This window comes from Afipia sp. P52-10 (genome assembly GCF_000516555.1).
Lineage (GTDB): Bacteria > Pseudomonadota > Alphaproteobacteria > Rhizobiales > Xanthobacteraceae > P52-10.
In genome coordinates this window covers 2348697-2464039 of sequence record NZ_AZSJ01000003.1, presented here as the reverse complement: position 1 = coordinate 2464039, position 115343 = coordinate 2348697, and the positions used below count along the sequence as shown (strand labels likewise).

Annotated in this window: 99 protein-coding genes (2 of these 99 cut by a window edge); 48 read left to right on the top strand and 51 right to left on the bottom strand. The window is 66.3% G+C overall.

Annotated elements, in window-relative coordinates:
* Positions 1–170, bottom strand: partial view of a cell cycle two-component system response regulator CpdR gene (gene cpdR / locus X566_RS12930; protein WP_034466821.1) — the 5' end (the start) only. Its footprint begins 193 nt before the window's first position; 170 of the gene's 363 nt are visible here — the first part of the coding sequence; it begins with the start codon at positions 168–170; the stop codon falls past the left edge of the window.
* Between the two features lie 192 nt (positions 171–362).
* On the opposite strand from cpdR, the gene X566_RS12925 reads away from it, so the two are divergent.
* Both X566_RS12925 and hisN read left to right on the top strand, forming a co-directional pair.
* Complete coding sequence (locus X566_RS12925) at positions 363–1250, top strand: N-formylglutamate amidohydrolase (RefSeq protein WP_034466818.1); 888 nt, start codon at positions 363–365, stop codon at positions 1248–1250.
* A gap of 774 nt (positions 1251–2024) precedes the next feature.
* Entirely contained in the window at positions 2025–2807 is a 783-nt protein-coding gene (gene hisN / locus X566_RS12920) for a histidinol-phosphatase (RefSeq protein WP_034466814.1), read from the top strand.
* 12 nt (positions 2808–2819) lie between these two features.
* On the opposite strand, the gene X566_RS12915 is transcribed toward hisN, so the two are convergent.
* On the bottom strand, positions 2820–3719 hold the full coding sequence (locus tag X566_RS12915; protein WP_034466811.1) for a LysR family transcriptional regulator: 900 nt from the start codon (positions 3717–3719) through the stop codon (positions 2820–2822).
* A gap of 85 nt (positions 3720–3804) precedes the next feature.
* Here X566_RS12915 and X566_RS12910 point away from each other — a divergent pair, with 85 nt between their 5' ends.
* Entirely contained in the window at positions 3805–4560 is a 756-nt protein-coding gene (locus tag X566_RS12910) for a sulfite exporter TauE/SafE family protein (RefSeq protein WP_034466808.1), read from the top strand.
* A gap of 31 nt (positions 4561–4591) precedes the next feature.
* Here the strand turns inward: X566_RS12910 and X566_RS12905 are convergent, their stop codons facing one another.
* Positions 4592–5536: an alpha/beta hydrolase gene (locus X566_RS12905; protein WP_034466805.1), complete on the bottom strand. Its 945-nt coding sequence runs from the start codon at positions 5534–5536 to the stop codon at positions 4592–4594.
* A gap of 182 nt (positions 5537–5718) precedes the next feature.
* On the opposite strand from X566_RS12905, the gene X566_RS12900 reads away from it, so the two are divergent.
* Positions 5719–6180: an Hsp20 family protein gene (locus X566_RS12900; RefSeq protein WP_034466802.1), complete on the top strand. Its 462-nt coding sequence runs from the start codon at positions 5719–5721 to the stop codon at positions 6178–6180.
* A gap of 67 nt (positions 6181–6247) precedes the next feature.
* Here the strand turns inward: X566_RS12900 and X566_RS25455 are convergent, their stop codons facing one another.
* Entirely contained in the window at positions 6248–6979 is a 732-nt protein-coding gene (locus X566_RS25455) for a hypothetical protein (protein ID WP_051444062.1), read from the bottom strand.
* 479 nt (positions 6980–7458) lie between these two features.
* Here X566_RS25455 and gltB point away from each other — a divergent pair, with 479 nt between their 5' ends.
* The 9 genes from gltB (at position 7459) to mutL (ending at position 21998) form a co-directional block, all read left to right on the top strand.
* Positions 7459–12213, top strand: coding sequence for a glutamate synthase large subunit (gltB, locus tag X566_RS12890; protein WP_034466799.1), 4755 nt, complete (start codon positions 7459–7461; stop codon positions 12211–12213).
* A 143-nt stretch (positions 12214–12356) separates the two neighbouring features.
* The gene (locus tag X566_RS12885; protein WP_034466797.1) at positions 12357–13802 is read left to right on the top strand and encodes a glutamate synthase subunit beta; all 1446 of its coding nucleotides are present in this window, start codon (positions 12357–12359) and stop codon (positions 13800–13802) included.
* A gap of 85 nt (positions 13803–13887) precedes the next feature.
* Positions 13888–14385, top strand: coding sequence for a signal peptidase II (lspA, locus tag X566_RS12880; protein ID WP_034468562.1), 498 nt, complete (start codon positions 13888–13890; stop codon positions 14383–14385).
* Between the two features lie 95 nt (positions 14386–14480).
* A complete protein-coding gene (locus X566_RS12875; protein ID WP_051444061.1) occupies positions 14481–15197 on the top strand; it encodes a hypothetical protein in 717 nt (238 codons plus the stop codon).
* A 155-nt stretch (positions 15198–15352) separates the two neighbouring features.
* Positions 15353–16753 carry a pitrilysin family protein gene (locus X566_RS12870; protein WP_051444060.1) on the top strand — a complete coding sequence of 467 codons (1401 nt, stop codon included), beginning with the start codon at positions 15353–15355 and terminating at the stop codon, positions 16751–16753.
* A complete protein-coding gene (locus X566_RS12865) occupies positions 16750–18084 on the top strand; it encodes a pitrilysin family protein (RefSeq protein ID WP_034466794.1) in 1335 nt (444 codons plus the stop codon). The genes X566_RS12870 and X566_RS12865 overlap by 4 nt, the downstream gene beginning before the upstream one ends.
* A 72-nt stretch (positions 18085–18156) precedes the next feature.
* On the top strand, positions 18157–19497 hold the full coding sequence (locus tag X566_RS12860; RefSeq protein ID WP_034468556.1) for a glucose-6-phosphate isomerase: 1341 nt from the start codon (positions 18157–18159) through the stop codon (positions 19495–19497).
* Between the two features lie 116 nt (positions 19498–19613).
* A complete protein-coding gene (gene arfB, locus X566_RS12855) occupies positions 19614–20033 on the top strand; it encodes an alternative ribosome rescue aminoacyl-tRNA hydrolase ArfB (RefSeq protein WP_034468553.1) in 420 nt (139 codons plus the stop codon).
* Positions 20034–20156: 123 nt separating this feature from the next.
* The gene (gene mutL, locus X566_RS12850; RefSeq protein ID WP_034466792.1) at positions 20157–21998 is read left to right on the top strand and encodes a DNA mismatch repair endonuclease MutL; all 1842 of its coding nucleotides are present in this window, start codon (positions 20157–20159) and stop codon (positions 21996–21998) included.
* A gap of 188 nt (positions 21999–22186) precedes the next feature.
* Here the strand turns inward: mutL and rsmD are convergent, their stop codons facing one another.
* Positions 22187–22741 carry a 16S rRNA (guanine(966)-N(2))-methyltransferase RsmD gene (gene rsmD, locus X566_RS12845; protein WP_034466791.1) on the bottom strand — a complete coding sequence of 185 codons (555 nt, stop codon included), beginning with the start codon at positions 22739–22741 and terminating at the stop codon, positions 22187–22189.
* Positions 22742–22797: 56 nt separating this feature from the next.
* The gene (locus X566_RS12840) at positions 22798–24870 is read right to left on the bottom strand and encodes a pseudouridine synthase (protein WP_034466789.1); all 2073 of its coding nucleotides are present in this window, start codon (positions 24868–24870) and stop codon (positions 22798–22800) included.
* A gap of 163 nt (positions 24871–25033) precedes the next feature.
* Here X566_RS12840 and X566_RS12835 point away from each other — a divergent pair, with 163 nt between their 5' ends.
* On the top strand, positions 25034–25477 hold the full coding sequence (locus X566_RS12835; RefSeq protein ID WP_034466787.1) for a nucleoside deaminase: 444 nt from the start codon (positions 25034–25036) through the stop codon (positions 25475–25477).
* 207 nt (positions 25478–25684) lie between these two features.
* On the opposite strand, the gene X566_RS12825 is transcribed toward X566_RS12835, so the two are convergent.
* Positions 25685–26128 carry a GNAT family N-acetyltransferase gene (locus tag X566_RS12825; protein WP_034466783.1) on the bottom strand — a complete coding sequence of 148 codons (444 nt, stop codon included), beginning with the start codon at positions 26126–26128 and terminating at the stop codon, positions 25685–25687.
* 40 nt (positions 26129–26168) lie between these two features.
* Positions 26169–27452 carry a phosphoribosylamine--glycine ligase gene (gene purD / locus X566_RS12820; RefSeq protein ID WP_034466781.1) on the bottom strand — a complete coding sequence of 428 codons (1284 nt, stop codon included), beginning with the start codon at positions 27450–27452 and terminating at the stop codon, positions 26169–26171.
* An 86-nt stretch (positions 27453–27538) separates the two neighbouring features.
* On the opposite strand from purD, the gene xseA reads away from it, so the two are divergent.
* Both xseA and X566_RS12810 read left to right on the top strand, forming a co-directional pair.
* A complete protein-coding gene (gene xseA / locus X566_RS12815; protein ID WP_034466778.1) occupies positions 27539–29137 on the top strand; it encodes an exodeoxyribonuclease VII large subunit in 1599 nt (532 codons plus the stop codon).
* A gap of 250 nt (positions 29138–29387) precedes the next feature.
* The gene (locus X566_RS12810; protein WP_034468549.1) at positions 29388–29606 is read left to right on the top strand and encodes a DUF2093 domain-containing protein; all 219 of its coding nucleotides are present in this window, start codon (positions 29388–29390) and stop codon (positions 29604–29606) included.
* Positions 29607–29622: 16 nt separating this feature from the next.
* Here the strand turns inward: X566_RS12810 and lpxK are convergent, their stop codons facing one another.
* From lpxK to X566_RS12780, 6 genes are all read right to left on the bottom strand, one after another.
* Positions 29623–30633, bottom strand: coding sequence for a tetraacyldisaccharide 4'-kinase (lpxK, locus tag X566_RS12805; RefSeq protein WP_034466775.1), 1011 nt, complete (start codon positions 30631–30633; stop codon positions 29623–29625).
* The gene (locus X566_RS12800) at positions 30626–31930 is read right to left on the bottom strand and encodes a 3-deoxy-D-manno-octulosonic acid transferase (RefSeq protein WP_081740159.1); all 1305 of its coding nucleotides are present in this window, start codon (positions 31928–31930) and stop codon (positions 30626–30628) included. Before X566_RS12800 ends, lpxK begins: the two co-directional genes overlap by 8 nt.
* Entirely contained in the window at positions 31923–32624 is a 702-nt protein-coding gene (locus tag X566_RS12795) for a lysophospholipid acyltransferase family protein (RefSeq protein ID WP_034466770.1), read from the bottom strand. The genes X566_RS12800 and X566_RS12795 overlap by 8 nt, the downstream gene beginning before the upstream one ends.
* A gap of 8 nt (positions 32625–32632) precedes the next feature.
* On the bottom strand, positions 32633–32875 hold the full coding sequence (locus X566_RS12790) for a DUF4170 domain-containing protein (RefSeq protein ID WP_034466767.1): 243 nt from the start codon (positions 32873–32875) through the stop codon (positions 32633–32635).
* 253 nt (positions 32876–33128) lie between these two features.
* Positions 33129–33920 carry a 3'(2'),5'-bisphosphate nucleotidase CysQ gene (locus tag X566_RS12785; protein ID WP_034466764.1) on the bottom strand — a complete coding sequence of 264 codons (792 nt, stop codon included), beginning with the start codon at positions 33918–33920 and terminating at the stop codon, positions 33129–33131.
* Positions 33907–35298 carry a TldD/PmbA family protein gene (locus X566_RS12780; RefSeq protein WP_034466761.1) on the bottom strand — a complete coding sequence of 464 codons (1392 nt, stop codon included), beginning with the start codon at positions 35296–35298 and terminating at the stop codon, positions 33907–33909. The genes X566_RS12785 and X566_RS12780 overlap by 14 nt, the downstream gene beginning before the upstream one ends.
* 246 nt (positions 35299–35544) lie before the next feature.
* Here X566_RS12780 and X566_RS12775 point away from each other — a divergent pair, with 246 nt between their 5' ends.
* Complete coding sequence (locus X566_RS12775; protein ID WP_034466758.1) at positions 35545–36072, top strand: DUF6101 family protein; 528 nt, start codon at positions 35545–35547, stop codon at positions 36070–36072.
* 124 nt (positions 36073–36196) lie between these two features.
* Here X566_RS12775 and ubiA read toward each other — a convergent pair whose 3' ends face one another.
* Together ubiA and X566_RS12765 are read right to left on the bottom strand one after the other, a co-directional pair.
* Positions 36197–37129, bottom strand: coding sequence for a 4-hydroxybenzoate octaprenyltransferase (gene ubiA / locus X566_RS12770; protein WP_034466755.1), 933 nt, complete (start codon positions 37127–37129; stop codon positions 36197–36199).
* Positions 37130–37158: 29 nt separating this feature from the next.
* Positions 37159–37905, bottom strand: a complete 747-nt coding sequence (locus X566_RS12765) for a hypothetical protein (protein WP_081740158.1) — start codon at positions 37903–37905, stop codon at positions 37159–37161.
* A 494-nt stretch (positions 37906–38399) separates the two neighbouring features.
* Between X566_RS12765 and X566_RS12760 the strand changes: the two genes are divergently transcribed.
* The 6 genes from X566_RS12760 to X566_RS12735 all read left to right on the top strand — a co-directional run bounded on the left by X566_RS12760 (position 38400) and on the right by X566_RS12735 (position 44464).
* Positions 38400–39137, top strand: a complete 738-nt coding sequence (locus X566_RS12760) for a 16S rRNA (uracil(1498)-N(3))-methyltransferase (RefSeq protein WP_034466751.1) — start codon at positions 38400–38402, stop codon at positions 39135–39137.
* Positions 39138–39344: 207 nt separating this feature from the next.
* The gene (locus X566_RS12755) at positions 39345–40490 is read left to right on the top strand and encodes an ATP phosphoribosyltransferase regulatory subunit (protein WP_034466748.1); all 1146 of its coding nucleotides are present in this window, start codon (positions 39345–39347) and stop codon (positions 40488–40490) included.
* Positions 40487–41464 carry an ATP phosphoribosyltransferase gene (gene hisG, locus X566_RS12750; protein WP_034466746.1) on the top strand — a complete coding sequence of 326 codons (978 nt, stop codon included), beginning with the start codon at positions 40487–40489 and terminating at the stop codon, positions 41462–41464. Before X566_RS12755 ends, hisG begins: the two co-directional genes overlap by 4 nt.
* A gap of 134 nt (positions 41465–41598) precedes the next feature.
* Complete coding sequence (locus tag X566_RS12745; RefSeq protein WP_081740157.1) at positions 41599–42681, top strand: glycosyltransferase family 2 protein; 1083 nt, start codon at positions 41599–41601, stop codon at positions 42679–42681.
* Positions 42678–43523, top strand: coding sequence for a ChbG/HpnK family deacetylase (locus X566_RS12740; protein WP_034466743.1), 846 nt, complete (start codon positions 42678–42680; stop codon positions 43521–43523). The genes X566_RS12745 and X566_RS12740 overlap by 4 nt, the downstream gene beginning before the upstream one ends.
* A 146-nt stretch (positions 43524–43669) precedes the next feature.
* A complete protein-coding gene (locus tag X566_RS12735; RefSeq protein ID WP_034468543.1) occupies positions 43670–44464 on the top strand; it encodes a DUF2076 domain-containing protein in 795 nt (264 codons plus the stop codon).
* Between the two features lie 153 nt (positions 44465–44617).
* On the opposite strand, the gene X566_RS12730 is transcribed toward X566_RS12735, so the two are convergent.
* Entirely contained in the window at positions 44618–45430 is an 813-nt protein-coding gene (locus X566_RS12730; RefSeq protein WP_034466740.1) for a MaoC/PaaZ C-terminal domain-containing protein, read from the bottom strand.
* 230 nt (positions 45431–45660) lie between these two features.
* Positions 45661–46428, bottom strand: coding sequence for a L,D-transpeptidase (locus tag X566_RS12725; RefSeq protein ID WP_034466738.1), 768 nt, complete (start codon positions 46426–46428; stop codon positions 45661–45663).
* A 322-nt stretch (positions 46429–46750) separates the two neighbouring features.
* Between X566_RS12725 and X566_RS12720 the strand changes: the two genes are divergently transcribed.
* Entirely contained in the window at positions 46751–47527 is a 777-nt protein-coding gene (locus X566_RS12720) for a protein phosphatase CheZ (protein WP_034466735.1), read from the top strand.
* Positions 47528–47615: 88 nt separating this feature from the next.
* Here X566_RS12720 and X566_RS12715 read toward each other — a convergent pair whose 3' ends face one another.
* Together X566_RS12715 and X566_RS12710 are read right to left on the bottom strand one after the other, a co-directional pair.
* Positions 47616–48803 carry an MFS transporter gene (locus tag X566_RS12715; RefSeq protein WP_034466732.1) on the bottom strand — a complete coding sequence of 396 codons (1188 nt, stop codon included), beginning with the start codon at positions 48801–48803 and terminating at the stop codon, positions 47616–47618.
* A 208-nt stretch (positions 48804–49011) separates the two neighbouring features.
* On the bottom strand, positions 49012–49536 hold the full coding sequence (locus tag X566_RS12710; RefSeq protein WP_034466730.1) for a hypothetical protein: 525 nt from the start codon (positions 49534–49536) through the stop codon (positions 49012–49014).
* A gap of 294 nt (positions 49537–49830) precedes the next feature.
* On the opposite strand from X566_RS12710, the gene groES reads away from it, so the two are divergent.
* The 4 genes from groES to X566_RS12690 all read left to right on the top strand — a co-directional run bounded on the left by groES (position 49831) and on the right by X566_RS12690 (position 54912).
* Positions 49831–50127 (top strand): co-chaperone GroES, encoded by a 297-nt coding sequence (gene groES, locus X566_RS12705; RefSeq protein WP_034466728.1) that lies wholly within the window; start codon positions 49831–49833, stop codon positions 50125–50127.
* A gap of 122 nt (positions 50128–50249) precedes the next feature.
* The gene (gene groL, locus X566_RS12700; RefSeq protein ID WP_034466725.1) at positions 50250–51893 is read left to right on the top strand and encodes a chaperonin GroEL; all 1644 of its coding nucleotides are present in this window, start codon (positions 50250–50252) and stop codon (positions 51891–51893) included.
* Between the two features lie 189 nt (positions 51894–52082).
* Positions 52083–53285, top strand: a complete 1203-nt coding sequence (locus X566_RS12695; RefSeq protein WP_034466723.1) for a hypothetical protein — start codon at positions 52083–52085, stop codon at positions 53283–53285.
* Between the two features lie 88 nt (positions 53286–53373).
* Positions 53374–54912: an NAD(P)/FAD-dependent oxidoreductase gene (locus X566_RS12690; RefSeq protein ID WP_034466721.1), complete on the top strand. Its 1539-nt coding sequence runs from the start codon at positions 53374–53376 to the stop codon at positions 54910–54912.
* A gap of 18 nt (positions 54913–54930) precedes the next feature.
* Here the strand turns inward: X566_RS12690 and X566_RS12685 are convergent, their stop codons facing one another.
* Positions 54931–55350 carry an META domain-containing protein gene (locus X566_RS12685; protein ID WP_051444206.1) on the bottom strand — a complete coding sequence of 140 codons (420 nt, stop codon included), beginning with the start codon at positions 55348–55350 and terminating at the stop codon, positions 54931–54933.
* A gap of 294 nt (positions 55351–55644) precedes the next feature.
* Here X566_RS12685 and X566_RS12680 point away from each other — a divergent pair, with 294 nt between their 5' ends.
* Both X566_RS12680 and X566_RS12675 read left to right on the top strand, forming a co-directional pair.
* On the top strand, positions 55645–56520 hold the full coding sequence (locus X566_RS12680) for a dienelactone hydrolase family protein (RefSeq protein ID WP_034468539.1): 876 nt from the start codon (positions 55645–55647) through the stop codon (positions 56518–56520).
* 331 nt (positions 56521–56851) lie between these two features.
* Complete coding sequence (locus tag X566_RS12675; protein ID WP_034466719.1) at positions 56852–58588, top strand: ABC transporter ATP-binding protein/permease; 1737 nt, start codon at positions 56852–56854, stop codon at positions 58586–58588.
* 9 nt (positions 58589–58597) lie between these two features.
* Here the strand turns inward: X566_RS12675 and X566_RS12670 are convergent, their stop codons facing one another.
* Positions 58598–59134 (bottom strand): HPP family protein, encoded by a 537-nt coding sequence (locus X566_RS12670; protein WP_051444059.1) that lies wholly within the window; start codon positions 59132–59134, stop codon positions 58598–58600.
* 149 nt (positions 59135–59283) lie between these two features.
* On the bottom strand, positions 59284–60300 hold the full coding sequence (locus X566_RS12665; protein WP_034466717.1) for a TorF family putative porin: 1017 nt from the start codon (positions 60298–60300) through the stop codon (positions 59284–59286).
* An 883-nt stretch (positions 60301–61183) separates the two neighbouring features.
* Between X566_RS12665 and X566_RS24695 the strand changes: the two genes are divergently transcribed.
* A complete protein-coding gene (locus X566_RS24695; protein WP_152539863.1) occupies positions 61184–61471 on the top strand; it encodes a hypothetical protein in 288 nt (95 codons plus the stop codon).
* A 472-nt stretch (positions 61472–61943) separates the two neighbouring features.
* Here the strand turns inward: X566_RS24695 and glcF are convergent, their stop codons facing one another.
* The 5 genes from glcF to X566_RS12635 form a co-directional block, all read right to left on the bottom strand.
* Positions 61944–63311 (bottom strand): glycolate oxidase subunit GlcF, encoded by a 1368-nt coding sequence (glcF, locus tag X566_RS12655; protein ID WP_034466715.1) that lies wholly within the window; start codon positions 63309–63311, stop codon positions 61944–61946.
* Positions 63308–64537 carry an FAD-binding protein gene (locus X566_RS12650; protein WP_034468532.1) on the bottom strand — a complete coding sequence of 410 codons (1230 nt, stop codon included), beginning with the start codon at positions 64535–64537 and terminating at the stop codon, positions 63308–63310. Before X566_RS12650 ends, glcF begins: the two co-directional genes overlap by 4 nt.
* A 167-nt stretch (positions 64538–64704) precedes the next feature.
* Entirely contained in the window at positions 64705–66198 is a 1494-nt protein-coding gene (locus X566_RS12645) for an FAD-linked oxidase C-terminal domain-containing protein (protein WP_034468529.1), read from the bottom strand.
* Positions 66199–66332: 134 nt separating this feature from the next.
* Entirely contained in the window at positions 66333–67037 is a 705-nt protein-coding gene (locus tag X566_RS12640; RefSeq protein WP_034466714.1) for a TetR/AcrR family transcriptional regulator, read from the bottom strand.
* A 242-nt stretch (positions 67038–67279) separates the two neighbouring features.
* Positions 67280–67618, bottom strand: a complete 339-nt coding sequence (locus X566_RS12635) for a helix-turn-helix domain-containing protein (protein ID WP_034466712.1) — start codon at positions 67616–67618, stop codon at positions 67280–67282.
* 70 nt (positions 67619–67688) lie between these two features.
* Between X566_RS12635 and X566_RS12630 the strand changes: the two genes are divergently transcribed.
* Complete coding sequence (locus tag X566_RS12630) at positions 67689–68243, top strand: carboxymuconolactone decarboxylase family protein (protein WP_034466710.1); 555 nt, start codon at positions 67689–67691, stop codon at positions 68241–68243.
* A 194-nt stretch (positions 68244–68437) separates the two neighbouring features.
* Here X566_RS12630 and X566_RS12625 read toward each other — a convergent pair whose 3' ends face one another.
* A complete protein-coding gene (locus X566_RS12625; protein ID WP_034466709.1) occupies positions 68438–69469 on the bottom strand; it encodes an SIS domain-containing protein in 1032 nt (343 codons plus the stop codon).
* A 251-nt stretch (positions 69470–69720) separates the two neighbouring features.
* On the opposite strand from X566_RS12625, the gene X566_RS12620 reads away from it, so the two are divergent.
* The gene (locus X566_RS12620) at positions 69721–71451 is read left to right on the top strand and encodes an outer membrane beta-barrel protein (RefSeq protein WP_244434735.1); all 1731 of its coding nucleotides are present in this window, start codon (positions 69721–69723) and stop codon (positions 71449–71451) included.
* A 155-nt stretch (positions 71452–71606) separates the two neighbouring features.
* On the opposite strand, the gene X566_RS12615 is transcribed toward X566_RS12620, so the two are convergent.
* Positions 71607–71870, bottom strand: a complete 264-nt coding sequence (locus tag X566_RS12615; RefSeq protein WP_051444204.1) for a hypothetical protein — start codon at positions 71868–71870, stop codon at positions 71607–71609.
* 222 nt (positions 71871–72092) lie between these two features.
* Positions 72093–72968 carry a UTP--glucose-1-phosphate uridylyltransferase GalU gene (gene galU / locus X566_RS12610; RefSeq protein WP_034466707.1) on the bottom strand — a complete coding sequence of 292 codons (876 nt, stop codon included), beginning with the start codon at positions 72966–72968 and terminating at the stop codon, positions 72093–72095.
* A 291-nt stretch (positions 72969–73259) separates the two neighbouring features.
* Between galU and X566_RS12605 the strand changes: the two genes are divergently transcribed.
* Positions 73260–74678: a lytic murein transglycosylase gene (locus X566_RS12605; RefSeq protein WP_051444057.1), complete on the top strand. Its 1419-nt coding sequence runs from the start codon at positions 73260–73262 to the stop codon at positions 74676–74678.
* A gap of 151 nt (positions 74679–74829) precedes the next feature.
* Positions 74830–76488 (top strand): DUF459 domain-containing protein, encoded by a 1659-nt coding sequence (locus X566_RS12600; protein ID WP_034466705.1) that lies wholly within the window; start codon positions 74830–74832, stop codon positions 76486–76488.
* Positions 76489–76662: 174 nt separating this feature from the next.
* On the opposite strand, the gene ileS is transcribed toward X566_RS12600, so the two are convergent.
* Both ileS and X566_RS12590 read right to left on the bottom strand, forming a co-directional pair.
* The gene (gene ileS, locus X566_RS12595) at positions 76663–79755 is read right to left on the bottom strand and encodes an isoleucine--tRNA ligase (protein ID WP_034466702.1); all 3093 of its coding nucleotides are present in this window, start codon (positions 79753–79755) and stop codon (positions 76663–76665) included.
* Between the two features lie 323 nt (positions 79756–80078).
* Complete coding sequence (locus X566_RS12590) at positions 80079–81050, bottom strand: bifunctional riboflavin kinase/FAD synthetase (protein ID WP_034466699.1); 972 nt, start codon at positions 81048–81050, stop codon at positions 80079–80081.
* A gap of 280 nt (positions 81051–81330) precedes the next feature.
* Between X566_RS12590 and X566_RS12585 the strand changes: the two genes are divergently transcribed.
* Complete coding sequence (locus tag X566_RS12585; RefSeq protein ID WP_034466696.1) at positions 81331–81720, top strand: response regulator; 390 nt, start codon at positions 81331–81333, stop codon at positions 81718–81720.
* 216 nt (positions 81721–81936) lie between these two features.
* Here X566_RS12585 and X566_RS12580 read toward each other — a convergent pair whose 3' ends face one another.
* The 4 genes from X566_RS12580 to X566_RS12565 all read right to left on the bottom strand — a co-directional run bounded on the left by X566_RS12580 (position 81937) and on the right by X566_RS12565 (position 87059).
* Entirely contained in the window at positions 81937–82800 is an 864-nt protein-coding gene (locus tag X566_RS12580) for a TIGR01459 family HAD-type hydrolase (protein WP_034466693.1), read from the bottom strand.
* A gap of 12 nt (positions 82801–82812) precedes the next feature.
* The gene (locus tag X566_RS12575; RefSeq protein ID WP_034466689.1) at positions 82813–84306 is read right to left on the bottom strand and encodes an EAL domain-containing protein; all 1494 of its coding nucleotides are present in this window, start codon (positions 84304–84306) and stop codon (positions 82813–82815) included.
* 149 nt (positions 84307–84455) lie between these two features.
* A complete protein-coding gene (locus X566_RS12570; RefSeq protein ID WP_034466685.1) occupies positions 84456–85802 on the bottom strand; it encodes an aspartate aminotransferase family protein in 1347 nt (448 codons plus the stop codon).
* A 186-nt stretch (positions 85803–85988) separates the two neighbouring features.
* Positions 85989–87059 carry an aspartate-semialdehyde dehydrogenase gene (locus tag X566_RS12565; RefSeq protein ID WP_034466682.1) on the bottom strand — a complete coding sequence of 357 codons (1071 nt, stop codon included), beginning with the start codon at positions 87057–87059 and terminating at the stop codon, positions 85989–85991.
* A gap of 443 nt (positions 87060–87502) precedes the next feature.
* Here X566_RS12565 and X566_RS12555 point away from each other — a divergent pair, with 443 nt between their 5' ends.
* The 7 genes from X566_RS12555 (at position 87503) to X566_RS12525 (ending at position 93695) form a co-directional block, all read left to right on the top strand.
* Positions 87503–87940 carry a TadE/TadG family type IV pilus assembly protein gene (locus tag X566_RS12555; RefSeq protein WP_034468519.1) on the top strand — a complete coding sequence of 146 codons (438 nt, stop codon included), beginning with the start codon at positions 87503–87505 and terminating at the stop codon, positions 87938–87940.
* 12 nt (positions 87941–87952) lie between these two features.
* Positions 87953–89602, top strand: coding sequence for a pilus assembly protein TadG-related protein (locus X566_RS12550; RefSeq protein WP_034466677.1), 1650 nt, complete (start codon positions 87953–87955; stop codon positions 89600–89602).
* Between the two features lie 64 nt (positions 89603–89666).
* Entirely contained in the window at positions 89667–91178 is a 1512-nt protein-coding gene (gene hisS / locus X566_RS12545; protein ID WP_034466674.1) for a histidine--tRNA ligase, read from the top strand.
* Positions 91179–91213: 35 nt separating this feature from the next.
* Positions 91214–91408: a 2-hydroxymuconate tautomerase gene (locus X566_RS12540; RefSeq protein ID WP_034466671.1), complete on the top strand. Its 195-nt coding sequence runs from the start codon at positions 91214–91216 to the stop codon at positions 91406–91408.
* Between the two features lie 381 nt (positions 91409–91789).
* Positions 91790–92401, top strand: coding sequence for a hypothetical protein (locus X566_RS12535; protein ID WP_034466667.1), 612 nt, complete (start codon positions 91790–91792; stop codon positions 92399–92401).
* Positions 92402–92599: 198 nt separating this feature from the next.
* The gene (locus tag X566_RS12530) at positions 92600–93385 is read left to right on the top strand and encodes an AzlC family ABC transporter permease (RefSeq protein WP_081740156.1); all 786 of its coding nucleotides are present in this window, start codon (positions 92600–92602) and stop codon (positions 93383–93385) included.
* Positions 93378–93695 (top strand): AzlD family protein, encoded by a 318-nt coding sequence (locus X566_RS12525; RefSeq protein ID WP_034466662.1) that lies wholly within the window; start codon positions 93378–93380, stop codon positions 93693–93695. Before X566_RS12530 ends, X566_RS12525 begins: the two co-directional genes overlap by 8 nt.
* 269 nt (positions 93696–93964) lie before the next feature.
* Here X566_RS12525 and X566_RS12520 read toward each other — a convergent pair whose 3' ends face one another.
* The 7 genes from X566_RS12520 to X566_RS12490 form a co-directional block, all read right to left on the bottom strand.
* On the bottom strand, positions 93965–94414 hold the full coding sequence (locus tag X566_RS12520; protein ID WP_034468516.1) for an NfeD family protein: 450 nt from the start codon (positions 94412–94414) through the stop codon (positions 93965–93967).
* Positions 94415–94449: 35 nt separating this feature from the next.
* A complete protein-coding gene (locus X566_RS12515) occupies positions 94450–95442 on the bottom strand; it encodes an SPFH domain-containing protein (RefSeq protein ID WP_034466659.1) in 993 nt (330 codons plus the stop codon).
* A gap of 349 nt (positions 95443–95791) precedes the next feature.
* Positions 95792–96820, bottom strand: a complete 1029-nt coding sequence (hemH, locus tag X566_RS12510; RefSeq protein ID WP_051444056.1) for a ferrochelatase — start codon at positions 96818–96820, stop codon at positions 95792–95794.
* A 260-nt stretch (positions 96821–97080) separates the two neighbouring features.
* Positions 97081–97371, bottom strand: a complete 291-nt coding sequence (locus tag X566_RS12505) for a hypothetical protein (protein WP_244434734.1) — start codon at positions 97369–97371, stop codon at positions 97081–97083.
* A gap of 70 nt (positions 97372–97441) precedes the next feature.
* A complete protein-coding gene (locus X566_RS12500; RefSeq protein ID WP_034466655.1) occupies positions 97442–98644 on the bottom strand; it encodes a nickel/cobalt transporter in 1203 nt (400 codons plus the stop codon).
* Positions 98635–99261 carry a DUF1007 family protein gene (locus tag X566_RS12495; RefSeq protein ID WP_034466653.1) on the bottom strand — a complete coding sequence of 209 codons (627 nt, stop codon included), beginning with the start codon at positions 99259–99261 and terminating at the stop codon, positions 98635–98637. Before X566_RS12495 ends, X566_RS12500 begins: the two co-directional genes overlap by 10 nt.
* Before the next feature lie 11 nt (positions 99262–99272).
* Positions 99273–101327, bottom strand: a complete 2055-nt coding sequence (locus X566_RS12490) for a M3 family metallopeptidase (protein WP_034466651.1) — start codon at positions 101325–101327, stop codon at positions 99273–99275.
* A 160-nt stretch (positions 101328–101487) separates the two neighbouring features.
* On the opposite strand from X566_RS12490, the gene X566_RS12485 reads away from it, so the two are divergent.
* The 4 genes from X566_RS12485 (at position 101488) to X566_RS12470 (ending at position 105547) form a co-directional block, all read left to right on the top strand.
* The gene (locus X566_RS12485; RefSeq protein ID WP_034466649.1) at positions 101488–101748 is read left to right on the top strand and encodes a hypothetical protein; all 261 of its coding nucleotides are present in this window, start codon (positions 101488–101490) and stop codon (positions 101746–101748) included.
* Between the two features lie 598 nt (positions 101749–102346).
* Entirely contained in the window at positions 102347–103489 is a 1143-nt protein-coding gene (locus tag X566_RS12480; RefSeq protein ID WP_034466647.1) for a type III PLP-dependent enzyme, read from the top strand.
* A 156-nt stretch (positions 103490–103645) separates the two neighbouring features.
* Positions 103646–104263 (top strand): GNAT family N-acetyltransferase, encoded by a 618-nt coding sequence (locus tag X566_RS12475; protein WP_034466645.1) that lies wholly within the window; start codon positions 103646–103648, stop codon positions 104261–104263.
* Between the two features lie 336 nt (positions 104264–104599).
* Positions 104600–105547 (top strand): aldo/keto reductase, encoded by a 948-nt coding sequence (locus tag X566_RS12470; RefSeq protein ID WP_034466642.1) that lies wholly within the window; start codon positions 104600–104602, stop codon positions 105545–105547.
* Between the two features lie 140 nt (positions 105548–105687).
* On the opposite strand, the gene X566_RS12465 is transcribed toward X566_RS12470, so the two are convergent.
* The 7 genes from X566_RS12465 to X566_RS12430 form a co-directional block, all read right to left on the bottom strand.
* Positions 105688–106998, bottom strand: coding sequence for an HlyD family type I secretion periplasmic adaptor subunit (locus tag X566_RS12465; RefSeq protein ID WP_034466639.1), 1311 nt, complete (start codon positions 106996–106998; stop codon positions 105688–105690).
* Between the two features lie 14 nt (positions 106999–107012).
* Positions 107013–108800: a type I secretion system permease/ATPase gene (locus X566_RS12460; protein ID WP_034466636.1), complete on the bottom strand. Its 1788-nt coding sequence runs from the start codon at positions 108798–108800 to the stop codon at positions 107013–107015.
* 341 nt (positions 108801–109141) lie between these two features.
* Positions 109142–110386 (bottom strand): DUF1501 domain-containing protein, encoded by a 1245-nt coding sequence (locus X566_RS12455; protein ID WP_244434733.1) that lies wholly within the window; start codon positions 110384–110386, stop codon positions 109142–109144.
* Positions 110387–110389: 3 nt separating this feature from the next.
* Positions 110390–111997, bottom strand: a complete 1608-nt coding sequence (locus tag X566_RS12450; protein ID WP_034466634.1) for a DUF1800 family protein — start codon at positions 111995–111997, stop codon at positions 110390–110392.
* A 340-nt stretch (positions 111998–112337) separates the two neighbouring features.
* Entirely contained in the window at positions 112338–112601 is a 264-nt protein-coding gene (locus X566_RS12440) for a SemiSWEET family sugar transporter (protein WP_034466630.1), read from the bottom strand.
* A gap of 111 nt (positions 112602–112712) precedes the next feature.
* Entirely contained in the window at positions 112713–113408 is a 696-nt protein-coding gene (locus X566_RS12435) for a glutathione S-transferase family protein (protein WP_034468511.1), read from the bottom strand.
* Positions 113409–113594: 186 nt separating this feature from the next.
* Positions 113595–114467 carry a DMT family transporter gene (locus X566_RS12430; protein WP_034466628.1) on the bottom strand — a complete coding sequence of 291 codons (873 nt, stop codon included), beginning with the start codon at positions 114465–114467 and terminating at the stop codon, positions 113595–113597.
* Between the two features lie 126 nt (positions 114468–114593).
* Between X566_RS12430 and X566_RS12425 the strand changes: the two genes are divergently transcribed.
* Positions 114594–115343 carry the 5' portion of a PLP-dependent aminotransferase family protein gene (locus tag X566_RS12425; RefSeq protein WP_051444055.1) on the top strand. It continues 669 nt past the right edge of the window, so the window shows 750 of its 1419 coding nt (coding positions 1–750); it begins with the start codon at positions 114594–114596; its stop codon lies beyond the right edge, outside the window.

The window sequence follows — 115343 nt, the reverse complement described above, 5'->3', positions numbered from 1 at the left end:
GGCATCACGATATCGGTCAGGAGCATCTCGAACGGCTCCTCCCGGAGGCGCTTATAGGCCGACATGCCGTTATCGTAGGAGGAAACCTCGAAGCCGGCATTCTCAAGCGCCTTCGCCAGGAACCGTCGCATATCGTTATCGTCTTCGGCGAGCAGGATTTTCTTGTGCATGATGCGCGTGGAGTGCCGTGTTTGGATGTGTTGTAGGACGCATTAGGCAGAATTCAGGTAAATTTCGAGTGAAAGTAACGAGCCCCTTGGCAGGGGTGCTGGGTTTGGCCAACAATAGCTGCATAATGAACCGATAGGGCCGCAAATCGAGCCGGACCGGACCGGCGCAGGCGGCGGAGCAAACGCGCTGCGATGAATGATTTTCGGGGCGAGTCATCCCCTCCTTTCGAGATTACCGAGCCGGTGCACTGGCGGGCGCCGATCATCTTCAACTCGCCGCATTCGGGCACGGTCTATCCGCACGAGTTCCTGATGGCATCGCGGATCGACATGGCGACGCTGCGCAAGTCCGAAGACGCCTTCATGGACGAGCTGATCGCCGATCTCAGCAACCGCGGATTCGGCGTGGTGCGGGTGAATTTCCCCCGCTCCTATGTGGACGTGAACCGCGAGCCCTACGAGCTCGACCCGCGCATGTTCACCGGCCGGCTGCCGAGCTTCGCCAATACCCGCTCGATGCGGGTGGCGGGCGGCCTCGGCACGATTCCGCGGGTGGTCGGCGATGGTCAGGACATCTACGCCGACCGCCTGTCGATCGAGGATGCGCTCCAGCGCATCGAAAGCCTGTACAAGCCCTATCATCGCGCCCTGCGGCGGCTGATCGCCAAGGTGCATCAGGATTTCGGCACCGCCATGCTGATCGACTGCCATTCGATGCCCTCTGTCGGCATCGCCCGCGAGGAGCCGCGGCGGCCCGACGTCGTCATCGGCGACCGTTACGGAACGAGCTGCTCGGCGGTGCTGGCTGACGTGGTGCAGGAGACGATGCAGGCCTGCGGCTACAGCGTCAGCCGCAACAAGCCCTATGCCGGCGGCTTCATCACCGAGCATTACGGCAATCCGGGCAGCGGACTGCACGCGATCCAGATCGAGCTGAACCGGGCGATCTACATGGACGAACGCAAGCGCGAGCGGACCGAACGATTCGAACAGGTCGCCGTCGATCTTGCCGCATTGGCCGAAGCCTGTGCCGCGATTCCGCTGGCGGATCTCGGCCCGTTCCAGGCAGCCGCGGAATAGAAGGCTGCCGGCGGCGGAAGGGTCAGCCGTCTTTAAAATCAGCACTCTTTAAAAATGTGAGAGCTGCAAATCAGGAAGCGCGGAAGAAGGCACAACCGCTTTTAGTGTCTGCTCATCAGCATCCGGCTCAAACGGAGCGCGTCGGATCCGCATCAGGCAAAACCGGTTCGGCAAGAAAAAAGGGCCGCTCGTAAAGACAAGCGGCCCAAGTCTAGGGAGGAAACGCCCAAGGAGGGCAGCGGTGGTGCAGAGCACTACCGCACCGCAACAACATGCCATCGCATCGCACAAAAATCAAGTCCTAAGAAACCTTTACTCATGCAAATTTCGCATACCCGCTTTTCGGAAAAGAACCCACTTTCTCTGTGAAATTGGCCAAAAAACAATAACTTAGCTTGAAATATCGACATTCTGCGGTTTTTCGGCGCCGAACACAGAGTCGTGAGCGTGCGCCAGACGCATCACCAGAAAGGACCAAGGACTGTTCTGATCTTTCGAAGTCTCGGCTCATTTTTTGAAGTTGAAACTCATTCCTTGCCCTTGGTTGGCGCTGGCGTACCTTTCTTATACCGGCTAGCCAGACGGCTCGCCGCGAGCCGCGTGCAGACCAGGATCGATCGCTCAGACCATGCGCTACCCTTGTCGCCGAAGCGCCCTCGTTCATGTCATTCCTCGCTACTCCATGTCATTGAGGCAAGACCGCCATCCGGCATGGCCCAGCACGGGCGACGCTGGGACGGCGCATCAGCCCCTTCCAACCACAGGTGTCCATCCGTGACGGTCATCGATTTCGCGGCCTTCATCGAACAGCTCGCCACCGCGTCCGGCGAGACCATCCTCCCGTTCTTCCGCACCTCGCTCGGCGTCGAGAACAAGAAGCCAGGCCACGACTTCGATCCCGTGACCGAAGCCGACCGCGCCGCTGAAGCGGCGATGCGCAAGCTGATCACCAGTCATTTTCCCCAGCACGGCATCGTCGGCGAGGAATTCGGCGCGGAGCGCGCCGATGCCGAATATGTCTGGGTGCTGGACCCGATCGACGGCACCAAGTCCTTCATCGGCGGCTTTCCGGTCTGGGGCACGCTGATCGCGTTGCTGCACAACGGCCGCCCTGCCTTCGGCATGATGCATCAGCCCTATATTCGCGAACGCTTTACCGGCGACAATGGCGCGGCGCGCTATCGCGGCCCGTCCGGCGAACGCCGCCTCAGCGTCCGCCGCTGCGCCAGCTTGAGCGAGGCGACGCTCTACACCACCACGCCGCTGTTGATGAACGAGGCGGAGCGCGCGCTGTTCGGACGCATCGAGAAGCAGGTGCGGCTGTCGCGCTATGGCGGCGACTGCTACGCCTACTGCATGCTGGCGGCCGGCCACGTCGACCTGGTGATCGAGGCGGGTCTGAAGTCCTACGACATTGCCGCTTTGGTGCCGATCGTCACTGGCGCCGGCGGCATCGTCACCACTTGGGACGGGAAGCCTGCGCATAACGGCGGCAACATCATCGCCGCCAGCGATCCGCGCGTCCACGAAGCGGCAATGGCGCTGCTAAACGCCTGACGCACACGCCAATCACGACCGCGCCGCCGGCGCCGCTTGGCGCAGATGCTCGAACAGCCGCTGCGCCGGCTTCGGCAAGGTCTTGATGCTGCGGGCGCAGACCACAAGCTGCCGCCGCGTCCAGGCATCGCGCATCGGTAGGGCATGAATGGCCGTGTTCTTGTAGCGACGAGCGGCGGCTTCCGGAATCACGGCCACGCCGACGCCGGCCGCAACCAGGTCGCAGACCGCATCGAACGTGCGCATCCGCGCCCGGAACCGTAGCCGCGCGCCGAGCTGGACCGCGTGCTTCGTCACATGGTCGTGCAGCGCGCTCGCTCCTGACAGGCCGACGAAATCCCGCGACACCGCATCGGCAAACGCGATCCGGCGATGCCGCGCGAGCGGATCGCCACGCCGGACGATCAGCACCAGATTGTCCTGACAGAACGGATGGCGCTCGATCGTATCCGGCAGCATATCCTCCACGGCCACGCCGATGTCGGCGGCGCCCGAAGCGATCAGCTGCGCGATCTCGACGCTCTCATGCTCCTCGACATCGATGCTGAGCGCCGGGTGCGCGACGAGGAAGCTCGCCAGCGCCTTCGGCAGGTGCTCCGACAGCCCCGACGTGTTGGCCAGGATCCGCACATTGGCGCGGACGCCGCGCGCGAAGCCGAGCAGATCGCCGCGCAGCACCTCGACATGGCGCAGCACCAGCCGCGCATGGTCCAGCAGGCTTTCGCCCGCGGCCGTCAGCGTCACGCCGCGCCGTTCCCGCCGCAGCAATTCGACTCCGGCGGCTTCCTCCAGCCCCTTGATGCGCTCGCTGGCCGAGGCCAGCGCCAGATGCGCGCGGGCGGCGCCGTGGGTGATGCTGCGCGCCTCGGCCACGGCGACGAACAGTTTGAGATCGACCAGGTCGAAGTGCATGCCGCTCCCTGCCTTCGGCTGATCCGAAACCAGTCTCCGGAGGCTCCAGATTGCGCGCGGCAACCCGGCCCGTCAATGTCCGCGCATGCAGGATTCCGCCATCGCCATTGCCGCCATCTTCGTGCTCGCCGGGTTCATCAAGGGTGTGATCGGGCTCGGTCTGCCGACCATCGCCATGGGCCTGCTGGCGGTCGTGATGCCGCCGGCCCAGGCGGCGGCGATGATGATCGTCCCCTCGTTCGTCACCAATGTCTGGCAGATGCTGAGCGGCAACCATCTGCGCGCGGTGCTGGCGCGGCTGTGGCCGATGCTGCTCGGCGTCTGCATCGGCACCTGGTCGGGCGTTGGTCTGATGCGCGGGACCTACGCCGACTATGGCGCCATCGCGCTAGGACTGCTGCTGGTACTCTATGCCGCGCTCGGACTGTCACGGGTGCGCTTTCACCTGCCGCGCTCGCGCGAGGCGGTGGTCGGTGCTGTCGCAGGCTTCATCACCGGGCTGATCACGGCGGCGACCGGCGTGTTCGTGATTCCAGCGATGCCGTTCATGCAGGCGATCGGGCTGGAGAAGGACGAACTGGTGCAGGCGCTGGGCGCGGCCTTCACGGTCTCGACCGTGGCGCTGGCCGGCAACCTCGTCGCCAACGATGCCTTCACCGTCTCGCTGGCGGGCCCGGCGCTCGGTGCGCTGGCCGCTGCCCTGCTCGGCATGTGGATCGGTCAGGCGCTGCGTCTGCGCATGCATCCGGAGGTGTTCCGGCGCTGGTTCTTCATCGGCCTGTTGCTGCTCGGCTGCTATCTCGCCGGCAGCGCCGGGGCGAAGCTATTCCTGCCGCACTGAGGAATAAGCAAACGCGAACCGGACAGCACGGTCAGAACAGCGGCGTGCCCGGCACGAACGCATCGAACGCCGCCCAGAACTGCTCGCGATAGCGGTCCTGCTCCTGCAGCAGTTCGTGCTTGGCGCCGGGGATGACGAGGTGCGAACCCGCGCGCATGTGGTAGGCAAACTCCTCGATCGCCGCGGTCGAAACGATGGTGTCGGCGCCAGCGCCGAGCATCAGCACCGGTTGGCGGATCTGCGAGGGATAGAGCGTCTGCTTGAAGGTGTGCATGGCGCGGAACGCCGTATCCGCCCAGGCGATCGACGGCGCGGCGATGCCCAGCGTCGGCGCCTCCTCCAGGATCGCCGCATTGCGCGCGTAGCGCACCGGATCGCTGGTCACCGGATTGGAGACGAACGGGCCGGTGCCGACCAGTTCGCTGGAGCCGCCGGGCACATACTGACCGCCGCGCCCCAGCAGGCGCAGCGTTCGCAACAGCGCCCGCGCCGGAAAGCCGGTGAGTCTCCCCGGCAGGTCGATCATCGGCGCCGACAGCACGATGCGGTCGAACCAGCGCATCTGCGCATGCGCGACCCGCAGCAGGATCGCGCCGCCCATCGAATGCGCCAACGCATAGAAGGGTGGCGGGCAGTCCGGCATCACCACCTCGCGCATCAGCGTTTCGACGTCGGTCTCGTAGTCGGCAAAATGCCGGACGTAACCCTTGCGACCGTCGCGCAGGCCGCGCGCGGAATGTCCCTGCCCGCGCCAATCGATCATCGCCACCGCAAAGCCCCGCGCACGCAGGTCGCGCACGGTCTCGAAGTACTTCTCGATGAACTCGCCCCGGCCCTGGAACAGGCAGACCGTGCCTTTCCGATTCGCCGGCGGCGCCCAGCGCGCGAACCGCAAGTCGATGCCGTCGGGGGTCTTGATGGTGCCGCTGACGACGTCGTCGGGCACGGGATTGGCGGGGATCGAAACCAATGTCATCGCAGTCGGAAACCCGGACGGAACGCGCCTGAAAATCGGCCCCGAATGGCGTCCGGAACCTCTTGAACGGGAAAGCTTGCCTCCCATATCACCGTTGTGCAGGCCACTCTAGGCTGCACATCTGACGAAAGCCCGGCCAGACCGGCGGGCTGACACGACAAGTCGCTCAATGGAGGACTCTTATGCGTACGTTTGATCTTGCCCCGTTTTATCGTTCCACCGTTGGTTTCGATCGGCTGTTCTCGCTGCTCGACCAGGTGTCCGACAACGCCCCCGGTTATCCGCCCTACAACATCGAACGCACCGGTGAGAACGCTTACCGGATCAGCGTTGCTGTCTCCGGCTTCTCCGAGCCTGAGCTGTCGATCGTCGCCAAGGAAAACACCTTGACGATCAAGGGCGAGAAGACCGCCAATGAAAACGCCGAAGGCCAGTCCGAAGTGCTTTACCGCGGCATCGCCGCGCGGGCTTTCGAGCGCGTGTTCCAGCTCGCCGACCATGTCCAGGTGAAGAACGCTTCGCTTGAGAACGGCCTGCTGCACGTCGATCTCGTCCGCGAGATCCCCGAGGCCAAGAAGCCCCGCAGCATTCCGATCAATGGCGGCAAGGCGATCGAGGGCCAGACGGCGAAAGCCGCGGCCTAATCGGTCAGCCTCGCTTCATTCGATCCCTCACGACGCCCCGGCAACCGCCGGGGCGTTTTTTGTGCGCTCATTCCATCGTCTGCACGGGCGGCATCGGCTGGGTCGGTTGAAGCACGGGCTTCACCGGCACAGGCTCCGGTGTCTTGTCCACCTGCGCGGGTGGCGGCATGGCCGGTGCGCTCCCGACGGCGGCCGCAGGAGCCGACGCGGCGGGCGGAGTGGCTGCCGGAACAGGCGGCGCTTGCGCGGTCTCGGGCCTTGGCGGGGCCGTGGCGGGACGCGGCTTCGGTGTCACCAGCGGGGCGGAGGCCGGCGAACGGCTCGCGAGTCGCGGAACGGCCCCTGGCGGGCGCGGCGCCCCCGGCGTCGCAACGTTTGGCGGTGGAAAAGTCGGCCCCTGATAGACCATCACCATCGGCGCGCCGCGCGTTGCACGGATCACCCGCGAGGCCGGGGTGAAGCGAACGATCCGGCCGCTGTAGGCATCGATCACCAGCCGCCCATCGTCGCCATTGGGATGGATCGCCGAGATCATATAGAACCGGCCGCGGCGCGCCGGCGCCCCCAGCGGGCTGAAGCCGGTCGAACGCAGAATCGTCATCACCTCATAGGAAGGCAGACCGAGATCATAAGCACCGGGGCCATCATGCGGCGGTGGCGGCGGGATCGGCCGGCGGTGGCCATACGCATAGGCATATGCATCAGGCCCATCCATCGGCGGCAGCATCTGCGCCATCGCGGCACCGCTGCCGGCCCATGTCATCATCATGACCGCCAGCGCGGTCATCCCCTGCTTCATCGATCCGCCTCCTGCACGCTTCGTTTCGCGCTTGACCGGGCGATCTGCTGACGTCTCGGGCCCCGCGCGCGCCGACCGTCGCCAGCAATTCCGGCCAAGCTGGGGCCGAGCCGGGACCAAGACTGGGCATGTCGCTGACGTCTTTCGTTCAATCGCCTGTCGCAGGAAGAGCATTGATTGCAGGGACAGCGTTGATTAGAGGACTTCCAGGCGCTTGTGTGATACACAAAAATTTGGCAGTGTGCGCGTTAGGACAGCAAAGCTGTCCCATTTTGCCGGTTATCCCGGCATAGCGTTTGCAGCACGTATCACTGCGAAAGCTTGACGGCAGGCCAATCGTTTACCGGGGACGGTAACCGTCGAAGCCTGCGCCATCTAAATTTGGCTCGCTCTGGCGCGGGCGGTGGCCCGGAGGGTGCCGCGAACGCTCAAGGTGTGGCTGACGACGGGACTATTATTTTGGGGGTGCGAGGTTTCACATGAACTGGAACGGGTTCACGCGTGGGCAAATCGTTGAAGATCCGCAGTCGGCGGCCCCGGCGTCGAAACCTGTTGATACAGCTCTGACCGCACGCACGGCTCTCAGCGAGCACAATGTCCGCCCCGAGGCCGCCGGCCTCTACGACCCCGCGCTGGAGAAGGACTCCTGCGGCGTCGGCTTCATCGCCAACATCAAGGGCAAGCCATCGCACCAGATCGTCTCCGACGCGCTGGCGATCCTATGCAACCTCGAGCACCGCGGCGCGGTCGGCGCCGACCCGCGCGCCGGCGACGGCGCCGGCATTCTGGTGCAGATTCCGCACGCTTTCTTCAGCCGCAAGGCCAAGGAACTGGGCTTCACCCTGCCCGCGCCGGGCGAATACGCGGTCGGCGCGCTGTTCATGCCGCGCGACCCTGCCTGGCGCAAGGTGATCCGCAGCATCGTCACCGAGCAGGTGAAGAAGGAAAAGCTGAGGCTGCTCGGCTGGCGCGAGGTGCCGACCGACAACTCCACGCTGGGCGAGACCGTCAAGCCGACGGAGCCGCACAACATGCAGGTGTTCATCGGCCGCGGCGATCACATCACCTCCGAGGACGCGTTCGAGCGGCGCCTCTACATCCTGCGCAAGTCGATCTCCAACGCAATCTACCAGCGCCGCGATCGCAACCTTGCCGGCTACTATCCGGTGTCGATGTCGTGCCGCACCGTCGTCTACAAGGGCATGTTCCTGGCCGACCAGCTCGGCACCTATTATCCGGACCTGAGCGAGCCGGATTTCGAGAGCGCGCTGGCACTGGTGCATCAACGCTTCTCCACCAACACCTTCCCGACCTGGTCGCTGGCGCATCCCTACCGCATGGTGGCGCACAACGGCGAGATCAACACGCTGCGCGGCAACGTCAACTGGATGGCCGCGCGCCAGGCCTCGGTGCAGTCCGAGCTGTTCGGCGAGGACATCAATCGCCTGTGGCCGATCTCCTACGAAGGCCAGTCGGACACCGCCTGCTTCGACAACGCGCTCGAATTCCTGGTGCAGGGCGGCTACTCGCTGCCGCACGCGGTGATGATGATGATTCCGGAGGCCTGGGCCGGCAATCCGTTGATGGATGAGCAGCGCCGCTCCTTCTACGAATATCATGCCGCGTTGATGGAGCCATGGGACGGCCCCGCCGCGATCGCCTTCACCGACGGCCGCAAGATCGGCGCGACGCTGGACCGCAACGGCCTGCGGCCAGCGCGCTACCTCGTCACCCGCGACGACCGCATCCTAATGGCCTCGGAAATGGGCGTGCTCAGCATCCCCGAGGACCAGATCGTCACCAAGTGGCGACTGCAGCCGGGTAAGATGCTGCTGGTGGACCTCGAGCAGGGCCGCCTGATCCCCGACGACGAGATCAAGGCCGACCTCGCCAAGAGCCATCCATATCGCGAGTGGCTCGATCGCACGCAGATGCTGCTGGAAGAGCTGCCGGAGACCGCCAACAAGTCGCCGCTGTCGAACCTGTCGCTGCTCGATCGCCAGCAGGCGTTCGGCTACACCCAGGAAGACATTAACATCCTGCTGTCGCCGATGGCCTCCACCGGCGAAGAGGCGACCGGCTCGATGGGCACCGACACGCCGATTTCGGCCCTGTCGGACAAGCCGAAGCTGCTGTTCACCTACTTCAAGCAGAACTTCGCCCAGGTCACCAATCCGCCGATCGACCCGATCCGCGAGGAGCTCGTCATGAGCCTCGTCTCGATCATCGGTCCGCGGCCGAACCTGTTCGATCTCGAAGGCCTCGCCTCGACCAAGCGCCTGGAAGTGCGTCAGCCGATTCTGACCGACGCCGATCTGGAGAAGATCCGCTCGATCGGCGACATCGCCGAATCGCACTTCAACTCGCGCACCCTCGACACCACCTTCCACGCGGGCCTCGGCGCTGCGGGCATGGAGCAGGTGCTCGACGAGCTGTGCGGCCGCGCCGAGGCCGCCGTCCGCGAAGGCGTCAACATCATCATCCTGTCCGACCGTATGGCCGGCACCGACCGGATCCCGATCCCCTCGCTGCTCGCCACCGCCGCCGTGCATCATCACCTGATCCGCACCGGCCTGCGCACCTCGGTCGGCATCGTCGTCGAATCCGGCGAGCCGCGCGAAGTGCATCACTTCGCCTGCCTCGCGGGCTATGGCGCGGAGGCGATCAACCCCTACCTCGCGTTCGAGACCATCGTCGCGATGAAGGACCGCCTGCCGGGCAAGCTCGACGACAAGGAAATCGTCAAGCGCTACATCAAGTCGATCGGCAAGGGCTTGCTGAAGGTGATGTCCAAGATGGGCATCTCGACCTACCAGTCCTATTGCGGCGCGCAGATCTTCGATGCGGTCGGCCTGAAGGCCGATTTCGTCGCCAAGTACTTCGCCGGCACCCACACCCGCATCGAGGGCGTCGGTCTTAGCGAAATCGCCGAGGAAACCACGCGCCGCCACACCGACGCATTCAGCGACGCCCAGATCTACAAGAGCGCGCTCGATGTCGGCGGCGAGTACGCCTACCGCACCCGCGGCGAGGATCACGCCTGGACGTCGGAATCGGTCGCGACGCTGCAGCACGCGGTGCGCGGCAACTCGCAGGAGCGCTATCGCGCCTATGCCAAGATCCTGAACGAGCAGGCCGAGCGGCTTTTGACCATCCGCGGCATGTTCCGCATCAAGGCGGCGACCGAGGACAAGCGCAAGCCGGTGCCGCTCGACGAGGTCGAGCCGGCCAAAGAGATCGTCAAGCGCTTCGCCACCGGCGCGATGTCGTTCGGCTCGATCTCGCGCGAGGCACACACCACGCTCGCGATCGCCATGAACCGGATCGGCGGCAAGTCGAACACCGGCGAAGGCGGCGAGGAGGCTGACCGCTTCAAGCCGTTGCCGAACGGCGACAGCATGCGTTCGGCGATCAAGCAGGTCGCCTCAGGGCGTTTCGGCGTGACGACGGAGTACCTCGTCAACTCCGACATGATGCAGATCAAGATGGCCCAGGGCGCCAAGCCCGGCGAAGGCGGCCAGTTGCCCGGCCACAAGGTCGACGCGACCATCGCCAGCGTCCGCCACTCGACCCCGGGGGTCGGCCTGATCTCGCCGCCGCCGCACCACGACATCTACTCGATCGAAGACCTGGCCCAGCTGATCTACGACCTGAAGAACGTCAATCCGGACGGCCAGGTGTCGGTGAAGCTCGTCTCCGAAGTCGGCGTCGGCACGGTTGCCGCGGGCGTCGCCAAGGCGCGCGCCGACCATGTGACGATCTCGGGCTTCGAGGGCGGCACCGGCGCGAGCCCGCTGACCTCGATCAAGCATGCGGGCAGCCCGTGGGAAATCGGCATCGCCGAGACGCATCAGACGCTGGTGCGCGAGCGGCTGCGCAGCCGCATCACCGTGCAGGTCGACGGCGGCTTCCGCACCGGCCGCGACGTGGTGATCGGCGCGCTCTTGGGCGCTGACGAGTTCGGCTTCGCCACCGCCCCGTTGATCGCCGCCGGCTGCATCATGATGCGCAAGTGTCATCTCAACACCTGCCCGGTCGGCGTCGCCACCCAGGACCCGCTGCTGCGCAAGCGCTTCGTCGGCCAGCCTGAGCATGTGATCAACTTCTTTTTCTTCGTCGCCGAGGAAGTGCGCGAGATCATGGCCTCGATGGGCTACCGCACCTTCAACGAGATGGTCGGCCAGAGCCAGATGCTGGACCAGAACGCGCTGGTCGCGCACTGGAAGGCGAAGGGGCTCGACTTCTCCAAGCTGTTCTTCAAGCAGAAAGCGGCGAAGGGCGAGACGATCTATCGCTCCGAGGGCCAGAACCATCACCTGGAAAAGGTGCTGGACCGCTCGCTGATCGAGCAGGCACGGCCTGCGCTCGACCGCGGCGCGCCGGTGAAGTTCGAGGCTGCGATCAACAACACCGACCGCTCCGCCGGCGCGATGCTGTCGGGCGCGGTGGCGAAGATCTACGGCAACAAGGGCCTGCCGGAAGACACAATCCATGTGAAGCTGAAGGGCACCGCCGGTCAGGCGTTCGGCGCCTGGCTCGCGCGCGGCGTCACCTTCGACCTCGAAGGCGAAGGCAACGACTACGTCGGCAAGGGCCTGTCGGGCGGCAAGATCATCGTTCGGCCGCCGGCCAATTCCGGCATCGTGCCGGAAGAATCGATCATCGTCGGCAACACGGTGATGTACGGCGCGATCCAGGGCGAGTGCTACTTCCGCGGCGTCGCGGGCGAGCGCTTCGCCGTGCGCAACTCGGGCGCGGTCGCGGTGGTCGAAGGCGCCGGCGATCACTGCTGCGAATACATGACCGGCGGCGTCGTGGTCGTGCTCGGCAGAACCGGACGCAACTTCGCGGCCGGCATGTCCGGCGGCGTCGCCTATGTCTACGACGTGGACGCGACCTTCGAGCAGCGCTGCAACATGGCGATGGTCGAGCTGGAGCCGCTCCTCTCCGAGGAGATGATCAACCAGAGCGCGTTCCATCAGTCCGGCGACCTGGAAGCGCATGGCCGGGTCGATGTGCTCGCCAACCTCACCGGCTATGACGTCGAGCGGCTGCACATCCTGATCTCGCGCCACGCCAAGTACACGGGCTCCGCCCGTGCCGCCGAGATCCTCGCCAACTGGAAAACGGCGTTGCCGAAATTCCGGAAGGTGATGCCGGTCGAGTTCCGCCGCGCGCTGCTCGAATTGAAGAAGCGCGAGTCCGAGCAACCCAAGATCGCCATCGGCGCTTAGCGTAAATGCCTCATGGCGAGGCGGCGCGCGGCGCCGTCTCGCGCCATGGGGCCCCAGAGCCCCTCATCCTCGAAACGCGGCGAAGGTGCCGCTCCTCAGGGTGAGGACAGAACAGGTTCAGTCTTGAGGCGTTAGTTACTACCATGGGCAAGGTTACGGGGTTTCTCGAGTTCGAGCGGCACGATCGCAAGTATGAGCCGGTCACCGATCGCATCAAGAACTACAAGGAGTTCGTCGTTCCGCTGATCGAGCAGGATCTGCGCGATCAGGCAGCGCGCTGCATGAACTGCGGCATCCCGTATTGCCACGGCACCGGCTCGGTCCAGCCGGGCACGCCGGGCTGTCCGGTCAACAACCAGATCCCGGACTGGAACGATCTCGTCTACAATGGCAAGTGGGAAGAGGCCGCGCGCAACCTGCACTCGACCAACAACTTCCCCGAATTCACCGGCCGCATCTGCCCCGCTCCCTGCGAGGCCTCCTGCACGCTGAACCTCGACGACAGCCCGGTCACCATCAAGAGCATCGAGTGCGAGATCGCCGACCGCTCGCTGCGTTCGGGCTGGATCAAGCCCGAACCCGCGGCGCAGAAGACCGGCAAGAAGGTTGCGGTGATCGGCTCCGGTCCGGCCGGCCTCGCCTGCGCCCAGCAGCTCGCCCGCGCCGGCCATGACGTCCACGTCTACGAGAAGCACGCCAAGGCCGGCGGGCTGCTGCGCTACGGCATTCCCGACTTCAAGATGGAGAAGGGCATCATCGACGTCCGCATCGCGCAGATGGAAGCCGAAGGCGTCACCTTCCACTACAACGCCCATGTCGGCTCGGGCGTCGACCCGCAGGACTTGCTGAAGAGCTACGACGCGATTGCGCTGACCGGCGGCTCGGAAGCGCCGCGCGACCTGCCGGTGCAGGGCCGCGATCTCGACGGCATTCACTACGCGATGGACTTCCTGCCGCAGCAGAACCGCCGCGTCAGCGGCGAGCCGCTGAACGGCGTCCGCGAAATCCTCGCCACCGGCAAGCATGTGGTGGTGATCGGCGGCGGCGACACCGGCTCGGACTGCATCGGCACCTCGGTCCGCCACGGCGCCAAGGATGTGGTGCAGCTCGAGATCATGCCGCAGCCGCCGGAGAAGGAGAACAAGCTGCTGACCTGGCCGAACTGGCCGCTGAAGATGCGCACCTCCTCCAGCCACCAGGAAGGCGCCAAGCGCGAGTTCGCGGTGCTGACCCAACGCTTCTCCGGCGAGAATGGCAAGGTCAAGACGCTGCACTGCGTGCATGTGGACGGCAAGATGCAACCGATCGTCGGCAGCGAATTCGAGATCAAGGCCGACCTCGTGCTGCTGGCGATGGGCTTCGTGCATCCGGTGCATGAGGGGCTGCTGAAGACCCTCGGCATCGAGCTCGACCAGCGCGGCAATGTGCGCGCCAGCACCGACGACTACCAGACCTCGCTGCCGAAGGTGTTCTCCGCCGGCGATATGCGCCGTGGCCAGTCGCTGGTGGTCTGGGCGATCCGCGAAGGGCGACAATGTGCCCATGCGGTCGATCGTTTTCTGATGGGCGCATCGACGCTGCCGCGCTAAAAGGCGGCCGACACGATGGGGCGCCGGTGACCAGCACCGGCGTCATTCCGGGATGGCCTGCCGGGCGGGGCGGATCTTTGCAACGATGAACTCCTTTGTCCGGACCGGCCTGCTGATCGCCATCGTCACGCTGATCGCCGATCAGGCGTTGAAGCTCTACCTTCTGTTCGTGGTCGATATCGCCACCCGCGGCGCGATTTCCCTCACACCGTTTTTCGACCTGGTGCTCACCTGGAACCGCGGCATCAGCTACGGCTGGTTTCAGGCGGAGACAGCCGCCGCCCAGGCCATTCTGCTGGCGATAAAAATTGTCGCAGTCGCAGCGCTCGCGGTCTGGCTCTGGCGCGCCCACAACCGCTTGGTCGCGATCGGCCTCGGTCTGATCATCGGCGGCGCGTTCGGCAACGGCATCGACAACGTTGCCTATGGCGCAGTGATGGATTTCGCCTTCTTCCACCTGCAGTGGGGCGATTTCCGTTTCAATTGGTACGTCTTTAACCTTGCGGACGCGGCCATTGTTGCCGGGGTTTTCTGCCTGCTGTATGATTCAATCCTTGGATCGGCAGCCGTAAAAGCGCCGTGATCCCGGCAAATATGCCATGGCGACGCGAAGCCGCCGCCGGCTCCTTCGAGGAGCAGGCGCCCGTCCCGATGCGACATGCGATCAGGTGAGCTTGGATGATGCGCGATACGGAACTCAACACCCGCACCCCGCGACCCCGGACCCTGCTGGCGATGGCCGCCCTGGCGGTGATCGGCATGGTCTGTACGACAAACGCCTTCGCCCAAGAGGACGACGAACCCTCCCGTGACGACAGCCTGATCGGCGGCCTGATGCGCGGCATCGGCGCGACCGACGGCTCGAACGGCATTCAGTACCGCGAGCGCTCGCCGTTGGTGGTCCCGCGGCAACTGACGCTGCCGCCGCCGGAAAGCCGCCGCCCGGAGACCGCCAACTGGCCGAAGGATCCAGACGTGCTGGAGCGCCGCGAGCGCCGCGAGGCGCTGAAGAAGCGCGACCGCGAAAAGGAAAACAACCCGGCCGAGCAGATCCGGCCGATCGCCGCCGAGCCGGAGCTCGGTCAAGCCCGGGCGCGCACCGCGACCGTTTCGCCGCAGCCCGGCGTCAGCGAGGAGCGGCGCCTGATCAACGAAGGGTCCGGTATCCTCTCTCCGTCGCAGCTTGGCGTCACCACCAACCTGTTCGGCCTGTTCAAGGGCAAGAAGGAAGAAAGCAAACCGTTCACCGGCGAACCGACCCGCGAAAGCCTGACGCAGCCGCCGCCGGGCTATCAAACGCCGTCGTCCGGCTATGCTTACAGCGGCGACAAGAAGCCCGAATGGGCTGGCAACCCGGATCGGCAGCCGGAAATCCTTCCGCCTGGCAAGTTCTGAGGGTGGGCGCCTGTCGGCTCTTGCCAGGCCTGCGCCACACCATATCCGGTAACGTGTTCGCGGATGCGTGATTTGCCGCGCAGCGGGCGCCCCCTTAACCCGTGTATCGATCACCCGATCGCATCACGATCCGCGCCACGACAAGAAGCAGGCCTATGACGCTGTCACTCCGCTTACCTCTGCTCGCGGCGCTTGGCGCCCTCGCCATCGCGGCCGCGCTGCCGGCCGCGCCCGCCGCTGCCGAAACCCCGGTCGTTCAGCGCCCGGCGAGCTTCAGCCTCGCCAACGGCCTGCAGGTCGTGGTGATCCCGGATCACCGCACGCCGGTCGTCACCCATATGATCTGGTACAAGGTCGGCTCGGCGGATGAGACGCCCGGCAAATCCGGGCTCGCCCACTTCCTCGAACACCTGATGTTCAAGGGGACCGAGCGGCATCCCGCAGGGCAGTTCTCTCAGACCGTGATCCGCATCGGCGGCCAGGAAAACGCGTTCACCTCTACCGATTACACCGGCTACTTCCAGCGGGTGCCGCGCGACAAGCTCGCCACCGTGATGGAGTTCGAGGCCGACCGCATGACCGGCCTCACCCTCAAGGATGAGAACGTATTGCCCGAGCGCGATGTCGTACTCGAGGAGTACAACATGCGCGTCGCCAACTCGCCGGATGCGAAGCTGACCGAACAGATCATGGCGGCGCTCTATCTCAATCACCCCTACGGTCGTCCGGTGATCGGCTGGAAGCACGAGATCGAGAAACTGACGCGCGAGGATGCGCTGGCGTTCTACAAGCGCTTCTACGCTCCCAACAATGCGACCTTGATCGTGGCCGGCGACGTGCAGCCCGACGAGGTGCGCGCGCTCGCCGAAAAAACCTATGGCCTGCAGCCGAGCCAACCGGCGATTCCGGCGCAACGGGTGCGGCCACAGGAGCCGCCGCCGATCGCGCCGCGCACGGTGACGCTCGCCGATCCGCGCGTCGAGCAGCCGAGCCTCCGCCGCTATTACCTCGTTCCTTCCGTCACCAGCACCGCCTCCGCCGACAGTTCTGACAGCACCGCGCTGGAGGTTCTGGCGCAGATTCTCGGCGGCGGCAGCAACTCCTATCTCTATCGCGCGCTGGTGGTGGACAAGCAGCTCGCGGTCTCCACCGGTGCCTGGTACCAGGGCACGTCCCTTGATCCCACTCAGTTCGCGGTGTCGGCAACGCCGAAGCCCGGCGTCGGTTTCCCCGAGATCGAGAACGCCGTCGATGCCGTGATCGCCGATGTCGCGCAGAACGGCGTCCGCGCCGAAGACCTCGAGCGCGTCAAGACGCAGCTCATCTCCGAGGCGATCTACGCTCGCGACAACCAGAGCACGATGGCACGCTGGTATGGCGGCGCGCTGACGATCGGCCTCAGCATCGACCAGATCATCGCCTGGCCCGAGAAGGTGCGCGCCGTCACCGCCGACCAGGTGCGCGCCGCGGCGCAGAGCTGGCTCACCAAGGAGCGCTCGGTCACCGGCTATCTGATCAAGGATTCCGCGGCCAAGCGCGAGGACAAACGCTCATGACGCGCTTCTTCGCGAACCTCCGCCACGCGGCCCTGCCGGCGCTCGCCGCCGCATTCCTGCTGGGCCAGTTCGCGCCCGCCGCCGCCACCAGCATCCAGCGCGTGATCTCGCCGGGCGGGATCGAGGCATGGCTGGTGCAGGATGCGACCGTACCGGTCATCGCCGTTGAACTCGCCTTCGCCGGCGGCTCGACTCAGGACCCTGCCGGCAAACCTGGCGTCGCCGACCTGGTCGCGGGCCTGCTCGACGAGGGCGCGGGCGAGTACGACTCGAAGGCTTTCCGCGAGCGGCTGGAGCGGCGGGCGATCGACATCTCCTTCAACGACACCCGCGACCACCTGCGCGGCTCGATGCGCACGCTGAAGGAGAACCGCGACGAGGCGTTCGAATTGCTGCGGCTCGCCCTCAATCAGCCGCGCTTCGACGCCGAGGCGCTGGAGCGCGGACGGGCGCAGGCGCTGTCGATCCTGCGCCGGCAGAGCACCAATCCGAACGACATCGCCAGTCGCCGCTTCTTCCAGGAAGCCTATGGCGACCATCCCTACGCCTGGCCACCGAACGGCACGCCCGAAAGCGTGCAAACGATCACCGCCGACGACCTACGCGGTTACGCCAAGCGCGTGCTGGCACGCGACACGCTGAAGATCACCGTGGTCGGCGATATCGATGCGGACACCTTGAAGACCCAGCTCGACCGCGTGTTCGGCTCGCTGCCGGCGAAGGCCGACCTGCGGCCGATTTCGCCGATGCTGCCGCAGGTGCCGCCGGGACGCGTCAACGTAACGCTCGACGTGCCGCAGACCGTCATCCTGTTCGGCGCGCCCGGCATCGCCCGCGCCGATCCCGACTTCATGACCGCTTATGTGCTGAACCACATCCTGGCCGGCAGCATGAACTCCCGCCTCTATCGCGAGGTGCGCGAGAAGCGCGGCCTCGTCTATGGCATTTCCGAAGCGCTGATCTGGCTGCGGCAATCGGCGCTGGTGATGGGCTCGACCGCAACCCGCGCCGATCGCGCCAACGAGACGATCGAGACGACCGAATCCGAAATCCGCCGGATCGCCGCCGAGGGGCCGACCGAGACTGAACTGGAGGAAGCAAAGTCATATCTGAAAGGCTCGCAGATGCTCTCGCTCGACACCTCGTCGAAGATCGCGACCGCACTGCTGCAATATCAGATCGACAACCTCGGCATCGACTACCTCGACCGCCGCAACGGCCTGATCGATGCAGTCACGCTCGCGGACGCCAAGCGCGTGGCGAAGCGGCTCTGGGACCAGCGCTTCCTCACCGTCGTCGTTGGCCGGGTTGCACAGCCCACAGCCAACTGATCTCGGAACTGTTATAACGCTCGGGCGTTCTCGAAGGCGTCCCCTCCCCTTTTGTTCCAGGAAGCCCTGCCGATGCTGGATTCTCCGAAAGCTGCCTCCTCGCTTGAGCAATCGATCGCGCTTGCGCGTTCCGAACGCATCGGCAGCCATGGCGTCACAGAACAGACATATGACGCGATGCTGAAGCAGACGGAGCCCGCGCTCGACTGGCTCCGCGCAGGTTACGCCGACGGCAGCCTGCCGCACCTGACGATTCCGCAGGAGCGCAGCGATCTGGCGGCGATCGAAGACGCTGCCGCGAAACTGCGCAACGGCGCGACCGATGTCGTGTTTCTCGGTACCGGCGGCTCCAGCCTCGGCGGTCAGACGCTGCTGCAACTCGCCGGACACAACGTGCCCGGTATCGGCACGCTGCGCGACAAGCCGCGGCTGCACTTCCTCGACAATCTCGATCCGCAGACCTTCACCGAGATGCTCGGCAAGCTGCCGCTCGCGACCACCAAGTTCGTCGCGATCTCGAAATCCGGCGGCACCGGCGAAACATTGATGCAGACGATGGCCGTGCTTGAGTCGCTCCGCCGTGCCGGCCTGGAGAAGAAGATTCCCGAGCTGGTGCTCGGCCTGTCGGAACCGGCCAAGCCCGGCGGCAAGAACGGCCTGCGCACCATGCTGGAGCACTTCAAGGTGCCGATGCTCGATCACCACACCGGTATCGGTGGCCGTTTCTCGGTGCTGACCAATGTCGGCCTGCTGCCGGCGGCCGTGGCGGGTCTCGATATCGCTGCGATCCGCGCCGGCGCTGCGAAGGCCGTCGCGCCGGTGCTCGCCAAGAAGCCGGCCGCCGAAGTGCCGGCCGCGGTGGGCGCGGCGCTGTCGATCGCGCTCGCCAACACCGGCAAAACCATCACCGTGCTGATGCCGTATGCCGACCGGCTCGCCTGGCTCGCCAAGTGGTATGTGCAGCTCTGGGCCGAGAGCCTCGGCAAGGACGGCGAAGGCACCACGCCACTCGCGGCCCTCGGCCCGGTCGATCAGCACAGCCAGTTGCAACTCTTCATCTCCGGCCCGCGCGACAAGCTGTTCACCATCATCACCGTCGGCGCCAAGGGCAAGGGCCTGCGCATGCCGGCCGATCTCACCGCGCTCTGCGGCGAGGGCGACTTCGCCGGCAAGACCATCGGCGATCTCGTCGCCGCACAAGGCCGAGCCACGGCCGAGACGCTCGCCAAGAACGGCTGCCCGGTGCGGACCTTCCACATCGAGACCGTCGACGAGGCGGCGATGGGCGAACTGCTGATGCACTACATGCTGGAAACGATGATCGCCTCGAAGCTGCTCGGCGTCGATGCGTTCGACCAGCCGGCGGTCGAGGAAGGCAAGGTGCTCGCCAAGCGCTACGTGACCGAAGGCTAAATGACCAAGGGCTGAGCGACCAAGGCTGAGGGCTTTAAGGCTGAGTGGCTTTTACGCGCGCAGCATGATCTTATGGCGCCGGGTCAACATACGATCATGCGAGCGCCATGAAGTCCCTGCTGCGGATCAACCGCGACATCGTCGTCGACGAAGACGATCTCGACATCGCGTTCGTGCGCGCCTCCGGCCCCGGCGGGCAGAACGTCAACAAGCTCTCTACCGCCGCGCAGCTGCGCTATGACATCACCCGCGCCAACCTCGCGCCGGACGTGCTGGAGCGCTTCGCCCGCATCGCCGGCCAGCGCCTGACCAAGGACGGCATCGTCGTCATCCACGCGCAGCGCTTCCGCACCCAGGAGCGCAACCGGCAGGATGCGATCGATCGCCTCACCGAGATGCTGCGCGAGGCGAGCGTCCGGCCGACGCCGCGGCGCGCCACCAAGCCGACCTACGGCTCCAAGCAGCGCCGTCTCGAAGGCAAGAAGCGCCGCGCCAGCATCAAGTCGATGCGCGGCAGCAAGCGCTTCGACGACTGAGCGGCGGAACCGACTTTCACTTGCGGCAAAAACAGCGCGGATAAGCCTGCGGTCGCCCTCCCGGAGCCGGCTCCGAAGGCTTAAGTTGCCCGGACCTTTCCGAATCGCTCCGAAAACGTCCCGATGCCTGTCCGCCAGCTCCCCGAAACCGTCGTCAACCGCATCGCTGCCGGCGAGGTGGTGGAGCGGCCTGCGAGCGTGGTGAAGGAGCTGGTGGAGAACGCGATCGACGCCGGCGCGACGCGGCTCGACATCTTTACCGACGGTGGCGGACGGCGGCGCATCACCATCACCGACAACGGCTCCGGCATGAGCCGCGCCGACCTCGCGCTCAGCGTCGAGCGGCATGCGACCTCCAAGCTCGACGACGAGGACCTGCTCAGCGTCAGCACGCTCGGCTTCCGCGGCGAGGCGCTGCCGTCGATCGGCTCGGTCGCGCATCTGACGATCGCCACCCGCCATGCCAGCGAACCGCATGGCTGGGGGCTGCGCGTCGATGGCGGCGTGAAGTCCGAGATCACGCCCGCAGCCTTGAACGAAGGCACCCGCGTCGATGTCGCCGACCTGTTCTATGCGACGCCCGCGCGGCTGAAGTTTCTCAAGACCGATCGCACCGAAGCGGAGGCGATCCGCGAGGTCGTCCGCCGTCTCGGCATGGCGCGGCCCGACATCGCCTTCACGCTGGCGGGCGAGGAGCGCGCACCGGTGACATGGAATGCGGCGCTGCCCGGCGCCGCCGGCCGGCTGACGCGGCTCGGCGACATCCTCGGCAGTGACTTCCGCGCCAACGCCATCGCGGTGCGCGCCGAGCGCGAGGGCGTGCTGGTCGAAGGCTTCGCCGCCGCGCCGTCGCTGACGCGCGCTAACGCGCTCGGCCAGTACCTGTTCGTCAACGGCCGGCCGGTGCGCGACAGGCTGATCCTCGGCGCGGTGCGCGCGGCCTATGCCGACTATCTGCCGCGCGACCGGCATCCGCTGGTGGCGCTGTTCGTCACCCTCGACCCGCGCGAGGTGGACGCCAACGTCCACCCCGCCAAGGCGGAGGTGCGTTTCCGCAATGCCGGCCTGGTCCGCGCGCTGATCGTGCACGCACTGAAGGACGGGCTCGCACGCGAAGGCCGCCGTACCGCCGCCAACACCGACGGCGCCATCCTCACCGCGTTCAAGCCGGGCTTTCCGCCGCGCTTCGAGGCGCCACGCGCCAACAGCTGGGACTGGCGCGCCTCGCCTGCCTATCCCACCGGCCCTGCGCCCGCGGCCTTCCGCGACGAGAGCACGCCTGCATCAGCGCCCGGCTTCGCCGAACCCGCGCAGGCCGGTTTCGATGTCGGCGCGCCATCCGCCGATGTCCGCACCGACGAGGCCGCCCCCGCCGACCTGCTCGACCGGCCACTTGGAGCCGCACGGACGCAGATCCACGAGACCTACATCGTCACGCAGACGCGCGATGGCCTGATCGTCGTCGATCAGCACGCCGCCCACGAGCGCATCGTCTACGAGCGGCTGAAAGCTGCGCTGGAGCGCGATGGCGTCGCCCGCCAAATGCTGCTGATCCCGGAGATCGTCGAACTCGACGAGGCGACGGTGGAGCAGCTGGTGGCGCGCGCTGGTGAACTGGAGACGTTCGGCCTCGCGATCGAGTCGTTCGGCCCCGGCGCGGTGGCCGTGCGCGAGACCCCGGCGCTGCTCGGCAGGACCGATGTCAAGGCATTGCTGCGCGACCTTGGCGAACACATGGCCGAGTGGGACGAATCGCTGCCGCTGGAGCGGCGGCTGATGCATGTCGCCGCCACCATGGCCTGCCACGGCTCGGTGCGCGCCGGCCGCCGGCTGAAACCCGAGGAGATGAACGCGCTGTTGCGCGAGATGGAGGCAACGCCCAATTCAGGCCAGTGCAACCACGGCCGTCCGACCTATGTCGAACTGAAGCTCACCGACATCGAGAAGCTGTTTGGACGGCGGTAAAGATGATCCGGAAAAGCGTGACCCAAGGATCATGCCATGCGAGACGTCTCAAATCTCTCTGTCATTCCGGGACGCGCGATTGTTCTCACGGGCCCGGAATCCATACGCCCGGTGGTGGTTATGGATTGAGTTTCGCGAGCTTTGCTCGCGCCCCGGAATGATGGCCTTTCAGCAAGAGAGCCTAAGCTCTACACTGCCCGCAGAATGACGAACTCGGTATCGTCATAAGCGCGGCGTTCGAGCTCCTCGAATCGATCCGGCGCCTTGAACGCGGCGGCCGTCGCCTCCTCGACCACCACGAGCGCCTGCGGCGTCAGCCAGCCGCCATCGCGCAGCGAGGCGAGTGCCCTCTCGCCGAGACCCTTGCCATAGGGCGGATCGAGAAACGCCAGCGCGAACGGCTCGACCGGATGCGCAGGCCCCAGCACGGTCGCATCGCGGCGAAACACCTTGGTCACACCGCCGAGCCCCAGCGCCTCGACGTTCTGCCGGAGCAGCGCCCGCGCCTCCGCGCCGTTGTCGATGAACAGCGCAAAGCCGGCGCCACGTGAGATCGCCTCGATGCCGAGCGCGCCGGTGCCGGCGAACAGGTCCAGCACCCGGGCGTCGGTGACCGGATCGCCGTAGGCATGCATCAGGATGTTGAACAGCGACTCGCGCAGGCGATCCGCCGTCGGGCGGATGTCGCGCGAGGCGGGCGACGCGATGGTGCGGCCCCGCAGCCGTCCGCCGACGACACGCATCAGCGCACGATTCGCAAACGAGGATGCAGGCTGTCCGACACCATCATGCTCCTCGTCTAAGCGTCACGCTCGCGCTTGCCCTTGTAACCGCCCGGCCCCTTCCGGCGCGGCTTGGTATCGCCATCGCTGCCCGCCCGCTCGACCACGACACGACGACCCTTGCGATCGGCCAGGACGCCGGCCCGCTTGCGCGGCTTCTCGACCGGCTCCTCATACTCATCGCCATCGCTGCGTGTCGGCAGGCCGAAGTCGCATCCGGCAGCGGCAGCAATGCGCTCACCGAGCTGATCGCGCAGCTTGCGGCTGCGAACCTCCTCCACCTGGCCCTCGGCCAACTCGCCGAGCTGGAACGGGCCATAGGACACGCGGATCAGCCGGTTCACCTCGAGTTCGAGATGCGCCATCACGTTGCGCACCTCGCGGTTCTTGCCTTCGCGGATCGCGAACAGCAGCCAGACGTTGGCGCCCTGGTCGCGCTCCAGCGTCGCCTCGATCGGACCGTACTTCACGCCATCGACCTCAACGCCGTTGCGCAGCGCGTCGAGCTGCTCCTGCGTCACGTCGCCGTGGGCGCGCACGCGATAGCGCCGCAGCCAGGCGGTGTCCGGCAATTCCAGCACGCGCGCCAGCCCGCCGTCATTGGTGAGCAGCAGCAGGCCTTCGGTGTTGAAGTCGAGCCGGCCGATGCTGATCAGCCGCGGCAAGTCTGCCGGCAGCGAGTCGAACACGGTCGGCCGTCCTTCCGGATCGGCATGGGTCGTCACCAGCCCCTTCGGCTTGTGATAGAGGAACAGCCGCGTGCGCTCGCGCTCGGGCAGCGGCGCACCGTCCACCGTCACCTTGTCGTCCGGCTTCACATCCAGCGCGGGCGAATCGATCACCATGCCGTTGACGGCGACGCGGCCTTCGCGAATCCACACCTCGGCGTCGCGGCGCGAGCACAGCCCGGCGCGCGCCATCAGCTTGGCGATCCGCTCGCCGGCCTTTTTCGGCTTGGCCGGGGTCTCCGCATCGCGCTTGCGCCGATCGCTGTCGGGCCGGCGCTCGCGATACTCGCCACGGCCGCCGAACGGACGGCGTTCGTAACCGCCCCGCTCTTCGCCCTCCTCGCTGCGCGGATGATCGCGCCACACATGGCTCGGCCGCGGGCCACGATCGTTGCGGGCGCGCTCAGGCTTCGCACGGTCGCCCTCGAAGCGCTCGCTCCGGGAACGATCATCGCGGTCGCGCGAAAACCGCGGCCGATCGCCGCCACGGTCGTCGCGATCGCGATTGAACCGGCCGCGCGGCTTGTCATCGAATGAACGCTCGCCGCGCGGTCGGTCGAACCGCTTCTCGCCGTGGCCCGCGCCACGCTCACTGTTACGATCGAAGCGTTCGCCGCGCTTGAAATCGCCGCGCGGCGCCGCCGAGCGGGTGTGCCAAGATTTTTCCTGACGCCCCTCACCGCCGGCGTCGTCGCGGCGCGGATACTCCCGTCGCGGCCGGTCGAACGAACGGCCTTCGCCACGGTCACCCCGGCGCGCGTCGTCGCGCTTGAAGCCGCCGCTGCGCGGACGATCGTCACGGCCGCCGAAATCCCGGCGGGGCCCGCGATCGCCATCCTTGCGGAACGCATCGCGCGGCCGGTCGCTGCGCGGACGCCGCTCGCCGTCATCGCGATCCCGGAAATTCCGCTTCGGCCGCTCATCGAACGAGCGCTGCGGGCGATCGTTCCGCTTGACGTCACGCGCGGGACGATCCGCGCGATTGAAATCGCGTTTCGGCCGGTCGTCGCGGCTGAAGCTGCGGCTCTCCGCCCGCTCGCCTTCTTTCCGGAACGGCCGCTTCCCGCCAAACGACTTACCGCCGAACGATTTTCCGCCGCCGGAAGACCTGTCACCGAACGACTTGCCGCCACCAAACGATTTGCCATCGCGACCGCCGCCCTCGCGCTTGTCGCCGAAACGCTTGGCCGGAGCACCGTCGCGCCGGCCGCGCGGCGCGTCATCGCCGCCGCGGCGGAAACCGCCACCCGAACGTTCACCGCGTCCGCCGCCACCCTTGCCGCCGAAGCCGCCGCCCCCCCGCGCGGGTCCACGGCGTCCGGGCGGACGGCTGCTTCTGTCGTTATCGCGATCGCGGGGCATGAAGGATCTCGCCATTGGACCTCGCCCCGGCATCGCCGGGCAGGCCGCATATCAGTTCGTCGGGGGTCGGGTCCGGTCCGGATACAGGCTTTCTGGCCGCCCGGACATTGTCCCCAAGGTTGTGGGGCTGATATCAGAGTTCGTCCGGCGATACGAGAGACGAATGACACGATCTTTCATGGATTTGGCGCTTGAGGAGGCCCGGGCGGCGCAGGCCGCCGGCGAGGTTCCGATCGGCTGCGTGGTGGTGGCCAACGGCCGCGTGGTCGCCAGCGCCGGTAATCGCACGATTGCCGATCGCGACCCGACCGCCCATGCCGAAATCCTGGCCATCCGCGACGCCGCGCGGGCGCTGGGCAGCGAGCGGCTGACCGACTGCGATCTTTACGTAACGCTGGAGCCCTGCGCGATGTGCGCGGGCGCGATCTCGTTCGCCCGCATCCGCAGGCTTTACTATGGGGCGGGCGACCCGAAAGGCGGCGCGGTCGACAACGGCGTGCGCTTCTTCGCCTCCCCCACCTGCCATCACGCGCCGGAGGTCTATGGCGCCGTCGGCGAGGAGGCGGCAGCGATGCTGCTGAAGGATTTCTTCAAGGCGCGGCGGTAGCGGGCCGCGAAGGCACGGCCTTCATCCTCATGCTGAGGAGGTCTGCAAGACCGTCTTGAAGCATGAGGCCACATTGTTCCTGAATCACATCCTTCGAGACGCCCGTCTTCCACGGGCTCCTCAGGATGAGGCAGGATGCTCGACGCGCGCCTTTGACATGATCTGATCCGAACACCGGAAACCGGTTCCCACTTTTCGGGATCATGCTTAGAGCTTCACCTTCATGCCCTCATGCGACTTCTCGAACCCCAGCGTCTCGTAGAAGCGCTGCGCGTCGTGCCGCACCTTGTTGGTGGTAAGCTGCATCTGCACGCAGCCGCGCTCGCGGGCGATCGCCATCACCGCATGCATCATCTTGTGGCCGATGCCGCTGCCGCGCTTGGCCCCCGCCACCCGCACGCCCTCGATCTGCGCCCGCCAGGCGCCCTGCTGGGAGATGCCGGGAATGACGGTGAGTTGCAGGCAGCCGAGCACCTCGCCGTTCTCGTCCCAGACATATTGCGTGTTGAATGGATCGGCGGCGATGGCGTCGAACGCCTTCAGATACGGCGTCATGTCGCCCATGTCCTCGCGCCCCTTACCGAGGTGATCGTCGAGCAGCATCGCCACGATCAGCGGCACCTCGTCGCGCCGCGCTTCCCGCAAGCCCATGGCCGCTCCCTCCGCTTCTTATCGAACGTCCGCTTCGCCGTTATCGCTTGGCCTGCTCCCGCTCCACCGCGCGCCAGCCGATGTCGCGGCGGCAGAAACCCTCCGGCCAGTTGATCTTGTCGATCGCCGCATAAGCGCGCTCGCGCGCTTCGCTGACGCTCTTGCCGAGCGCGCAGACGTTCAGCACCCGTCCGCCATTGGCAGTGATGTGACCATCGATGCGCTTGGTGCCGGCATGGAAGATCTCGACGCCCTCGCCCTTGGCCGCCTCGTCCAGCCCTTCGATGCGCGAGCCCTTCGGCGCATCGCCGGGATAGCCCTTGGTCGCCATGATCACGGTGATCGCCACCTCGTCATACCAGCGCAGCGACATGTGCCCCAGTTGTCCGTCGGCACAGGCGATCAGCGCGGGCACGATGTCCGACATCATCCGCAGCATCAACACCTGGCATTCGGGATCGCCGAAGCGGGCGTTGTATTCGACCAGCTTCGGCCCGTTGTCGGTCAGCATGATGCCCGCATACAGCACGCCCTTGTACGGCATGCCTTTGGCCTTCATCGCCCGCAGCGTCGGATGGATGATCTCGTCCATCACCTGCTGGCACAGCGCTTCCGTCATCACCGGCGCGGGCGAATAGGCGCCCATGCCGCCGGTGTTCGGGCCCTGGTCGCCGTCGAACGCGCGCTTGTGGTCCTGGACGGTCGCGAGCGGCAATGCATGCTCGCCGTCGCACAGCACGAAGAACGAGGCCTCCTCGCCCTGCATGAACTCCTCGACCACCACTTCGGCGCCAGACTCACCAAATGCGCCGCCGAACATCATCTCGACGGCGGCGAGCGCCTCATCGAGCGTCATCGCCACGACGACGCCCTTGCCCGCCGCGAGCCCATCCGCCTTCACCACGATCGGCGCGCCCTGCTGGCGGATATACGCCTTCGCCGCCTCGGCCTTGTCGAAATGGCCGTAGGCTGCGGTCGGAATGTTGTTGTCGCGGCAGAGCGCCTTGGTGAAGCTCTTCGAGCTCTCAAGTTGGCCTGCCGCCTTCGTCGGACCGAACGCCTTGAAGCGCGCCGCGTTGAGGTCGTCCACGATGCCCGCAGCGATCGCGGCATCGGGACCGACCACGACGAAATCCACCGCGTTCGCCTTGCAGAAGGCGATCACCGCCGCGTGATCGGTCAGGTCGATCGGAACGCACTCGGCATCGTTGGCGATGCCCGCATTGCCCGGCAGGCACCACAGCTTCGTCACCAGCGGCGAGGCGGCGATCTTCCAGCACAGGGCATGCTCGCGGCCGCCGGAACCGAGGACGAGAATTTTCATGGGAAAAGCTTGGAATCACAGGGGTTAAACGGGACGCGAAAGCATGTAACATATGCAGAGAAACAGTCCAAAGATTCGCATTGCTCATGACTGCCGTGGCGCCCGAAATACGGGTGAATACCGCCGAATTCACCGTGTCCGAACTGTCCGCATCGCTGAAGCGGACGGTGGAGGACGCCTTTGGCCATGTGCGGGTGCGCGGCGAGATCTCCGGTTTCCGCGGACCGCACTCCTCCGGCCACTGCTATTTCGCCCTGAAGGACCAGACCGCCAAGATCGAGGCGGTGATCTGGAAGGGCGTGCACGGACGGATGCGCTTCAAGCCGCAGGAAGGGCTTGAGGTGATCGCCACCGGCAAGCTCACCACCTACCCCGGTTCCTCGAAGTACCAGATCGTGATCGAGGCGCTGGAGCCAGCCGGCATCGGCGCGCTAATGGCGCTGATGGAGGAGCGTAAGCGCAAGCTTGCCGCCGAAGGCCTGTTCGACGAGGGCCGCAAGCAGCTGCTGCCGTGGCTGCCGGAGGTGATCGGCATCGTCACCTCGCCGACCGGCGCCGTGATCCGCGATATCTTGCACCGGCTGGAGGATCGCTTTCCCCGCCGCGTGCTGGTGTGGCCGGTGCGCGTGCAGGGCGAAGGTTCCGCCGAGCAGGTGGCCGCGGCGATCCGCGGCTTCAATGCGCTCTTGCCGAACGGCAAGATCCCACGTCCGGACCTGTTGATCGTCGCCCGCGGCGGCGGTTCGCTGGAAGACCTGTGGTCGTTCAACGAGGAGATCGTCGTTCGCGCCGCCGCCGAAAGCATGATCCCGCTGATTTCGGCGGTCGGTCACGAGACCGACGTGACGCTGATCGACTTCGCCGCCGACAAGCGCGCGCCGACGCCGACGGCGGCTGCCGAAATGGCGGTGCCGGTCCGCTCCGAACTTACGATCGAAGTCGCAACCCTGGCACGCCGCGCCTTTGCCTGCTGGCAACGCGGGCACGAAGCCCGCCGCAACGAGCTGCGCGCGGCCGCGCGCGCGCTGCCGAGCCGCGAGAGCCTGTTCGCGATCCCGCGCCAGCGATTGGATCATGCCGCCGCCGCCCTGCCCCGCGCCTTGCGGGCCTCGGCCCATGTGCATCACCGCCGCCTCACCATCGCCAGCGCCGCGCTGACGCCGCGCACGTTGCGCATGCAGATCGAGCGCGCCTTCGACCGGCTGCGCAACCTGGACGCCCGCGCGACGCAAACCACCGCGTCGTTGGCGCGTCAGCGGCGCGATCGGTTCGCGACGCTGACCGCGCGGCTCGGCATCTCGCTTCGCGCCAATGCCGACGCGCATCGCCACCGCCTCGCCCGCGATCTCGACCGCACCCACCGGCTGGCCGAGCGCGCCGCCCGCGCCATTCGCGTGCTGATCCAGGCGCGCGCCGCCCGCCTCGACAGCACGATGCTGCTGCTGAACGCGCTGTCGTATCGCAGCGTATTGGCGCGCGGCTATGCACTGGTGCGGGATGCGGACGGAGCGACACTGCGCGATGCCGCCGCGGTCAAGCCAGGCACCCACCTGACGCTGGAATTCGCTGATGGCACCGTCGGCGCCACCGCCGATGGCGAGGCGGCGCCCGCGCCTGTCCCGGTCAAGCGCCCCACCGCCGCTCGGCCGCGGAACCAGGATGCCGGCCAGGGCAAGCTGTTCTGACAGAACTATTCGGTCTCACCTGTCCCCTGTCCACACGTCGTGCCGCCGCCATACACGCGCATGGCCGCCATCTGCCAAGGCCCCGTGGCGCGGACTTGAAATCGACGCTTTGTCGCGGTTGTCATGGTATGAGGCATACGGTTTATTGGTGGCGTTGCCGCTATGCAGTTTAGCGGCGGCATTGCCGCCGTGCCGGTTTAGTAGCGGCGTGCGCTGGCAGTACGCCGCGGGCAGATTGGAGACCTTTTTCGTGCTCAACAAATTCGGATCGTCCGGCCAGGGCGAAGCGAAAGTGCAGTATCTCGATGGCGACTTCCGGGTGATCTCGCCGGGCGCCTATGTGCGCTGTGCCGTCACCGGCACGCGGATTCCGTTGGAAGATTTGAAGTACTGGAGCGTGGACCGCCAGGAAGCCTATGCGACGCCGGAGGCGGCGCTGGAGCGCCACAACCTCAAGCTCGCGACGTAACTGGCCGGCGACCGCCTCAGGCAGACCGTGCGCGCACCATCGCCAGCGCGTTCCGCACCAGCGCCGCGAGCGCTGCCCCCTCATCGATCTGCAACGCGACCGGAAAGCCGCGGATTGCCGCGATATCGACACCAGGCAATCCACGCAGGCGCGCCAGATCCTTCTCCGTTGTCACCGCGATCAACGACTCCGCCCGCGCCTGGGCGAGCAGGCGGTCGATCTCGGCCGCCGTGAAGGCGTGATGATCGGCAAACGCCACGGTCGCCGCAACCGCGATGCCTCTCGCCCGCAGTGTCTGGAAGAATCGCTCCGGATCGCCGATCCCTGCGAAGGCCAGCACGCGCTTGCCCTGCAAGGCCGACACCGCACGCTCCTCCGGCACGATCTGCGCCCGCAGCACCGGCACTCCACGCTGAGCCAGCCCGGCGGCGATGCCATTCGCGGCTCCGCCTTCGCCCACCAGCACCAGCGCATCCGTTCGCTCGGTCTGCACGGCGAGCGGCGCCCGCAGAGGTCCGGCCGGAAACACGCAGGCATTGCCGACGCCGCGGCCGCCGTCGATCACCGCCAGCGACAGGTCCTTGTGCAACGATGGATTCTGGAAGCCGTCGTCCATGACGATGACGCTCGCGCCGGCCGCATGCGCGGCCTCCGCGCCTGCGATGCGATCGCGCGCGACGATCACGGGAGCGGCGCGTGCGAGCAGCAGCGGCTCGTCACCGACATCCGCAGCGCGGTGGCGCGCCGGATCGACCCGCACCGGTCCCGCAAGACGGCCGCCATAACCGCGGCTCAACACCACCGGCGTTTCGCCCGCCGCCTGCAGCATCGTGATCAAGGCCATGACGGTGGGCGTCTTGCCGGCGCCGCCAACATGGTAGCTGCCGACGCAGATCACCGGCACGGCCGCGCGGCGTCCGGCCTGCCGCATACGCCGGGCGGCGATGCTGCCATACACATACGCGACAGGCGATAGCGCGCGGGACATCCAAGAGGCAGGCCGCCACCAGAATGCCGGCTCACGCATGGGTGGGTCCGCTTTCCAGCCGCAGTTGCAGCAGGTAGGGCTCGAGCGCGGTCAGCGTCCGCTCCAGCGCGCCGCCGAGTTTCTCCACCACCACGCGCCCCGAGACGCCAGCGCGCCGACGCGCCTCCTTGTCCTCAAGCCAACGACCGATCTGCTTCACCAGGGTCTCGCCGCTCTGCACCAATTGCGCGCCACCCGCCTCGTCGAGCGCGCGATAGACGTCGGTGAAGTTGGTGACGTGCGGGCCGTGCAGCACCGAAGCGCCGAGCTTGATCGGTTCGATCGGATTCTGACCGCCATGATTGACCAGCGAGCCGCCGACGAACACCACCGGCGACAGGCGATAGAACAGTCCGAGCTCGCCGAGCGTGTCGGCGACATACACATCCGTTTCCGGCGACGGCAGTTCACCCTGCGAGCGCACCGCGCCGCGCAAGCCCATCGCCTGTGTCGCCTGCGCCACTTGCGCCCCGCGCTCCGGATGGCGCGGAACGATCACGGTGAGGAGCTGCGGGAAGTATGCGGTCAGCCGCCGGTGCGCATCGAGCACGATCTCCTCCTCGCCCGGATGGGTCGAGGACGCCACGACGACTGTCCGGCCGCGCGTGGCCGCCGTCAGTTGCTCCAGCTTCTGCGGATCGGCCGGCGGCGCCGGCACGTCGAACTTCAGGTTGCCGACATTGAAGACGTGCGAGCTGCCGAGCGCGGAAAAGCGATCGGCATCGCCTTGCGATTGCGCCAGGCACATCTCGAACTGGCTGAGCAGCGCATGCATCGTCGCCGGTGCCGCACGCCAGCGATGGAACGAGCGCTGCGACATCCGACCATTGACGACGATCATTGGAATGCGTCGCTCCGACGCCGACAGGATGAGGTTCGGCCAGAGATCGGATTCGACGAACAGGGCGAAGCTCGGCTGCCAGTGATCGAGAAAGCGCGCAACGAAGCGCGGCGAGTCATAGGGCACGAACTGGTGGATGACGTCGCTCGGGAAACGCTTGGCGACGATCGCCGCCGACGTCACCGTCCCCGAGGTCAACAGCACACGGATGTTCATCGCCCGCATACGCTCGACCAGCGCGGCCACCGCCAGCACCTCGCCGACGCTCGCGCCATGCACCCAGATCAGCGGTCCGTCGGGACGCGCGGCGCCGCTCAGTCCCTTGCGCTCGCCGACGCGGGCCTCGTCTTCCTTGCCCTGCCGCAGCCGATGCTTGGCAAGCGCGCCCGCGAACGGCGTCGCCGCGGACGACAGCCCGCGATAGACCCGCAAGGTCAGCGGCAGACCATCAGCCATGATCATCCTCGCGCCCGACCGTGGCATAGGCGCGCCGCGTCACATCCCGCAGATCGGTTTCGAGCTGCTGACGAAAGCGCTCGATGTCCTCGTCGGTCGCGTCGCGTGGGACATAGATCGGATCGCCCGCCACCATCGCTCCACGGCCGAACGGCAGATGGATCACCGAACGGTCCCAGTTGTTCAAGCGGCGGAACCGGCTCGTGGCCAGCGCGAACGGAAAGATCGGCCGCCCGGATTCGCGCGCCAGCATGATGACACCGCGGCCGGCGACGCGCGACACCTTCGGCACATCGGCGGTGGTCGCCATGTTGCAGCCGTCCTCGAGCACCTGGAGCATGCTCTTGAATGCAGTGACGCCGCCCTTGCGGCGGAAATCACCGCCGTGATCGCCGGAGCCGCGCACGGTGCCGACCCCAAGCCGCTCCGCCGCAATCGCGTTCATCTCGCCATCGCGGTGGCGCGAGATCAGCACCTTGGCCTTGTGATAGTCGCGCTTGAGAAACGGAATCATGAAATGCTGACCGTGCCAGAACGTGATGATCGCCGGCAGATGCGGATCGAAGCGCTCGTAGAAATTCTCCGGATAGTAGCTGAACTTGTTGGTCAGCCAAACCAGCCGCAAATATTCCGCCGCCAAAGTTCCCACCATGCGCTGGAAGGCCGGCGCGCGCGTCAGGTCGCTGAGTTTCATCGTCCGCGTCAGCGCTTGGTATCGGTCGTGGGATCGAGCAGCCGATGCAGATGGACGATGAAGTACCGCATGTGCGCGTTGTCGACGGTCTGCTGCGCCTTGGCCTTCCAGGCCGCGTAGGCGCTCGCATAGTTCGGAAACACACCGACGATATCGAGCTTGTCGAGGTCCTTGAACGTGACGTGATCGAGGTCGGTGAGTTCACCGCCGAGCACGAGATGAAGCAGTTGGGTTTGCGCCTGATCGGCCATCGAAGGAATCCTGGGTTTGCACGGCCAGATATCAAAAACGCAGCGGAAAGACCACTCCGATCGCGTCCTTTCAGCCTGGCCCGGGCCAAAAAAATCATGTCCGACAAGGACCTGCGTGCGATCTCGGGCACATGGCATCGTCATCGCAGGTCCAGCGGCGCCCTAGGCCCGGCGACGGCGAAAAGAACATGCGCACCAACGCGAAATCGCGCAATTTCATGCCATCGCCGGGATGGCAACCGCCGTCACCCGTTCAGTGGGTCGCGAGATGCGCGATCAGACGCGCGCTGCGTGCAGCCCCCGCCGCCACCAGCACCTGATGGGTCACCTCGACGCGATTGTACGCCAGCGCCTCGCCTTGCAACGACGTCAGCCGCCCACCCGCTTCGTGCAGCAGCAGGTCGGCGGCGGCGAGATCCCAGTCGCGGCTGTTGCCACCGACGAAGGCTGCATCCAGCGCCCCCTGCGCGACGCGGCTGATGCGCAGCGCAAGCGAGCCGATCTTGTAGTTGCGCAGCTCCGGCGATGATGCGCCGCGCACGCGGTTGAGCAGGAAGTGCGGTCCCGCCATGCGATCGATGTCGAACGCGTCGCCGGCGGACGCCGCGATCGGCTCGCCATTGAGGGTGGCGCCGCCGCCGTCGCTCGCGAAGAAGAATTCGTCGGTAGCGGGCGCGAACACAGCCGCGAGCTTCGGCCGTCCATCCTGCACCAGCGCGACGCTGACCGACCAGTCCTGCCGCCCGCCGAGATAGGCGCGCGTGCCGTCGATCGGATCGACGATCCACACCCGCTGCTTCCGCAGACGCGAGCGATCGTCGACACTCTCCTCCGACAGCCAGCCGTAATCCGGCGTCGCCGCCTGCAGCCGCTGGCGGATCAGCTCGTCCACCGCGATGTCAGCCTCCGACACCGGCGAGGAACCGCTCTTGGTCCACTGCCTGATATCGGTGCGATACATCGTGCGCGCGAGCGCGCCCGCTGCGCGCACCGTTTGCGTCAGCAACGCGGCGTCGTGCGCGATCTCGGCGTCAGCGGCCTGCAATCGTCAGCCCTTCGATACGCAGTGTCGGCGCGTTGACGCCGTATTTGAAGACGAGATCGTTCGCCGGGGTCAGCGACTTGAAGATGTCGAGCAGATGCCCGGCGATCGTCACCTCGCTGACCGGATAGGCGATCTGCCCGTTCTCGATCCAGAATCCGCTGGCGCCGCGGCTATAGTCGCCCGTGACGCCGTTGACGCCGGAGCCGATCAGCTCGGTGACGTAGAAGCCGCTCTTGATGTCGGCGATCAACTCCGCCGGCGACAGCTTGCCTGCGGTCATGTGCAGGTTGTAGCCGCCCGGCGACGGCGATGACGACACGCCACGATGCGCGCGGCCGTTGGTGACGAGCCCGAGCTCGCGCGCGGTGGTCGAGTCCAGCACCCACGACGTCAGCACACCATTCTCGATGAACGCAAGCGGCTTCACCGCGACGCCCTCAGCATCGAACGGCTGCGAGCGCAGGCCGCGCAGGCGCAACGGATCGTCGATGATGCTGATGGCCTTGTCGAACAGCTGCTGGCCCATCCGGTCCTTCAGGAAGCTGGTCTTGCGGGCGATCGACGCGCCGTTGATCGCGCCCATCAGATGGCCGACCAACGACCCCGCCACACGCGGATCGAACACCACCGGAACCTTGGTGGTTGCGACCTTGCGCGGATTGATCCGCGCCACCGCGCGCGCGGCCGCGCCCTTGCCGACGCTCTCTGGCGTCGCGAGGTCGGAGGCATGGATCGCTGAAGTGAAATCGTAGTCGCGTTCCATGCCGGTGCCCTCGCCGGCGATGGCCGTCATCGAGATGCCCTGGCTCGACCGCAGGTAGGCGCCGCAGAAGCCGGTGCTGGTGACCAGCACCATGCCGCCGATACCGGCCGACGCCCCGGCGCCATCGGACTTGCTCACGCCGTTGACCGCAAGGCCCGCCGCCTCCGCTTCGTGCGCGCGCCGTTCGAGTTCATCAACCGACGGCAGATGCGGATCGAGCAGGTCGAGCTCGGGAAACGTCTTCGCCAGCAGCGCCGGATCGGCCAATCCGGCATAGGGATCGTCCGGCGCGATCCGCGCCATCGCCACCGCGCGTTCGGCGAGCGCTGCGGCATCGGCGGCGATATCGTTGGTCGATACCACTGCCTGGCGGCGCCCCACCAGCACACGCAAGCCGACGTCGTCGCCTTCCGAACGCTCGGATGCTTCGACATTGCCGTCGCGGATCTCCACGCTTTGCGAAACGCCGCGCACGGCGACCGCGTCGGCGGCGTCCGCACCGGCACGCTTGGCCGCCTCAACGAGACGTTGTGCGAGTTCCGTCAGCGCGGATTGATCGAGCAGGCCGGTTTTGTCCGAAAGAGTGCCGCGGGAGGCTGTCGTGGATTGGGACACAGAACGATCCTGATTGGGTGTCGCAGAATGCGACAGAGATGGAACGCTAGAGATGTGCTTGATTGATGCGGGTTTCAACCGTGATTCACCCTGCACATAAAGGGTTTTTCAGGAAATCGGCAAGGACTCGTCAAGTATGCGGCGAGGGTAGAGTCTTTTAACCAGCCTCGTTAAGCGAATCCGGCCGCGGCTCTGGCAAAGTCCTCCCATCGACCGGGCAATAATTCCGGCGGGGAGACGAAAGCCGTGAGGCGTCAAACATCCACCAGCGGGGTTGCACCCGCCGGGTCGAGCCGTGCTGAGCGGCTCGACCCTCTTTCTCTACCGGCGAGCTTCGAGGCGCGCGACACGCGCGCCGATGGCGGTGTCCGCCGCATCGAAATCCGCCGCGACCGTGTGACGTTGCACCGCGCGGTGCGGGGTATGCGGATGGCGATCAACGTCCGCATCAGCGATTATCTCGGCGTCGCGCTGCGCACCATCGAGGGTGCACCGACGCTGATCCTGAAACATCGCGATCCGTCGCTGTCGGTGCCGCTGACGGTGAGCGACGACAGCGTCGACACCGACTGGCAGGTCTGGTCGGATACTTTGGCGCTGCCGCGCCTCGACGAGCAGGCCGCCGACGCGGTTCGCAAGCCCGCGCCGCGTCGTCGTCGCCGCAACGCCATCAAGACCCGCAGGCCGTCGATCCTGCTACGCCGCAAGGCCGGCGGCAGCATCGCCACCATGAGCATTCATCGCGGCGAGCGCGAGATCATCGCGCGCACCTAATCTCGCTTGCCTAACATCTCTCAGTTGAGACTGCTCAAGCGCGATCCGGATCGAGTGTTATCGCGCTTCGGATTCTTGTTTCGGGCATGATCTGTCCCGAAAACCGGCTCCCACTCAGGGCACCTTAAAGCGAACGAACCAACGCGTCGGCGGCGAGGCCTGCGAACAGCAAGAGGCCCGCATCGCGATTCGATTTGAACAGGCGCAGACAGAGCGCCGGATCGTCGATCCGGATCGCGCGCACCTGCCAGGCCAGATGCGCGGCGAACGCCAGCAGGCCGAGACCCGCGAGCCAGCCACCGCGCGCAAACCAGATCGACACGCCGATCAGCACCACTGCAACGCTGTAGAACAACGCGAGCATCCGCGGCGTGTTCGCGCCGAACAGCAGCGCCGTCGATTTCACCCCGATCAGCGCATCGTCCTCGCGGTCCTGATGCGCATAGATGGTGTCGTAGGCGATCACCCAGGCGATCGATCCGGCGTAGAGCGCGAGCGCCGCCCATCCGAGCATGCCGAGCGTCACTGCGAAGCCCATCAGCGCGCCCCAAGAGAAGGCGAGCCCGAGCACGACCTGCGGCCAGTAGGTGATGCGCTTCATGAATGGATAGATCGCGACGACGCCGAGCGAGGCGATGCCGACGACGATGGCGTAGGTGCTGAACTGCAGCAGCACGGCAAGGCCGATCAGCGCCTGCACCACCAGGAACAGGACGGCGCCGGTGACGCTCACCTGCCCGGCCGGAATTGGCCGCGACCGCGTCCGTTCCACTTTGGCGTCGAGATCGCGGTCGGTGATGTCGTTCCAGGTGCAGCCCGCGCCGCGCATCACGAACGCGCCGACGAAGAACAACGCCAGCACCCAGGGCAGCGAACGAACGTCGTGCGCGATTCCGGCCGCCAGCGCCGCCGACCACCAGCACGGCAGCAGCAACAGCCACGAGCCGATCGGCCGGTCATAACGCGCCAGGCGCAGGTAGGGCTTGGCCCATTCGGGCGCCAGCGAATCGACCCAGTTGCCGGTGGAATCGGCAACGCGGCCGGAGATGTCGCTCATGGGAACCATGTCAGCATCAGCGCGCCGGATCAGCGCGCCAGCACGTTACCATTGATCGTGTCGAATGTACTACCGCCGCTGCGGGTGGCGGCCCGCGTCTCGACGCCGCCCGAGGAGCTCAGCACCTCGCTCAGGCTCGGCGGCGCAGCCGGCCCGCCCTGCTGCTGGGCGGTCGCCGCCGCGCAGACGTTCTTGCGCAATTCAAGCGTGCGGGCATGCCCCGTCTTCATCTGCTTCGGAATATCCGCTGGAATATGACAGAGGCTCTGCTTGGAGGTGACGAACGCCACCAGCTTGGCTTCCGCCTGCACGAAGTTGTTGATCAGCTTGCAGGCTTCCTGCGCCGGCGCTTTGCGCTCGCTCGCGGCCTTGATCAGGTTGGCGCGGCGCTGGGCCTCCTCGCGCAGCGGCCCGAACTGCTTCATGCACTGTTCCTGCTCGGATGCACCGCCCCCGCCGCCGGGCGCACCGCCACCGCCAAACGCGCCGCCGCCCAGTCCACCGCCGAGCGGTGCCGCGCCTTGCGAGGGGAATGCGCTCGGGGGCGCGGCGGCCGAATTGACCGGCGGGAATGGAGACGCGGCGGCGTTGCTCGGGCTCGCCCCCGCACCGTTCACTGGCGGGAACGGCGAGGCCGCGCCGCCGGACTGATTCGGCAGCGGCGCCGGGAACGCCCCCTGCGCGGCTGCTCCGGTGGTCATCGCGGCTATGACCGCAACGGTGACGCCGAAGGTGGCAGCGAAGCTCAACGGGATCGAAAAGCGTCGAACGGTCAAGATGATTCCCTCAACGATAAGCTGTCCATGTCTCGAACCGGGCCCGCAGGGCGGCCCTGCGAATACCGGATCAGCGAACCGGAAACTTATGGGTCTTGCGCGGTTTGGGGCCCGACCGGAGGTGCCAGAGCCAACAGAAGGCCTCCCGGACCACCCCGCGCAAGCGAATTTTACGATGACCCAATCCCGTTAACAACCCGATGATTTCGGCATTCCCGCGGCATGGTTCCATTTCCGGACGCGGCCAAAGCGCACGGCTCCGGGTCGAACGGGCAGGAGGCCGGTCGGCCGTTTCGCACCGGACCATACCTGCCGGTCCTGACGGTATCGATCGCGCGAGCCTGGGCCGCTCGAAACACTCTAGGCAGGGCCGCATCTTTCTGTATGAGCATGATCCGTATCGGAAAACCGGTTTCCCTTCTCGGGGTCATGCCTGGGTCTGGATCAGCCTGATCCGGCTCCGAACCGGCTCTCACCTGCCAGGATCAGGCTCGATGCCTCGCTACGACTTCCGCACGCCGCGCCTCTATCTTGACGCCCCGCTCATGCCGGGCGCCGCCGTTCCGCTCGACAAGGCGCAGGCCAATTATCTCGGCAACGTGCTGCGGCTCGGCGCCGGTGACGCCGTGCTGGCCTTCAACGGCCGCGACGGCGAATGGCGCGCCAGCCTCGCCGGCCGCAAGCGCATCGACGCCCTGGTGATCGACACGCAGCAGCGCGCGCAGCAGCCGCCGACGCGTCTGCGGTACGTCTTTGCGCCGCTGAAGCATGCGCGGCTCGACTACATGGCGCAGAAGGCGGTCGAGATGGGCGCAGCCGCGCTCTGTCCAGTGCTGACCCAGCACACCCAGGTTTCGCGGCTCAACCTGGAGCGCATGCGGGCCAATGTCATCGAAGCCGCCGAGCAGTGCGGTATCCTGACCATCGCCGAGGTCAGCGAGCCAGTGCCGCTGGAGCGCTTCCTCGACCAGCGCGACCCTATGGACCTCCTGGTGTTCTGTGACGAGGACGCCGAAGTGCAGAGCCCGGTGGCAGCGCTGGAGGCGGTCCGCGACCGGGCCGCTGGCGGCATCGATGTGCTAATCGGCCCTGAGGGCGGGTTCTCCGAGGCGGAACGCGCCTGGCTGCTGCGGCAGGAGAACCACGTCCGCCTGTCGCTCGGGCCGCGCATCCTGCGGGCCGATACCGCGGCGGTGGCGGCGCTGGCGCTGGTGCAGGCCGTGCTGGGGTGACACACGGCCCCGCTCGGGACGCCAAATCCGCCCGTTAGGCGAATTCCACCTTGGATATGAAGGCGTTAAGGTATTTGGCAGCTGCCACGCCGGGTTGCTCGATCGCCAGATGAAAGTTGCGGCGGCGCGTGCTAAACGCCGCGCAACGTTGCGATTATCGCAACACATGTCGCAACGATCGCAACATCTGTTGAGCGGAATTTATCGATGACCACCCCCGCCGCGCCCTCAGCGACCGGCTCCGCCGCCCGCGCGGACGCCCTGCTGGCGTCGTTTGCGGCGGCCGGCTATGCGCCGGCGCACCCCTCGATCCTGCAGCCGGCCGAGCCGTTCCTCGACCTGTCGGGCGAGGACATCCGCAAGAGCCTGTACCTGACCACCGATGCCAGCGGCGACGAGCTGTGTCTGCGCCCAGACCTGACCATTCCGGTGGCGCGGGACTACCTCGCGTCCGGCAAGGCCGGCGAGCCGAAAGGCTTCTGCTATCTCGGCCCGGTGTTCCGCTATCGCGACGGCCGCGCGAGCGAATTCGTGCAGGCCGGCGTCGAGTCGTTCGGCCGCAAGGACAGCGCCGCCGCCGACGCGGAGATGCTGGCGCTGGGCCTGGAAGCCACCGCCGCCTTCGGCCTGAAGGACGTGGAGATCCGCACCGGCGATGTCGGCCTGTTCGCTGCGCTGATTGCCGCGCTCGACCTCGCGCCGGTATGGAAGCGGCGACTGATGAAGGATTTCAACCGCAAGATCAGCCTCGCGCAGGATCTGCAGCGCATGACGCTCGCCACCAGCGCAAGCCGCACCGACTATCACGGCGTGCTGGCAGCGCTCGCCGGCTCCGACCGCAAGGCGGCGCTGGCGCTGGTGCGCGACCTGATCTCGATCGCCGGCGCGACCAACCTCTCCGGCCGCAGCAATGCCGAGATCGCCGACCGCTTCCTCGAGCAATCGACCATGGCCGGCGGCGCGCTGCCGAAGGAAACCGTGATGGCGATCGAGCGCTTCCTGGCAATCACCGGCGAGCCGGACGATGCGGTAGCGCAGCTGCGCGCGCTTGCTGCGGACGCCAAGCTCGACATCGCAACCGCGATCGACCTGCTCGAACAGCGGATCGGCTTCATGGCGGCGCGTGGCCTCGACGTCGCCTCGATCCGCTTTGCCACCGCGTTCGGCCGCGGCATCGACTACTACACCGGCTTCGAGTTTGAGTTGCACGCGCGAGGCAACGGCGCGGAGCCGCTGGTCGCCGGCGGCCGCTATGACGGCCTGCTGACACGGCTCGGCGCCGAAGCGCCGATCCCGGCGGTCGGCTTCTCGGTCTGGATCGACGCGCTGGCGCAAGCCGGAGACATCGCATGACCCAGCCATTCGTCATCGCCGTTCCCTCCAAGGGACGGCTGCAGGAAAACACCGACGCGTTCTTCAACAACGCCGGCCTCGCCATGGCCAAGGGCGGCGGCGCCCGCGACTATCGCGGTAGCATCACCGGCTTCGACAATGTCGAGGTGGCCTATCTGTCGGCGAGCGAGATCGCGTCACAGCTCGCCCGCGGCACCGTGCATCTCGGCGTCACCGGCGAAGATCTGGTGCGCGAGAGCATCGTCAACGCCGACGACAAGGTCGCGCTGATCCAGGGGCTCGGCTTCGGCTATGCCAATGTGGTGGTCGCCGTGCCGCAGGCCTGGATCGACGTGCGCACGATGGCCGACCTCGACGACGTCTCGACCGAATTCCGCACCCAGCACAACCGCCGCATGCGGGTGGCGACCAAGTACATCAATCTGACGCGCGGCTTCTTCGCCCGTCACGGCGTCGTCGATTATCGCATTGTCGAGAGCGCCGGCGCCACCGAAGGCGCGCCCGCCTCCGGCACGGCGGAACTGATCGTCGATATCACAACCACCGGCGCAACGCTCGCCGCCAACGGGCTGAAGGTGCTCGACGACGGCGTGATGCTGAAGAGCCAGGCGAACCTTGTCGCCTCGCGCGCCGCCGAATGGAACGGCCATGCGCTCGACACCGCGCGCATCATCTTCGACCACATCTCCGCCTGCGCGCGCGCGAAAGCCTTCAAGGAGGTCCGTACCCGCTTCCAGGGCTGCAACGCCGAGCTGCTCACTGAGGCCCATCGCCGGTTCGGCGTGGTCTCGCCGTTCGGCGGACCGACCTCGTCCGGCATGGTGACGCTGCACTGCCCGCCGAAGCACCTGTACGGGCTGGCGAGCTTCCTGCGCGAGCGTGGCGCGGAGGCGGTCTCGGTCGCCTCGCTCGATTACGTGTTCGACCGTGCCAATCCGCTGTTTGCCCGGCTGGAGGCATTTCTGAAATCCTGACAGCGCCTCTGCCCCATATGCGGCAGTGCGCCGGCGGGGGTGTTCACAGCGCGGCAGCATGACCATATCCTGACGATGCGAAGCGTGGTCCGACGGCCGTGTCCGACAGCGCGCTCTGCCGACGGAAACAGACGATGACGACGCTAGGTGCCGACATCTCCGATCTCACTGCCGACGCGCGGTCCGCCGCGGCCAAGGGCCTGTCGATCGTCGTGCCGCTTTACAACGAGGGCGCGGGACTCAAGCGGCTGCATGACAACATCGCCGCCCTCGCGACCACGTTGAAAGACGCCTACGGCCTGCGCTGCGAGGTGGTGTACGTGAACGACGGCAGCGCCGACGATACGCTGGAAGTGGCACAGGCCCTGCCGGCCACCACTCTCGACGTCAGCGTGATCTCGTTGTCGCGCAACTTCGGCAAGGAGGCCGCGCTGATGGCGGGGCTCGACCATGCCCAGCGCGGCGGCGCGGTGCTGTTCATGGACGGCGACGGCCAACACCCGCCGGCCCTGGTGGAGACGCTGGTCAAGCACTGGATCGAGGGCGGCTACGACGTCGTCTACACCGCGAAGGCGCACCGCAAGAACGAATCCGCCGTGCTGCGGCTTTCGGTGAAGGGATTCTATGCGCTGATGAACTTCCGCGCCCGGCACAAGATTCCGGAGGATGCGGGCGACTTTCGCCTGCTCTCGCCGCGCGCAGCGGCGGCGCTGCGGCAACTGCCCGAGCGCAACCGCTTCTTCAAGGGGCTGTCGAGCTGGATCGGCTTCCGCCAGATGCGGGTGGACTACGAGCCTGCGCCGCGCGCCCATGGCCAGTCCTCGTTCAATCCGGCGCGGCTGATCGGCCTGTCGATCGACGGCCTGACGTCGTTCTCGGTGGCGCCGCTGCGCCTCGCCAGCCTGTTCGGTGCGGCGATCGCCTTCGCCGCCTTCTTGTTCGGCCTGTCGATCCTGTGGGAGACGTTCATCGACGGCAAATCCGTCCCCGGCTATGCGTCGGTGATCGTCGGCGTGATGGTGCTCGGCGGCATGCAATTGGTGATGATCGGCGTCGTCGGCGAATACATCGGCAAGATCATCTACGAACTGAAGGCGCGGCCGGTCTACTTCGTGGCCGAAAAGATCGTCAAGCGGGCGGGAGCCGACAGCATGCAGGGCAGTCTGCCGCTTCCCGACCAGGCCCGCTCGCCAACATCCCGGACCGCGGCCGAATGACCGCAGCGCCTGCGCCCCGCCGGATCTCGCTCTGTGCCGACGACTACGGCATGAGCGAAGGCGTCAACCGCGCGATCCGCGACTTGATCGGCAAGGGCCGGCTCAGCGCGACCTCGGTGATGGTGGTGGGGCCGGCCTTCACCCGCAACGAGATCGACGATCTCAAGGCCGTTGCCCGCGACCGGCCGGGCTTTTCGATCGGCCTGCACCTGACGCTGACGGCGCCGTATCACCCCCTCACCCTGCATTTCCGGCCGCAGAAGCATGGCGAATTCCTGAAACTCGGCAAGCTGCTGCAGACCGCACTGCTGCGTCGGTTGGACGTCGAGATCTTCCGCGCCGAGATCGTCGCCCAGATCGAGGCCTTTACCACGATGCTCGGTCGCGCCCCCGACTATGTCGATGGCCATCAGCACGCGCAGCTCTTTCCGCAGGTGCGCGATGCCTTCCTCTCGGCGGTGAAGGAGCATGCGCCGAACGCCTGGGTGCGGCAGTGCGGCCGCGGCGGCGAGAAGCCGCGCCCCGTCAAGGACGCGAAAGCGTTGATGCTGGACGTACTGAGCGTCGCGTTCCGCGAGCGCGCGACGCGCGCCGGGCTGCGCTTCAATCCGGCCTTCGCCGGCGCCTACAAATTCTCGAAGAAGCCGGATTTCGGCAAGCTGTTCGAACGCTTCCTGCACCGGCTGCCGGACGGCGGATTGATCATGTGCCATCCGGGATTCGTTGATGCGACGCTGGTCGCGCTCGACCCGCTGACCGATCAGCGCCGGGCCGAATACGACTGGCTGATGAGCGACGACTTCCCCCGCATGCTCGCGGCGAACAATGTAACGTTGGCATGACCTTACGAATTGTTCACGTCGAAAGTGCCGCACCCCGCGGCTGAAAATATTTTCAGCCCCGGCTTTGTGCCGCCACAAGCGTTCCCTACATGCGGCCTGTCCGATCCGGCCGCAAGCCGGAACGGACTCTCATGGAGGAGGCAAGGATGAACCGCGAAGAACGCGCACTGGTCGATGACCTGTTCGAGCGTCTGAGCAAGTTGGAGAATTCACCGCGCGACCCCGATGCGATGGCCGCCATTTCGCAAGGGTTGTCGCGTGCGCCGAACGCCGTCTATGCGCTGGTGCAGACGGTGCTGGTGCAGGACGAGGCGCTGAAACGCGCCGACGCGCGCATCGAAGAGCTGGAGCAGGCCATGGCTCCCGCGCCGCAGGAGCAGCAGGGCGGCTTCCTCGACAGCATGCGCAGCGCGATCCTCGGCCAGCCGAGCCGTGGCGGCTCGGTCCCGAACGTACGCGCGGGCTCCGGCGACCGCCCGGTCTGGAACAGCAATCCTGCCTATCAGGCTGATCCACGGCAAGCCGATCCCCGCATGACGCCGCCGCAACCAGGCGCGCCGCAACCAGGCGGCCCGGTCGGCGGTGGCGGCTCGTTCCTCGGCACCGCAGCGGCAGCCGCTGCGGGCGTGATCGGCGGTTCGCTCCTGATGAACAGCATCGGCGGGCTGATGGGCGGCGCCAAGCACGGCTTCGGCGATGCGTCCGCCGCCGGCAAGGAGAGCGGCGGCAGCAATCCCTGGAGCAGCGGCGGCGACCAGTCGAAGGGCGACCTCGCCCGCGATGCCGGCGTCAACGACGTCGGCCGCTCGGCCCAGAACGATACGGAGTCCCGTCAGGGCATGTTCGATCAGGCCTCGAACGAGAACTATGACGATGATGACGACGGGGACGATTACGACTCCGACGATTTCGACGATGGCGGCGACAGCGACTTTGCGTAAGCCCTCCGTAGGTGTCATTCCGGGGCGCGCCGTTAAGGCGCGGCCCCGGAATCTCGCAGGTGATGAACTCTAAAGATTTGCAATTGTGGGATTCCGGATCGCCGCCTCGCGGCGTCCGGAATGACGCACAAGCCGCCTTCTTCAGCCGTCAGCTTAAGCCGTCAGCGCATTGATCCGCATTTCGGTCGCGACCTTGCCGTCCTTGGCGAGGCACATCGCCGTCCATTTGCCACCCGTCTCCTCGACCATGATGTCGAAGCTGTCGTCCCAGAACAGCGGACGGCGGAAGTAGATGTCCATGTCCACCGCCTTCGGCGCGAACTCCTTCCAGAGCGCTGCGGTGAGGAAGCGCACGCCCTGCCCGCCGCCGATGATCGGCGCGCGATAGCCGGCGCGCTTGGCGGCGTCCTCATGGGTGTGGATCGGGTTGGTGGTGTCGCGGCCATAGGCCACGACATCCGCCGGCGTCAGCGTGAAGCGGCCGAACGCGCGCAGCTTCGACGGATCGGCCACCACCGGCGCCGGCCGCTCGCCCGCGCCGCGCAGCTTCGGGTCGGCATACTGGGTCGGATCCGTCTTCAGCGACGTACGCTTGGAGGTGATGCCGAGTTCGCCGTTCTCGCCATGATACCAGGTCTCGCTGGTGGTGACGCGGCCGCGCGGCGACTGCTGCACGTCCAGGATCTCGCCAGTCACGGTGATGGTTTCATCGAGCCGCAACGGCCGCGACTGCACCAGCCCCTGCACCATGTTGACGCCGCCATTCGAGGAGATGCCGTTGCGATCGCCCTCGCGAATGGCGAAGCTGATGAACGCGGACGGATCGGCACAGCCGCGGAACACCGCCGGGTCGATGCCGCACAGGCCCATCAGCCGCGCTTCGTCCTCGGCGTCCACCTTCATGGTCCGCTTCTTGTAGCGCAGCCCCTTGTACGGCGTGACCTGCTCGACATCGTATTCGCTCATCGTGTTGTTCCTTCTGTTGTCCGATGATTGCAGCGGACCATACGCGTGTTTTTGAGCGAAGTGGAGACCGGTTCGCACCAAGAAAACGCATTCCCCGCAGGAGAGCAGCCGCCCGCCCGATGGGCCCGGCTTTGCGCGACCGCATCCGCAGCAGTGCCGTGCGGGATGCGAAAACAAAAGCGGCCGCCTCTGTCCGGAGGCGGCCGCTGCAGGTCTGTCTGCGACGATAGTCAGATCACCACGACGCGGGTGCCGACCTTGACGCGTTCATAGAGGTCGATCACGTCCTCGTTGCGCATGCGAATGCAGCCCGACGAGACCGAGGTGCCGATCGTCCACGGCTCGTTCGAGCCATGGATGCGGTACAGCGTGGAGCCGAGATACATCGCCCGCGCGCCGAGCGGATTGTCCGGGCCGCCCTCCATGTAGCGCGGCAGGTCGGGGCGGCGCTTCAGCATTTCCGCCGGCGGCACCCATGATGGCCATTCCTTCTTCGCCGTGACCGTCTTCACGCCCGACCAGGTAAAGCCCGGACGGCCGACGCCGATACCATAGCGCAGCGCCTGGCCGTCGGCCTGCACGAGATAGAGAAACTTGTTTGGCGTATCGATGACGATCGTGCCTGCCGGCTCGCGGCCGGAATAGCTAACCGCCTGCTTCAGGTATTTCGGGTCCATCGCCGGACGTCCGGGCGTCGCCGGCTCATAAGCCTCTTCGCGCTCCTCGCGATACATCGGCCGGCGCTGATACGATTGCGGCGGCTGATACGGGTCCGCCTGCGGCGCGTAACGCGGCCGCTGATAGCGCTCTTGATAGGGCGAAGCCTGCGGCTGCTCGCCGAACAGGAATTCGATGAAGCCGCCGCCCATATTGGAGCGGCTGTCGTAGCCGGCCTGAGCGGGATACTGCGCAGCGTATTGCGCCGCCGCCTGGTCGGTGAGAGCCGTCACGAGGACGGCAGCGCTGAGCACCAGCGCACGGACAGTTTTCCTGAACATCGACGTACTCTGCACTTTGCGTCGTTGGTTGAACGCCCCACCTCGTCCGGCGAGACGTTGTCGGCGAAGCCGCCGCACCGGTTCATCAAAGGCGAAACCCCATGCGGTTTGGTAAACGAGCCGGCCGTTTCGATTCACCACGATGCGGCACGTTGGCCCTTCCTGCCGACAGCGTTTATTTTCAGTGAATGGCACAGGGCCATGGTTAACCGCAGCTTTGCGTCGCCTCGCCCCGATCGCAACGCCGGGTTCCGCCCGTGAACTCCGCGTTAAATCCCATTCGCTAGAAGGCTGAAGAAAATCTGGTTGGGGGTGGTCAAGAATGGCTGTTCAACGCAAGCGCTTTCGCATCGAAGAAATCGGACCTGAGAGCATGGTCGTGCCGGCGGACGCAGACGCCGCGCTGATGGCCTATCACAACGACATCATGGCCGAGCTGCGCGCGATCCGCGCCCAGATGGCCGCGCCGCATCGCGAGAGCGGCATCACTCCCGCCGTCGCCGCCTCAGCCTCCTCGCAGTGGACCGACAGCATGCAGGCGACGCTCGAAGCCTATCGCGCCCAGATCGAGCAGTGCGAGAAGCTCAAGGTCGAGCTCGACCTGATCCATGAGGCGATCAATCGCACCAAGCGAGAGATCGCCGTGCTGCACGGCAAGAGCTTCGATGGCGACGAGATGACCAAGGTCACCGGTGAACTCGGCGCCGTGGTCGGCGGCACCGAAGAGGCGACCCAGCAAATTCTCGAAGCGGCGGAGGCGATCGACGAAGCCGCCAGCGCGCTGGCGAAGGCGCCCACTGCGGATATCCAGGCGCAACTCGCCCAAGACATCCAGGAGCGGGTGATCTCGATCTTCGAAGCCTGCAACTTCCAGGATCTCACCGGCCAGCGCATCAGCAAGGTGATGGCGACGATGAAGTTCATCGAGCATCACATCAACGTCATGATGGAGATCTGGGGTGGTGTCGATCACATCAAGGCGCACGCGCCGCCGATCGTCGACGACCGCATCGGCGATGCCCGCCTGCTGAACGGACCGAAAGGCCCCGGCGAGGATGGACACGCCTCGCAGAACGACATCGACGCGCTGTTCGGCTGAATCAAATCTGAACAATCCGGGCGGCTCGCACCCGCGGGCCGCTTTCATTCATGGGACTATTTGAGCCGTGAGCGATCGGCCGGCGACGTCAGGCCGGCCGCTTGAGCAGCACGAAGCAGATCAGCGCCAGCAGCGTGCCGCAGGCGGACACTGCCAGCACCACCTGATCCGACGCATGCTCCACCGCGAACGCCAGTACGAACGGCGCGGTCGCCTGCAGGATCTGCGCCGGGCGGGCGATGCGGCCGAGCACATGACCATAGCCGACGGGGCCGAACAGCAGCAGGGTCAATGCGCCGCGGGCAATCGTCATGATGCCGTTCGCGGCCCCGTAAAGCACGGCGAACAGCACCGCCATCGGGAACGAAATGCCCGCGACCAGCAGCATGACGAACGCCAGCGTCATCAGCGCCATGCCGCCGCGGGCGATCCACAACGGATGCGCCCGGCCCTTGGTCGCGAAATCAGCGAAGCGCGAGGCGACCTGGGCCGGGCCGATCAGCGCGCCGACCGTCACGGCCGCACCCGCATCGAGGCCACCCCGCTGCAGCATGCCGAGCAGATGCGCGGCGATCCCCGACATCACGAACGCCCCCATCGAAAAGCCGGCCGCGATCAAAACGAACGGCCAGCCGCGCGGCGGCAGCAGTTTCGCTGGCGGCGCGGCCTGCTGGGCGGGCTGCGGCGCGCTGTCCTTGATCCGCTCGCGCGGAAGCGCGAAGGCATGCAACGGTGCGACGACGAAGGCGAGCAGGGCGGCGAACACCAGATAGGCGCCGCGCCAGCCGATCATCTCGATCAGCAGGTGCGTCGCCGGCCAGGCGATGGTGGATGCAAGTCCGCCGGCGAAGGTGACGATGGTGATCGGCCGCCGGGCCGCCGGGCCGTAGAGATAGGTCAGCGTCGCGAACGAGGCGTCATACAGCGTCGAAGCCATCGCCGCGCCGATCAACACCCACGCCAGCAGGTAGGTGACCGGATCGACCGCCAGTACGACCCCCACCAGGCCGCAGGCGCCGATCAGCGCGCCGATCGCCATCACCCGGTTGCCGCCGTGCTTGTCGACGAGGCCGCAGGCATAGGGCGAGAGCAGTCCGGATACGCCGAGCCCGACCGACAGGCCGAGCATCGCCACCGCGAACGACCAGCCATATTCGGCGGTAATCAGCGAGGAGACCAGCGCCGGCGGGTAATACAGCGCGCCCCAGCCGAGAATCTGCGTCACCGACAGAACGGTGATCGCGCGCGTGGGACCTGTGAAGATGCTGTGCAGCATGGCCTTGCAAACGGTTCGCCATGCTCAAACGGCCATGACGGCCATCGCGCTTTAACAAACGGGCGTGCTGATTCCCAGCCTTGGACTGCGCCTTGGACTGCGAGTTGGACCGCAAGTTGAGACTGCAAGGCCACCTTGCAGTCCTAGCCCGGAAGACAAAGTCGGGGGAATCAACAATGACGCCGGCCGCCCGCGATGCCGGCGTGGATCAGGCGCGCGGCGCGCAGCGCACGTAGATCATCGTGCCGTAGCGCGAGTTCGCATCCGGATCGACGAAGCGCGTGGTCATGACGCGACCGTCGAACGACAGGATCTCGCGATCCTTCTCGGCACCGCCGGGGCCTGGCGGGCCGATGTAGTTCTTACCGCCCGGTCCGCCCTTCAGGCGCAGTTCCTGCGGCTGGGCCTCGTCGGCCAGATGCATGATGACGCCGCCATTCGCGCCGGCGTTGATGACATAAGGCTGGCGGCACTGGGTGCGCGCATTGGCTTCCGTCCGCGCCCGGTCCTCCGGCTTGTGGTAGGCGGCAAGTCCCCAGCGGCCGACGATCTCTTCGGCGCGAATGCTCGCCGGAAGTTCCGCAACCGGCGGCGGGTCCGGCGGCGGCGGCGACGAGGAACCGCCGAACATGCCGCCAAGGCTCATGCCGCCGCCGCACGCGGACAGCAAACTGGCGCAAGCCGCGACCACTGTGACCTTAGCGATTGCGCGCGCGAAATCTGAACTGACCATCACGAAACATCCCCAAACGTGGTGACTCTGGACGCGCCAGCCCCATCTGGCAAGCACCGACCGTTAAGCAAGACCCCTGGATTACACCCCCAACCGGCATGATCCGGCTGCTTCGCCCTCATGATCATGCAATATCGGCCTCACCAAGGCCTTAAGCGGCGTTTGCTTGACAGAAACATGCCCAGGCCATATTCCGCTGCCCGCTAGCACTCTCATAATGAGATTGCTAAATCCCGTTTCTCCGGGCAACCGGCACCACGCGCCACCTACCCAAACGTACCAGTGAGGACCCCTATGGCCAAGACGAAGTTCCGTCCGCTCCACGATCGTGTCGTCGTCAAGCGCATCGACGCTGAAGAGAAGACCGCGGGCGGCATCATCATCCCCGACTCCGCCAAGGAGAAGCCCTCGCAGGGCCAGGTGGTCGCCGTCGGCCCGGGCGGCCGCGACGAGACCGGCAAGCTGATCCCGATCGACATCAAGGTCGGCGACAAGGTGCTGTTCGGCAAGTGGTCCGGCACCGAGGTCAAGCTCGATGGTGAAGAGCTCCTGATCATGAAGGAGTCCGACATCATGGGCGTGCTGTCGTAAGCAGCCGTCCCGTTCACGATCCTCGTCATATCCGTCTGCAAGACATCTGCCGTCCTTGTGGTTCGCGGCCAAGGCCGCCCCGCAAGGCCGGCAAGACCAGTCCCTCTCAGGAGTAACCTTCTATGTCAGCCAAAGACGTCAAATTCTCCGGCGATGCGCGCGACCGCATGCTGCGCGGCGTCGATACCCTCGCCAATGCCGTCAAGGTGACGCTCGGTCCGAAGGGCCGCAACGTCGTCATCGACCGCTCGTTCGGCGCCCCGCGCATCACCAAGGACGGCGTCAGCGTCGCCAAGGAGATCGAGCTCGAGGACAAGTTCGAGAACATGGGCGCGCAGATGCTGCGCGAGGTCGCCAGCAAGACCAACGACACCGCGGGTGACGGCACCACTACCGCCACCGTGCTGGCGCAGGCGATCGTGCGCGAAGGCGCGAAGGCGGTTGCCGCCGGCATGAACCCGATGGACCTGAAGCGTGGCATCGACCTCGCCGTCACGGCCGTCGTCAAGGACATCGAGAAGCGCGCCAAGCCGGTCGCCTCTTCCTCGGAAGTGGCCCAGGTCGGCACCATCTCGGCCAACGGCGACAACACCATCGGCAAGATGATCGCCCAAGCGATGCAGAAGGTCGGCAACGAAGGCGTCATCACCGTCGAGGAAGCCAAGTCGCTCGACACCGAGGTCGATATCGTCGAGGGCATGAAATTCGACCGTGGCTATCTGTCGCCGTACTTCATCACCAACGCCGAGAAGATGACCGCCGAGCTGGAAGATGCGTTCGTGCTGCTGCACGAGAAGAAGCTCTCCGGCCTGCAGGCGATGCTGCCGGTGCTCGAAGCCGTCGTGCAGTCGGGCCGTCCGCTCCTGATCATCGCTGAGGACGTCGAAGGCGAAGCGCTCGCCACGCTCGTCGTCAACCGCCTGCGCGGCGGCCTCAAGGTCGCTGCCGTGAAGGCGCCGGGCTTCGGCGATCGCCGCAAGGCGATGCTGGAAGATATCGCGATCCTGACCGGCGGCCAGCTGATCTCCGAGGAACTCGGCATCAAGCTCGAGAGCGTGACCGTCAACATGCTCGGCCGTGCGAAGAAGGTGGTGATCGACAAGGAGAACACCACGATCGTCAACGGCGCCGGCAAGAAGAAGGACATCGAGGCCCGCGTCGGCCAGATCAAGGCGCAGATCGAAGAGACCACCTCGGACTACGACCGTGAGAAGCTGCAGGAGCGTCTTGCCAAGCTCGCCGGCGGTGTCGCCGTGATCAAGGTCGGCGGTGCGACCGAGGTCGAGGTGAAGGAGAAGAAGGACCGCGTCGAGGACGCGCTCAACGCGACCCGCGCGGCGGTGCAGGAAGGCATCGTTCCCGGCGGCGGCACCGCGCTGCTGCGTGCCAAGAAGGCGGTCGGCCGTCTCACCAACGACAACTCGGACGTGCAGGCCGGCATCAACATCGTGCTGCGCGCACTGGAGGCTCCGCTCCGCCAGATCGCCGAGAACGCCGGTGTCGAGGGCTCGATCGTGGTCGGCAAGATCCTTGAGACCAAGGATGAGACCTACGGCTTCGACGCGCAGAACGAAGAGTATGTCGATATGGTCGCCAAGGGCATCATCGACCCGGCCAAGGTCGTGCGTACAGCACTGCAGGACGCAGCGTCGGTGGCGGGCCTGCTGGTCACCACCGAGGCCATGATCGCGGAACTGCCGAAGGAAGCGGCTCCGGCGATGCCGGCCGGCGGCGGGATGGGCGGCATGGGCGGCATGGGCTTCTAAGCCCGCCACCCGGCGAAAACGATCGAAGGCCGCCTGCGGGCGGCCTTCTTTTTTGTGACAGGACGATGGAGCTTCGCGTTCCCGCCACATGGTTCCGCGCGCTCCCGCGCGATGCGCGCATTCCGGCGTATCGCCGGACGGCGCGGGACTGTACATTGCCCTCGAATCTGATTGCTTTTGGGGACTGCAATGCGCGCGACGGCTTCGCTTTCGATCCTGGCCCTGACCGGTCTGGCCGCTCTCTCGACGGCCTACGCCCAAGCCAACAAGGCCGCCAAGGCCCCGCCCGCAAACGAAATCCGCTACTTCACCTATCTGAGCGGTCTCGCCGACGACCGCGCCGACGTGATCCTGAAAGAGACGCGCCAGAGCGGTAAACTGACGGCCGCCACCCTCGACGTCTGCTTTCCGGTGCCCGGCCGCAGCGAACGCACCGATCGGTTCGTGCTCAATCTGAGCGTCACGGGCGAAAAGCTCGCCGGCAAGACCCAGAGCCAGGACGACAAGCTGCCGATCACGGTCGATCTGACGCGCAAGCCGAACGGCAAGACGTTCGACTTCACCGGCATGGTGACGATCGGCGACACCATGTCGGAGATCGCATCGAGCGAAACCGCCGACACGAGCGAGAAGGAATTCCAGGAGCAGCAGGCGTCCGACGATACCATCGTCAGCACGCCCGACGATTTCACCGAAGTTTCGCCGGAAGCGCTCGCGGTGAAGGTGACACGCGAGGCGGTCGCCGATTTCGCCAAGGGTCTGCGCGGCCAGCCGGTCCAGGTCGCGCTCTACGGCCTGATCGCGTCCTGCGCCGAACTGCGCTCCGGCGAACAGGTGCTGCACCTCACCGTCGATCCGGAGCGCGCGCAGGACACCCTCACCAAGCTGCGCGGCCAACCCGGCGTGATCGCAGCCGGCTGGACCGACGGCACCATGGACATGGAGCGGACGCTCCGCTTTCCCGCGGCCGGCTGGCGCGAGGGCGGCAAGCTCAACCGCGACAAAATCGCCAACGCGGTAGCAACCGCGCTGGCGAAGGCGCTGCCGGCGACGCTGATCTCGTCGGCCTGGAATGACGTGACCGGCGAACTGAAGATCAGCCTGAAGCGGCCGAGCGCGGTGGTGCCGGCGCTTGGCCTGACCGAGGCCATCACCGTCACCGCCCTCGCCGCCGCCGACAAACCGGGCGGCTCCGACCACCTGCTATTGTGGGTCGGCAGCCCGTCGATCGAAACCGTCGACGAGAGCGCGGGGCCGAAGCTGAACATCGACGAGAACGCCAGCGGCAACGACGAGGAAAGCCTGTCGCTGAACGACAATCAGACGCTCAATGCCTTGACGCAGGCATTTGATGCGCAGCGCTGGGATGCGGAGACCTCGTCCTGGAAATGATCGCGCGGAGATGATCGCGGGCGGCGCTATAATCCTTCGCCGACGCGCGACGCTTCCTCGCGTGACGATCGATGGAGTGTGACTGATCATGGCGCGCTATGACGTGGTGGTGATCGGCGCCGGTCTCGGCGGGCTGACGACGGCAGCGATCCTCGCGCGCGAGGGGCGCAAGGTGCTCGTGATCGAGCGCGGCAACTCGGTCGGCGGCGCCGCCTCCAGCTACAAGGCCGGCGACCTGTTCATCGAGGCGTCGCTGCACAAAACCTCCAGTCCGGAAGATACCCGCGACCCGAAGCACCGCGCGCTGACCCGCGCCGGCGTGCTGGACAAGCTGGAATGGGTCTCCACCGGATCGATCTACGAGGTGCGCGGCGGGCCGCTGCGGGCTCCGTTCGTTCTGCCCGCGGGCTTCGATGCCGCGCAGGCAGCACTGGCGCAGGCCTTCCCGGATTCGCGCGCGGGCATCGCGGCGATCCTCAGCGACATGGAGCAGATCGCCGAGGCGGTCGGCAAGCTTGCGGGCGAAGGCACGTTCGACAACCCGCTGCACAGCCTCGACCGGCTGAAGGCCGCGCTGCCCGGGCTGAACCACTGGGACGCGTCATTGGCGCAGCGGCTCGAGCAGGCGTTCGGTCGCGACGAAGGGGTGAAATGCGCGCTCGCCGGCAATCTCTGGCACTATCACGACGATCCGGCGACGCTGTGGTGGATCGTGTTCGCGAGCGCACAGGGTGGCTACGTGCAGAGTGGCGGCCGCTATGTGAAGACCGGTTCGCAGCGGCTTTCCAGTGCGCTGGCCCGCGCGATCAAGCAGGCGGGCGGCGAGGTGATCCTGCGCCGCGTCGCCACCGGCATCGAGACCGACGGCAAGGGCCGCGTCCGCGCCGTTACCCATGTTGCCAAGGCCGGCGGCGATCCGCAGACGGTGGAAGCCGATCGCATCGTCAGCAACGCCGCGCCCGGCATCGCCGCTGCGCTGCTGCCGCGCCCCGAAGGCACCGCGCTGAGCGAGAGCTACGCGGATCGCCCGCCGTCGGTGTCGCTGTTCGCGCTCACCCTCGGCCTGTCACGCCCACCGGCGGAGGTCGGCCTCACCGCCTATTCGACCCAGTTGCTGCCGCCCTGGATGAGCACGCTCGACGACTATGCCAAAGGCACGGCGCTGTTCGCAGGCGAGCCCGGCAGCGCGATGCCGCCGATGTCGATCGTCAACTATTCGGCAATCGATTCCGGCGTGCCCGCGCACCCGCACATCATCTCCATCGTCGGCACCGACCGCCTGAGCAACTGGAGCGGCGTGGAGCGACCGGTCTACACCGCCAAGCGCGCACGCTGGCAGGAGGCGATAGTCGCCTATCTCGACCGGCTCTATCCGGGATTGCAGGCCGCCGTCGCCGCGATCTCGTTCAACACCGCGAGCTCGATGGTGAGCTATCTCAATGCGCCGAACGGTGCCGCCTACGGCTTCGCACCGGTGCCACCGACAGCACCGTTGAAAACGCCGCGCTCGCCGCGCACGGTGGTCGATGGCCTCTATCTCGCCTCCGCCTATGGAGGGTATGGCGGCTACAACGGCGTGATCCAGGCCGGACAAGCCTGCGCCGACACGATCATCGCCGGCGGCTGAGCCGCATCGGCGACACGATCAGTTGGTGTTGCGGCGAAAGCGTAGCTCCCTCGTTCCCGTTAGTACCAGCACGTCGCCCTGCCGCCGCCAGCCGCTGATATCGGCGAGCGCCGCCAGCAGCGCATCGTCCGCCGCAGCGCGATCGGCCGGACAGCCGCGATCGTCCACCGCGCCCGGCACGAAGACGATGGTGTCTCCGGCGACCGAGAAGCGGCCGCGCGCGCCCTTGCACCACAGTTCGATGATTACCTCGCCGCTCGGACCGATCTCGAGATTGGGAATCCGCTTCGAACCGCGCATCGGTGCCGCTTCCAGAGTGAGTTCGGTGTTGAAGGGAAATCCGTTCTGCGCCGCCGACGGCGCTACGCTTGAACCAAGTGCGGCCACCAACAGACCAACCCACACGCCACCCCATTGCACCACCGATCGCACATCCATCTCCATCACGCGACGCGCCATTCCAACGCATGCAGCCGGAACGCGATGCCGCTCTCCGCACGCTCATGCGAAACAGAACCCGGGCGCGTTGATCACTCACCCCAAGCACCTCGCGCTTTAAAGAGTCCGGATCGCGATGACTAGTCTTGACAGCCGTGCAGACCGAGCACCAAGTCCTCGCGGGGCAAGGATCGCGCCAATCACGCGCCTGTGACACTGCGCGCCATGATCCGCCATCATCGCCGTGACATGATCGCCGCCGCAAACACGACGTCTCATGAGGAACCGACCGCCATGGATCAGCGCATCATCGATCTCTACGACGGGTTCACCCACGGCCGCATCAGCCGCCGCGATTTCTTCGACCGTCTCACTGCGCTTGCGGGCTCTGCGGCTGCGGCCACCGCCGCCTACGAAACCTTGCGGCCGAACTATGCGCGCGCCGCGATCGTCGCCGAGAACGATCCGCGGCTGGTGCAGGACAAGGCCTCGTTCGACACCATGCAGGGCGATGTGCACGGCAACCTGGTGCGCCTGGCCAACAAGGTGAAACGGCCGGCGGTGCTGGTCATCCACGAGAACCGCGGACTGACGCCGCACATCCAGGATGTGGCGCGACGAATGGCGCTGGAGGGCTTTCTCGTGCTCGCGGTCGACCTGCTCTCGACGGTCGGCGGCACGCCCGCCGACGAGGACAAGGCGCGCAGCATGATCGGCAATCTCAGTCTCGAGGACGTGCAGGAGCAGGCGGCCGCCGCCGTCAGCTTCCTGAACAAGCATCCGGAATCGACCGGCAAGACCGGCGCGATCGGCTTCTGCTGGGGCGGCGGCATGATCAACCGCCTCGCCATGACCAGCCCGGAGCTTGCCGCGGGCGTCGCCTATTACGGCCCGGTGCCGGCCGACAAGTCGCGGGTGAAGGCCATCACCGCGCCGCTGCTGCTGCACTATGCGGGGCTCGACACCGCCGTCAATCCCGGCATTCCCGCCTGGGAGCAGGCGCTGAAGGACGCCGGCAAGCGCTACACCGTCTACGTGTACGAGGGTGTCAACCACGCCTTCAACAACGACACCGGCGGCCCGCGTTATAACAAAGCGGCGGCGGACCTCGCCTGGTCGCGCACGGTTGCCTTCCTCAAGCAGAATGTCGGCGAGCCGCCCGCGAGCTAAAGCATGATCCGGAAAAGTGCGAAGGGTTTTTCCGAAAAGATCATGCTTAAACAATAAGCTAAAGCGCGAGGCTGATTCATCCCAATCTCATCACGCCCTAGCGGACATTCGAACAAGCCCCTTAACAAGACCCTTGCGCGCACACCGCTTGCACAGCCCGGCGACGATGCACGATGCCGCCACGCTTTCGCCATCACGGCGGGAGCGGAGAATGACGGCCCTTTCCCTGCCCGGCCCGATGACGCCGCAATCGAAATCTGCGAACCTTTCCTCTCTCGATGATTTGCCCCGCCGGCCGCTCGCGCCGGCGGTCGTTTAAGGAGACCGCCTGGTGAAGAATCTCGGCTCGACGCTTGCGACCGTATGGCGGCTTGCGGCGCCCTACTTCCGCTCCGAAGACAAATGGGCGGGGCGCGGCCTGCTCGCGGTGGTGATCGCGATCGAGCTGGCGATCGTCACCATCAACGTGCTGCTGAACCAGTGGAACAGCCGGTTCTACAATGCGCTGCAGGAGCGCAACTGGGACACCTTCGTCAGTGAGCTGATCTACTTCTCGGTGCTGGCGGCGCTGTTCATCGCCCTTGCCGTCTACCAGATCTACCTCAACCAATGGCTGCAGATCCGCTGGCGCCGCTGGCTGACGCAGCGCTATCTCGGCAGCTGGCTGACGGGGGCCAACCACTACCGCATGCAGCTCACCGGTGATGCCGCCGACAACCCGGACCAGCGTCTGACCGAGGACGTCAACCAGTTCGTCGAGAGCACGCTGACGATCGGCCTTGGCTTGTTGAATTCGGTGGTGACGCTCGGCTCGTTCGTGGTCATCCTGTGGGGATTGTCGGCGGCGGCGCCGCTGCAGATCGGCGGCAAGGACGTCAGCTTTCCCGGTTATCTGGTCTGGGGTGCACTGATCTATGCGATCTTCGGCACGCTGCTGACGCACTGGATCGGCAAGCCGCTGGTGGCGCTGAACTTCACCAAACAGCGGGTCGAGGCCGACTTCCGCTTCAACCTCGTGCGGGTGCGCGAGAACGCCGAGCAGATCGCCCTTTTGCGCGGCGAGGACGCCGAGCGCGAGCGGCTGACGGAGCGATTCGGCCGGGTGGTGGAGAACTGGATGCAGATCATGAGCCGCACCAAGCGGCTGACGGCCTTCACCGCGAGCTACGGACAGGCCGCCGTCGTGTTCCCCTTCATCCTGGTGGCGCCGGCCTATTTCGGCGAGAAGATGCAACTCGGCGGCATGATGCAGACCGCGTCGGCCTTCGACAGCGTGCGCACCGCGCTGTCGTTCTTCGTCACCGCCTACCGCTCGCTGGCCGAGTGGCGCGCGGTGGTCGCCCGTCTCGACGGCTTCGAGGCCTCGATCGACAAAGCCCGCGACCTCGCCGCGCGCGATGACACGGTGCGCGTGACGCCAGCGGATGGCGGCACGCTGGCGATCAAGGATCTCACCGTGCAACTCCCCGACGGCCGACCGCTGGTGACCGCCGATGGCTTTGCGGTTAAGGCCGGCGAGCATGTGCTGGTGACGGGCCCCTCTGGCTCGGGCAAGTCGACACTGTTCCGGGCGATCGCCGGCATCTGGCCGTTCGGCAAGGGCGAGATCGCGGTCCCGGCCAACACGAAACTGATGATGCTGCCGCAGCGGCCTTACTTCCCGGTCGGCTCGCTGCACGGCGCGATCGCTTACCCGTCATCGGAGAATGCCTTCAGCGCCGAGCAGGTGCGCGACGCGCTGAACGCAGTCGGCCTGCCGGTGCTGGCGAGCCGCCTCGACGAACAGGGCCACTGGAACCGAACGCTGTCGCTCGGCGAACAGCAGCGGCTCGGACTGGCACGCGCGCTGCTGCAGAAGCCGCAAATCCTGTTCCTCGACGAAGCCACGGCCTCGCTGGACGAGCCGTCGGAAGCCGCGCTCTACCAGCTCGTGCAGAAGCAACTGCCGGAGACGACGATCGTCTCGATCGGCCATCGCACGACGCTGCACGCCTTCCACACCCGCAACGTTGCGTTCGAACGCAAGGGCGATCACTTCGCGATGGCGCCGCGCGCAACCGCACCATGAGCCCAAACGTCAGAGCCAGCGATCCGGCCAGCCGTTGCGCAGCACCAGGCGGTGCCAGAGAAAGGCGAACGCCGCCAGCATCAGCGCACCAACCAGCACCGGCGCGATCAGGAACGACCAGGGCAGATTGCCCGCAACCACCAGCAGCGGGCTGATGCCGGCCGGCGGGTGCAGCGTATCGGTGAGGATCATCGCCAGCACAGCTAGCGCCACGGCGGCTGCGGCGGCCACGGAACCGGGCCCGGTGAGGCCGAGCACCAGCAGGCCAACCAGCGCGGACAGCAGATGGCCGCCGATCAGTGCCCGTGGCCGGGCCGGGCGCGCCTCGGGCTGACAGATCACCAGCACGATCGAGGTCGCGAACGGGATCATCGCCAACGGATAGGCCGTCAGCGCCGACGACTGCTCCATCACATAGATCGCAAGCCCGCAGCCAAGGCCGGCGAGCGCGGCCGCGGCGAGCCGCGCCAGGCCACCGCCTGCGCCTCTCTCCCGCACCGCTCTCCAGCCCCACTGCTTGTTGCTCGGCCTAAGATCCAGGCTCATCGTGCCTCCTCGCGAGTCTCGCCTCATCGAAGCAAGCGGCGGACCATTCGCCGGCGGCGCGCATGACGCGCAAGGCACGGGGAGGAAACCGCAAAGAGAAAGGGCGGCAGATCGCTCTGCCGCCCTCGTCCCGATCGTTGGTGTCCGGCTTACTTCAGGTGCTGCGAGGCAACCAGGTCGGCCGAGAACTTGGCGATGAACGTGTCACCGCACCACTTGGAGCCATAGCCGCTCGGATTGATCGGCGAATACGAAGACGAGAAGCTGGCGCCGAAGTCACCGGTGAAGGCGTTACAGTCGGCCTTCTTCAGGTCGGTGCCCGAGTAGCGCAGGTCGAGGGTGAACACCTTGTAGGTGAAGCCGATGCCGGCGTTCCAGGTGCTGTAGTCCTTGAACTTGATGCCGTTCAGGTACGGGCCGAGACCCGAGACCGGGTCGGGAATGCCGGTGCCGTAGAACGAGTCGGTGGTGCCGAGGAACTGATGGCCGAACTCACCCGAGACGTACATGCCGACGCCGCCCGGCAGGAACGTGCCCGGAGCCGTCCACTTCAAGGTGCCCGACACGTAGTGGCCGTCGGCGCCGGAGTTCAGGTACGACGGCGTGTAGTAGTAGTTCGCGCCGATACCCCACTGGTCGTTGATCGTCCACAGCACCTTGCCGTAGACCTCGAAGAAGCTGACGTCCTTCTTCATCACGTTGCCGCTCGGCGCGATGACGTTGGCCGCACACTCGGCGCTGAGCGGATTGCCAGCGGTGTCGGTGGCCGCGCCGTACTGGCACTTGCCGCCCGGATACAGGTAGCCCCACACGCCGAAGTCGAAGGCGAATGCGCCGAAGGTCGGGCGGATACCGCCGTAGACGTCGATCTCAGCCGCGGCGCGGTTCGGGAACGAGATGCTGGCGCCGCCGACACCGGCGTAGAGCTGCAGCGAGTCGTTGATGTTGTAGCGCGGCTCGAAATAGGCGGAGACCGACGGATTCCGGTTCGACTGGGCGATGCCACGGAAGCGATAGTCGCTGCTGATCGACGCTCCGAACGCGAAGTCCCACGGAGAAACGACGATGGGAGCCGGAGGCGCCTTGTACGGCATCCGCATATCAGCCGCGTACGCGGAGCCGCCGAATGCGAGCACCGCCGCGATTGTCAAACCAACTTTCTTCATTGTGATCCCCATTGATCAAAAAACTGGTGCGGCGAGCCCCCTAAGCCCCTGTTACCCCTCAGGCTCAGACAATCCTGCCGCGGAACGACCCTGCGATGGCCACAATCTGCGGGTGTTGGCCTTGTGCGGAAAGCAAAAAACCCAAGCAAGTGCCGCCTTTTTAGGCAATCAAGGCTTGTAGACGGCATCTCGATACACGTTGCGGAACAGGTGTTGCTTTCGCGTCACAATAATTTGGGGCGCGATGGCCACGCGCGTTGCCGGCGCGGCGGGATTCGCGGCTGATCTGACGATGACGTCACGCGCGCGGCTGGGCGATTCGCGCGGAGCGACCAGAACACGGACCGCGAAAGCCCAGGGCGGCGCCCATATGCAAAGCCCAAACCCAAATCCCGGACGACGAGGATCTATCCCAGGAGGGGGCAAGAGAAATCCCAGGAGACAAGGATCCGAAAGGACACGAGTCCCCAAAACCATGGGTCCTCAAAACCAAGTGGCCTCAAAACCAAGGACCCAAAGACAGAGAGACCGCAATCGGCCGTCGGGCCACCGTCGCGGTCGCCGTCTCGCGGGATCAGGTCCGCGGCGGGGTGATGCACCCGCCGCGATCTTCCCTGCGACCATCGTCCTGATTGTGTCGGCGCGCGTGGCGCAGAAGACCTAAGCGAGGCCGCTTTGCTCCGCTCATCACCACGCCAGAGCGCGAGGGTTCGTTCGAACCCCATCGCGCTCTATGCTCGTGCGCTTTGACCCCAGTGCGCTTCAGCGCGTCTCATCGCCGGAATCGGAGCCACCCATTGGCGGCGGGGTCCAAGCGGGCGCCGGCTGCGGGGTCTCGACCGGAGCCGGAGCAGTTGGCGGCTTACGCGGCGCCGACGTCCTCTTGGCGGCCTTCTTCTTGGGAGCGGCCTTCTTTGCGGCTGACGGACCGGACTTTCTGGCAGCCTTCTTCGCAGCCTTCTTTGCGGTTTTCTTACCCGCCTTCTTGGCCGACTTCTTTACGCTCTTCTTCGCCGATCGCTTGGCGGCGGCCTTCGCGCCCTTCTTCTTTTTGGCAACGACGACCTTTTTTGCCTTCTTCGACTTCTTTGCTTTCGCTTTCTTCGCCTTCTTAGCCATTCACCCTTCTCCTGTTGCCGTCGATCCGGATCGGCTCATCCCGTCCGCATGATCGCGCCGTGCCCCTGATCATCTGAAACGCGCTACCTTCTGAAACGCACCACCCACGATCGCATCATCTGCAGTCATTTTGTCGCTGCAGTTATCGCCGCGACCCGTTGATCGCGGCCTTCCTTGTGGCCCACTGGGCAAACCCACGATGCTGGGGCCAAGACACACACGGGCCAAGACACACACGGGCCAAGACACACGGGCCAAGACACACGGGCCAAGAAACGCAGGCTAAGAGGCTCTGGCCTAGGGACTCAGGGCAAGAAATTCGGGCCGAGAGATTTGAACCGAGAATCTTGAACCGAGAACCTTGAACCGAGAATCTTGGACCAAGACTCGGGCCGCCACGATGCAGATCCAATCCAGCAGCGTCAGAATGCAGGATCTTTGCCAGATCCTCTGTGAGATCGAAGCTGTATGCTTGGCCACCCCCAGCACGATCCCCGTACGACGCCTGGCCAATCATCCGTCAGTCAGCGCCCGCCTAAAGCTTCACTCCCGATGTTCGGCTTCGGTCCTCCTGTTGCCCAGTCCACAAGTTCGATCGTGTGCACCACCGGCAGCGGGTTGCCCCGCTCGTCCGTCGCACCGGAGATCTGCACCATGCATCCGATATTGCCGGCGGCGATCACATCCGGCTTCAAGGTTGCGATGTTGGAGATCTTCCGCTCGCGCAATCTCTCCGCAATGTCGGGCTGGAGGATGTTGTAGGTGCCCGCCGAGCCACAACACAAATGACCTTCGGGCACATCTTTCACCACGAAGCCACTTTTGAAAAGCAATTCTTTCGGAGCACGCAGAATCTTTTGCCCGTGCTGTAGCGAACAGGCCGCATGGTAGGCGACGACAAGATCACTGCGCGTCGTGGGAAACGACAGATCGAGTTCCGCAAGATACTCGGTGATGTCCTTCGCCATCGCCGACACCCGCGCAGCCTTCGCCGCATAGGCTTTGTCCTCGCGCAGCATGTAGCCGTAGTCTTTGATCACCGTGCCGCAGCCCGATGTGGTGACAAGGATCGCATCCAGGCCATGCGCGTCTGCCTCCGCGATCCAGGCATCGATGTTGGCGCGGGCGCTGGCGAGCGCGGCATGATCGTTGCCCATGTGATGGGTCAGCGCCCCGCAGCACTGCTCGTCCTTGACCAAGGCAACCGCGATGCCATGCCGCGTCAGCACGCGGATCGCCGCGTCGTTGATGCCGGGCGAGAGCACCTGCTGGGCACAGCCCTGCAGCAATGCGACGCGGCCGCGAGGCTTCTCCTGATGGTCGCCCTGCGGCGGAAACACCGTGCCGGCTCGAGCGGATCGCTGCGGCAAACGGGACGGGGCAAGCGACAGCATCGCCTTGATCCGCCTGAGGAAAGACGGATTGGCCGGATCGCCCTTCTCCCCCGGCAGCAGCAGGCTCGCGAACGGCCGGCCGATGCGCGCGAGCGCGAGGCTGAGACGAAACAGCTCCGGCCGGGGCAGCACCCATGCCAGCACCGACCGCAGCAGCCGTTCGCTGAGCGGCCGCACATACTGCTCGGCGATCCGGACCCGCGCCTGGTCCACCAGGTGCATGTAGTTCACCCCCGACGGGCAGGTCGTCATGCAGGCGAGACACGACAGGCAGCGGTCCACATGCTTGACCACGTTGGCGGTCGGCGCCTGGTTCTTCTCCAGCATCTCCTTTATCAGGTAGATGCGGCCGCGCGGGCTATCGAGCTCGTCGCCGAGCAGCACGTAGGTCGGGCAGGTAGCGGTGCAGAAGCCACAATGCACGCAAGCGCGCAGGATCTTGTCGGCCTCGCGGATGTTCGGGTCGGCAAGCTGTTCCAGGGTGAATTCGGTCTTCATCGTGCCCCCGCCCGCGTGAGTCGTCCGCGGTTGAACACGTCGGACGGATCGAAGGCCGCCTTCACCCGCGCCGTCAGCGCCGCGACGCCCGCATCGAGCGGATGGAACACATCCACCGCCGCGCGCACCGCATCGCTGGCGCGAATCAATGTCGCATGGCCGCCGCTCGCCGCAACGCGCGCGCGCACCAATGCCGCATGAGCATCTTGCGCCGGCGGCAGCGCCGCCCAGATCAATCCGCCGCCCCAGTCGTAGATCAGGTCGCCGCCGGTCTCGCGCGCAAGCTGCTGGCCGAGCGTACCGCCCGCCGCCGGCGGACAGACGATGCGCCAGACCGGCCAGGCGCCGAGCGGCCCCGACGCGGCAAACGGCGTCACATCGCGGATCGCCGCCCAAATCCGGCGCGATGGATCGCCGTCGATCCGCTCCAGCGGCCCGAACGCATCCAGCGCCGCCGTCAACGTCTCCGCGCGATGAGCGACCGAGGCGGCGATTCCTTCGAGGCGAAGCAGCGTCAGCGCCGAATCGGCCGTTACGCCATCACCCAGCACACCGGCAGCCCGCAGCGACGACGCCGGAACATGGGCGGCAGCGGAGACATCATAGGGCGAGCCGAGCGCCACCCCCATCGCCCGGACGGCGGTGCCCTCGTCGAGACCGCGCAGCACCAGCGTCGTCTCGCTCTCGGCTTTCGGCATCACCTTCAGCGTCACCTCAGTCATCACTGCCAGCGTGCCCCAGGAGCCCGCGACCAGCTTGCAGAGGTCGTAGCCGGTGACGTTCTTCACCACCCGCCCACCGGCCTTGAAGCTTTCGCCGAAGCCGGACACCGCTGAAATGCCCAGCAGGTGATCGCGCGCGGCACCGGCCTTGACCCGCCGCGGTCCGGCGAGCCCGGCCGCGATCATGCCGCCGATGGTGCCCGCGCCCTCCGGCGTGCCGAGCAGCGCCGCGGTGTTCATGGGCTCGAATGCGAATTCCTGGTTCTTGGCGGCGAGCAGCGGCACGATTTCGCTGAGCGCCGCGCCCGCCTGCACGGTGAGGATCAGTTCGTTCGGCTCATAGGCGGTGACAGCGTTCAGCGCCGACAGGTCCAGCACCGCATTGGTCGCCATCCGGTGGCCGACCACAGCCTTGGTGCCGTGGCCGACGATCGCCAGCGGCTGGCCCGCGCCGATCGCGTCGCGCACCGCCGTCTCGACATCCTTGGCATCCCTCGCCTTCACGCGTCCGCACTCCGCTTGGCCTGCGCGGCAGACAACGCCTCGCCGCACGATCACAGCGGATAGCCGGTTTCGCTAATCCTGGTCAAACCGCTTGCATCCCTATGGCAGGGCGCGTGATCAAGCTGGCCGCGGCATTCCCAGCTGCGCTCTGTCGTGACGTCGGACCGCTAGAACCGCGGAATGTCCGGAAATGCCAGCTTGCCGCCGCGCACATGCACCCGGCCGAGTTCGGCGCAACGACAGAGCGTCGGGAACACCTTGCCCGGATTGAGCAGCCCCTCCTCGTCGAACGCGCATTTCAGCCGCTGCTGCTGGTTCAGATCGATCTCGGTGAACATGTCGCCCATCAGGTCGCGCTTCTCGACACCGACGCCATGCTCGCCGGTCAGGACGCCGCCGAGTTCGACGCAGGCGCGCAAGATGTCGGCGCCGAACTTCTCGGCCGCGTCCATCTCGCCGGGCTTATTGGCATCGTAGAGGATCAGCGGATGCAGGTTGCCGTCGCCAGCATGGAACACGTTGGCGACGCCGAGCCCGTATGTCTCCGACAGCTTGCGGATGCGGGCCAGCACCTCCGGCAGCTTGCCGCGCGGGATGGTGCCGTCCATGCAGAGATAGTCCGGCGAGATTCGCCCCACCGCCGGGAACGCCGCCTTGCGCCCGGCCCAGAACAACAGCCGTTCATCCTCGCTGCCGGAGATGCGGCAGGTGGTGGCGCCGCAGCCGAGCGCGATCGCCTCGACCCGGCGGATCAGTTCGTCCACCTCCACCGTCGGCCCATCCAGCTCGATGATCAAGAGCGCCTCGACATCGAGCGGATAGCCCGCATGCACGAACGCCTCCGCCGCATGGATCGCGGGCCTGTCCATCATCTCCATGCCGCCTGGAATGATGCCGGCGCCGATGATGTCGGCGACGCAGCGCCCCGCCTGCTCGACCTCGTTGAAACCGACCATCATCGCCCGCGCCGTCTCCGGCTTGCGCAGGATACGTACGGTCACCTCGGTGACGACGCCGAGCAACCCTTCCGAGCCGGTGATGATGCCCATCAGGTCGTAGCCTGCGGTTTCTGCCGCCTTGCCGCCGATGCGCAGGATTTCCCCGGTCATCAGCACGAACTCGCAGCCGAGCACGTTGTTGGTGGTCATGCCGTATTTCAGGCAGTGCACACCGCCGGAATTCTCCGCCACGTTGCCGCCGATGGTGCAGGCGATCTGCGACGACGGATCGGGGGCATAATAGAAGTCCGCATGCGCCACCGCCTGGCTGATGGCAAGGTTGGTGACGCCGGGCTCGACCACGGCGCAGCGGTTGTCGAAATCGATCTCGCGGATGCGCTTGAACTTGCCGAGTCCCAGCAGCACGCCGTCCTTCAGCGGCAGCGCGCCACCGGAGAGCGAGGTTCCCGCCCCGCGCGGCACCACGCGGATGCGGTTCTCGTGACAGTAGCGCAGCACGCGGCTGACCTGTTCGGTGGTGTCCGGCAGCACAACCACCATCGGCGGCTGGCGGTAGGCGGTCAGCCCGTCGGACTCGTATGGCACCATCTCGGCGGCGGAATCGATCACGCCCTCGCCCGGCACGATCGCCCGCAACGCCGCGACGATCTCGGATCGGCGCGCCAGCACGTTCGCATCGGCCTCGGGCATCGCGATCGACATCATGCTCTCCCAGTCAGATCGTCATCTCCGCATCCTGAGAAGCTTGTGGATCAAGCATCTCGAAGGATGAGCACGGGCTGCAGACGATCCGGCTTTATGCTCCGAGATGCGCCTGACCCTGTTGCTAAAAGTCTCTAAGCCGACAGTGACGTCGGGGTTGCGGCGGCGACCTTCGGGTCGACCGCGACGGGCAGGATCGCCTGCACCACGAGACCGCGCGCCCGCGCATCCATCACGCCGACCGCACGCAGCGCCATCAGCGTCATCGTCTGCACCGCGTCGCGCAGCTTCACCGGATCGTCGAGGTTGTCGGGCGCGAGCGGACCGACAAGCGCCTCATGCAGCGCGCCGATCAGTGCAGCGGCGGTGAGCGACGCATCCTGGGTCGGCAGGTGACCGGCGCGGGTGGCGGCGGCGATGCGGGCCTCGATTTCGGCGACGATCGCCTTGCGGCTCTCGATCCGCGACGGCGTGACATCGACATCGATCGGCTCGGCGAGGATCCCCCAGGCGAGCTTGCGGTGCGACAGCACGTCGACGGCGATGGTGGTCACGGCGGCGGCGAGCGCCGACAGCGGTCCCGGCGCGGCGTCGGCGGCGCGGCGCACCGAATCGAGCTGCTCGCGCGAGACGTCGGAAATCAACTCCGAGATCAATTCGGCCTTGGACGGGAAATAACGATAGACGGTGCCGGCGGCGACATTGGCGCGGGTCGCGATCGGCGCGATCTGCACGGCGGTCATGCCGGATTCGGCGGCGGTGTCACGGGCGGCAGCCAGGATCGCGCGGCGTCGCGCCGCTAGTCTTCGCATCACCTGCTGAGTCCGTCGATACACCACTGGGCATCACCTCCCCACGCGATCTCCGGAACGAAGACCTGGTCCTGCGTCTTGTCGCCTGCTTCGGTCCATCCAATGGCCAAGTCCTGACCCGAGTGGCGGTCCGAAGTCCCCAAGCTGCGCACAGTAAGAAATGAACACTAGTTCAGAATAGATGGCAAGACCGGATCATCACAGAAAGTGCGGGAACTGGTGCCGAGACCAAGACGACAACCTTCCGGCAGCAATTCGCTGGCTCAGACTCACGGTTTGTGGACCTTGCTCCAGCGGTCGGCGAACTGGTGCAGCGGCATGAACGTCGCGAACAGGTCCTTGCCCAACGCCGTCAGGCCATAGCCGCCGCCTTCATAGGCCTCGATGAATCCCGCCTCGCGCAACTCCGTCACGCGCTGCTGCATCACCGTCGGCGAAGCGTCGTCGCACGCCGCGCGCAATTCTCGCGAGGTCAGCGCGCCAGCACGCAATTCCCAGACGATCCGCAATGTCCAGCGCCGCCCCAACAGATCGAGCAGCGCCATGATCGGCCGCCCGCTCTTCGATCCGCGCACGGCCGGATGGCCGCCCTTGTCGCTCTTCGGCATCAACGTTCCTTGTAATGCTACTGAAAATGTAGCACAAATGCTATTGAAATAGTAGCACAAGGATCACGCCATGTCGAAGACCGCTCCCCGCGTCGCGCCGCTGCAGCCACCCTATCCGCCCGCCCTGCAGGATGCCTTCAACCGCATCATGCAGGGCAAGCCGCCGCTGGTGCTGTTTCGCACGATCGCCACCAGCGAACGCGCGTGGACGAAATTCAGCGCCGCCGGCCTGCTCGATCGCGGCCCGCTGTCGCTGCGCCAGCGCGAGATCATCATCGATCGCGTCTGCGCGCGCGGGGCTTGCGAATACGAATGGGGCGTGCATGTCACGATCTTCGCCGAGGCTGCCCAACTGACGAGTGCGCAGGTGCGCGCCACCGTGCTGGAAGGAGCCGACGCGGCCTGCTGGGACGAATCGGAAAAGGCGTTGATCGCCGCCGTCGACGCGCTGCACGAGCGCGCCACACTGAGCGACAGCGAATTCGCAGCGCTGAGGCTGCACTACGACGAGAAACAGACCCTCGAAATCCTGATGCTGTGCGGCTTCTACCGCACCGTCACCTATCTCGCGAACGGCCTGAAGCTGCCGCTGGAGGACGATGCCGCGCGGTTTCCAAGCATGTGAAGCCGCCTTTCCGCTCCCTCTCCCCGCCTGCGGCGAGAGGGGCGGGGTGAGGGGATGGCGCAAGGCGTTTACGCCTCATCCTGAGGAGCTTGCAAAGCAAGCGTCTCGAAGGATGAGGCCGAAGCATTCGTTCATGCAGGCTTCGCCGCCTCATGGTTCGAGACGCGCGCTCCTCACCACCATGAGGACGAGCGTCAAGCGATGCCGGTGCGCAGCACGTCGTGCACGCTGACGATGCCGACCGGCTTCTTGCCTTCGGCGACGATCAGCACCGTCACCCGTGGCGTGAACGAGTTCATCAGGTCGAGCAAGCCGCTGGCCAGCAAGCCCGGCGCAACGGTGCGCGGGTTCTTCGTCATCACGTCATCGACCAGCGTGGTCATCAGGTCCGGCTTCATGTGCCGGCGCAGATCGCCATCGGTGATGATGCCGGCGAGGTCGCCCGTCGCATCGACGATGGCTACGCAGCCGAAGCCCTTCGACGACATCTCCACCAGCGCGTCCGACATCGAGGTGCCGAGCGGCTTCACCGGCATCTCGCTGCCCGCATGCATAATGTCGCGCACCGACTTCAGCATCGCGCCGAGCTTGCCGCCCGGATGGAATTTCGCGAACTCCAGCGCGGTGAAGCCGCGGCTTTCCAACAGCGCGATCGCCAGCGCATCGCCCAGCGCGGCCTGCATCAGGGTCGAGGTAGTCGGCGCGAGGTTGTGCGGGCAGGCTTCCAGCGCCTTCGGCAGCGTCAGCGCCACGTCCGCCGCCGATCCCAGCGTCGAGGTTGCGTCCGCGGTCACCGCGATCAGGCCGATGCGGAAGCGTCGCGAATAGGTGATCAGGTTCTTCAGTTCCACCGTCTCGCCCGACCACGACAGCGCGATGATGACATCGTCGCCGGTGATCATGCCGAGATCACCATGCCCCGCCTCGGCCGCATGCACGAAGAAAGCCGGCGTGCCGGTGGAGGCGAGCGTCGCTGCGATCTTGCGGGCGATGTGGCCGGACTTGCCGAGGCCGGTGACGATGACGCGGCCCTTGGCGGCGCGAATCAGGTCGACGGCGGCGGTGAAGGCCGGGCCCAGCCCGCCGGTGAGCGCGGCGCGCAGCGCGGCGATACCGTTCGCCTCCGCATCCAGGGTTCGCAACGCCGATGCAATGGCGTCGCTGGCATGATTATCGGCGTGGCTCGGCGCGGACGGCGTAGGGATCCGCGGTTTGGGCGTCGGCATACTGTCTTGGTCCGGCAGGTGGATAAGGTGGCCGCGTGCGGCGACGCAGGTCTCTTAGCACGCCCCGGCGTCGGAGGCGACGCGGCGGCAGCCGGTCCGCAACGGCTCATTAACCATAATTGTTTTAACTCGCTTAACCGCTTCGGTCAGGACGGGCGAGCCTGCGCGCGGCCGCGCGCATCGCCCAATATCCTGAATTCGTTCAAGTTTTCGGCCGCAATGGTTGCGTCCGGGGGACCAGGAGTTCGTTGGTGTCAGGCTGGCTGGAACCAGGCCCCCCGCGGGGGCGGCGGAAGCGTCATCGCTTCGGCCGGGCGCTGCCGGCCGCCATCCTGCTTGCTGCGGCTGCCACCTCCGATGCGGGCGCTCAGGCTCTGACCTCGGATCTGTTCAACGGCCAGCCCGACAGCTTCTCCGGTCAGAACCGCCCCCTCCGCCGCATCGGCGACAGCGCCCAGCAAACCGCCGGCATGGACACGTCAACGCCCTCGCGCATCGGACAGCCGCCGCCGGTGTTCGCGGTGCCGGCCGGCACCGGCGCATCATCGATGGGTTACGACTCGCTGAACCGCAAGAAACGTCCACCGCGGCGCAAGCCCGCAGTGTCGCCGACCGTGCTGCCGCCGGTGCCTACGACCAAACCGCCGGCTCCGCTGCTGCCGATGGTCGTTCCAGTGGTACCTCCGGTGCGGCTGCCCTCGGCCATGACCACCGCCAACCGGCCGAAGCTCGCGCCCGCGATCCTCGGCGCCGTCGAAGGCCAGCCGCCGCGCCGCCGCCTGACGGTCGATGACGATCCATTCGGCCCCGCCGGGATTTATGCGGGCACCTTCCTGGTGAAGCCCGCGATCGAGGTCTGGACCGGCTACGACAGCAACCCCGGCCGCATCAACAACGGCAAGGGTTCGTGGCTGTACATGATCGCGCCGGAATTGCTGGCCGCCTCCAACTGGGAACGCCATTCGGTGATCGCCGACCTACGCGGCTCGTTCACCGGCTATTCGATGCGCAACGACGGCGGCTGCGACTGCTCCACCGGAACGCCGGTCGCCTCGCCCCTGCCGGTCAACATCGACCGGCCCGACTTTACCGGCGCGGTCAAGGGCCGCTGGGACGTGACCCGCGACACCCGCATCAACACCGATGCGCGGCTGCGCGTCTTCACCGACAACCCCGGCAGCCCGAACATTCAGGCCAACCTGCAACGCTACCCGATCGCCACCTCGTTCGGCGGCACGCTCGGCGCGACGCAGAGCTTCAACCGTTTCGAGGTGACCGCGAACGGGCTGGTGGACCGCACCGTCTATCAGCAATCGACTCTGAGCGACGGCACCAAGTCGAGCAACCGCGACCGCGACTACAACCAGTATAGCGGCCTGTTGCGCGGGTCCTACGAGGTGATGCCGCAGCTCAAGCCGTTCGTTGAGGCGACGATCGATCGGCGCGAACGCGACCTCGAATTCGACCGTTACGGCTATGCGCGCAACTCCTCCGGCTACATCGTGCGCGCAGGCTCGACCTTCGAACTCTCGCGCTTGATCACTGGCGAGGCGTCGGCCGGCTACAGCAGCCGCTCCTACGAGGACCCACGGCTGCGCGACATCAGCGGCTTCCTGGTCTCGGCCTCACTGATCTGGAAACCGACCGGGCTGACCACCGTGTCGTTCAACGCGCTGACGACCATCGACGAGACCACCCTCCCGGGCGTCTCCGGCGTGCTGTCGCGCAGCTACAGCGCCCAGGTCGAGCACGCCTTCCGCCGCTACCTGATCGGCACGCTGAAGTTCGGCTACACCACCGCCGACTACGATGGCTCCGACCGCTTCGACAAGATTTACTCGGTCGGCGGCGACCTGGTCTACAAGTTCACCCGCGACGTCCATGCCAAGCTCCAGCTACGCCACGACTGGCTGAACAGCACGGCGACCGGAGCGGACTATCAGGCGACGCTGTTCATGCTCGGCATCCGGCTGCAACGCTGAGCACCTAAGCCATCGGTCACGGCTCGCGAGCAGCCCCGCCGTGCCACGCAACCAGCTTCATAGAGAAGAAGAACGAGCCGGGAGGTGGTGGGGACGCCCTCCCGGCTCTGGACACCGGCAAACGGCCATGAGTGCCGGTGTCGTTTGGGGTGCCGTTATTTGTCGAACACCGCCTTGCAGGCTGGGCTGAGGTTGGTCTTGTTCTTGCGCATGCAGGCGGTGATCGCCGGAATGTTCGGGATCTCGCCGGAGCACAGGCGGAAAGCATCCGGCGTGCAGGCGGCGCGCTGTTCGGCAGTGGCCTCGACGGCGGCATCGGCGGAGCCGGTGAAGGCGGTGCATGACAAGATCACGGCGGCGGCAAAGCCTGCGGCGCGAAGTATGCGGATGACGGTGTTGCTGCTTGTGACGCTGTTCATGACGCGGTTCATGGCCCTGTCCCCTTGATCCGGCGGCCCGTCAGGAGCCGCCCTGTTCACGGACAGGAGCATGCCGCGGTTCGCCCGGACGAACCGTGACGCGCCTCACGCAAGAAAACATGCGGGACAAAGGGCTCGCCCGGTCGCTCGACCGGGCTTTGGAGCTGCCAATACTGGTTTATCGAAAGACCGCGGCGGCGGACCGCAGCCCAGCCTTCAGGCTCAACCCTTGAGATAGCGGGCCATGTCCTCGCGCAGGCCATCGGCAAGCTCGGGACGGCGCAAGCCATAGGCGATGTTGGCGCGCAGGAAGCCTGCCTTGGAGCCGCAGTCGTGGCGCTCGCCCTGAAAGCGCAAGCCATAGAATTTTTGCGTCTTGGCAAGGCCGATCATGCCGTCGGTGAGCTGGATCTCGCCGCCGGCGCCGCGCTCCTGGGTCTCCAGGATCTTGAAGATCTCCGGCTGCAGGATGTAGCGGCCAGTGATCGACAGGTTGGACGGCGCCTTCTCGCGCGGCGGCTTTTCGACCATACCGTCGATCTCGAACGCCTTGCCCTTCTGCGCGCCGACACCGACCACACCGTACTGATGCACGCGCTCCATCGGCACTTCCTCGACCGCGATCACGTTGGCCTTCGGCCCGAGGTCGTTCATCGCCTCGATCATCTGCTTCAGGCAGCCTGGCGTGTTGAGCACCAGCTCGTCCGGCAGCAGCACCGCGAACGGTTCGTTGCCGACGATATCGCGGGCGCACCACACCGCGTGTCCAAGGCCGAGCGGCGCCTGCTGGCGGGTGAAGCTCATCGCGCCGGCCTCGGGCTGGTCGCGCTCCAGCACGTCCATCTCCGCCGTCTTGGCGCGCTCGCGCAAGGTGGTGTCGAGTTCGAACTGGCGGTCGAAGTGATCCTCGATCACGCCCTTGTTGCGACCGGTGACGAACACGCAATGCTCGATGCCGGCCTCGCGTGCCTCGTCCACCACATACTGGATCAACGGGCGATCGACGATCGTCAGCATCTCCTTCGGCATGGCCTTGGTCGCAGGGAGAACGCGGGTGCCGAGACCGGCGACCGGAAACACAGCTTTGCGGATTTTCATGAGATCTCTTCGGAAACGAGGGCGGTTAGGCGATGGACTCGGATGATGGACCTGGATGATGACCTTGGATCAAGAACCTGGATCACGAGACGACGGGATCAAATCATGCCAATTGAAAAGTCCAAGTTAAGTTCCGGTCCGATTGCCGCCTGCGGCCATACGGCACGAGCGGACCTTGCGGCCTGCGGCAATCGGTGGCGGTTTGATGACGTCAAAAAGCTGCATCGTTAAGCTGATCGAAACCTGAGCAGGGCCTCTTAGTTAACGGGGGATTTCAATACGGTTCGCAAGATGACATTGAATGCAAAAGTGACGAACGCATGGCGTTGGCCGGCGGCCGTGGCCGCTGCCGGATACCTGGTCCTTGCAGGCGGCGCAGATGCGCAGACCGCCTCGGGCCGCGGCCCGGTCGTGCTGACGCGCCAGCAGAGCGACGTCACCGGCTCGATCCCGCAGCAGCCGGCGCGCAGCCGTTCGGCACAGTTTGGAGTGATGACGCCGCCCACGCCGCCAAAGGAATGGAGCGGCCAGGACGGCGCCTCCGGCCATCCGCTGATGACGGCGGCCGCGATCCGCCAGGCGGCCGCGAATTTCCCGCGCTGCGTCGCCAACACCTGGCCGGACGCCGCACGGCGCGGCATCTCCCGCGACAGCTTCGAGCGCTTCACCACCGGGCTGACGCCGGACCTACGCATCATGGACTTCGTCGATGCGCAGCCGGAATTCACCAAGGCGGTGTGGGACTATCTCGACATCCTGGTCACCGATGCGCGCATCCAGCGCGGTCGCGAGGTGCTGGCCGCCAACCGCGCCGTGTTCGATGCGGTGGAGAAGGCTTATGGCGTCGACCGTTACATCGTCGCCGCGATCTGGGGCATCGAATCGAACTACTCGACGCAGAGCGGCGACCGCAGCGTGCTGCGCTCGACCGCGACGCTTGCCTGCATCGGCCGCCGCCAAGCCTATTTCAAGGACGAATTCCTCAGCGCGCTGGAGATCCTGCATCGCGGCGACCTGCATCCCGACCAGTTGAAGGGCTCGTGGGCCGGCGCGTTCGGTGCGACCCAGTTCATGCCGACCGCGTTCAAGCGCTCGGCTGTCGACTTCGATCGCGACGGCCGCCGCGACGTGGTCGATTCCGTTGCCGACATCGTCGCCTCCACCGCCAACAAGTTCAAAAAGGACGGCTGGCGCCCCGGCGAGACCTGGGGCTACGAAGTCGAAGTACCGCGCGGCTTCAACTACGCCCTTGCCGACCGCTCCAAGAGCATGAGCGTCAGCCAGTGGGAGCGACTCGGCATCCGCCGCGCCGGCGGCAGGCCGTTCCCCCGCGCGGGCGACATGGCGTTCCTGCTGGTGCCGGGCGGCGCCGACGGGCCGGGCTTCCTGATGCTGCACAACTTCCGCGTGATCATGCGTTACAACCCGGCGGAGGCGTACGCGCTGGCGATCGGCCATTTCGCCGACCGGTTGCGCGGCGGCGCGCCGATGGTACAGGCGTGGCCGCGCGGCGAGCGGATTCTGACCCGTGCCGAGCGGTTCGAACTACAGCAGCTGCTCGCCCAATATGGCTATTACCGTGGGGAGCCGGACGGCAATCTCGGCAGCGGAACCCGCGAGGCGGTGCGCCATTTCCAGGCCGCGATCGGCGCGCCCGCGGACGGATTTGCCTCCGCCTCCGTTCTGGAGCGGCTGCGCGGCGGCCGTTAACGATGCCGCGGGTAACCTTGAGGTTGACATCTTTGTCCCGTACTTGACGGGAACCTTGCGAGTCCCCTTATGGGGCTCGAAAGCGCATGAATGTGCGGCAGAATCAGTCATGGTCCCGCCGCGGCCTTGGGCTCAACCGAAACCCGATCCGATGCCGGACCCGAAACACCCGCTGCGCCTGCTGACCGAGAGCGGACCGCTGATCGCCGTGGCGGTGGTCATTGCTCTTCTGCTGGGCATCACGATGCCGGCTTCGGCGCAGCTGTTCTTCCCGTTCGGCTTCCAGGATCGGCCGCCGCCCCGTCCGCGCCAGGCCGTTCCGCGTCCGGAATACCGCCCGTTCTCACCGTTCGGCGATTTCTTCTCGCCACCGCCGCTGCGCTCCGATCCACAACAACAGCCGCAACAGCAACAGTCGGCGCCCCGCGTCGACTACTCACGCGCGCCGCCGCCGAAGGACCGCGGCGACGCGGTTGCCGAGCGCAACGTGCTCGTGCTCGGCGACGCGATGGCCGACTGGCTCGCCTATGGCCTGGAAGACGCCTTCTCCGAACAGCCTGACATGGGGGTGACCCGCAAGCATCGCACGGTCTCCGGCCTGATCCGCTATCAGCCGCGCGGCGAACCGTCCGATTGGGTCGCCGCGGCCAAGGGCATCGTCGCTCAGGAGAAGGCCGACGTGATCGTCGTCATGCTCGGCCTGCACGACCGGACCACGATCCGCGAGACCGCAGGCGATCCGAAGAAGGACGACAGGACCAAGGTCGGCGCCAAGGATGGAGCGAAAGGCACCGCACGCAAGCCGGATGAGGATGCGGAAGCGCCGCCCGCCGACGAGCAGGCCGATATCGGCGAGACGCCGACGATCGCCGCACCCGAGCGCTCCACCCGCGCCGCCAACGGCCTCGCCGAATTCCGCTCCGAACGCTGGATCGAGCTCTATAAGAAGAAAATCGACGACATGATCGGCGTTCTGAAGGTCAAGAACGTGCCGATCCTGTGGGTCGGCCTGCCGGCGCTGCGGGGCCAGAAGGCGACCTCCGACATGCTGTTCCTCGACACGCTCTATCGCGAGAGTGCGACCAAGGCCGGCATCACCTATGTCGACGTCTGGGACGGCTTCGTCGATGAAGGCGGCCGCTTCATGCTGCAGGGTCCAGACTTCGAAGGCCAGACCCGCCGCCTGCGTACCGGCGATGGCGTGTTCTTCACCCGTGCCGGCGCGCGCAAGCTCGCCCACTATGTCGACCGCGAGATCAAGCGGGTGCTGAACAGCCGCGCCCTGCCGGTGGCGCTGCCGAGCGATCCCGGCACGCCGGATCTCGCACCCGCTCCCGGTGCTCCGGCGCCGCGGCCGCTGGCGGGACCGATCGTGCCGCTGGTCGCCTCCTCGGTTGGCACCACCGAACTGCTCGGCGGCGCCGGCTCGCGGCCAGCGTCGATCGATGCCCTCGCCGCGCGCACGCTGATCAAGGGCGAACCGCTCACCGTGCCCGGCGGCCGCGCCGACGACGCCACCTGGCCGCGCCGCGAGGTCGGCCGGATCGACGACAAGGCGACCGACACGCCAGTTGCGGCGAGCCACACCGGCACCACGCCAGCCGCCACGGCTGCTGCGGCTCCCGCACCTGCTGCCGCGCCGAAGCCGACGAAGCGGCGGCCGCGTCCGGCCGTCACCAATACCGAGCAAGGCAGCTGGCCTGCCTTCGTTCCCGGAGCCCCGCCGCGCGCCAGCCAACCCGCACGGCGCCCGCCCGCGCCGGTCGGACGCTCGGCCTACGCGCCCGGCGACTTTTTCTTCACGCGTTAATCAATTCGCTCGCATCCCGCGGTACGCGTGTCAGCGCACAGGCAGCCGCGCATAAAGCCAATCCTGGCCTTAAGGCCGCCTTGACATGACGCGCAACCAGCTCTGCGCAGTGATTTTGCGTAGGCAGCGCGGCGCGGTGCCGTAACGCACCGCCGCCGTCATCGCTTCATCGGATCAGATCAGACCGAGCGCCTTCCACTCGCGCAGCGCCTGCGCGTCGCGGGGCGTGACATCCGGATAGTCCGGATCGTCGCCGACCGTCGGCAGGATCTTCCACGATCGCGCGCACTTCTTGCCCTGCGCCCGTTCGACCACCACCGCCACGTTCGGCACATCGTTCAGCCGGAACGCATCAGCCGGCGCATCCGCATTGGTCACCTCGTCACTCGAGGTGATGCAGATCTCGGACAGATCAACCCCGGCCAGGATGCCGAACACATCCTTGTCGGCCACATAGACGCGGGGCGAGGCCTCCAGCGACGAGCCGATACGCTTGGCGGCGCGCTCGAGCTCCAACGCACCGGTGACAACCCGGCGGACGTCGCGGATCGTCTCCCACTTCTTCGCCAGTGCATCGTCGCGCCACGCGGACAGAACATGCTGGAACGGCTCAAGATGCACCGAGACCGCGGCCTCGCCATAGCGCGACAGCCACGCCTCCTCCGCGGTGAAGCACAGGATCGGCGCGAGCCAGGTGACGATGCAGCGGAACAGATAGTCGATCACCGTCAGTGCCGACTTCCGCGCCAGCGACGACGGCGGATCGCAGTAGAGCGTGTCCTTGCGGATGTCGAAGTAGAACGCCGACAGCTCGGTGTTCATGAAGTTCGACAGCGTCGCGACCACGGTCTTGTAGTCGAAGTTCTCGTACGCCTCGCGCACGACCGCATCGACCTCCGCCAGCCGGTGCAGCATCAGCCGCTCCAGCTCCGGCATGACATCGGCCTTGACGCGATCCTCGTCGCGGAAATGCGCCAGGCTGCCGAGCATCCAGCGAATGGTGTTGCGCAGCTTGCGATAGGTTTCGACGGTGTTCTTCAGGATCTCGGGGCCGATGCGCTGGTCGTCGGCATAGTCGGATGCCGCCACCCACAGGCGCAGGATGTCGGCGCCGGAATCCTTGATCACCTTCTGCGGCTCGACCGTGTTGCCGAGCGACTTCGACATCTTGCGGCCGTGCTCGTCCAGCGTGAAACCGTGCGTCAGCACCACGTCATAGGGCGCGCGGCCGCGCGTGCCGCAGCTTTCCAGCAGCGACGAGTGGAACCAGCCGCGGTGCTGGTCCGAGCCCTCCAGATACATCACCGTGTCCTGGCCGCCATCGACCTTGCGGACGATGTTGCCGAAGGTCGGGAAGTTCTGTCGGTCCTCTAGCACGAACGCGTGCGTCGAGCCGGAATCGAACCAGACGTCGAGAATGTCATCGACCTTCTGCCAGCCCTCGGCGGCCTTGGGCCCGAGGAAGCGCTCGCGCGCGCCGGCCGCGTACCATGCATCCGCGCCCTCGTTCATGAACGCTTCGGCGATGCGCTGGTTGACGGTTTCGTCCTTCAGGATCTCGACCGAGCCGTCGCCCTGCTCCCTGACGAACACCGCGATCGGAACGCCCCAGGCGCGCTGGCGCGAGATCACCCAGTCCGGGCGCGCTTCGATCATGCCGTTGATACGGTTCTGGCCGGCGGGCGGCACCCAGCGCGTCACCGAAATCGCCTGCAGCGCGCGGGCGCGCAGCGTGTCGCCGTCCTTCGCCGTGCCGTTGTCGGCGATCGGCTTGTCCATGGCGATGAACCACTGCGGCGTGTTGCGGAAGATCACTGGCTTCTTCGAGCGCCACGAGTGCGGATACTGGTGCTTCAGCCGACCGCGCGCGAGCAGCATGCCCTTTTCGACCAGCGCCTTGATCACCGCCTCGTTGGCGTCGCCCTTCTCGCCCTTGTCGGTGATGACACGCTTGCCGGTGAAGCCCGGCGCCTGTTCGGTATAGGCGCCGTTCTCATCGACGGTATAAGGAATCGTCGTGTTGACGCCGCGCGCCTCCAGCGCCCGCGCATTCGCCGTCCAGACGTCGAAGTCCTCGCGGCCGTGGCTCGGCGCGGTGTGGACGAAGCCGGTGCCGGTGTCGTCGGTAACGTGATCACCTTCGAGCAGCGGCACGTCGAAGCCGTAGCCACCGGCAAATCCGTTCAGCGGATGCGCGCAGACCATGGCCGCAAGCATCTCCGCGGTCACATCACCTGTCCGTTCGAACGCGGTGACGCGCGCCTGCTTGAACACGTCCGCGGCGAGCTTGTCGGCGAGGATCAACAGATCGCCGGTCTTGGCCCAATTGTCGGCGGGCGCATCGGTGACGCGATAGAGGCCATAGGCGATCTTCGCCGAATAGCTGATGGCGCGGTTGCCGGGCAGCGTCCACGGCGTGGTGGTCCAGATCACGACATGCGCCTGGCGCACCGCGGCGAGCGCCTGCTCCCATTCGGCTTCCGATTGCGCGAGCGCCGCACGCTGCGGATCGTTCGCGACCGCCCAGGTGCGCACCGCGACGTCTTTCACCGGGAACTTCACCCACACCATGTCCGAGGTGTGTTCCTCGTACTCGACCTCGGCCTCGGCGAGCGCGGTCTTCTCCACCACCGACCACATCACCGGCTTGCTGCCACGGTAGAGCGTGCCGTTCTGCGCGAACTTCATGATCTCGCGCGCGATCTGCGCCTCGGCCGGAAACGCCATGGTCGCATAGGGGTGCGCCCAATCGCCGACCACGCCGAGCCGCTTGAACTCCTCGCGCTGCACGTTCAGCCAGTGCTCCGCATAGGCGCGGCATTCGCGGCGGAAGGCGATCATCGCCTCCGGATTTTTCAGGTCGGGCTTCTGCTTGCCCTTCGAGCGGTAGTTCTCCTCCTCGATCTTCCACTCGATCGGCAGGCCGTGGCAGTCCCAGCCCGGCACGTAGTTGGAATCGTAGCCGAGCATCTGCTGACTGCGGGTGACGAGGTCCTTCAGGATCTTGTTGAGCGCGTGGCCGATATGGATGTTGCCGTTCGCGTAGGGCGGGCCATCGTGCAGCACGAACTTGGCGCGGCCCTTGGCCGCGCTGCGCAGCTTCTCGTAGAGGTTGATCTCGTTCCAGCGCTTCAACACTTCCGGCTCGCGCTGCGGCAGGCCCGCGCGCATCGGGAAGTCGGTCTTCGGCAGGAACAGGGTCTTCGAATAGTCATGGGCCGCCGCTTCGGTCGCGGTCTGGCCAGTCTTCTGCGGCTTGTCGGTCATGATGGCTCGTGGGGCTCGGCTCGTAAGCGTGAAAAAGCGATTATCGCAAAAAGGTTGACGATATCCCGGTCTTGCGCCGAACGAGAACGCTCAGGCGGAAGCACAGGGTCTGACCAGCATCGCTGCGTCAGACCCGTCACCTAATTCGAGGCATGATCCGGTCCGAAAACCAGTACCCACTTTTCGGGATCATGCCGCCGCTAATTGCTATAATGCCGAGCCGGAAAGACATGTTCTGTTCTTAGCAGGCGAAAGCAGCCACCGGAAGGGCTGAATCAGGCCGATTTCCCGTCGTTTCGGATACTGGCCCCTCTGCAGAACGCTCAGCCGACCTTGCCGAGCGCGGGAAAGGCTCCCGGATGGGCCGCCAGGACAGCCTTGGCCTTGGCGCTGTCGTCGTCCATCTGGCGGATCAGCGCCTCGATGCTGTCGAACTTCAACTCCGGCCGAATGAAGCCGATGAAGGCGACGTCGATGGTCTTGCCGTAGAGGTTGCCTTTGAAGTCGAACAGGAAGGTCTCGAGCAGCGGCGCGCCATTGTCGAAGGTCGGGCGGCGGCCGAAACTCGCCACGCCGTCGATGCGTTCGCCATCGACCTCGGCACGCACCGCATAGATGCCATGACGCAGCGCCACGGCGGGATCGAGCCGCATGTTGGCGGTGGGATAGCCGAGATCGCGGCCGCGCTTTTCGCCGTGGATCACCTCACTGGTGGCGAACCATGGATAGCCGAGCATCGCCGTCGCCTCGTCCAGCTTGCCCTCGGACAGCGCCGCGCGAATTGCGCTGGAGGAGACTGCCCGTCCGGCGATATCGAAATGCGGCTCCACATGCACGTCGATGCCGAGCCGGGGCGCCTCCGCCTGCAGCAGCGTCGGCGAACCGGCGCGGCCCTTGCCGAAGTGAAAGTCGTAGCCAACGGCGATCCCCGAGATGCCGAGCCGGCCGATCAGATCGTGGTTGATGAAATCCTGCGCCGAGGTGCCGGCGCGCGCGGCATCGAACGTCATCACCACCGCGCCATCGAGCCCGGTGCCCGCAAGCAGCCGCAGCTTGTCCACCTCGTCGGTCAGGCGGAATTGCGGGGCACCCTTGTTGAAGAAATCGCGCGGATGCGGTTCGAACGTCATCGCATAGGCGAGGCTACCGCGGGCGCGGGCCATCCGCTGCGCCGCGCCGATCACCGCGCGGTGGCCAAGGTGGACACCATCGAAATTGCCGAGAGCGATCACCGCACCTTTCGGAATAACGTCGGCGGGCGTGGTGTCGCGGATAACCAGGAAACGGGAGGTCATAATCCGGGAAGAGACCATCTGAACGGGAAGGAGCGCCGACCGTGGCGCCGCAAGGCGGGACAAGTCAAGCCAATGGTAACCATTCCTCCTCTGCGTCAGCGGCTTAAGACCGTCCGCATCATAACGGAACCTCCGATTAACGGGCCGTTTAAGGAACGAATGGTAGTCCTCGGCCGCTGGGGGCTTGCCAATCATTGTCGAGCGACAGGTTTGTTGCAATCCCTCAGACCCGCCAAGGAAAGAGCGGGCCCGCTGGTTTGGGCGCTGAGGAGCAGAAGCTATGGCCGTTGACCTGTCGATGTCGGTTCTGGTGGTTGACGATTACAACACGATGATCCGCATCATCCGTAATCTCCTCAAGCAGCTCGGGTTCGAGAATATCGACGACGCCAGCGACGGCTCGGCCGCACTCAGCAAGATGCGCACCAAGAAATACGGCCTTGTGATCTCCGACTGGAACATGGAGCCGATGACGGGCTTCGACCTGCTCAAGGAAGTTCGCAGCGATCCAAACTTGGCCAAGACCCCGTTCATCATGGTGACGGCGGAATCGAAGACCGAGAACGTGATCGCCGCCAAGAAGGCCGGCGTAAACAACTACATCGTCAAGCCGTTCAATGCCGCCACCTTGAAGACCAAGATCGAGGCGGTCTTCCCGGACCAAGCCTGAACGTTTTAACTCGCTCAATATCGTCCCCGCCAACGGGTCGACGCGCAGCGCCGCCCGATGACAGGCTCCGGTGGGGACCCAGTAACCCAGAACGCCAGCGATCAACGCGAAATCTCGCGGCGTACTGGATACCCGCTTTAGCGGGCATGACGGTCTATCCAAGTATGCCGCCAAGCATGGCGCCCGAATGGCGCTGCGGCTGCCTCAGCCCGCACCTCACCACATCAGCTTCGGCGTGACCGCGAACGGCGGCTTGCTCGCGCCCTTGAACAGCTTCGCCACCGACTCCGCATCCGGATTGGCGCGCTCGCCGAGTTCATTGGCGTGGATGCCCGAGGTGACGAACACGCAGCGGAAGCCGCCGCCATTCGCGCCCTCTAAATCCGTCCGCACCGAATCGCCGATCGTCAGCACATGCGCCGGCGTCACCGCCGTAGCACCGGCCTCAGCCGCGAGCCGTAACGCCCGCTGATAGATCGGCGGATGCGGCTTGCCTGCGAACAGCACCTTGCCGCCGAGGCTCGCATAAAGCTCGGCCAGCGCGCCCGCGCAGAAAATCAGCTTCTCACCGCGCTCGACCACGATGTCCGGGTTAGCGCAGACGAAGAACAGATCACGCTCGCGGGCGCAGGTCAGCGTCGCGCGATAATCCTCGGCGGTCTCGGTCTCGTCGTCGAACAGGCCGCTGCAGACGATGTAGTCGGCGCTTTCGACGTCGCCGAAACGGACGCCGAATCCCTCGAACAGCGAATGGTCACGCTCGGGGCCGATGTGAAACACGGTTTGGCTGCGATGCTCCTCGATATAGCTGCGCGTCAGATCGCCGGAAGAGACGATCGCATCATACACGTCGTCGGCGACATGCAGCCGCCGCAGCATCCGCTGCACGGAGGGCGCCGGACGCGGCGCATTGGTGATCAGCACCACCTTGCCGCCGCGCTGGCGGAACTTGGTCAGCGCCGCGCACGCATCGGGCCAGGCTTCGAGGCCGTTGTGCACGACGCCCCAGATATCGGAGAGGATCACATCGACGCCGTCGATAACGTCGCGCAGGTGGCGGGTGAAGGTCGTCTCGGTCATGCCTTGAACAGATCAATTCGATCCGGCGGTGCGGCGCAACAGCGCGGCAACGCCCTGCAGCCGCGTCGGCTGCGGTGGGGGATTGACCGCGATGGCGGCCGGCGCGGCGGCGCTTGTCGCATCTGCCGCCGCTGGAGGCAATGGGGCGGTCGGCAATGGGGCTGCCGGCAGCGGCGCGGTGGCCTCGGCCCGCAGCGGACGCGGCGGCGCGAACAGGAACCCCTGCCCGTAGCGCACGTCGTAGTCGAGCAGGTCCACCACCGCCCGCTCGCCTTCGATCCGCTCGGCGACCAGATCGATGCCGAAACGCCCGAACATGTCGGACAGGTCGGATGGATGGATGTCGGTGGCGCGGCTCGGATCGAGCAGCAGCGCCGCGGGCACCTTGACGAAACGCACGCTGCGGTCGGCCAGCTCGCGCGGCTCGAACCGCAAATCGGTCACGTTGTCGATCGAGAAGCGGAAGCCGCGCTGCGCCAGCGCCGCCAGATGCTCGCTTTCCAGCGGGGTCAGGTTGCGCAGCGTGCTCTGCTTGATCTCCAGGATCAGCATCGGCGCCAGCGCCCGGTTGGCATCGAGAAAGTCGAGACAACGGGCGAACACCTCGTTGTCACGCAAGGTGGTGGCCGAGATGTTGCAGAACAGACCGATGTCCTTGTTGCGCAGCATCAGCCGCCGCAGCACCTGCACGCAGCGCAGCAGCACCGCCTCGTCGATGCGCGGCATCACCCCGGCGCGCTCGGCGGCCGCGACGAAATCGCCCGCCGCGATCACCGCGTCGTCGGCACCGCGCAACCGCGCCATCGCCTCGTAATAGCGGACCTTGCGCTGCGGCAGCGTCACCATCGGCTGCAGGTGCAGGTCGATGCGGTTGGCTTCGACCGCGCCATGCACCGCACCGACGATCTTCGGGTCGTCCGCCGGCAGGACAGCAACCGGTGCTGGCGCCCGCTCGGCCTGCAAAGGCTGGTGTTGTGACACTGGGGGATCGCCGACCGCAGCAACCGGCGGCACGGCGGAGGCGAGCGATGCGGCCGCAGCTATCGGCGCGACGGCGGCTCCCCCGACGGGCTGCGGGGCCGGATCGCCCTGGACTGGGTGGTCGGAATGCAGCAAGTCCTCGTGCGCAGCGACGGAGACCGCGAGCTGCTTCATCAGGTTGCCGAGCTCGGCGATCTCCTCGCGCAACGGACCGACCTGGCGGTCGGCATTCCCGCCCGCAGCGAGTTTGGCTTCCACCGTGTGCAATCTGCGTCCGAACTCGGCCACCTGGCGGGCGAGCTCGGCGGTGCCGTGCGACAGGTCGGCGATCTGGCTGCCGTAGTCGGGCCGGTCGCGCAGGCGCATCGACACCGCGTTGTAGAGGATGAGGATCGCCAGCGCCGTCAGCGCCACCAGGCCCGCGTCGAGCGGCCGCAGGCCCGCCACCGCGTAAACCACGAGACCGAGCGAGGCGGCGATCAGCACCATACAGACGCCGATGAAGATCGTCGAAAAGCGGATCATGGACCGTGAACGCCCTGCCTCGGAGCAATAACCCTAACACTGCCGGTGATTCGGCATGAACCACTCTTTTCCATAAACCACAGGCGGCGCAACCGCTTCACGACACGACCTGCGGCGCCAAAGCCCGGGTCGAGCCTTGGCGCCAGCCCTCAGGCCACCGCGCGGATCACCTTCGCCACCTTCTCGACCACCTCGCCGATCTGGTCCTCGGAAATGATCAGCGGCGGCGTCAGCGCGATGGTGTCGCCGGTGACGCGGACGACGATGTCGCAGTCGTGGAATGCCGTCGCGAGCGCATCGACGCCGCGCTGGCCCGGCGCGCCATCGCGCGGTGAGAGATCGATCGCCGCCGTCAGGCCGATGGTACGGATGTCCACCACGTTCGGCTGCGTGCGCAGCGTCATCACCGCGTCGGCGAAGGTCGGCTCGAGCGCCTTCGCCCGCGCGAACAGGTTCTCGTCGCGGTAGATGTCGAGGGTCGCAAGACCCGCCGCACAGGCCAACGGATGCGCCGAATAGGTATAGCCATGAAACAGCTCGATGACATGCTCGGGTCCCGTCATGAACGCGTCATGGACGGCATCGCGCACGATCACGCCGCCCATTGGCGCGGCCCCGTTGGTCACGCCCTTGGCGAACGTGATCATGTCCGGCGTCACGCCGTAGCGTTCGGCAGCGAACGCAGCGCCGAGCCGACCGAACCCGGTGATCACCTCGTCGAAGATCAACAGGATGCCGTGCTTCTGCGTGATCTCGCGCAGTCGCTGCAGATAGCCCTTCGGCGGCGGCAGCACGCCGGTCGAGCCCGCCATCGGTTCGACAATGACGGCGGCGATCGTGCTCGCCCCATGCAGGGCGACGATGCGCTCCAGTTCGTCGGCGAAGTGCGCGCCATAGTCCGGCTCGCCCTTGGTGAAGGCCTGCTTCGCGCGATCATAGGTCGCCGGCAGATGATCGACACCGGTCAGCAGTGTCCCGAACATGCGGCGGTTGGTGACGATGCCGCCGACCGAGATGCCACCGAAGCCGACGCCATGATAGCCGCGCTCGCGCCCGATCAGGCGGGTGCGGGTGCCCTCGCCGCGCAATTGCTGATAGGCGAGCGCGATCTTCAGCGCGGTGTCGACCGACTCCGAGCCGGAGTTGCAGAAGAAGACGTGATTGAGATCGTTCGGCGCCAGCGCCGCGATGCGGCTCGCCAGTTCGAACGCCGGCGGATAGCCGAACTGGAACGGCGGCACGTAATCGACCGTCCCCGCCTGCGCCTGCAAGGCGGCGGTGATGGCCGCGCGGCCGTGCCCGGCGTTGGTACACCACATGCCGGCCGCGGCATCGATCAGCGCGCGCCCGTCGGCGGCGAAATAATGCATGTCCTTGGCACCGGCGAGCATGCGCGGCGACTTCTTGAAGGCGCGGTTGGCGGTGAACGGCATCCAGAAGGCGGACAGGTCGTTCGGCACAACGGCGGCGGGACGGATGTCGGTCTTGATGTTCATGGGTATGCTCCGGGGTGCTCCGCGGCGATTTGAACGTGAGATTATCAGCTTCGCCTGCGCCGCACGATGCCCATCGCCCTGCGGCGCGCGCGTTGCCGCAGACTGTGCAAAACCCGCGGGCCAAAGCCCTGCTGGCGGCGGCACCGCACCGCGACCGGAAAAGCCGGCCGCGGCACGGCCGCATACTCATGCCGCACCGGCGCGCCTGGTATCCGCGCGGGACAGCATCGCTTCGGCGATCTGCACCGCGTTGAGGGCGGCGCCCTTGCGCAGGTTATCCCCGGTGACGAACATCGCCAGACCGTGCGTCACGGTCGGATCGCGGCGGATGCGGCCGACGAACACTGGATCCTGCCCCGTGGCCGCCAGCGGGTTCGGAACATCGGCCAGCACCACACCCGGCGCCCCCGCGAGGATCGCGATAGCCTCCGCGACCGGCAGCGGACGTTCGAATTCGGCGTTGATCGACAGCGAATGGCTGGTGAAGACCGGCACCCGCACGCAGGTTCCCGCCACAGGCAGCTCCGGAATCTCGAGGATCTTCCGCGTCTCGTCGCGCAGCTTCACCTCCTCCTCGGTGTAGCCATCCTCGACCAGCCGATAGTTCAGCGGCACCACGTTGAAACCGAGCGGCACCGGCCACTTGGCGGGCGCGGGCAGCGCCACTGCGTCACCATGATAGGCGAGTTGCTCCGCCGCTTGGCCCGGTGCAGCAAGCTGGGCGGCCAGCTCGCGGATGCCGGCGGCGCCCGCGCCGGAGGCGGCCTGGTAGGTGCTGACCACCAGCCGCTTCAGACCCGCGGCTGCATGCAGCGGCTTCAGCACCGGCATGCCCGCCATGGTCGTGCAGTTCGGGTTGGCGACGATGCCCTTCGGGATCGAAGCCAAGGCGTGCGGATTGACCTCGGCGACCACCAGCGGCACCTGCGGATCGCCGCGCCAGGCCGACGAGTTGTCGATCACCAGCGCGCCCGCTGCCGCCACTCGCGGCGCGAGCGCCAGCGAGGCCGCGCCGCCCGCGGAGAAGAACACGATGTCGAGCCCGGCATAGTTCGCGGTCTCCGCGTCCTCGACCGCAACTGTGCCGCCGCTCCAAGGAAGCGTGACGCCCGCCGATCGCGCCGAGGCGAACAGGCGCAGCGAGGCGATCGGAAACCGCCGCTCCGCCAGCAGCTCGCGCATCATGCCGCCGACAAGGCCGGCCGCACCAACGATGCCGACATGGAGCGGCCGGAAAGGTGAAAATCTTGAATTCATGGTTTGCGTCTCCTAATGAGGCGGAGGCGCAGGGATCGATCGATCTCAGGTGAGACGTTTGCCCCGCGCGACCGCGGGGCTCTGTCCAGATGCTCGCCTTCAGACCTCGCGCGCACCCGTCCACGCCCCGCCGAGACGGGTCGTTTTCGTGGTGGTCGGTTTGGTCATGGCCTGAGTCATCGCCACAACTCCTACTGGGATCGGCCTGCGCTGTAAACGCCCGAGAGAGACTCCATCGGCCGCGATCGCATCGTTTCGCGATCGTTCGGCCACCTGCCAGGCGGCGTGAGCCTCGTCCCAGCCGCTCTCTGCATGCGCAATTGTCCTGATGAGCGACCGCACCATTCTACTATCTAGAGTTGTCAATCAACTTTACACACACTTAAAGGTTGCGTGCTGTCATCGCTGCCGTGAAAGGCCTGACGACAAGGCGCCTGAAGATGATGAAACGCCTCACAAAATCGCTCTCCTCATTCCGTTGCTGCGGGCGCGGCACCTCGGCAGTCGAGTTCGCGCTGGTGATGCCGCTGTTCCTCGCCATGGTGTTCGGCATCGTGGTGTACGGCTCCTACCTCGCCGTCGTGCATGGCGTGCAGCAGCTTGCGGCGGAAGCAGCGCGGTCGTCGATCGCAGGCTTGTCGGAGACCGAGCGCTCCAATCTCGCCAAGTCCTATGTCACCAGCAACGCCTCCGCCTATCCGCTGATCGTGCCCGCCAACCTCGCGGTCAACGCGGCGACATCCTCCTCCGACGCCAACGTGTTCCTGGTGACCGTCACCTACAACGCCTCCGGCATGTTCATCTTCTCGCTTCCCGCTTTCGTCCCCGCGCCGTCCTCGCAGATCTCTCGATCGGCAGCGATCCCGCGCGGCGGCTATTGAAGGAGCACGCGGATGCAGGGGCTCATTCGGAATTTCCTTGGTGACCAGCGCGGCAACATTGCGCTGTTCTCCGCCGCCAGCATCAGCATGGCGCTCGGCTGCGCGGCGCTCGGCATCGATATCGGCAAGGTCTTCACCGACCGCCGCAAGCTGCAGAGCACGACCGATCTCGCCGCGCTGGTCGCGGCCGCCGACATCAACAACGCCGCGGCCGCAGCGACCGCAGCCGCCACCAAGAACAGCTACGCCGCCAACGCGGTGGTCTCGGTCGAGCGCGGCGTCTACGTCGCCAACCCGGCGGTGGCGCCGGCCGCACGCTTCACCCCCTCCACCGGCACGAATGCCAACGCGGTGCGCGTGACGATGCAGTCGCAATCGCCACTGGTGTTCGGCAAGGTGATCACCGGCAGCGACACCTTCAACATCCGTACCACCGCGACCGCGACCACCACCGGCCTCGCCTCCTTCGCGATCGGAACGCGGCTTGCCTCGGTCAACAACGGCCTGCTCAACGCGATTCTGGGGAACATGCTCGGCACCACCTTGTCGCTGTCGGCGGTGGACTATCAAAACCTGCTCAGCACCCAGATCGACGCGTTCGATTTCATGAGCGCACTGGCGACCAAGATCGGCGTCACCGCGCTGAGCTACGGCGACCTGCTCACCAACAACATCAAACTACCGGACGTGCTGCAGGCGCTGCGCACGGCGAACGGCAGCAATCTTGTCTCCACCACGCTCGACAGCGTCGTGCAGGCGGTCAACGGCACTACCGCCAAGATCAATATCGGCTCGCTGATCAATCCGGGACCGTATTCCGGAATGCAGGTCGGTCAGAAGCCCAGGGTCGGCGTATCGCTCAGCGTGTTCGACCTGCTCTCGGCCACCGCCCAGATCGCCAACGGCACCAACCAGATCGCAACCAACGTCAACCTCGGTCTGCCCAATATCGCCAGCGTGCAACTGACGGCGACTGTCGGCGAACGGCCGCAGGGCTCGAGCTGGATCGCGGTCGGCGCCGCCGGCGCCAGCGTGCACACCGCGCAGACCCGCGTCTATCTCAACATCCAGTTGCTCAACCTGCTCGGCCTCGTCGGCCTCAACCTGCCGGTCTATGTCGAGGTGGCGGCCGCGACCGCGACCCTCAACCAGGTGACCTGCGGCTACCCGAACGTCTCGACCTCGACGGTGCAGCTCGGTGTGACGCCGGGCGTGGTCGATGCCTGGATCGGCGCGGTGACGCCGGCGCAGATGAAGAACTTCACCAGCGCGCCCAATCCGGGCCCGGCGACGATCCTGCAACTGCCATTGATCTCCGTCACCGGCCGCGCCCATGCGGCAATCGCCAACCAGAGCCCACAGAACGTCACCTTCAGCTATTCCGATATCCAGGCGCAGACCAAGAAGACGGTGAGCACGAGCTCGTTCCTCGGCTCACTCATCACCACCCTGCTCGGCGACCTCGACCTGAAGATCACGCTGATTGGCCTCGGCCTGCCGATTCCAGGACTGCTCGACACGGTGGCGAACGCCCTGGCCTTGGTGATCGCGCCGGTGGACACCTTGCTCAACACCGTCTTGTCGGCACTCGGCGTCAGCCTCGGCCAGGCCGACGTCTGGGTGACGGGAATTCGCTGCGACGGGGCCGTGCTCGTTTATTAGGGCCCGGCACGCGCCACCCGGAAGGCGGCTTGCTGTCGCCAAGGTCGGCTGATAACACCCGGCCATGTCCGACAAGAAGCCGAAGAAACCCCAGAAGCTGAAAGCCCGGCTGCCGCGCGGCCTGCAGGATCGCGGCCCGGCCGAGATCGCGGCCACCCGGCGCATGGCCGAAACCATCCGCGAGGTCTACGAACGCTATGGCTTCGAGCCGGTGGAAACGCCGTCGATCGAATACACCGACGCGCTCGGCAAGTTCCTGCCCGACCAGGACCGCCCGAACGAAGGCGTGTTCTCGTTCCAGGACGACGACGAGCAGTGGCTCAGCCTGCGCTACGACCTGACCGCGCCGCTCGCCCGCTATGTCGCCGAGAACTTCGAGGCGCTGCCGAAGCCCTACCGCAGCTATCGCTTCGGCTACGTCTACCGCAACGAGAAGCCTGGCCCTGGCCGCTTCCGCCAGTTCATGCAGTTCGATGCCGACACGGTCGGCTCCGGCTCGTCGGCGGCGGATGCCGAGATCTGCATGATGGCGGCCGACACCATGGAAGCGCTCGGGATTCCGCGTGGCAGCTATGTGGTGAAGGTCAACAACCGCAAGGTGCTCGACGGCGTCCTGGAACAGATCGGCCTCGCCGACGATCCGGTGCGCAAGCTCACCGTGCTGCGCGCGATCGACAAGCAGGACAAGTTTCCCGCCGCCGAGATTCGCAAGCTGCTCGGCCCCGGCCGCTGGGACGGCGGCGAGGAAGGCAAGGGCGACTTCACCAAAGGTGCGGGCCTCGATGATGCCGCGATCGATCGCGTGCTGGCATCGACCTCGCCGCAAAGCGGACCGAACGCCGATGTCGTCGCCAAGCTGCTGACGCTGTCCGGCACCGCCATCGGCGGCGAAGGGGCCGGCGAGTTGCGCGCGATCGCAGACCTGATCGCCAGCGCCGGCTACGACGACGGCCGCATCCGCATCGACCCGTCGGTGGTGCGCGGCCTCGAATACTACACGGGTCCCGTCTACGAGGTTGAGCTGCTGCTCGACACCAAGGACGAGAAGGGCCGCCCGGTGCGGTTCGGCTCGGTCGGCGGCGGCGGCCGCTACGACGGCCTGGTCTCGCGCTTCCGCGGCGAGCCGGTGCCGGCAACCGGCTTCTCGATCGGCGTCTCGCGCCTGCAGGCGGCGCTGACCATGCTCGGCAAGCTCGACGATAGCGCGGTGTTCGGCCCCGTGGTTGTCACCGTGTTCGACAAGGACCGCCTCGCCGACTACCAGGCGTTCGTCACGACGCTGCGCAACGCGAAAATCCGCGCCGAACTCTATCTCGGCAACCCGAAGAACATGGGCAACCAGCTCAAATATGCTGACCGCCGCAACGCGCCCTGCGCGATCATCCAAGGCACCGACGAGAAGGCTCGCGGCGAGGTGCAGATCAAGGACCTGATCGAGGGCGCGAAGGCGGCCGCCGCCATCGCCTCCAACCAGGAATGGCGCGAGACGCGTCCCGCACAGTTTTCCTGCAAGGAGGACGAGCTGGTCGCTAAGGTGCGCGAGGTGCTCGCACGTCACAATGTGACGTGGGGCTGAGATGCGCCCGCACGATTTCAACCAGGGAGAGACCGATGCCTGAAGTTCAAGTCTACATGGCCGCTGGCCGCAGCGACGAGCAGAAGAAGCAGCTGATGCTGGATATCTCCAACGCGGTGGTGAAGAACACCGGCGCGCCGCTCGATGCGGTTACCGTGCAGATCGTCGAAGCGCCGCTGACCCATAAGATGAAGGCCGGCGTCACCTTCGCCGAGCGCCAGAAGAAGTAACAGCGGAAACCGGGTGGCGCCGGCCACCCAGGGAGCGTTTCACCTCAGGTGAGGAGCGGCGCGAGCATGATCCCGAAACGAACGAAGCGAGTTTCGGATCATGCCCCAACAAGCGCTGCGTCTCGAACCACGAGGCTCGCTTCACGTTTTCTCTTGCGAGACGTTTCTTGCGAGACGATGCTCAAAGACATGAAGCGCCAAAACGACGTGAAGCGCCAAGAGGTGGATGCGCGGGTCAAACCCGCGCATGATGCCTGAGAGAGCGGCAGATGCCCTACCTCCTTATACGGGCCCTGAGAAGCTTGCGCAGCAAGCCTCTCGCGGGATGAGGCAGAAGCCGCAACCAAACGTCAGCACCGTCACGCCCTAGGGTGTTGCATCATGCCGCTGCAAAACCGCGTCGATCCGTTCGGAGAGCTGCTCGCGGTCGAAGCGCGCGGCACGCTGTTCGGCAACCGCGGCGGCAGGTTTCATCGCGACGACAAGACCCTGTCGCGCCGCCGCCATGTCTCGCGCATGTGGATCTGCTGCGTGCTCGACTTCAAAGGCCGGCAGCGCGACGTCTGGGGCCGCTATTACACCGAGCTGTTCTTCCTCGACGAGCCGACCGCGCTGGCCGCAGGCCACCGCCCCTGCTTCGAATGCCGTCGCGCCGAGGCGACCGACTTCGCGCAGAAATTCTCCGGCCATGCCGAGCGCGCCAGCGCGCCGGCGATGGACGACGTCCTGCATGCCGAGCGACTCGACGGCCGCGCCAAGCGGCTGCACCGGCGCACCCTCGACCATCTGCCGGATGGCGTCTTCATCACCTTCTCGGGAACCGATGCGTTCGCGGTGAGGGGTGTTGAACTCCTGCGCTGGACGCCGCAGGGTTACACCGAGCGGCGGCCGCGCCCGCGCGGGCGGACCGTCGCGATGCTGACGCCGCCGTCGATCGCCCAAGTCCTGGCACGCGGCTATGCACCGCGCTGGCATCCGAGCGCCGAGACGTGAGCCGGCGGCATGAACCCGCCGCAAGGTCATGATCTCGACAAGGAATGACGGCAAAGTGATCGTAACCCCTATCGATCATCGCGCGATCGTTCCATCGCGCACGCAGAGCCTTCGGTCAGCACCCGCGCCGCATGCAACACGGCCCCTCCGAATGTCGCGTTGACTTCGGTGGAGCAAACCGGTTGAAGCAGCGTCATCATGCCCTCTCACAAAGCTCCGAGACCGGACTCGTCGGCAACGCGTCCGGAGAGGGAGTCCGCCGCCGGCTTGGAGCCGCGTCCCGCCTACTGGTCCCGCGCCGGGCTGGTGCTGGGCGCGCGCGCGATGGCGCCGCTGCTGCCCGGCCAGTTCGTGTTCGGCATGGCGTTCGGCGCGCTCGCCGCGCAGAAGGGCTTCACGTTGATCGAGGCGGTGACGATGACCGGCATCGTCTATGCCGGCATGTCGCAGTTCGTCGCGGTGCAAGCCTGGCCCGACGTGCTGACGCCCTCGACCGTCGCCGCGCTGATGCTGGTGACGGCGACGATCAACGTCCGCTTCTTCCTGATGGGCGCCTCGCTTAGGCCCTGGCTCGGCTCGCTGCCGGGCTGGCAGGTGTATCCGCCGCTGACGATCATCACAGATGCCGGCTGGCTGCTGTCGATGCGCTATCGCGAAGCCGGCGGCGCCGATGCATCGTACTTCCTCGGCGGCCATGTCCTGTCTTATTTCTCGTGGACGTTCGCGGCAATCCCAGGCTACCTGCTCGCCGAGCGAATCGCCAATCCGAAGACCTACGGCATCGATCTCCTGATGCCCGCATTCTTCGCGGCGCTTTTGATCCCGAACTATCGCGGGGGGCGGCGGGCGATCCCATGGGTGATCGCGGGCCTGGTCGCGCTCGCCGTCAACCAGCTCGTGCCGGGCTACTGGTTCATCCTCGCGGGCGCCGTCGTCGGCTCGCTCAGCGCGGGCTTCCTCGGCGAGGAGCGCGCGGATGGCTGAGCTGATGCGAACCGACGTGATGATCGTCGTGGCCGTGATGGCGCTCGTCACCATCCTGCTGCGCAGCGCCGGCTTCTGGCTGATGGGCTTCGTGCCGGTGACGCCGCGGATCAAGCGCATGCTGGACGCCCTGCCCGGTTCGATCATCGCCGCCGCCGTGCTGCCGGTCGTGGTCCAGGGCGGCGCGGTCGCAGCGCTCGCGGTGACCTCGGCGATGGCCTCGATGTGGCTGACGCGCAGCGACTTCGTCGCCGTGATCACCGGCATGGGCGTCGCCGCCGCTGCCCGCTATTTTGGCCTGCCGGGCTAAAGCATTGTCGATTTGTCCCGGACTTAATCCGGGACGGGCACCGGTTCGCGTGAGAACGCACCCCAAAAAAATGGCGCGCGTTCCTCGTCCTGAGGAGGCGCATAGCGCCGTCTCGAAGGATGAGGCCGGCCCCTGGGCCTCATGGTTCGAGACGCGCTCCGCGCTCTTCACCATGAGGGTCGTGTCGGATCTTAGAGTGTGATCGCCTTGGATTGATGCGACCGCGACGATAGCTTCCCCATCGGCAGAGGAGGACGAGAACGGCAGGATCAGCCCGCCGCCGCTTCCACCGACAGGCTGGCGCCGTCGGCACGCACCACCTTGACGCGGCTTCCCGCCGGAGCGTCAGGGCCGTTCACGCGCCACACGGTATCGTCGATCCGCACCGTGCCGCTGCCATCGACGATCGGCTTCTCCAGCGTGAACACGCGACCGACCAGCGCATCGGCACGTCGATTGAGGAATGCACTGTCGGGACCGGCGACATTGCGTGCGGCCACGCGCCGCCACAGCGGCACCGCGGCAAGCGCGAACGCCGCGAACGCAATCACCTGCACCTGCCACATCCAGTTGACGATCAGCGAGACCACGCCGACCAGCAGCGCCGCGAGCCCGAGCCACATCAGGAAGACCCCCGGCGCCAGCAGTTCCAGCGCCAACAGCATCAAGCCGAGGATCAACCAGTTCCAGGTGCCCAGCTTGACCAGAATGTCCCACATCATCCGCTTCGTTCCATCTCCATCGAATTCGTCCGTTACCCCGCCTGCGGTGGCCCGCCCGCATTCGGCACCGTGCCGCTGCTGCGCCGCGCCGCCGATGCGACGCCCGCCCCTTCGCCGCCGAACGTCGCCTTGGCGATTTCGCTGATGCCGGCAAGCGAGCCCAGCACGCTGGTCGCCTCGATCGGCAGCATCACGATCTTCTGGTTCGGCGAGCGGGCGATTTCGCCGAACGCCTTGATGTAGCGGTCGGCGATGAAGTAGTTGAGCGCCGACACGTCGCCCTTGCCGATCGCCTCGGACACCATCTGCGTCGCCTTCGCTTCGGCCTCGGCGGCGCGCTCGCGGGCCTCAGCGTCGCGGAACGCGGCCTCTCTACGGCCTTCGGCTTGCAGGATCTGCGCCTGCTTTTCGCCCTCGGCGCGCAGGATCTCCGACTGGCGCTGGCCTTCCGCCTGCAGGATGTCGGCGCGCTTGACGCGCTCGGCCTTCATCTGTCGCGCCATCGCTTCCACCAGATCGGTCGGCGGCACGATGTCCTTGATCTCGATACGATTGACCTTCACGCCCCAGGGCGAGACCGCCGCGTCGACCACGCGCAACAGCCGCTCGTTAATCTCGTCGCGGTGCGACAGCACCTGGTCGAGATCCATCGAGCCCATCACCGAACGGATGTTGGTCATCGTTAGCGTGACGATCGCCTGGTTCAGATTCGCCACCTCGTAGCTCGCCTTTGCCGCATCGAACACCTGGAAGAACGCCACGCCGTCCACGGTGATAGTGGCGTTGTCCTTGGTGATGACCTCCTGCTGCGGCACGTCGATCACCTGCTCCATGATGTTGATCTTGCGGCCGACGCGATCGAAGAACGGAATGATCAGGTTGAGGCCGGGATGCAGCGTCCGCGTGTAGCGGCCGAACCGCTCGATCGTCCAGTTGTAGCCCTGCGACACTGTCTTGACGCCTGCGAACAGCGTCAGGATCGCCAGCAGCACCAGAATGATCACAAAGATGTCAAAGCCCGACATTGGTTCGTCTCCCTGCCGCAGGCGAGTGTGGAACACGGCGTTGCAGTGGGCAACCCGTTTCGCGTTATGCGCATGCCGCCATGCCATGGGCGGCTCTCCTTTAATGGGCTTGGCGTTGGTCGGCCAGTCACCGCTTCAGGTTCGATGCGGACGTCAGTGCCGCGCCGAAGGTTTGGCAACAAGAATAGATGTAAGCGGCAGCCGGCTTTGGCACCTTGCAGACTCAAGCGGCGCATGGAGAACGGAGACAGCGCACAAGACAGCGACGGAGTTTTTGACCTGTCTGCGAAGACCGTCGCGCGGCCGGAGGGCGACCCGACCCCAGCCTCGATCGGAGGCAGTCCCGGTATCAGATCCAACCCTGCAGCTCGCGCATCACCAGCTGACGAATCACGTCCATGCCGCCGTCGCTGTCGTTCAGGCAAGGAATGAAGGCGAACTGCTCGCCGCCGTTGTGCTTGAAGATCTCGGCATTCTCCTGCGCGATCTCCTCCAGCGTCTCAAGGCAGTCCGCCGCGAACCCCGGCGTCACAACCGCGATCCTGCGGATGCCGGATTTGGCCAGGCCTGCGATGGTCTTGTCGGTGTAGGGCTGCAGCCATTCGTCGTTGCCGAAGCGCGACTGGAACGTCAGTTGCAAGTCTTCGATGCCGAGCCCGAGCTTGGTGCGCAGCGCTTCGGTGGTCGCGACGCACTGCTCGTAATAGGGATCGCCGAGATCGACATATTTCTGCGGCATGCCGTGGAACGAGGCGACGATCAGCTCCGGCTTGAACGGCAGCGTCGCCAGATGCGCGGTGATCGAGGCGGCGAGCGCATCGATGTAGGTCGCGTCCACCGGATAGGCCGGCGCGAACCGCACCGCCGGCTGCGCACGCATGCTCTGCAGCACCCGCGAAACCTCGTCGCAGACGGTGGCGGTGGTCGCCGCCGAATACTGCGGATAGAGCGGCACCACCAGGATGCGTTTGCAGCCCTGCGCCGCCAGCGCCTCCATCCGCGCGCGGATCGACGGGTTGCCGTAGCGCATTCCCCAATCGACCACCACCTGCGAGTCTGCGAGCGAGGCTGCGAGCTTCTCGGCCTGGGCGCGGGTGATGGTCTTGAGCGGCGACTCGTTCTTCTCGATGTTCCAGATCTTCTGGTAGTCGAGCGCCTTGCGACGCGGCCGCACCACGAGGATGATGCCGTTGAGGATCAGCTTCCAGAGCAGCCCCTGATCCTCGATCACCCGGGCGTCGGACAGAAATTCACGCAGGTAGACTCGCACGCCCCGGGCGTCGGCGGTATCCGGGGTGCCGAGGTTGACCAGCAGCACGCCGACGCGCTCCGCGCGCGCGGGTCCGATGTTCGGCATAGCAGGCGTATCGGCGCTCATGGTGGCGGTGCCTTCGCCTGTCGCCCCCCGACTGTCAAGTTATTCTAAGATCATTTATTCACTGTGCCGCACCAAATGCCCACGGCTGAGCGAGTGCCGCACGCCGATACGGCTCATACGCGGCTGGCTTGAAGAGGCCAGGCTCTCAGAAAAACGTCGCGAGCAACGCGGCCGCGCCTGGCGAGAGGCCGACGATCTTGTCCGTCGCCTGACGGTAGAACTTGAAGTTGAGTTCGGTTTCCGGCTGGCCGTCATTCCAATCAGCAAACGGCTTGAGCTCCTTGCGTCCCAGCCGCCGCTTCGCCAGCGCCGCGCGCGCGGCCGTGATGCTCACCCGCGGCGTCTGACGGGCGATGCCGGGTCTGCGGGGCCTCGGCCGGAGTGACCACGCCGCGCGCGATCAGGCCTTGACCGCCTTCGTTCTCGCTCGCGAACAGGAAGATGACGCCGCCCTTGGCGATATGCTTGCCGCTATACATCGTCTTCTGCGCGGTGAACGCAAAGGTCCTGGCGCGCGGATCGTCAATACCGGCCTTGATCGCGAACGCCATCGGCTTGCCCCGACTTGATCTCGCCCGTCCTCGCGAGGCGGTCGTCGTCCCGCGCGACGCCTGCGGCGGATCAGAAGCAGACCGTCCGTTCCGCCGCGAGATAGCCCAAAAGCAACCCGGTGCCGAAGAACAGCACCACGCAAGCGGCGGCGAATTCAAGACCGCGCAGCACCACCGCGCCCAGACCATCACGATGCGCGGTCAGGCGGCGGGCGAGCCCCTTGGCGCTGACCGCGACCACGGCGATCGCCGCGACCGTCAGCGCGGTGCCGACGCCCATCGCGAAGGTCGCAGCGATCCCGGCATAGAACAGTCCCTGCGCCAGCGCGAACACCAGCACCAGGATCGCCCCCGAGCAGGGCCGCAGACCGACTGCGAAAATCGCTCCCAGGCCGCGCGACCAGCCGCCGGGACCAGCCAGTTCACTCGGATCGGGGCCATGGTTGTGGCCGCAATGTTCGTCATGGACGTGACCGGGCGCGCCATGCGCCGGATTGTGCGCGGCATGCGCATGGCCGGGCGCGTGACCGTGCGTGTGGTCGTGGTGATCATGCCGATGATCATGCGCATGAGCATGATGCGTGTGATCGTGGTGGGCATGGCCGTGCCCATGATCATGACCGTGGTGGCGGTGGCCGTGATCGTGGCCGCCGGCGGCCGCGTGCGCGAGCGCCGGCGCTGGTGCCGCGCCGAAGGCCGGCAGCGTGCGCAGCAGGCCGCGCCCTTTGGTGAACACCAGCCAGGCGCCGAGCACCGCGATCAATCCGTAGCTGACGATCTCGATGATGCGTTCGGTGCTGCAGAGCGTGCGCGCGGTGGCGCCGAGCAGCCAAGCGCCGATGCCGACGATCAGCACCGCCACCACTGCCTGCAGCATCGCCGAGACGAACGACAGCACGATGCCGCGCCGTGCGGTCTCCTCGTTGGCGACAAGATAGGACGAGATCACCGCCTTGCCGTGGCCTGGGCCAGCGGCATGGAACACGCCGTAGGCAAACGAGATGCCGATCAGCGTCCACAGCGCGCTGCCGTCGGTCTTCGCCGCGCGAATGGTGCCAGAAAGCGCGCGGTAGAACTCCGCCTGCTTGGCGAGGATCCAGCCGATCACCCCGCCTGCCTCCTGCGGCGGCGGCGTGGTGGGTCGGCCGCCGAACGGCGTCACCTGGGCGGACACGAGATGCAGGGCGCCGTCGAATGCAGCCAGCACGACGACGGCGGCGGCCAACCATGCGGCGTGCCGCAGGCCCACACAGAGTTTTGCCGTCACGGGCAATCCACCATGATCTTGTTGGAGAACATCGCGCCGTAGTTGACGTTGCCGTCGAGGAAGCTCTGCTCGCTGATCGGCGCCTGGGTGCTCTTGCTGTCCGGACGCTGCACGGCGGCCTTGCAGCTCGCGGGCGCACCGACCAGCTTGATCGGATCGGTGGCGGCGAGATCGAAACCGACGAAATAGCTCGGATCGTAGATTTCCAGCGCCAGCTCCTTCGCCTTCACCGGCTGCTTAAACGGCAGGGTGAAATGCAGGATCAGCGCGCTGTCTCTATATTCGAGGAAGTAATCGACCGGTTCGAGGAACTGCTCCTTGGTCTTGCCGGCCTTGGCGAAGGTGAAGAAGTCGAACTCCTTCAGCGAATCGACATTGATCTGTGCCAGCGGCGCCAGTTCCTCGCGGGTGTAGACGCCCTTGTCCTTGTTCTGAATGTCCTGCACCGCGTAGGCGGAGAACATGTCGTCGAACTTCCAGGTGTGGCGGATGCCGGTGATCGCGCCGTCGGCGCCGTAGACCAATTCGCTCTGCGAGGTGACCCAGACGTGCGGATGCGCCGCAGCCGGGCGCACCCAGATCGCGAAAGCTGCAATCAGCGGCAGAAGGACGAGGCGGCGCATCGGGGCTCCGTTCAGGCAGCGACGGCGGGGGCTTCAGTCAGTCCGCGACGGCGAAGCAGCGCCTCAGGCTCCGGCTTGCGGCCGCGGAACGCAATATAGGCCTCTTCAGGATCGCGTGATCCACCTGAGGAATAGATGTCATCGAACAGCCGCTTGGCGGTCGCGGCATCGAAGATGTCGCCCGCCTCCTCGAACGCGCCGAACGCGTCCGCATCCATCACCTCCGACCACATGTAGCTGTAGTAGCCCGCAGCATAGTGATCACCGGAGAAGATGTGGCTGAAGTGTGTCGGCCGGTGCCGCAGCGCGATCTCCTCTGGCATGCCGATCTTGGCCATCTCCTTGGCCTCGAACGCGCGCACGTTCTGCGCAGCCGTGGCCGGCCGCGAGTGGAACTCGAGGTCGATCAGCGCGCAGGCGACATATTCCACCGTCGCGAAACCCTGGTTGAACTTGCGCGCGGCGAGGAACCGCTGCAGCAGCTCGTCGGGCAGCGGCTCGCCGGTCTTATAGTGACGGGCGAACTGCCGCAGCACCTGCGGCTGCTCCTGCCAGTGCTCGTAGAGCTGCGAGGGCAGCTCGACGAAGTCCGTGAACACGCTGGTTCCCGACAGCGAGGGGTAGACCACCTTCGAGCAGAGGCCGTGCAGGCCGTGACCAAATTCGTGGAACAGGGTGCGCGCATCGTCCGGCGACAGCAGCGCCGGCTCGCCGTCCGCCCCCTTGGAGAAGTTGCAGACGTTGAGGATCAGCGGCGTCACCGTGCCGTCGAGGGTCTGCTGGTCGCGGGTCGAGGTCATCCAGGCGCCGGAGCGCTTCGAGGCGCGGGCGAAGTAGTCGCCGTAGAACAGGCCGACATCGGCGCCGCTCGTATCCTTCACCTGCCAGACGCGCACGTCGGGATGCCAGACCGGAACATCCTTCCGTTCCTCGAACGAGAGGCCGAACAGCCGGTTGGCGGTGTCGAACGCGGCGGCGATCATGCCGTCCAGCGTCAGATACGGCTTGATCGCCGAATCGTCGAAATTGGCGCGGCGCTGGCGCAGCTTCTCCGCATAATAACGCCAGTCCCAGGCGGCGAAGGTGAAGTTGCCGCCCTCCTCGGCGATCATCGCCTGCATCGCGTCGCGGTCGGCCATCGCCCGCGCCCGCGCCGGCGTCCAGACCCGCTCCAGCAGCTCGCGCACCGCCTGCGGCGTTTTGGCCATCGAATCCTCCAGCCGGTAGGCGGCAAAGGTCGGGTAGCCGAGCAGGTTGGCGCTCTCCTCCCGCAAGGCCAGGATCTCGCCGATGATCGCGCTGTTGTCGTTGGCGTTGCCATTGTCGCCGCGGGCGATGAAGGCCTTGTAGACCTTCTCGCGCAGGTCGCGCCGGGTCGAGCTCTGCAGGAACGGCTCCACCGAGGAGCGCGACAAAGTGACCAGGGCCTTGCCCGGCTGGCCGCGCTCGGCGCCGGCGGCCTCCGCCGCGGCGATGAACGGCGCCGACAGCCCGTCGCGGTCGCCGGGGCCGAGTTCGAGGCTCCACTCCTGCTCCTCGGCCAGTACATGATGGCTGAATTCGGTCGCCAGATGCGCCAGCCGCTCGTTGATCTCGGCCATCCGCGCCTTGCCGGCCTCGTCGAGCCCCGCGCCGGCCCGGCGGAAGCGGACATAGGTGCGCTCCAGCAGCCGCTTCTGCTCGCCCGTCAGCTTCAGCGTGTCGCGCTTGTCGTGCAGCTTGGCCACCCGCATGAACAGCACCGCGTTCATCAGAATCGGATTCCAGTGGCGGGCCTGGCGCAGCGCCACGTCGCTCTCGATCGCCAGCAGCTCCGGGTTCGAATGCGCCGAGACCAGCGCGTAGAACACCGAGGACACCTTGGTCAGCAGCTTGCCGGAGCGTTCCAGCGCGGTGATGGTGTTGTCGAAGTCCGGCTCGGCCGGATCGCGGGTGATCGCGTCGATCTCGGCGGTGTGGTCGGCGAACGCCTGCTCGAACGCCGGCAGGAAGTGCTCCGGCCTGATCTCGCCGAACGGCGGCGTCTCGAACGGGGTCTGCCAGGGCATCAGCAATGGATTCGACATCGGATAGGTCCTGAAACGGCTCGTTGTTACCCTTCCATATAACACCCAATGCGGCTTTTCGGTGCCTCAACTCCGCCACAGAGCCCGCATTAACGCTTGATCCACCGGCCTTTTTCTAAGAGATTGCCGGCCTCAACGGAGCCGAAGGCAGATCGCCGCCATGAACAGCACCCCAACCGCCTCCCAGCCGCGCCGCATCTACTGGCCGAGCGTGCTCACCGTCGTCTCGGCGGCGATCCTGATCGGAGCCGAGGTGTTCGGCGCCGCGTTCGCCGGCGGCTGGGCGCTCGCGATCCTGTTCGGACTCGGCGACACTGGCGCGCTGATCATCCAGGCGGTGCTGTTCGTCATCGGCATCATCATCATGGTGGGCTTCGTGCGCGGCGCGCAGCGCATCGAGCCGTTCACGCGTCGCTCTTAACGAACGCGCAACGCTGCGCGACGCCTCTCTGCGAGAAAACTTTAACGTCTGTTCATCTGCGCGCGGCATTCACGCAACAGTGCGCGATGACGTTGAGGAAAATCGCCGCGGCTGCGCGAAAATTTCTTGCACCGCAAGTCTAAATCTCTTATCTCCTCGCTTGCCCAATTTCGCACGTGCCTGTGGTCGTGTGTCGGTCGGTAGGTATCCGGACAAGAGGCCGGACAGCCGCCAAGGATGAGAAGCCCGAGCATCGCTCTCCAGCGATGCGACACGTGAAGGCTCCTCCTTCTTGCAACCGTGATCGGCAGCCGGAGGCGAACCGGCGTACTCCGCGCTCAACGGAGGACGCGACTTAAAGCAACGACGGAGCGGGCTTTTTTGGTCTCTACCGGCTTTCCACCAGCCGGCGCGGGCTACCGAAGAGGCTTGTCCTTCATTGCCAGGCGTGCGGACGGGAAATCCCATCCAATCCACGGCAGCACAGTTCGGGTTCGATTTTTCGGCCTTGTCGCGCCTCCATCGTGCGGCACAGACCGGAGCATCTCGCCCGAGGCAACTTTGAACGGGTCCGTCGCTGGGCCTTTTGGAGAGTGCTATGACCGAACGCATTCGCGAGTTTCTGCGCACCCGTCGCAACGATGGTCTCGACACCGAGCCGTGCCTCGTCGTCGACCTCGAGGTCGTGCGCGAGAACTACAACACCTTCGCCAAGGCCCTGCCGGACTCCCGGGTGTTCTACGCCGTGAAGGCAAACCCGGCGCCGGAAGTGCTGGCACTGCTGGCTTCGCTCGGCTCCTGCTTCGACACGGCGACCGTCGCCGAGATCGAGATGGCGCTGGCCGCCGGCGCGACCGCGGACCGCATCTCCTTCGGCAACACCATCAAGAAGGAGCGCGATATCGCGCGCGCCTACGCGCTCGGCATCCGCCTGTTCGCGGTGGACTGCGCCGCCGAGGTCGAGAAGGTCGCCCGTGCCGCGCCTGGCGCGAAGGTTTTCTGCCGCATCCTGTACGACTGCGCCGGCGCCGAGTGGCCGCTCTCGCGGAAGTTCGGCTGCGACCCGGAGATGGCGGTCGAGGTGCTCGATCTCGCCAAGCGCATCGGGCTGGAGCCGCATGGCATCTCGTTCCATGTCGGTTCGCAGCAGCGCAAGGTGAAGGCGTGGGACCGCGCGCTCGCGATGGCGGCGACCGTGTTCCGCGACTGCGCCGAGCGGGGAATCAGCCTGTCGATGGTTAACCTCGGCGGCGGCTTCCCGACCAAGTACCTGAAGGACGTTCCGCCGGTGGTGACCTACGGCCGATCGATCTTCCGGGCGCTGCGCAAACACTTCGGCAACCAGATCCCGGAAACGATCATCGAACCGGGCCGCGGCATGGTCGGCAACGCCGGCATTATCGAGGCGGAAGTCGTTCTGATCTCCAAGAAGAGCGACGACGACGAGGTGCGCTGGGTCTATCTCGACATCGGCAAGTTCGGCGGCCTCGCCGAGACGATGGACGAGTCGATCCGCTACGCCATCCGCACGCCGCATGACGGCGCCGAGATGACGCCTTGCGTCCTCGCCGGCCCGACCTGCGACTCGGCCGACGTGCTGTACGAGAAGACGCCGTATCCGCTGCCGGTCACGCTGGAGATCGGGGACAAGATCCTGATCGAGGGCACCGGGGCGTATACCTCGACCTACTCGTCGGTGGCCTTCAACGGCATCCCGCCGCTGAAGACCTACCACATCTGAGCTCAGCGCCTCTCGCGCTGGCGACGATGGGAGCCGGGTCTGCGCATGTCGCAGCGGCTCTTTGGAGAAAGCGGGGAGCCGGGTGGCCGGCTCCCATCCCGTCAACCTCGGTTTGGATGACAACGCTCCTGAACAAGGAGCGGGGACTGACGTGCCATGAAAGCGTTGCAGAAGACCGCCCTGAAGAAATCCGTCGCCCCTGCCCCGTTCGCGATCCGCCGCGAGCGCGCATCGGATGTCGCAGCCCGCGAACAGTTGCTGGACCTGTGCTTCGGTGAAAACCGGTTCGCACGCACCTGCCAGCGCATCCGCGACGGGCGGCTGCCCGCCGAAGGCCTCGCCTTCACGGCGGTCCGGCACGGCCGGCTGGTCGGCACGCTGCGGCTCTGGCACGTCGCCGCCGGCGGCCGGGCATCGTTGATGCTCGGCCCGCTGGCGGTGGACCCGAAGCTGCGTTCGCTCGGCATTGGCGCTGCGCTGATGCGCCACGCCATCGTCGTCGCGGCGGCGCTCGGCTACGAGTCGATCGTGCTGCTCGGCGACGCGCCGTACTATGAGCGCTTCGGCTTCTCGGCCGAGGCAGCCAAGGACCTGGTGCTGCCCGGCCCGTTCGAGCGCGAGCGCATGCTCGGCCTCGAACTGCGCGCGGGCGCACTCGCCGGCGCCACCGGCATGATCCTGCCGACCGGCAAGGCCTCGGGCGAGGCCGCGCTGCGTCAGGCGGCCAAGCCCTCGGCCCGTCGCACGGCACGCGTCGTTCCGCTCGCGGGCTGACGTTCCGCCGTCTGGCGTGCCGGTCTTCTGTTGCCGCCGCCCCTCGCGACCACCCTCGCGCCCCACGTCACCTCTCCCCGCCTGCGGGGAGAGGTTGGCGAAACCCGCATCTCGAAGCATGAGGCCGCTGCCCCCATGAACGAATGCTGCAGCCTCTGCGGCGGCCTCATCCTTCGAGACGCTTGCTTCGCAAGCTCCTCAGGATGAGGGGACATTCGTTAGCCTCATCGCCTCCATGCCTCATGGCCTGGCCGATACCCGATTGAACTCTGGCGGCAGGCGGCGCACGATAGGCCCGTCCCTGTGCCAGATAACCAACAACAAACGGGTCTCATCATGGAAATTCGCAATCTCGGCGGCTCCGGCCTGCGCGTGTCCGCGGTCGGTCTCGGCTGCAACAATTTCGGCCAGCGTCTCGACGTCGAAGGCACCCGCAAGGTCATCCACGCCGCGTTCGACGCCGGCATCACCCTGTTTGATACCGCCGATATTTACGGCAATCGCGGCGGCTCCGAGAGCGCGATGGGCGAAGTGCTCGGCGACAAGCGCAAGGAGATCGTGCTCGCCACCAAATTCGCGATGCAGATGGACGATGAGGGCGTGAAGAAGGGCGCCTCGCGCCGCTACATCATGAAGGCGATCGAGGACAGCCTGAAGCGGCTGCGTACCGACTACATCGACCTCTACCAGCAGCACACCTACGACCCGCTGACGCCGATCGACGAGACGCTGCGCGCGCTCGACGACCTCGTGCGCCAGGGCAAGGTGCGGTACGTCGGCTGCTCCAACCTGCCGGCCTGGCGGGTGGCGGAGGCGGCGCTGACGGCGAAGATCATCAACGTGCCGGGCTTCGTCTCGATCCAGGACGAGTACAGCCTGGTGGTGCGCGACATCGAGAAGGAACTGCAGCCGGCGGCCAAGGCCTACAACCTCGGCATCCTGCCCTACTTCCCGCTCGCCAGCGGTCTTCTCACCGGCAAGTACGCGGCGGGCGCAGACGCGCCCGCGGGCACGCGCTTCGCCACCACGCCGCGCCTGCGCGACCGCTACGCGACCGAGAAGAACGTCCGTCTCGTCGAGCAGCTGAAGGCGTTCGCCGCCGAGCGCGGCCACAGCATGCTGGAGCTGGCGTTCTCATGGCTGGCTTCGCGACCGCAGGTGGCGAGCGTGATTGCTGGCGCCACCCGGCCCGAGCAGATCGCGCAGAACGCCAAGGCGATCGCCTGGAAACTGACCGACGACGATCTCTCCGCGATCGATCGGATCACGCTAGGCAACGGGTGAGGCCGCGCCACGGCTTTCGACCCGATGGCTCCGTCCGGCCTGGAGCCATCTCGCCCCTTGATAGGGAGGGTGTCTGGCCGGAGGCCAGACGGGTGGCATGATCTCTTCGGAAACCGCTTCGCACTTTTCCGGATCATGCCTTAGCGTTCGCGGAATGCGTGCGCCGCCCGGTCGGTGAGCGGCTTGGTCAGATACGACAGCAGCGAGCGGTCGGCGGTGCGGATGAACACGTCGGCCGGCATGCCCGGCACCAGCGCCAGCGCACCGAGCCGCGCCACCTCGTCACGGGCGATCGCCACGCGGACGAGGAAATAGCCCGGTCCGTTCTTGTCCGGCTGCAGTGCATCGGCGCTGACGCGCGACACCGCGCCGGACAGTTCCGGCGTGGTGCGCTGGTTGAAGCTCGGGAAGCGGATCATCACTGGCTGGCCGAGTTTGACCTGATCGATGTCCTGCGGCGCCACCTTGGTTTCGACAATCAGCGTGTCCTTGCCCGGCACAATCATCATCACCGCCTCGCCGGCGCCGATCACCCCGCCCTTGGTGTGAACGGTCAGATCGTGCACCAGGCCGTCTTGCGGCGCCCGCAACTCCAACCGGTCGACGGCGTCCTGCGCGGCGATCCGCTTCTCGAATGTCTCCGCCGAACGGCCACGGACATCGGCCAACTCCTTGGCGACGTCGCGGCGGTTGTCCTCATCGACCTGCGCGATCTGCAGCGTCGCCTCGGCGATCTTGCCCTTCGACTGCGCGATCGAGGCCTTCAGCCGGCCGCGATCACCGAGCAGGCGCGCGGCTTCCCGCTGCAGCGTCATCAGCCGCGTGATCGAAATCAGCTTCTGCTCCCAGAGCGATTCCACCCCCACCAGCTCCCTTTGGATCAGATCGAACTCCTTGCCCTTGGCATCGAGCTGATCCGACAGCCCGACGATCTCCTGCTTCAGCTGGGCAATCTGCTCATGCAGCTGGTTCTTGCGGTTCGCCGCCGACTCACGCCGGAACCTGAACAGGCCGCGTTCGCCTTCGACGATGGCTTGCAGGCTGTCGTCGGTCACGTCGCGCAGGTCGACCGGAATCGCCACTTCGTCCTTGTTGTCGCGCTCGGCCTCCAGCCGCGCGCCGCGCACGCGCAGCTCCCAATAGGCTTTGGTCATGGCGGCGAGATTGGCGTTGGCGACCACTTCGTCGAGGCGGATCAGCACCGCGCCGGCCTTCACCGGCTGACCGTCGGCCACCAGCAGTTCCTTGACCACGCCACCGGTCGGATGCTGCACCTTCTTGACGTTGGACTCGACCACCACCGTTCCCGACGACACCACCGCGCCGGACAGGTCCGTCGATGCGGCAAGAATGCCGAAGCCGCCGAACAGCGCCGCCGCAGCGATCACCAGTCCGACGATGTGAAGCCGGATCGACCCCAGCGGGCCAGAGAGCGTGTGAGGGGATGTCATCGTCGTCCTCCCACTCACGCCGTCGCCGCCTTTGCAGTCTCTTTGGCGGGTTCTTTGACAGGTTCTTTCGCGGCGTCTTTAGCGGGCTCGCGGCGCCGCGGCGGCTGCGGCTTCGGCATCAGCATCGGTAGCACGTCGGCGACCTTGCCGAACGCCTGCATTCGGCCGTCGTTGAGCACCAGGACGTGATCGACGACGCTCAACAGCGATGGCCGGTGCGCAATCACAATCACGATCGCGCCGCGCGCGCGGGCCGCGCTGATGGCGCGGGCCAGCGCCTGTTCGCCCGCGGCATCGAGATTCGAATTCGGCTCGTCCAGCACCAACAGGAACGGATCGCCATACAGCGCCCGCGCCAGCGCCACGCGCTGCCGCTGGCCGCCCGACAGCATCAGCCCGCCCTCGCCGACTTCGGTCTCGTAGCCTTGCGGCAGTCGCAGCACCATCTCATGGATGTCAGCGGCCTTCGCCGCAGCGATCAGCCTTTGGTCACAGCGATCCTCCGCGAAGCGCGCGATGTTGTCGGCCACGGTGCCGCGAAACAGCGACACGTCCTGCGACAGATAACCGATCGAGCGGCCGAGCCGGTCGAACTCCCACTGCGGCAGGGTCGCTCCGTCGATGCGGATCGCGCCGCGCGCCACCGGCCAGGCTCCGACCAGCGCGCGACCGAGGGCCGATTTCCCCGATCCGCTCGGACCGACGATCGCCAGCGCCTGCCCGGCGGTGAGCATAAAGGTGATGTCGTGCAGCACCACCGCTCCGGTGGAGGGCACCGTGACGCTCACCGATCCGACCGTGATCTGCTTGCTCGGCACCGGCAACTCGGTTCGCTGGGTTGGAGACGGCAGCGCGGCGATGGCGGCGCACAGCCGCGCGAAGCTCTCACGCGCCGCGATGAACCCGCGCCAGTTGCCGATCGCAAGCTCGATCGGGCTCAGCGCGCGGATCGACAGAATTGTCGCCGCCAGCATCACGCCCGCGGTCGCCTGCTGGTTCACCACCAGATAGGCGCCGAGCGCCAGCACGCCTGACTGCAGGATCGTCCGCAACAGGCGCGAGACGCTGCCGAACCCGGTCGACAGATCGAGCAGATGCCGCTGCGTCGCCAGATAATCCAGCGACTGCTCACTCCAGCGCATCCGCATCCGCCGGTGCATGCCGAGCGCGTGCACCGTCTCCGCATTCCTGTACGCGGTCTCCGTGGTCAGCCGCCTGCGGCCGCCGAGCCCGACCAGATCCTTGGCCGGCTTGCGCGTGAACATCTCTGTGGCGACCGTGACCCCGCACAGCGCCAAGACGCCGATCGCGACCGCGACGCCCATCAACGGATGAAACAGCCAGCAGACGACGATGTAGAACGGCGCCCACGGCAGATCACAGAATGCGATCAGGCCGGTGCCGCCGATGTAGCCGCGTACGGTGTCGAGATCGCGCACGAGCTGCAGGTTGTCAAGCCGCGCGTTGGTCAGCGCATCGTGCTGGACCGCGTCGAACAGGCGCTCGCGCATGGCCGCATCAAACAGTTCGGCCACACGGATCAGCAAGCGGCTGCGGATCGCATCCACCGCCGCCTGGATCAGGAACAGCACCACTGCGATCAGCAGCAGACCGACCAGGGTCGGTACGCTCCGGCTCGGCAGCACGCGATCATAGACCTGCAGCATGAACAACGGCGCCGTCAGCATCAGCACGTTGACGATCATGCTCGCCGCCGCCACGCCAACGAACGCGCTCCGCGCCGACCGCAGCACCGACAGCAACTCAGCCGGCCACGGCGCCGGAAACCATTTCTCTCGCATCACTGCCCCCACACAACAAACGCGGAGGCGCGCACAACCGATACGCGCCTCCGCTCATTTCAGATCAAAGGATGATGGGCGAGGTTGAGCAGGCCGCATGTACCGCTGACGAGACACACGCCTTCAAGGTCCGGCCGCGCCGAAACCGAGGCCGCGATCGTCTCAAGGAACCGCCTGTTCGCCATCTTGTCCTCCGCACCGCAACAACACGGAAGACAACTCTCGCCCCGCGCGAAGTTTCTGACGTTTCGCGGCAGGCGCTACGCTCGCGATACCTGTGGCAAACGAGAGCCTAGGCGCAAGGTGCGCATTTGTTTCAAATGCGGATGATGGCGGAGGGATCAGGCGATCAGCCCGGTCATCGGCCGGATCAGGGCGGTGTCCGGGAACACCGAGCTCGCCAGTGCCCGATCGCCGAGACCCAGATGGTCCTTCATCAGTCCCTTCAGCACCGCGCGCAGGTCGGTGGTCGGTTTCAGATCACGCGCCTCGTAAAGGTTGGCCTCCTTCAGCCCCGGCCAATCGGCGATGACGCGGCCGCCGGCGATCGCGCCGCCCGCGAGCAGCGCCACCGTGCCGGTGCCATGGTCGGTGCCCTCGGTGCCGTTGATGCGCGCGGTGCGGCCGAATTCAGTAACGACGACAACCGCGGTCGAGCCCCAGCGCGGGCCGAGGCCCTGCTCGAGTTCGGCGACCGCGCTGTCCAGCCCGCCAAGCAACTGCGCGAGCCGACCGATCGGGCCGCCTTCATTCGCGTGCGTGTCCCAGCCGTCGAACGCCAGCGCCGCGATCCGCGGCCCGTCATCAGCGGCCATCAGTTTGGCGACACCGCGCGCCGTCACCCGCATGGCGCCGATACCTGACGCCGGCCGCATGCTGTCGTCGCGCATCACGGTCCTGTCGAGTTGCAGGCCCTGCGCCAGCGCCTGCGACAGCGCCGGATCACGCTGGGCATAGAGATCGAGCAGGCGCGTCGCCGTATCCTCCGCCGCTTGCGGCAGAGCGACCGGCGCCCAACCGACGGTCGGCGCTGCCCCACGCAGGATCAAGGGTGCAGTCGGGCCGACCGCGAGCGCGCCGGTGATGCGGTCGCCGCGCGGCAGCTCCTCCAAGGCGCGGTTGAGCCAGCCCGACTGCACGCGGCCGGGACCGGAATAGCCGCTCTCGAGCACGTCCTGCCCATCGAAATGCGAACGCTCGCGATAGCCGGTGGCGGTCGCATGCACCACCGCCGCCTGCTTGTTCCGATAGAGGCGGGCGAAATTCGGCATCGCCGGATGGATGGCGAAAAACGAATCCAGCGGCAACGCCGCGTTCGGCCCGTTCGCCGTCAGCGCGATCGCGCCGTGCAGGCGTGCATACTCCGGATCGCCGAGCGGCGCGACGGTGGCAAGCCCGTCCAGCGCGCCGCGCAGGATGACGACGATCAGACGCGGGTCGCGACCGGTCGTGTCGGCCTGCGCAAATCGCGGCATGTAGGCCCAGGCGGCGAACGACGCGCCGCCGATCAGCAGCGCGCGCCGCGTGGCGATCAGCCGCCGATTTTCGCCGCAGTCCATCGACTCGTCACGATCGGATGCGCTCATCGCTCACCTCCGCTGGAATTCGGGCGACATCAGCAGCAGCGCCATCGCCTGCTGCCGGGTTTCGGCCCGCGCGATCGTCTGCCGGGTCTGCTGCGAGGCGGCGGCGCCAGCCACGACGTCGATCAGCTCGCGCGGTTCGTAGGCGTCGCCGAGGCGCGCAGCAAGCTGGGACGCGAGATCAAGCCGCAGCTTCATGCCCTCGGGCGACGCCCAGGTTGCGTTGGTATCGGGGAAACCGTTCGGTCCGGCGGGCGACCATAGCGGCTGACCCAGCACGTTGAGGCTGTTGAGATAGACCGACGGCTGATCCGGCACCCGCGCGAGCAGGCGGCCGGTGGCGATCAGCACCTCGTAGGGCGAGCGAATCTTGCCGAGCGGCGTGCTCCAGGCTTCGTCGGCGTCGAGCAATTCGATCGCCACCGCCTTCAGGTCGCCGTCGCTCTTGGCGAAGCGTCTCGCCAGCCGCGCCACCAAGGCCGGCGGTGGATCGTCGGCCACGAAATGCCGCGCCAGCTTAGTGGCGATGAACTTCGCCGTGGACGGATGACGCGCCAGATCATTCAGCGCCGCGCGGCCCTGCTCCACGCCGTCTTCCGCATAGCTCTTGCCGAGCAGCTCCTGCGTGCCAGGTTCATGCGCATTGGCGTTGAAGGCGAACGCGCCCGGCTCGCCGAGCCGCCCGTCAGGACCGGCGAAGGTCCAGCCGGTGATGATGCGTGCGAGCGCGGTGACGTCGTCCTGGGTGTAGCCGCCGCCAACGCCGAGCGTATGCAGCTCCATGATCTCGCGGGCGAGATTCTCGTTCAGGCCGCGGTTGCGATTGAGCCCGGCGCGCGAGTTCGGCCCCAGTGACTGCTGGTTGTCGAGGAAGAACAGCATCGCCGGATGGCTTTCCGCCGCCAGCACCATGTCGGCGAAGCGGCCGAGCACATGCGGACGGATCGCCTCGCGTTCGAACGCGCCGGCCCAGATGCGCGCGAGCGGGCCCTTGTTGGCGGAGATGCAGAAGTGATTGGACCAGAACGTCACCAGCCGCTCGATGAATCCCGCCTCCGTCAGCGTCGCCCGCTGGAACCGCGCCAGCGCCTCATTGCGATAGGTCTTCTGAATCACATTCAACGGCTGTGGCGCGGGGCGCGCAGGAGCAGCGCCAGGTGCGGCTGGCTGCACCTGGTTGGGCTGCGTCGCATTCGGCGGCGCGCTCTCGGCGGAAGCAGTAGCCTGCTTGGCTTCGGCTGGTCTCGCTGAAGCCAACCGCGCCGAATCAGCCGAGGCTTCGCTGGGCTTTGCGACGGGCTTCGCTGCGTCGGCGGATTTTGTCTCCGGCAGCTTCAGTTCGAGCGGGGCGCGGGCGCTGAGCGGGCCGTTCTTGTCGGCGGCAAGGCGCTGCCTGCGCTCCTCCTCGCGGAAACTGAAGAAGGCCTGGCCGAGCTCCGGCGACGACCGCAGCGCCGACGATTCCAGCAGCGCCAGCGCCGGCCGCTCCAGCTCCGCCCGGATGAACCCACGCGGATCGGACGCGGCATTAGCGAAATCGCCGGAGGCATCACCGCGCGCGCCGAAGCCGAAGCGGTTCAGTGCCACCCATGCGCCTTGCGGATCGCGCGCCATCTGGTGTCCTATTGCTGCCCGTCACGGCGGCTGGCCGTGCCGGCACGCACGAGGCAAACTATTCGCCCCGGCCCTGCGGATATCAAATGAAAGATCGGACAGAAAATTGACGGAAACGGGATCGAAAGTGGCCAGCCCCGACTCCAAGCCAAGGCAACTCACCTGCGCCCGTTGCGGCGCGGCGTTCGCCTGCAACCTGCACGGCCCCTGCTGGTGCGGCGCGGAGGCGATCAAGCTGCCGTTACCAAAACCGGGCGAACCGAGCCCCACCGGTTTCGACGACTGCCTCTGCCGCGACTGCCTGCGCGCGGTGACGGCGGAGTACCATCGACGCTGACCGTTACCCATACCTCAGCTTCATCGCGACGATGATCGTCGTCAGCACGATCGAGACGCCGTTGGCGGCGATCAGCGGCCAGTCGCCGATGGCGATGCCGTAAACCAACCAGAAGAACAGCCCGGCGAAGAAGATCAGATTGGTCGGCAGCGAGATCGCCTGCGTGTTCTTGTGACGGATCAGCCGCACCGCCTGCGGCAGCCAGCAGACCGTCGTCAGCGTTGCGCCGATCGCGCCGAACCAGGATACGGGAATGTCGGACAGCATGGGCCAGACTTATGACACGATCCGAAAAGGTGGGGACTGGCTTTTGATGAGACCATGCCGGTCATCATCTAGGGCGAATTCGCGACACCATCATGACGCATCCGCCGGATGCTAAAGCGCGAACGCCGCCGTGCGGCGCGCCAAGCCGTCATAAGCATCCAGCATCCGCTCGCGCCAGGCATAGACCGGATCGTCGTTCGCCAGCAGCATGAAAGGGCTGACGATACGCGCCCACTGAAAGCCGCCGAACACGATGTGATCGCCGTAGTTCGGCGCGGTGCCGCCGACGAACGGTTGCGCCCGCAGCATCAGCCGGAGCGGATCGAGGCTGCGGCGGAACCCCTCCACCTTTGCCTCGCGATCCTCGGCGACTGTTTCCAGCGACTTGCCGAAACGCGCCTCGCGCGTCTTGCGGAAGTAGGCCGCGTCCGCGGCATCGAGCCGCTGCACGATATCCGCGGCGATCAGCGGAAACATTCCACCAATGATGGCGACATCGCCCCAGCCGTTGAGGAAGCGCGCCGCTGCCCGTCCGCCCTCGCCGCCGAACAGCGACGGCCGGTCGGGATAGGCGTCCTCGAGATAGACGGCGATCGCAAAGGAGTCGGCGACGGAAGCCTCGCCATCGAGCAGCACCGGCACCTTCTCCGACTGATATGGACTGAGCGCGGCCTTCTCGGTGAATCGCCACGGCACGGTCGCCGCGTGCAGCCCCTTGTGCGCCAGCGCGAGCCGCGTGCGCCAGCAAAACGGACTGAACGGGCGCGAGGCATCCACACCGACAAGTTCAAACAGCTTCAATGCCATCGTGCTCATCCATCGACTGCGTCATCGCTTCGCATCATCGGCGGATTCGGTGTCGGCAGCAATCCGGAGTGCCCACGCATGGCGACATCGCTCGCGTACCTGCCATGCGCCCCAACGGGAGCATCTCCTCGGCACCGACCACGCGCGAAGATCAGACGACGGCCGTCGTCTTGTTGTAGGTTATATTCAAGCGAACCGCTTCGCTCCGGCGACGCACGCCACCACCGCCAGCGTCACCGCCACCATCGCGGCGCTGACCGGCTCGTGCAGCAATGCCGCTGCCAGCACCAGGCCGAAGAACGGCTGTAATAGTTGCAACTGGCCGACCGCGGCGATGCCGCCCTGTGCCAGCCCGCGATACCAGAACACGAAGCCGACCAGCATGCTGAACAGCGACACGTAGATCAGGCTGATCCAGGCCGGCTGCGCGACGCGCGCGAACGACGGCGGCATGCTGACAGCGCTGATCACCAGCATCACCGGCAGCGACAGCACCAGCGCCCACGAGATCACCTGCCAGCCGCCGAGGCGGCGCGACAGCTTGGCCCCTTCCGCATAGCCGAGACCACAGACGATGATAGCGGCGAGCATCAAGAGATCGCCGGCCGGCGACGCCAAGAAATCCCGCATCAGCGCGAAGCCCGCGACCAGCACGCTGCCGAGGCATGAGAACAGCCAGAACGCCGGCCGCGGCCGCTCGCCGCCGCGGATCGCGCCGAACACCGCGGTCGACAGCGGCAGCAGGCCGATGAAGACGATGGAGTGGGCGGAGGTGATGTGTTCGAGGGCGAGCGCGGTCAGCAGCGGAAAGCCGACCACGACGCCGAGCGAAACCACCGCGAGCGAGACCAGATCGCCGCGCACCGGGCGCTTCTCACCGAAGCCGATCAGCAGCACGAGCCCGAGCAGGCCGGCAATCGAGGCACGCGCCGCAGTCAGGAACACCGGCGAGAAGTCCATCACCGCCACTCGCGTCGCCGGCAGCGATCCGCTGAAGATCAGCACACCCAAAAAGCCGTTGCCCCAGCCGTTGAACCAGCCGCTCGCCGTCTTGTCCATGTCACGTCAATCCGTCTCAGTCGCGCCCGCCCCGGCTAGCCTCCGTTATCCGCAAACAGCAGTGGCTCGGCCAGAGACAATCCATTACACTTTCACCAAACTGTATTGGTAAGACTGGCGGTACAGATGACGCAGATCGAGCGACAAACTGGCCTGCCGGCCGACGCGGGTACGCTGGCCGAACGCGTCGCCGCCGCGATCCGGCAACGGATCGCCGCGCGCGAGCTGTTGCCCAGCACCAAGCTGCCCTCGATCCGCGGCTTCGCCGAAACCATGAAGGTCTCCAAGTCCACCGTGGTCGAGGCCTATGACCGGCTGGCGGCGGAAGGGGTGATCCGCTCGCGGCGCGGCTCCGGCTTCTATGTCGCGGGCCCGCTGCAGCCGCTGTCGCTGGCCGAGATCGGGCCGCGGCTCGATCGCGCGATCGATCCGCTGTGGGTGACGCGCCAGTCACTGGAAGCCGATTCGGCGGTGCTCAAGCCCGGCTGCGGCTGGCTGCCGCCGGCCTGGATGCCGACCGAGAGCCTGCGCCGCGGGCTACGCGGTCTCGGCAAGGGCGGCGATGCGACGCTGACCAACTACGGCACACCGCTGGGCCTTGCTCCCCTGCGCCAGTTTCTGGCGCGGCGGATGGCGGAGACCGGCGTCGATGCCGCGCCCGAGCAGATCATCCTCACCGAATCCGGCACCCATGCGATCGATCTCCTGTGCCGCTTTCTGATCGAGCCCGGCGACACGGTGCTGGTCGATGATCCGTGCTATTTCAACTTCCATGCGCTGCTACGCGCCCACCGCGCCAAGATCGTCAGCGTACCCTACACGCCAGCCGGGCCGGACGTGACGGCGTTCGCCGAGGTGCTCGCCGAACACCGCCCG

Coding starts and splice junctions, on each gene's coding strand:
- X566_RS12925 (WP_034466818.1), top strand. CDS start 363: ATGAATGATTTTCGGGGCGAGTCATCCCCTCCTTTCGAGATTACCGAG.
- X566_RS12915 (WP_034466811.1), bottom strand. CDS start 3,719: ATGCACTTCGACCTGGTCGATCTCAAACTGTTCGTCGCCGTGGCCGAG.
- X566_RS12910 (WP_034466808.1), top strand. CDS start 3,805: ATGCAGGATTCCGCCATCGCCATTGCCGCCATCTTCGTGCTCGCCGGG.
- X566_RS12905 (WP_034466805.1), bottom strand. CDS start 5,536: ATGACATTGGTTTCGATCCCCGCCAATCCCGTGCCCGACGACGTCGTC.
- X566_RS12900 (WP_034466802.1), top strand. CDS start 5,719: ATGCGTACGTTTGATCTTGCCCCGTTTTATCGTTCCACCGTTGGTTTC.
- X566_RS25455 (WP_051444062.1), bottom strand. CDS start 6,979: ATGAAGCAGGGGATGACCGCGCTGGCGGTCATGATGATGACATGGGCC.
- gltB (WP_034466799.1), top strand. CDS start 7,459: ATGAACTGGAACGGGTTCACGCGTGGGCAAATCGTTGAAGATCCGCAG.
- X566_RS12885 (WP_034466797.1), top strand. CDS start 12,357: ATGGGCAAGGTTACGGGGTTTCTCGAGTTCGAGCGGCACGATCGCAAG.
- lspA (WP_034468562.1), top strand. CDS start 13,888: ATGAACTCCTTTGTCCGGACCGGCCTGCTGATCGCCATCGTCACGCTG.
- X566_RS12875 (WP_051444061.1), top strand. CDS start 14,481: ATGATGCGCGATACGGAACTCAACACCCGCACCCCGCGACCCCGGACC.
- X566_RS12870 (WP_051444060.1), top strand. CDS start 15,353: ATGACGCTGTCACTCCGCTTACCTCTGCTCGCGGCGCTTGGCGCCCTC.
- X566_RS12865 (WP_034466794.1), top strand. CDS start 16,750: ATGACGCGCTTCTTCGCGAACCTCCGCCACGCGGCCCTGCCGGCGCTC.
- X566_RS12860 (WP_034468556.1), top strand. CDS start 18,157: ATGCTGGATTCTCCGAAAGCTGCCTCCTCGCTTGAGCAATCGATCGCG.
- mutL (WP_034466792.1), top strand. CDS start 20,157: ATGCCTGTCCGCCAGCTCCCCGAAACCGTCGTCAACCGCATCGCTGCC.
- rsmD (WP_034466791.1), bottom strand. CDS start 22,741: ATGCGTGTCGTCGGCGGACGGCTGCGGGGCCGCACCATCGCGTCGCCC.
- X566_RS12840 (WP_034466789.1), bottom strand. CDS start 24,870: ATGCCCCGCGATCGCGATAACGACAGAAGCAGCCGTCCGCCCGGACGC.
- X566_RS12835 (WP_034466787.1), top strand. CDS start 25,034: ATGACACGATCTTTCATGGATTTGGCGCTTGAGGAGGCCCGGGCGGCG.
- X566_RS12825 (WP_034466783.1), bottom strand. CDS start 26,128: ATGGGCTTGCGGGAAGCGCGGCGCGACGAGGTGCCGCTGATCGTGGCG.
- purD (WP_034466781.1), bottom strand. CDS start 27,452: ATGAAAATTCTCGTCCTCGGTTCCGGCGGCCGCGAGCATGCCCTGTGC.
- xseA (WP_034466778.1), top strand. CDS start 27,539: ATGACTGCCGTGGCGCCCGAAATACGGGTGAATACCGCCGAATTCACC.
- lpxK (WP_034466775.1), bottom strand. CDS start 30,633: ATGCGTGAGCCGGCATTCTGGTGGCGGCCTGCCTCTTGGATGTCCCGC.
- X566_RS12800 (WP_081740159.1), bottom strand. CDS start 31,930: ATGGCTGATGGTCTGCCGCTGACCTTGCGGGTCTATCGCGGGCTGTCG.
- X566_RS12795 (WP_034466770.1), bottom strand. CDS start 32,624: ATGAAACTCAGCGACCTGACGCGCGCGCCGGCCTTCCAGCGCATGGTG.
- X566_RS12790 (WP_034466767.1), bottom strand. CDS start 32,875: ATGGCCGATCAGGCGCAAACCCAACTGCTTCATCTCGTGCTCGGCGGT.
- ubiA (WP_034466755.1), bottom strand. CDS start 37,129: ATGAGCGACATCTCCGGCCGCGTTGCCGATTCCACCGGCAACTGGGTC.
- X566_RS12760 (WP_034466751.1), top strand. CDS start 38,400: ATGCCTCGCTACGACTTCCGCACGCCGCGCCTCTATCTTGACGCCCCG.
- X566_RS12755 (WP_034466748.1), top strand. CDS start 39,345: ATGACCACCCCCGCCGCGCCCTCAGCGACCGGCTCCGCCGCCCGCGCG.
- hisG (WP_034466746.1), top strand. CDS start 40,487: ATGACCCAGCCATTCGTCATCGCCGTTCCCTCCAAGGGACGGCTGCAG.
- X566_RS12745 (WP_081740157.1), top strand. CDS start 41,599: ATGACGACGCTAGGTGCCGACATCTCCGATCTCACTGCCGACGCGCGG.
- X566_RS12740 (WP_034466743.1), top strand. CDS start 42,678: ATGACCGCAGCGCCTGCGCCCCGCCGGATCTCGCTCTGTGCCGACGAC.
- X566_RS12735 (WP_034468543.1), top strand. CDS start 43,670: ATGAACCGCGAAGAACGCGCACTGGTCGATGACCTGTTCGAGCGTCTG.
- X566_RS12730 (WP_034466740.1), bottom strand. CDS start 45,430: ATGAGCGAATACGATGTCGAGCAGGTCACGCCGTACAAGGGGCTGCGC.
- X566_RS12725 (WP_034466738.1), bottom strand. CDS start 46,428: ATGTTCAGGAAAACTGTCCGTGCGCTGGTGCTCAGCGCTGCCGTCCTC.
- X566_RS12720 (WP_034466735.1), top strand. CDS start 46,751: ATGGCTGTTCAACGCAAGCGCTTTCGCATCGAAGAAATCGGACCTGAG.
- X566_RS12715 (WP_034466732.1), bottom strand. CDS start 48,803: ATGCTGCACAGCATCTTCACAGGTCCCACGCGCGCGATCACCGTTCTG.
- X566_RS12710 (WP_034466730.1), bottom strand. CDS start 49,536: ATGGTCAGTTCAGATTTCGCGCGCGCAATCGCTAAGGTCACAGTGGTC.
- groES (WP_034466728.1), top strand. CDS start 49,831: ATGGCCAAGACGAAGTTCCGTCCGCTCCACGATCGTGTCGTCGTCAAG.
- groL (WP_034466725.1), top strand. CDS start 50,250: ATGTCAGCCAAAGACGTCAAATTCTCCGGCGATGCGCGCGACCGCATG.
- X566_RS12695 (WP_034466723.1), top strand. CDS start 52,083: ATGCGCGCGACGGCTTCGCTTTCGATCCTGGCCCTGACCGGTCTGGCC.
- X566_RS12690 (WP_034466721.1), top strand. CDS start 53,374: ATGGCGCGCTATGACGTGGTGGTGATCGGCGCCGGTCTCGGCGGGCTG.
- X566_RS12685 (WP_051444206.1), bottom strand. CDS start 55,350: ATGGATGTGCGATCGGTGGTGCAATGGGGTGGCGTGTGGGTTGGTCTG.
- X566_RS12680 (WP_034468539.1), top strand. CDS start 55,645: ATGGATCAGCGCATCATCGATCTCTACGACGGGTTCACCCACGGCCGC.
- X566_RS12670 (WP_051444059.1), bottom strand. CDS start 59,134: ATGAGCCTGGATCTTAGGCCGAGCAACAAGCAGTGGGGCTGGAGAGCG.
- X566_RS12665 (WP_034466717.1), bottom strand. CDS start 60,300: ATGAAGAAAGTTGGTTTGACAATCGCGGCGGTGCTCGCATTCGGCGGC.
- glcF (WP_034466715.1), bottom strand. CDS start 63,311: ATGAAGACCGAATTCACCCTGGAACAGCTTGCCGACCCGAACATCCGC.
- X566_RS12645 (WP_034468529.1), bottom strand. CDS start 66,198: ATGTCGATCGCGATGCCCGAGGCCGATGCGAACGTGCTGGCGCGCCGA.
- X566_RS12635 (WP_034466712.1), bottom strand. CDS start 67,618: ATGCCGAAGAGCGACAAGGGCGGCCATCCGGCCGTGCGCGGATCGAAG.
- X566_RS12630 (WP_034466710.1), top strand. CDS start 67,689: ATGTCGAAGACCGCTCCCCGCGTCGCGCCGCTGCAGCCACCCTATCCG.
- X566_RS12625 (WP_034466709.1), bottom strand. CDS start 69,469: ATGCCGACGCCCAAACCGCGGATCCCTACGCCGTCCGCGCCGAGCCAC.
- X566_RS12615 (WP_051444204.1), bottom strand. CDS start 71,870: ATGAACAGCGTCACAAGCAGCAACACCGTCATCCGCATACTTCGCGCC.
- galU (WP_034466707.1), bottom strand. CDS start 72,968: ATGAAAATCCGCAAAGCTGTGTTTCCGGTCGCCGGTCTCGGCACCCGC.
- X566_RS12605 (WP_051444057.1), top strand. CDS start 73,260: ATGACATTGAATGCAAAAGTGACGAACGCATGGCGTTGGCCGGCGGCC.
- X566_RS12600 (WP_034466705.1), top strand. CDS start 74,830: ATGCCGGACCCGAAACACCCGCTGCGCCTGCTGACCGAGAGCGGACCG.
- ileS (WP_034466702.1), bottom strand. CDS start 79,755: ATGACCGACAAGCCGCAGAAGACTGGCCAGACCGCGACCGAAGCGGCG.
- X566_RS12590 (WP_034466699.1), bottom strand. CDS start 81,050: ATGACCTCCCGTTTCCTGGTTATCCGCGACACCACGCCCGCCGACGTT.
- X566_RS12585 (WP_034466696.1), top strand. CDS start 81,331: ATGGCCGTTGACCTGTCGATGTCGGTTCTGGTGGTTGACGATTACAAC.
- X566_RS12580 (WP_034466693.1), bottom strand. CDS start 82,800: ATGACCGAGACGACCTTCACCCGCCACCTGCGCGACGTTATCGACGGC.
- X566_RS12575 (WP_034466689.1), bottom strand. CDS start 84,306: ATGATCCGCTTTTCGACGATCTTCATCGGCGTCTGTATGGTGCTGATC.
- X566_RS12570 (WP_034466685.1), bottom strand. CDS start 85,802: ATGAACATCAAGACCGACATCCGTCCCGCCGCCGTTGTGCCGAACGAC.
- X566_RS12565 (WP_034466682.1), bottom strand. CDS start 87,059: ATGAATTCAAGATTTTCACCTTTCCGGCCGCTCCATGTCGGCATCGTT.
- X566_RS12555 (WP_034468519.1), top strand. CDS start 87,503: ATGAAACGCCTCACAAAATCGCTCTCCTCATTCCGTTGCTGCGGGCGC.
- X566_RS12550 (WP_034466677.1), top strand. CDS start 87,953: ATGCAGGGGCTCATTCGGAATTTCCTTGGTGACCAGCGCGGCAACATT.
- hisS (WP_034466674.1), top strand. CDS start 89,667: ATGTCCGACAAGAAGCCGAAGAAACCCCAGAAGCTGAAAGCCCGGCTG.
- X566_RS12540 (WP_034466671.1), top strand. CDS start 91,214: ATGCCTGAAGTTCAAGTCTACATGGCCGCTGGCCGCAGCGACGAGCAG.
- X566_RS12535 (WP_034466667.1), top strand. CDS start 91,790: ATGCCGCTGCAAAACCGCGTCGATCCGTTCGGAGAGCTGCTCGCGGTC.
- X566_RS12530 (WP_081740156.1), top strand. CDS start 92,600: ATGCCCTCTCACAAAGCTCCGAGACCGGACTCGTCGGCAACGCGTCCG.
- X566_RS12525 (WP_034466662.1), top strand. CDS start 93,378: ATGGCTGAGCTGATGCGAACCGACGTGATGATCGTCGTGGCCGTGATG.
- X566_RS12520 (WP_034468516.1), bottom strand. CDS start 94,414: ATGTGGGACATTCTGGTCAAGCTGGGCACCTGGAACTGGTTGATCCTC.
- X566_RS12515 (WP_034466659.1), bottom strand. CDS start 95,442: ATGTCGGGCTTTGACATCTTTGTGATCATTCTGGTGCTGCTGGCGATC.
- hemH (WP_051444056.1), bottom strand. CDS start 96,820: ATGAGCGCCGATACGCCTGCTATGCCGAACATCGGACCCGCGCGCGCG.
- X566_RS12505 (WP_244434734.1), bottom strand. CDS start 97,371: ATGGCGTTCGCGATCAAGGCCGGTATTGACGATCCGCGCGCCAGGACC.
- X566_RS12495 (WP_034466653.1), bottom strand. CDS start 99,261: ATGCGCCGCCTCGTCCTTCTGCCGCTGATTGCAGCTTTCGCGATCTGG.
- X566_RS12490 (WP_034466651.1), bottom strand. CDS start 101,327: ATGTCGAATCCATTGCTGATGCCCTGGCAGACCCCGTTCGAGACGCCG.
- X566_RS12485 (WP_034466649.1), top strand. CDS start 101,488: ATGAACAGCACCCCAACCGCCTCCCAGCCGCGCCGCATCTACTGGCCG.
- X566_RS12480 (WP_034466647.1), top strand. CDS start 102,347: ATGACCGAACGCATTCGCGAGTTTCTGCGCACCCGTCGCAACGATGGT.
- X566_RS12475 (WP_034466645.1), top strand. CDS start 103,646: ATGAAAGCGTTGCAGAAGACCGCCCTGAAGAAATCCGTCGCCCCTGCC.
- X566_RS12470 (WP_034466642.1), top strand. CDS start 104,600: ATGGAAATTCGCAATCTCGGCGGCTCCGGCCTGCGCGTGTCCGCGGTC.
- X566_RS12465 (WP_034466639.1), bottom strand. CDS start 106,998: ATGACATCCCCTCACACGCTCTCTGGCCCGCTGGGGTCGATCCGGCTT.
- X566_RS12460 (WP_034466636.1), bottom strand. CDS start 108,800: ATGCGAGAGAAATGGTTTCCGGCGCCGTGGCCGGCTGAGTTGCTGTCG.
- X566_RS12455 (WP_244434733.1), bottom strand. CDS start 110,386: ATGAGCGCATCCGATCGTGACGAGTCGATGGACTGCGGCGAAAATCGG.
- X566_RS12450 (WP_034466634.1), bottom strand. CDS start 111,997: ATGGCGCGCGATCCGCAAGGCGCATGGGTGGCACTGAACCGCTTCGGC.
- X566_RS12440 (WP_034466630.1), bottom strand. CDS start 112,601: ATGCTGTCCGACATTCCCGTATCCTGGTTCGGCGCGATCGGCGCAACG.
- X566_RS12435 (WP_034468511.1), bottom strand. CDS start 113,408: ATGGCATTGAAGCTGTTTGAACTTGTCGGTGTGGATGCCTCGCGCCCG.
- X566_RS12430 (WP_034466628.1), bottom strand. CDS start 114,467: ATGGACAAGACGGCGAGCGGCTGGTTCAACGGCTGGGGCAACGGCTTT.